Below are 113,417 nucleotides of genomic sequence, written 5' to 3'. Positions count from 1 at the left end.
CTTCCCGCGCCGGGCCCGGCGCACGTGGCTTCCGAAGAACACCGGCCCACGCTGAGGGGCGCGCTCGCGGCACCACTTGCCGGTGAAGTCGAGGATGTCGACGGCCCGTTCGGGGAGCGGGAGGAGCACGCGGAGCGCGTCGAGGGTGTACGCGATGGCGGTCGCGTGCGGGGAGAGGGACGTGTCCCGCACCAGGGACACGTCGACGGCGAGCACGCCGAACCGGTCGAGTGCGAGCGACATGGTCGAACGCAGCGCCGTGATGTCGTCGACCAGGTCGATCTCGATCACACCGCCGTCCTCGCCGGCCCGGCCGTCCTGGCGATGGCGTACGGCCACCGTGCGCGGCCGCGGTGTCGTCGCCGAACCGGCGGCGTGGCCCTCCTGGGCCGGGGTGCCCGCCCACCCTTCGAACTCGGTGGGCCACAGGCTGAACGCCCGGGGGATGTCGGGCGAATTGTTCAGCACGGCGGGGCCCGCTGTATCCCGTAGAGCGGCCGCGGCGACCTCGTCGAGGGGGCCGATGTCCGCCCCCCAGTGCAGCACCCGCGGCACGCGTCCCGCCGTGTCGATGACGAAGGACGTGCCTGCTGCGCGCAGTGAGAGAACGGCGCCGTAGCCGTCGACCATGGAGGTGCTCCTAGCGGATGGAGTTACTTGACAGTGTCAATTAACCATGCCTACTGTGTGTCTTGCAACCCCTGAGAAGGAAGACCAATGACGATCTCCAACGTCCCAACCGCAATCGAGACGACGACGACAGGCGCGTCACGGCGACGCCCGCGTCGTTCGGTGAACGCGTCAGCGCCCTCTCACCGCGGAGACGCCCGACTGGCCTGGATCCTGATCGCTCCGGCGATGATCGGCTTCCTCGTCTTCGCGCTCTACCCCACGCTCCGCGGCATCTACCTGAGCTTCACGGACTACCGGCTGCTGAGCGCTCCGACGTGGATCGGCGTGCAGAACTTCATCGATCTGTTCCACGACGACACGTTCTGGCAATCGCTCGGGATCACGATCTACTTCGTGCTCATCGCCGTGGCGCTCACCCTCGTCGTGTCGATCCTCACGGCCGCCGTGCTGCACCGGGTGACCAACTCCACCGTCCTGCGAGGTCTGATCATCCTCCCGTTCCTCATCTCCGGTGTCGTCGCCGCGACGGTGTGGTCATGGATGCTCGACGCCCAGCTCGGCATCGTCAACCAGCTCGTGCAGGCCATCGGCGGTGACGGTATCCGCTTCCTCACCTCCCGCGAGTGGGCGATCCCGTCACTGGCGCTGATCCATGTGTGGAAGAACATGGGCTACACCTCGATCATCATCTTCGCCGGGATGCAGACCATCCCGCCGTCGATCTACGAGGCGGGCAGGATCGACGGGGCCAGCGAGCCGAAGATGTTCTTCCGTCTCACGCTGCCGCTCCTCCGGCCGATCCTGGCCCTCGTGGTGGTGCTCAATGTGATCGGTGCGTTCCAGGTCTTCGACATCGTCTCGGTCGCGACCAAGGGCGGACCCGCTCACGCCTCCAACGTGCTGCAGATGTACATCTACCAGAAGGCCTTCGGCCAGTTCGACTTCGGATACGCGTCCGCGATGTCACTGGCCCTCTTCGCCATCCTCATCGTGATCACCTTCGTGCAGATGCGACTGCTGCGCGCGAGCGAATCGGACAACGCCTGATGACCGCAACAACCACCGCCCCTGCCGCCCCTGCCCCCACCGTCGCGGCCCGCGCGCCGCGTCGCCGGCACCGCACGATCACCGCCGGCCGCTCCGTCGCGTGGATCTACCTGATCGTGATCGTGCTCATCACGATCTTCCCGTTCTACTGGATGCTCCGTTCGGCCCTGTCGAACAATTACGCGATGATCGCCAACCCGTCGTCACCCCTGCCCGTCGGTTTCACCTTCGGACCGTTCCTGCGCGTTCTCGGTCTCGAGGACTCGCAGGAGTCGATCGCGCAAGGCGGTTCCGGTGCGACAGTGCAGATCCTCCACTATCTGGTGAACTCGATCATCTACGCGACGATCTCGACCGCGCTGATCGTGTTCTTCTCCCTGATCGCCGCGTATGCGTTCTCCCGCCTCGAATGGCGGGGCCGCGAGGTCGTGTTCTCGGTGTTCCTCGCTGCCCTCATGGTCCCCGGCATCCTGACCCTGCTCCCGAACTTCGTGCTCATCAAGGAGCTCGGGCTGCTCAACACCTTCGCCGGGATGATCCTGCCCGGTGCTCTCTTCTCCGCTTTCAACATCTTCTTCCTGCGTCAGTTCATGCTCGGACTCTCGACGGAGATCGAGGAGGCCGCGCTGATCGACGGTGCCGGCAAGCTCCGCGTGCTGTTCCGGCTGACGCTGCCGATGACCAGCGGACCGATCATCACCCTCTCGATCCTGGGATTCATCGGGATCTGGAACGACTACTTCTGGCCGCTGCTGGTCACCACCGATTCCACGGTGCAGCCGCTGACCCTCGGCCTTGCCGTGTTCAAGCAGTCGTCGCCGCAGACACAGCCCGACTGGGCAGGTCTGATGGCCGCCACCCTTGTTGCGGCGCTGCCGATGCTCATCCTCTTCATGGTGTTCGGCAAGCGCATCGTGAACTCGATCGGATTCTCGGGGCTGAAATGACTATCGACACCCTTCAGCTCGCGTGGCGCGACCCGGCGGAGCACTGGGAGGAAGCCGTCCCCATCGGCGACGGACTGCTCGGCGCCATGGTGTTCGGCGGCGCAGGCGGCCGTTACCAGGTGAACGACGCCACGGTGTGGTCGGGAGCACCGGACACCCCCGCCGACGAGCTGCGGCGCGTGTTGGCTGAAGGAGCCGGGCCAGAGCGTCTGCAGGCGGTGCGCGATGCACTCGCGACAGGAGACCTCGACCGTGCCGAGGCGCTGCTGATGGCGTTCGAAGGGCGCTACTCGCAGGAGTTCCTGCCGTTCGTCGATCTCTTCGTCGGAATCGATGGCGCCGTGCCGGCCGCCGGGGAGCCGGCGCGGGTACTGGATATCGACCGCGCGGTGGTGGAGGAGCAGCTCAGCGTCGGCGGAGCGCGTGTCACGCGGGTATCCAGGATCGTCGACCGCACGCTGATCATCGCCATCGACAGCGACGTTCCGATCGCTGAGGTGCAGGTGCGCCTGTCGACACCTCTGCGGGAGCTCGGGCGGCAGGTCGCGGACGCGACTTTGGCACTCGACATCGCCGTCCCCATCGACGGGGCGCCGCTTCACGAACCGTCCGTCGTCCCGGCGCTGCGCTACGCGGATCCGGGGGACGGGACCTACGACGGCTTCGCATCCGCCGCTCTGGCGGTGCGGAGCGATGGCACGACGGTGGCGGACGACTCCGGTCTGACGATCCGGAATGCCAGCAAGCTGCTGATCGCCCTCTCGTCGTCGACCCGCGCTGAGTCGTGGTGGGCCGGCGCGGACGACGAGTGGCGGAGCGTCTCCCACGAGACGATCCGGAACCGCGCACGGGGTCGGGCGCTCGGCGCGCTCGATGCGCTCGCCGAGAGTGCGTCCCCGGTCGTCGACGACGCCTCGCTGCGTCGTCCTGCGGCGGCGCGGTTCGCGATCGGTGGCCGGCGAGAGGGCCGCTGGGATGTGGACGCCGACATCCTGCGCGGTGCCGACGACGCATTGCGGGCCACGATCGCCGCCGAGTACGGCCGCTACCTGCTGACGTCCTCGTCGCACGCAGGGGGCCCGGCCGCGAACCTCCAGGGCATCTGGAACGGCGAGCTGCGACCGGCGTGGTCGTCGAACTACACGATCAACATCAACGCTCAGATGAACTACTGGGCGACGGGCCCGCTCGGCCTCTCGTCCCAGGCGGAGCCGCTCCTCGCTCTCGTCGAGCGCATCGCGTGCACTGGCCGCGACGTCGCACGCGAGCTTTACGGTTCGCGCGGCTGGGTCGCGCACCACAACAGCGATCTGTGGGGATGGAGCCTGCCGGTCGGCATGGGCCACGGAGCGCCGAGCTGGGCGATCTGGATGATGGGAGGCGTCTGGCTCTCCCACTCCCTGTGGGACCAGTACGAGTTCACCAGTGACACCGCTCTCCTGCGCGACCGGATCTGGCCGTTGCTGCGCGGGGCGACCGAGTTCTGCCTCGACTGGCTCCAGGTCGGGCCGGACGGCACCGCCTACGTGGCGCCGTCCACCTCGCCGGAGAACATGTATCGCGATGAGGACGGCCGCGCCCGGGCTCTCGGACTCACCGCCACGATGGACCTCGAACTGATCGGCGCGCTCCTCCAGCGTGCACTGAAGGCGATCGACACCGTCGACGCCGGCGACCCGCTCCGCGGAGAGATCATCTCGGCCCTCGCGACCATCCCCGCACCCGGCGTCGGCAGCGACGGCCGGCTTCGCGAATGGTCGGCCGACGTCGACGACTACGAGCCGGGTCACCGGCACCTCTCGCCGCTGATCGGCCTGCACCCGCTCGACCTCATCACCCCCGACGCCACCCCGGAGCTCGCAGAGGCCGCCCGTCGCTTCCTCGACGCCCGTGGGCCGGGGGCGATGGGATGGTCGTGGGCGTGGAAGATCGCGCTGCGCGCCCGACTCGGTGACGGCGACATCGCCGCGGATCTGCTGCAGCAGGCGCTCACGCCGTACGACGGCGATGCCCGCCGTCACGGACCCGTCGACGGCTCCGAATGGGGCGGGCTGCTCCCCAATCTGTTCAGCACCCACCCTCCGTTCCAGATCGACGGCAACCTCGGTTTCCCCGCCGCCATCGCCGAGCTTCTGCTGCAGAGCCACGAGGGGCGCATCCACCTCCTCCCCGCCCTCCCGACGGCCTGGCCGGGCGGCCATGTCACGGGCCTCCGCGCCCGGGGCGCCATCGCTGTCGACATCACCTGGTCCGACGGCCGCCTCGGCGAGGCCGTGCTGCACAACCCGCACACGACACCGCGTGAGGTGCGCGTGCGATACGGCGGCGCAGACTTCGACGTCCGGATCCCCGCAGGGGGACAGGCCGTCGTCACGAACCCACCACAACAATCCACCCCGGCACCGACGAAGGCGCCCGGGCAATCACAGTGAGGAACTCATGAAAAAGCTCCGCATCATCGCAGGCCTGGCAGCGGCCGGACTCGCGGCCGTCGGCCTCGCGGCGTGCTCGTCCGACAACGCCTCGAGCGAGAAGGTCACCGTCAACTGGTGGACCTGGGACGATCACCAGGCGGCCAACTACAAGCTCTGCATCCCCGGGTTCGAGAAGGAGAACCCGAACATCAACGTCAAGATCTCGCAGTACAACGTCAACGACTACTTCACCAAGCTCACCGCCGGGTTCGTCTCGGGCACCGCGCCGGACGCGTTTCAGAACAGCGTCCCCCTGCTCGGCCAGTACGCGGGTCAGAAGCAGATCATGCCGCTCGACGATCTGATCAAGAAGACGGACTTCGACCTGAGCACGTTCAACATCGGCGTGGACTCCTGGAAGTACACCGACGGCAAGCAGTACGGCATCCCGCTCGACTGGGCGGGCGCGGCGATCTACTTCAACGAGGACATGGTCAAGGCCGCCGGCTACACCGACGATGACATCAAGAACATGACCTGGAATCCCGACGACGGCGGCACGTTCGACAAGATCGTCGCCCACCTGACCGTCGACAAGAACGGCAAGCGCGGCGACGAGGCCGGATTCGATAAGACCAAGGTCAAGACCTACGGCATCGGAACGCTCGCCGCCGGGGACTTCAACGGCCAGACCTCCTGGAACCCGTTCGTCACGACCCTGGGCTGGAAGCTCGGTGGCGACGTCAAGGCGTGGCCGAAGGAGCTGCCCTTCGACGACCCTCGCCTCGCGAAGACCCTCGACTACGTGCGCACCCTCGGCGACCGCGGCCTGATGCCGAAGTTCGGCCAGTTCACCGTCTCCTCCTCGGAGCAGATGGGCGCCGGACAGGTCGCGATGGCGCAGGACGGGACGTGGAACGCCACGACCCTCACGAAGGTGCCCGGCCTGAAGGTCGGGATCGCGCCGACGGTGAAGGGCCCGGATGGTCGCGGGATGATCAGCAACTCCAACGCCAACAACATCTTCGTGGGAACCAAGCACGTCGACCAGACCTGGAAGTGGGTCTCGTACATGGGCACCGTCGGATGCCAGACTGTCGCGGGCAAGACCGCGACCTTCCTGCCGTCGATCGCGGCAGCCCTCCAGTCGACCGTCGACGCCCAGAAGGCCGATGGGGTGGACATCTCCAGTTTCGTCGACGCGCTGAAGAACGACGAGCTGTACCCGGCGCCCCCGACCGCGAACGGACAGGAGCTGGTTGACACGCTGCAGCCGATGTTTGAGGCATTCTTCAGTGGGGAGGGCGATTCGTCCTTCCTGAAGGCGGCGCAGGAGAAGTCGAAAGAGATCCTCGCCAAGAAGTAGCAGATCGAGACCGGCGGGCGAGGGTGCGCCCTCGCCCGCCGACCTCATTCCGATCAGAGAGAGCGCACCATGAACGATGAGACGCGGACGCGGACGGCGCTGCTCGGATCGTCGTCGGACGCGGCCACGCGCGTGTTCACTACGATCCTCACCCGCAGCCCCATCAGCAGGATCGACGTCGCCCGACTGACGGGGCTCTCGCAGGCCGCCGTGACGAAGGCGGTGACGCCGCTCGTCGCCGCCGGTCTCCTCAACGACTCTCTCGACCCGACGCTCACCGGGCTCCCGGGGAGACCCGTCAGTCCGGTCGCCGTCGTCCCCGACGCCGTGGTGGCGCTGGGGGTCAAGGTGAACGCCGACGAGATCATCGGCGTCGCCACCGACCTCACCACCCGCATCATCACCTCCGACCGTCTGCGGCTGACCTCGCACGACCCGGCGGCCGTCATCGATGCCATCGTGGAGATCTGCGGGCGTCTTCGAAGCGGCCTCGGAGGACTCAGGTCGCGTCTGGCGTGCATCGGCGTCGCTGTGTCCGGCGACGTGGACATGGAATCGGGAGTCGTTCGCGACTCCGCGCTGATGGACTGGCGCGGCGTCGAGCTCGGCGATGCGCTGGCCGAACGGCTCGGGCAGCGCATCGTGGTCGAGAACGACGTTCGGGCGCTCACGATCGGCGAGCACTGGTTCGGTGTCGGTCTGGGGACGAGCTCCTTCGCGATCGTCACGATCGGGCGCGGGATCGGAAGCGGCCTGCATCTGAATGGTGAGGTCGTCGAGGGTGCGTACGGGGTCGCGGGAGAGATCGGCCACCTGCCCCTGACCTCGCCCGACCGCATCTGCGCCTGCGGACGCCGAGGCTGCGTGGAGGCCGTCGCTGCAACGGCCGCGATCGTGGCCACCGTATCGGCCGGCCTCGGGCGTGAGGTCTCCATCGAAGAGGCGGTCGAGCTCGCCAGGGACGGCGACCCGGTCGCCGCTCAGGCATTCGCCGAGGCGGGCACCGTGATCGGTGCGGCCATCGCCAGCCTTGTCAACATGGTCGGTCCGGAACTCGTCATCATCGGCGGTGAGGGCGTGGTGAACTTCGATCTGATCGAGGAACCGCTGCGCCGGTCGTATGCCGAGCACGTGTTCGCGTCGGCCGACCGGTGCCGTATCGTCGTGCGCCCCCACACCTTCGAGGACTGGGCACGCGGCGCCGCCGCCACGGCGATCCGGTCGCTGGTGGTCTAGCCCCGGATCGCGGGCCCCCGACCCTCGTGCCCGCGGCTACCGGTGCGCCGCGACCGGCGCGAGCAGCCCGGCCGCCGGTGGCGGGGTCTCCCCGTCGATGACGGCCGCGAGCCGGTCTCCGACCAAGGGGCCCATGGTCAGGCCCGCGGCGCCGAAGCCCGCGTTGACATAGAGCCCGTCGAAACCCTCGAGGGCACCCACGATGGGCAGCTCGCCCTCGGGGAGCGGTCGCAGTCCGACCCTGGTCTCGATGAGCGTCGCGTCCGCGAGGCCCGGCGCCACCGAGAGGGCGTTCTCGAGGATCTGCCGCTGGCCGTCCGCCGTCACGCGCGGGTCGAATCCGGAGCCGGTCTCGCGCGTGGCGCCGACGACGACGCGCGAGTCGTCGAACGCCACCAGGTAGTGGCTGGCGACCGGATGGACGGAGGGCCAGGACCGGGTGTCCGCCGTCCCGACACGCAGGTGCGTGATCTGCCCGCGCTGCGGCTCCACCGCGATGCGCAGCCCGAGCGGCTCGATGACGCGGTTGGTCCACGCCCCGGCCGCGACCACGATCGAGTCGGCTTCGAGGACGCGATCTCCGACCGCGACGGCCCAGCCGCCCCGTGGCGCCGAGACGAGGGATGCGGTGCCCGGCACCACGACGGCGCCCAGCGATTGCGACGCGGCGAGCAGTCCTGCGCGGAGCGCGCGGCCGTCGACGCGTGCACCGCCGGCGATATGGAGTGCCTCGAAATCGGGGCCGAGCGGCGGGAAGAGCTCACGTGCGCGCTCGCCGGAGATGCGCGAGACGGTGCCCATCGCCGGTGCATCGGCCGCGCGCGCGGCGACGCGGGCTTCGACGTCGTCCAGCACCCCGCTGTCCCGGTTGACCACCAGTGCGCCCGCGCGTCGGTAGCCGATGTCGTGAACACCGGTCTCCGCCAGCCGCCGGATGAGCTCGTCGTAGTAGTCGGCGCCCGCCGCGTAGAGCCGGTAGAACTCGCCGTCGACGGTCGAGCTCCACGGCTGGATGATGCCGGCGCCGGCCGCCGTCGCGCGGCCGTCGAACTCGGCCTCGACCATGGTGACGGTCACGCCGCGCCGCGCCAGCCCGAAGGCGGTGGCGGCACCGGCGACGCCGGTGCCGATGACGATCGACGTTCTGGCGGACATGGCTCTCCCTCGCTGTGGAATCCGGGCTGCCGTCCCAGCTTCACACAGACACGGCCGCCGCGGCGGCTCACCAGGTCAGTGTGCCGTCGTATCAGGTCGTCGAGCGCTCCCAGGCGCGCAGGGTGTGCTCGTAGCCGACGAGCTCGTGCCCGACGACTTCGACCACGGCGCCCAGCGCCGCCAGACCGATCACGGTGCTCAACGCCGTGAGGGCGCCCGGTTGCGAGAGGTCCAGCGGCTCGCCGGGATTCACGAGCAGTCCGACGACGACCGCGGCGCAGAGCGGCGCGAGTGTCGCCAGCAGCAGGGGCAGGTGCGTCGTCAGGTCGAACGAGCGCATCAGCACCGACCAGATCAGGAAGATGAGCACGACTGTGATCGCCAGAGGAACGGTCAGTGACAGGGCGATCCCGAACAGCGAGACGCCGCCGTGCTGAACTGCGATCGTCGTCAGGTGCAGACCGGCGCCGATGGCAGCGATGGAGCCGAACAGCGGAAAATGCGCGTTGCGCCACGCGAACAGCCTCTCCGGACGCTCCTCGAGCACCGTGCGCGAGGGCACGAGGAAGTACGTCCACCAGACCGCGGCGGCGATCACGAGCCCGGAGGCCGCGATCATCACCGCCTCGGGCGACCAGTCCTTCGCTTGGATGAGCGCGCCGACCGCCGCCGTGGTGCCCGCGATGACCTCGCCGATCGTGATCAGGGTCAGCAGCCCGAACCGCTCGGCGATGTGACCGGCGTTCCAGGGGGCGTGGCCGAACCGTCGCGCCGCCGCGATCGGTGCGGTCATCTCGGCCAGCGCGAGCACGACCAGCGCGATCACCGTCGGCACGGTTGGCAGCGGCAGGATCGCGGTGAGGAGCCAGCCCACCTGCGCGATCGAGATGATCCAGACGTAGGCCAGAGAGCTCTTGCGATGACGTGGATCCTGCACGGCGGCCGACGCCCAGAGCGCGATGAGCGGGATCCGCATGATGATGTAGCCGATCACCAGCAGCAGGTTGTTCGGGCTCCCGCCATGGGCGGCCGACTCGAAGCTCACCGGAAGTCCGTACGTGAGCACGATGACGCCGATCATCTGCACGATCGTCGCGAGCCGGAACACGACGTCGTCCGTTCCGTACGCCGAGGTGAACCAGGTGAAATTGAACCAGGCCCAGCTCACGGCCCACACCGCGAACACGAACGCGCCGATCGCCCGCCACACGTCGCCGCGTGCGAGCTGCTCCGCGAGCTGATCGGATGCGGCGGCGAACGCGACCACGTAGGTGAGGTCGTAGAGCAGCTCCAGCGGCGTGACCGATCTGCCGCGCTCCGTCGGATCGCGGCCGGACATCCGCCGGATCCGGTGATGGAGCTCGGACCTGAGCCGGGCTGAGAAGTCGGTCGTCGCGCTCATCGTGTCCTCCTGCGGTGCGAGTCTGCCGCAACGGCGGCCTCGGAGGTAGCCCTCGCCGCCTCGTCTTCTGCGCGGGACGGGTGCCGGCACCACTCCACCGTTCGGTGACGGAGTCCGGCCGAACGGTCGATCCGGCGCCGGGTCCCATTCGAGACGCTGGAGGCATGACAGAGACATCCGCTCCCGCACACGCCCGTTCCGTCGCCGCCGATGCCGCGCGCCGTGCCGCCTTCCGGCCGATCCTGGTGCTGCTGACCGCCTTCCTGCTGGTCAGTCTCGCCATGGAGGCCGTGCTCATCGTGCAGAACGCGACCGGCGCATCCGTCGCCATCGCGATCTGGATCCGGTGCTCGCTCGTGCTCGCCAGCTCGGTCGTCCTGGTGCTGATCGCGGTGAGCGCCGCGCGAGGGTCGCGCGCCTCCCTGACCCGCCTCCGGATCATCAGCCCCGTGGTCGTGATCGCGGTCGTCGTCATCGTGTCGATTCCCGGTTTCCTGCCCGATTGGGTGCGCATCGAGCAGGCCGTCTGCGGCGCGCTCGTGCTGCCGGTGGCGATCCTGGCCAACCTGCCCCGCATCCGCGCCCACTTCCCGAAGGACGCGTAGGGTCGGCATATGGTCGATCCGCGCTGGCGGGCCGTGCTCACGGTCGTGCCCTACCTGATGGCGGGGATGCTGGCCGCCTTCGCGCTCGGGGTGGGCTGGGGGGACTGGGCACGACTCGTTCCCGAGCTGACGCTCTGTGCCGCATACGCCCTGTGGGTCCTCGTCTTCCGTGACCTGCGGATGCCCTGGAACGGCCGGCCCGTTACGGTCGCCGTGCTGATGGCCGGCGTCATCGTGATCAACCTCGTGCTCGTGCAGCTCGACAGCTGGTTCGCCTTCCTCACGATCGGGACCTTCTCGATGGCCTACTCGCTCGTCCGCTGGCCGGGGGAGCTCGTCGCGGTCGCCGCTACGGCCGTCGTCGCTGGTCTCGCGCAGGCGTCCAGCCTCGGCGTGGACCCGGCCGGCATCGCCGGGAGGACGATCGTGGTGCTGATCAACGTCATCATCATGTGCGGCCTCTCCTGGGGCCTCCGGGTGGCGCGACAGCAGCAGGAACGCGCGTCGACGGAGGCGGAACGTGCGCGGCTCGCGCGCGAGATCCACGACACGCTCGCGCAGGGCTTCGCGGGCATCGTGACGCAGCTCCAGGCCGCCGAGCACGCACCGGATGACGCCGCGCGCGCTCGTCACACCGACTCTGCGCTCGCGCTGGCCCGGGACGGACTCAGGGAGGCGCGGCGCTCCGTGCGGGCGTTGCGCCCCGCCGTGCTCGACACGGCCGGGCTCGCGGAGGCGATCGCGACGACCGCCCATCGCTGGTCGGAGCGCACGGGCATCCCGGTCGACGTGCACGCCGCCGACGCGGCCGGAACCCTCCCGACGGAGGCCGAGGTGACCCTGCTGCGAACGGCGCAAGAGGCTCTCGCCAACGTCGAGCGCCATGCCGGCGCTCATCGCGTCACTCTGAGCCTCTGGCACGACGCTCGCGGCGCGCGGCTCGAGGTGCGCGACGACGGCCGCGGGTTCGATCCCGCTGCAGAGCGCACTGACGGGCCCGAGGGCGGCTACGGACTGATCGCCATGCGAGAGCGAATCACGGCCGTCGCCGGTGAGCTCGTCATCGAGTCCAGCCCGGGCCGGGGGACGGCCGTCCGGGTCGAGGTGCCCGGATGACCGCCGTGCGTCTGCTGGTCGCCGACGATCATCCGGTGGTCCGTGACGGCATCGTCGGCATGGTGTCGTCCGACCCCGGCATCGAGGTCGTCGGCGAGGCGTCCGACGGTGCGGAGGCGGTCGGCCTCGCGCGTGCGCTGCAGCCGGATGTCGTGCTCATGGATCTCCGGATGCCGGGAACCGACGGCGTCACGGCGATCCGGGAGCTCGTACGGCTCGGGGTCCCGAGCCGCGTGGTCGTCCTGACCACCTACGACGCGGATGCCGACGTGCTGCCCGCCATCGAGGCCGGTGCGACCGGCTATCTGCTCAAGGACGCGTCGCGCGACGAGCTGGTGCGGGCGGTGCACGCGGCCGCGGCGGGCCACGCGTCTCTCTCGCCGTCCGTCGCGTCGCGCCTGGTCGACCGGGTGCGCACGCCGGAGGCGAGCCTGCTCAGCCCGCGTGAGCTGCAGGTGCTCGGCCTGGTGGCGGACGGCGCGACGAACCGCGAGGCGGGCGCGCGGCTGCACCTGAGCGAGGCGACGGTGAAGACGCATCTCCTCAGTGTCTACGGCAAGCTCGGCGTCGGGGACAGGGCCGCTGCGGTCGCCGAGGGCTTCCGCCGCGGTCTGCTGGGCGCGTCCTCGTCCCCGGTCCGCAGGCCGCGCTAGTCGGGCAGGGTGCCCGCGCTGATGTTGATCGTAGCTGCGATCTCATCCATGGCACCCGCCAGTTCGGGCAGCTCCTCCAGTGAGATCGACTCGGCGACGCCGGCCCTGCGTCCGTCCCCTCACCCTCGCAGGTGGCGGTGCAGCTCGCGCGCAGCGGCGCCGAGCGCGGCTTCCGCGGCGGGCTGCGCCGTCGCCGCGACCGACGATGCGCTGAGAGCGACCACGGCGAACCGCGACCCGTCGGCGTGCTCGACGACGCCGGCCTCGTGACGGAGATTGAGCAGGGTGCCTGTCTTCGAGGCCCAGCGCGCATCATCCGTCGCGAAGTCGGGGGCGAGCCGGTGGCGGATGACGTTGGCGTGCAGGAGCCCGCGCAGCCGTTCCGCGACCACGGGCCGGACGCCGCGCTCGCGCCACACCGCCTCCAGTAGGTCAGCGAACCCGGTGGCGGTCGTCGTGTTCGTGCGTGCCACATCGAGCTGGCGCACGGGATGGCCGTGCGCCGGTGTGCTCCCGCGGATGGCGAGGGTGTGGGCGAGGTGCGCTTCGTCGGGCGCGAATCGTTCGAGGGGCGTGTCGCTGAGGTCCGCGAACGGATGCCGCACCACCATCCCGCGGATGCCGAGCCTGTCGAGGTCGGCCATGACCTCCGCGGCGGGCACGAGCTGAAGGAGCGCATCGGCGGCGCCGTTGTCACTGATCGTCAGGGCGAGGGACACCAGGTCGTCGACCGCGATCGTCGACGGATGCCGGAAGCGGCCGGTGCCGGGAGTGATCTCGGCGGGATCCCCCGAAGGCAGCGTCACGGGCATCGCGCCGTCGAGCCGTCCGTCGGCGATGCGGTCGAGCACCGCCAGCGCCAACGGGACCTTTGCCAGGGACGCGGCCGGTGTCGGGATGTCGCCGTCGAGCGAGACCTCCCTGCCGTCGTCGAGGTCCCTGACGACGAGCGAGGCGCGCAGTCCGGCGCGCGCTAGGTCGGCGCGCACGTCGCCGAGCAGCCGTTCGTCACGCATCCGGGGCCTCCTCCTGGTCAGTCGGCTCCGTCGGCTCCGTCGGCTGCGCCGGCTCGAGCGCCGGACCCGGGACCGCGCCGAGCGCGGCGGCGAGCTCGTCCGCGACGGCATCCTGAACGGTGCGCACGTCGTGCTCGCTGTCGCCGGTGAGCGCGAACCCGCGGGCGAGGGCGAGGCCGGTGAACGGCCGCCAGTGCAGCCCGAGATCCTCCGCCTCCGCCTGCGTGCAGAGCAGCAGATCGCCGTCGGCGAGCACGCCGGCGAGGGCGGCCGTCAGCGAGGTGTCGACGGGGAGCTGCCCGGGCACGAGGCCGGCGGCGAACCCTGCGCGCGTCAGGATGTCACGCACGTGCGGCAGGTCGTCCTCCGGGCAGATCCGCAGGCGCGATCCCGCGTCCTCGTCGCGGCGCGTGCTCCCTGACCGCACGGCGCGGAGTCCTTCGAGCCGGAGTGCCCGGTGGAGGGGGCGCCGCGAGGCCGCGCCGAGCTCGACGACCCAGAGCGCTTCGGCCGGAGGAACGTCGGCGATGGCGACGCGCACGCCGAGCGTCTCGGCGAGTTCAGTGCGGCGCAGCGGAGGCAGTCGTCGGAATTCCAGGCGGAGACCGGCGGCGCGGCCGGCGGCGTCGGCGACGGCGAGGTCGCGGGTGGAACAGGTCTCCGGCACGGCGATCGTCACCGGCCGCAGCCGCGCACGTGCGGCGTCGAGGTCGAGTTCATCGGCGAGTCGCACCAGGCGGCGCGCGGAGGGCACGAGGTCGCGCCCGAACGGCGTGAGCACCGCGCGGCGTCCGGTCCGCTCCAGCAGGGGACCGCCGAAGTGCTGTTCGAGGGCGAGGATGCGCCGGCTCGCGACGGACTGTGCGACATCCAGAGCCGCGGCTGCGCGGGTGACGGTTCCCCGTTCCTCGATCGCCACGAGCACGCGGCAGGCTGCGATCATGTCCACCCGAGCAGCCTAGTCCGATGCTGAACGGGCATCGATTGGCGCGTTCCGGTCTTCGACGGGATGGATGGTCGCGGGTGAGGGTGGAGGTCATGCAGATTCAGACACGATTCCTCGCCAGTGCGGTCGCGGTCACCCTCGGTGCCGCCGCCGTGTTCTCCAGTGCTCCGTTGGTCGCGGCGCCGGGCGTCTCGCCATCCGGGTCGGCGGCGAGCTCCGCGCCGGCGGCTTCGGCCACGTCGACAGCGGCCGGCCTGACGCGTGCCTTCGCCTCGCTCGAACACGCCCACGACGCACGCCTCGGCATCCTCGCGATCGACACCGGCTCGGGCCGCACCGTCGGTTACCGCTCGGGGGAGCGGTTCCCGTTCGCCTCCTCGAACAAGACGTTCATCGCCGCCGCCACCCTGCAGCGCTCATCCGCCACCGATCTCGACACCGTCGTGCACTACACACGTGCCGATCTGCTCGACTACGCCCCGATCACCAGCCGCTTCGTCGACACCGGGATGACGGTGCGGGAGCTGCTCGACGCGATGCTCCGCTTCAGCGACAACACGGCGGCGAACCTGCTCGTCGCGCGACTCGGGGGACCGCAGGCGGTGGAGAATTGGTTGCGCGGCATCGGCGATCGCGTGACCGACGTCCATCGCATCGAGCCCGACCTCAACGAGGCGCTGCCGGGAGACCGGCGCGACACGACCACCCCTGCGCAGTTCGCGGCCGATCTCCGCTCGGTGCTGCTGGGCGGCGTGCTCGAGACGAGCGACCGGATGCTCCTGCGCAACACCATGCTCGACAACACGACGGGCGACGACACGATCCGAGCGGGCGTGGATCCCGCGTGGCCGGTCGCCGACAAGACAGGAACGGGCGAGTACGGCGTGCGCGACGACATCGCGGTGGTCTATCCGGCGCATCGCGCTCCGATCGTCGTCGCGGTGCTGACCAGAAAGGACACTCCCGACGCGACACCGGACAACGCGCTGCTCGCCGCGGCCACGAAGCTCGCGGTCGCCTCGCTCACCCGCTGACGCGGGTCACGCCGCTCCCGCTGAGGTGCCCGTCAAGCCCGGGACGGCCGTTGCGGAGGCACCCTCCGCCGGGTCTAGACTGACGGACGGCATCGAGTAGACGCACAGGAGCAGCGACGAACGAATCGGGATCCGGCCCAGACCAGGCGACCACGCAATCGGCCGCGCGTCGGCGACGTGCGCTGGTGACCGGCGGGTCGCGCGGCATCGGCCGCCGCATCGTCGAGGTGCTCGCCGCGGATGGTGTCGATGTCGTCTTCACCTACCGGCGGGAGGCGGACGCGGCCCAGGCCGTGGTCGACGCCGTCGCCGCATCCGGTGGATCGGCGCGCGCCCACCGGCTCGAGCTCGAGAGCGACGACGACATCGACCGGATGTTCGACGACGAGTTCCCGGCGGGCGAGCGCTTCGACATCCTGGTGGCGAGTGCGGCGGCATCCGTCTTCCGGCCGCTCGCAGACCTCAGCGCGCGCAACCTGGAGCGCTCGTGGTCGACCAACGTGCGCTCGTTCGTGCTGCTCGCCCAGCGCGCCGCGCAGCGGATGCGCGCCGTCGACAGCGCTCGCCCCGCCTCAGGAGGCCGCATCATCGCGGTCACCAGCTACGGCAGCCATCGCGCCTTCCCGCTGTACGGAGCGATCGGCTCCGACAAGGCCGCCGTCGAGTCGTGGGTGCGCCACCTCGCCGCCGAGCTCGGTCCTTCCGGCGTCACGGTCAACGCGGTCAACGGCGGCCTCATCGACACGGACTCGCTGCACTACTTCTACGGTCACGACGACGTGCCCGACCTCGACGTGATGACGTCGCGCATCCCGCTCGGCCGGCTCGGCACGGTCGACGACGTCGCCGAAGCCGTGCGGTTCCTCGCGTCCGCGAACGCCGGCTACATCACCGGCCACACCCTCGTCGTCGACGGCGGTCTCACCGTCGTCGCGCCCCCGTTCTGGTCCGAGTTCCGCCAGAGCGACCCCACCGATCCGAAAGCGAGTCGACGCCCACTGGACGCCTGAACCCTGCCCGACCCTCCAGGAAAGACATGACCATCACCGACCCGAACACCCGCACCGCTCCTGACGACGGCACCCCCCACCCGAACACTGAGTACGACCCGAGCACCCTGCGTTCCGTGTTCGAGCAGCATTTCACCTATGCGTCGGCGGTCGAGCGCAACACCCACCGCTACGCAGCGCGGACCGCGATCACCGACCCGCCGACCGGCCGCAGCTGGACCTACGCCGAACTCGGGCGGGTGACGGGCGGGCTGGTGGCCGGTCTCGCCGCTCGCGGGGTCGGCGTCGGCGATATCGTGGCCTACCAGCTGATGAACACTCCCGAGTTCGCGTTCCTCTACGTGGCGGCGCAGGGGCTGCGGGCCGTGAGTTCACCGATGAACTTCCGCCTGGCGCCGGGCGAGACCGCCCACATCCTCGACGACTCGCGGCCGGCCGTCTTCGTGTACGACGCGGCAGCGAGCGACGATGTCGCCACCGCGCTCGAGCTCGCCGATCACCGCCCCGCCGTGCTCGCCGCCGTCGGCGACGGCCCGCTCCTCGAGGGTGCCGTGCGGTTCGACGACCTGCTGGTGCCGGATGCCCCGTCGTTCCGCGCGCCCGAGGGAGCGTCGGTCTGGGACGAGACGTCCCGGCTCTACACGAGCGGCACCACCGGGATGCCCAAGGCCGTGCCGCTGACGAGCCTCAACGAGGTGCTCACCGCGCACGACGTGATCATGCACTTCCCCCTCGCGCCCACCGACAAGACGATGAACATGTCGCCGTGGTTCCACCGCGGCGGCAACTACTGCGCCGGACCGAACACCGCCTTCTACGTCGGGGCCGAGGTCGTCGCACTGCCACGGTTCGACGCCGCCATCGTGCTCGACAGTGTGCAGGACTACGGCCTCACCTACGTGATCGGCGCCCCGACGAACCTCGAGCGCCTCGCGGATGCGCAGGAGGCGGAGCCCCGCGACCTCAGCAGCCTGCACGGCATCGTCACGATGGGCGCACCGCTCGACCGCTCCGCCGCCCTGCGCTACCAGCGCGTGCTCACGCCGCGCATCGCCAACGGCTACGGCACCACCGAGGCGTTCTGGAACACCTACCTGCGTCCGGAGGATCTGCCGGATGCGGCGGGCGCCGCGGGCCGTGCCTGCCTCGACGACGACGTTGCAGTCGTCACGGTCTACGGCGACGACCGGATCGCGGAGCCGGGCGACCTGGCCAAGAAAGACGGCCACGAGATCGGCGAGGTCATCATGCGCACCGTCAAGAGCGGCTACGCCTACATGCACAACCCTGAGGAACAGGCCCGCAAGTTCCGGGGCGCGTGGATGTACCCGGGCGACCTCGCGAGCTGGGATGCGAACGAGGTCGTGACGATCATCGGCCGCAAAGACGACATGATCATCTCAGGCGGGGAGAACGTGCATCCGGTGCAGGTGGAGGAGGTGCTTGCCGGGCATCCCGATGTCGCCGACAGCATCGTGGTCGGCCTGCCCGACGACGAGTGGGGCGAGGTCGTGGTCGCGTATGTGCAGCCGCGGGAGGGCCGGCTCGCGGATGCCGCCGCTGCGGCCGCGGCACTCGACGCGCACTGCCGGGCGAGCGTCTCGCTCGCCGATTACAAGCGTCCCCGCCGGTACGCCTTCGTCGGCGAGCTGCCGTACACGGCGACCGGGAAGAAGCAGCACTTCATCCTCAAGAAGCAAACCACCCGGGATGCCGAGGCGGGCCTGTTCGTCACGCCCTGACCCTCACCTGACTCCGCTCGCCGGCTACGGGGTGAGCACGACGCGCTGCGCGGCGCGCGCGTCGTCGGCCCACGCCTCAGCGACGTGCTCGAGGGGGACGGCGACGGCATCGATCGTGAAGGCGCCGTCGGTGATGGCGTCGGCCAGGGCGGGCAGCTCCGCGAGGATCTCGCGTGTGCTGACCGACCCCTGGCCGCTGCCGACGATCTGCAGGCGTGCCGCGCGCAGTGCGGCCGACGGGATCGACGCCGTCGCGCCGGCCACCGAACCGATCTCGATCCAGCTGAGCGGTCGGCCGCGGTCCGTGCGATCCGAGACGACCGCGACCATCGCGGCCGCCGTCGGCTCGCCCCAGAGATAGTCGAGCACGACATCCACGTCGGCGGCGGTCTCGCCGAGCCGGCGCGCCACCTCGTCGGCGCGCCCGTCGAGACCGACGGTGGCCGTCGCTCCCAGCGCGGGCAGCATCGCCAGGCGGTCGGCGTCACGCCCGGCGGCGATGATCTCGCCCGCTCCCAGGTGCGCGGCGACCTGCACGGCGAGCCGGCCGGCGTTGCCGGTGGCGCCGAGGATGAGCACGCTTTGCCCGGGCTCGAACCGGATGCGCTGCCGCAGCGCGAGCCACGACGACATCGCCGGGTTCATGGCGGCCGCCACCGCGATCGGGTCGCTGTTCGGCGGGAGCACGATGCTGCGCCGCACATCGATGACCGTCTTCTGCGCCATGGAACCCAGCGTCGTGTCCGGGAGGATGAAGTAGCGGAGGGCGCCGTGCCGGTCGCGCCCGACGCCGTCGATGCCGGGCACCAGGGGGAGGGCGCCCGTGCTCGTGTAATGCGATCCGTCCGCCTGGGACCGCACGCGAGGGTGGAGGCCGGCGGCGATGACGTCGACCACCACTTCGTCGTCGCCGTCGGCGGACGGATCGGGGAACTCCTCGGCGGCCGGGGCCGTGCCGAAGTGTGAGACGACCGCTGCGCGCATCGTTCTCCTCCTGACTATTTTTAGTTCGTGATACGAACTAAAAATAGTTTGCGATGCGTACCATGTCAAGTAGGATCGAGGCGTGACGAACACACAGCCGATCGACGATCTCCGCACCGAGGAACGCAACGGCCTCGTCGACGCCCTCGCGAGGTCGGCCTTCGAGACGGTCGCCGTGCTGAGCCGGATCAGCGCCGAGTACGACCTCTCGCTCACCCAGCTGCGCGTGCTCGCGATCCTCCGCGATCGACGGCTCAGGATGGCCGGGCTCGCCGATTATCTCGGGCTCGAGAAGTCGACCATGACCGGTCTCGTCGACCGCGCGGAGAAGCGCGGGCTGGTCGAGCGCGCGCCCAGCGAGACCGATCGCCGGGCCATCGAGGTGTACCTCAGTGCCGCCGGCCTCGCGCTCGCCGACGAGGTCGAGGTACGGGTCGCCGCGGCACTGTCGCCCGTGACCGACGCGCTCACCCCCACCGAGCGGCGCCGACTCCGCGCGCTCCTCGAGAAGACCCTCACCACGCCGCCCCACTGAGTCGCCTCAGTGCAGAGTCGATGCGACGCACAGCACTGGCAGGGTGGGAGGCGTTGTGCGAGCAGGCTCGCGGGAGCAGACTCGGTCACGACGAAGGAGGAGTGATGGACGATCTCACGGGAACCTCTGGCGAGCGGATGCGCAGGCTCGCCGCTCTCGAGGCCGAGGCGCTCGAGGCGGAGTGGCTGCTGCGACAGCTGCAGCTGGTGCTCGAAGCGTGGGCGGCCGACCAGAAGGCGCTCGACATCGACGCCGAGGGGCGCGAAGACTTCTAACCCGGGAGCCACGAACAGCCCCCGGGCCGACGGCTCAGGCGCGAGCCGACGTCGACACCGGCTCCCAGGCGAAGCCATCGGGGTCGGTGAACGGCGCCGCGGTGCTGTTGATCGCGATCCGGTGCGATCCCGATCCCTCCGGCGGCACGCCGGCATCCTTCGCGAGCGCCTTGCGGGAGTAGAGGCCGAGTCGCACGGGGCTGGTGGGCATGTCGAACTCGACGTACGTGCCGAAGCTCTTGCCGACGGCGAGGCCGTGGCCGACGTAGAACTGCTTGGTCGCCGAGACGTCGCCGGCTGCGAGGAGCAGCACGACCTGGTCGATCTGGCGCGTCGCGGGGCCGGTGTCCTTCTTGGCCGAGGTCGCCACCTTCCAGATCGAGCCGTCCGGCGCTTGGACGACGCCGCCGTGGCCCCACATCGATTTCGAGACGGGCTTCACCACCGTGGCGCCCGCCGCGACGGCGGAGTCGAAGAGCGCGTTCACGGTCGACGGCTGCGACACGATGAGCGAGATGGAGTAGCCCCGGAATCCCGAGGTGGGGGCCTCCAAGGCGCGCACCTGCACCCGGGAGTCGAGCCCGAAGGCGGCGGTGTAGAAGCGCTCAGCGGCGCTGGTGTCTGCGACGTCGAGAGTGACGGATTCGATTGATGTCATGACTTCACGGTAGGTCTGCGCCCGGGCCTCCTGCTTCTCGATTCCTGCTCGATGCGCGACTCCATCGTAGTTGCAAAGTTAGGTAAGGCTTCCCTAAGGTACTGACTTGTGACCCTTCACGAAACCACCCCCCTGGCTGACGCAGACCTCGGGCTGCACGCTCGCGGGATGACCGTCGCGTACGACGGGACCGACGTGGTCCACGACGCCGAGCTCGGGCTGCCGCGTGGCCGGGTCACGGCCCTGATCGGCCCGAACGGCAGCGGCAAATCGACGCTCCTCCGGGCGATCGCACGGTTGCACCGGGCCCGCTCGGGAAGCGTGCACGTCTCGTCCGAGCCCGGCGAACAGGCCGACGCGCTCGCCCTGTCGCGCAGTGATTTCGCGCGCAGGATCACCCTCCTCGCGCAGAGCCGTCCGACACCGTCCGGGCTGAGCGTGCGCGACGTGGTCGGGTTCGGCCGGCATCCGTACCGTCGGCGGTTCCGGGGCACCGACCCCGAGGGCGCGCGGGTGATCGCCCACGCGCTCGCCGTGACCGGGGTGGAGGAGTTCGCCGATCGCGGCGTCGAGAGTCTCTCCGGCGGGCAGCTGCAGCGGGTCTGGCTGGCGTGCTGCCTGGCCCAGGACACCGACGTGCTGCTGCTCGACGAGCCGACCACCTACCTCGACCTGCGGTACCAGGTGGAGATCCTCGACCTCATCCGCGACCTCGCGGATACGCACGGCGTCACCGTCGGCGTCGTGCTGCACGACCTGGATCAGGCGGCCGCCGTCGCCGACCGTGTCGTGCTCCTCTCCGAGGGGCGGGTCATCGCGGCGGGCACGCCCTCCGACGTCTACGACGCCGAGCGGCTCAGCTCGACCTACGGCATCCGCATCGACGTCGATGTGAACCCAAAGACCGGCATCCCGCGCACCCGCGCGGTCGGAACGCACCACCTCAGAACCGAAAGGACCCCCGCACACTCATGACGACCAGAGCCGAGACGACCAGAGCCGAGACGACCCGCCCCCAGGCGACCCACCCCCGCACCCTGAGGAACACCATCACCGTCGCGCTCGCCGCAACGGCCGTGTTCGCCCTCGCCGGTTGCGGAACCACCGAGACGCCCGCCGCGGACGCCGCCACCCGCGGTTCGCTCACCGTCACGGATTCCCGCGGCGAGAAGGTCGAGCTCGACGGCCCGGCGAAACGTGTCGTCGGAACGGAGTGGAACGTCGTGGAGACGCTGGTCACGCTCGGTGTTCAGCCGGTCGGTGTCGCCGACGTCAAGGGCTACACCGCCTGGGACACCGCGGCCCCGCTGAAGGGCGAGGTCAAAGACATCGGCACGCGCGGCGAGCCGAGCGTCGACACCGTCGCGGCACTGGACCCGGATCTGATCGTCGGCACCACGGACCTGTCGGATTCCGCGATCGACCAGCTGTCGAAGATCGCGCCGGTGATCGTCGTGCGCTCGGCGGATGCGAGCCGGCAGATCGACCAGATGATCGACAACGTGAACCTCATCGCCGAGGCGACGGGAACGCAGAGCGCGGCCAAGACCGAGATCGCCGGCTTCCGTTCGGCGATCGCCGACGGCAAGAAGAAGCTCGCCGCCGCCGGTCTCGCCGGCACCGAGCTCGCCTTCGCCGACGGCTGGGTCACCGACAACCAGGTCTCCGTGCGCCCGTACGTGACCGGCTCCCTGCTCGCCGACATCAACGCCGAGCTCGGTCTCACCGACCCCTGGTCGCTCACCGGCGACAAGGCCTACGGCCTGGCATCGACCGACGTGGAGGGACTCACCAAGCTGGGCGACGCCCGCTTCGCCTACATCGCGAACTCGACCGACGGCGACGACCCGTTCGCGGGCGCGCTGAAGGACAACGCCGTCTGGAAGTCGCTGCCCTTCGTGAAGGCCGGGCACACCTACCGGCTGCCCGACGGCATCTGGATGTTCGGCAGCACGGCGGCGATGGAGCAGTACATCGACGCAGTCGTCGGCGCCCTGACCGACTGATCGTGAGCACCCCCACCCTGCAGCGCGCTCCCGAGCCGTCCTCGGCGCCGTCCGGCCGGGCGGCCGAGTCCCGCGCGTCCCGTCCGTCTGATGTCGGTCGCGGCGGCGGTCGTCGGGGAGTCGCCGGCGGGCGGATGCTCGTGCTCGCCATGCTCGCGCTGCTGGGTGTGGCCGTTCTCGCCCTCGTGCACGTCAGCCAGGGCACCGCCTCCGTCGACCTCGGCGCGGTCTGGCGGGCGATCACCGGCTCCGGCACGAGCCAGGCGGATGCGGTGCTCATCGACTCGCGCCTGCCCCGGCTGGTCGCGGGGCTGGTGGTCGGGTGCGCCCTGGGGGCATCCGGCGCGGCGTTGCAGTCGGTCTCGCGCAACGTCCTGGCGTCGCCGGACACGCTCGCGGTGAACGCGGGAGCCTATCTCGCGGTGGTCGCCGTGGCCGCCTTCGGCATCAGCCTGCCCGCGCTTCCGGCGGGAGCGACGGCGTTCATCGGCGGGCTGATCGCGGCCGGGATCGTGCTCGGGTTGTCCCGCGCAGGGTCGGGTCCGATCCGGCTGGTGCTGGCCGGGTCGGCTCTGACCCTCGCGTTCAGCGGGCTCAGCGGGATGCTCATCCTGTTGCGAGCCCAGGAGACGACCGGGCTCTTCGCGTGGGGCAACGGCTCGCTGGCGCAGATCGGGATGCAGGCGGTCAGCCAGCTCGCGCCCGTCGCCCTGCTCGCGCTGATCGGGCTGCTGGTGCTCGGTCGACGGCTCGACATCCTCGCGCTCGGCGATGACGGTGCGGCGGTCGTTGGAGTGAGCCCGCGGGGCACGCGCAGCATCGCCGTCGTCCTCGCTGTGCTCCTCGCGGCGGTGGCGGTCACCATCGCCGGTCCGATCGGGTTCGTGGGTCTCTGCGCGCCGGCGATCGTCCGGCTCCTCGGTGCGAGGGTGCCCGGCCTGCTGCGGCATCGGGCGTTCATCCCCGCGTCCGCTGTCGCCGGCGTGCTCGTCGTGCTCGGCGCCGACGTGCTCCTGCGCGCGGTGTTCGGTGCTCAGGCCGGCGTGGCCGTGCCGACCGGGATCGTGACGACCGTCGTCGGCGCCGTCGTGCTGGTGGTGCTCGCCTATCGTTCGCGCGACTCCGGGTCGACGAGCTCGTCGACCGCGTTCGCCCGGGTGCGCAGCCGGCGGGCCTTCGTGATCACCCTGATCGTCGCCGTCGTGGGAGTGATCGTCGCGACGATCGCGGCCGTGCTGCTCGGGGATGCCCGGCTGCTGCTGGGCGACGTGGCGAACTGGGTGACCGGCAACGCCGGGCGCATCGTCACGTTCGTGCTCGACTCCCGGATGCCGCGGGTCGTGGCGGCGCTGCTGGCCGGCGCCGCGCTCGCCGTCGCGGGAACCGTCGTGCAGGCGGTCTCGCGCAACCCGCTCGCCGAGCCGGGCATCCTCGGCGTCGTCGGCGGTGCCGGCGTCGGGGCGGTCGGAATCCTGACGGCCGTTCCCCTGGCGAGCTTCTGGCTGGTGGGCGGCGCTTCGCTGGCCGGGGCCGCGCTCGCGGCGGCGCTCGTCTTCGGGCTGGCCGCGCGCCGCGGACTCGAGCAGAACCGGCTGGTGCTGATCGGCGTCGGCGTCTCGGCGGGCGCATCCGCGCTGGTGAGCCTGCTGATCGTGCTCACCGATCCGTACAACGGGGCGAAGGCGCTGGTGTGGCTGTCGGGTTCGACCTACGGGCGCACGTTCCCGCAGGTGCTCCCGGTGCTGGTCGCGCTCGCGGTGACGCTGCCGATCCTCGTGACGATGCGACGACGGCTCGACGTGATCGGTCTGGATGCCGACACACCCCGGCTGCTCGGCATCCGCCTGGGGTCGACCCGCCTCGGGCTCCTGAGCATCGCCGTCGTGCTCACCGCGGCGGCCGTCGCGGCCGTCGGGGTGATCGGCTTCGTGGGTCTCGTCGCGCCGCATGCCGCGCGCGCCCTCGTCGGGCAGCGCCATGTGCGCGTGCTGCCGGTGGCCGCGCTGCTCGGTGCGTTCCTGGTCTGCGTCGCCGACACCATCGGTCGCACGGTCATCGCTCCCGCGCAGATCCCGGTCGGCCTCGTCACGGCGGTGATCGGGGCTCCGTACTTCATCTGGCTCCTGTGGAGGTCGCGCCGCGAAGGCTGAGGCCCTCGTCGACGAGCCATCCGGTCAGGACGGCAGGCGCAGCACGATCCCGGTCAGGTCGTGCAGCACGCTCGCGACCCCCGCGGTGATCGCGTCACGGGCGCGAGCCGGAGTGACGGCATCCGGATCCAGTTCGTCAGCGGTGCTCAGTCCGGTGCCGCGGAAGCTCGCGCCCTTCCAGACGACCGCGGTCGTGTTCCCGGTCGGTTCCGGGAGCTCGGCTCCGATGATCAGGAACTGCTGCTGAAGGTGCTGCCCGGTGAGCAGCGTGAAGACGTCGACGATGCGGGAGCCGGCTCCGACGACCAGGTCGGGCGCCATCCCCACGGCCTCGTCGATGCGCTGCTCCACCTCGTCATCCGTCGAGGCCGTCAGCACGGTCAGCGCGACGCCCTCGCGCTCGGCCCAGGTCGTGACCGCGGTCGCCAGCGTCCTCGTGGCCGCGTCCGCACCGGCCGTGATGAGTGCGACGCGGTAGCCGGCGGGCGGCACGACCCCCGCCCACGAACCGGGTTCCGGATTCACCGTGGCCTCGGGCGTCGGTGTCGTGACGCTGCCGAGGAATCCGTCGCCGAGCGGTCGGATGCCGCCCTGCGCCGTCGAGGACGAAGCAGGTTCCGGAGCCGTGGCGACGCATCCGGCCATCGCGGCGACGAGCGCTCCCGCGGCGGCGACGGTGAGCGCGGACGAGAGGAAGGACGAGGCGGGCGTGCGGGTCACGGGATGGATCTCTCGGTGGCCGGGGATGGATGTGGTTCTCCGACCGTGCCGCAGCGTCGCGGCACGGCGATGTCGCCGGGCTTCCGTGCAGGTGAACGACAGGCGAACACTCCGGCTCGGCGAGCATCCGCGGGACTACTGCGTTTCTGTACGTTTCCTCACGTTCGCGCGCGCGCCGCATCGCGTTAACCCGGCTCGGACACCGTGTGCGGGTGAGTCATACGAACCAGCGGCCGCGCCGCGCCCTGCAGCGGCCGCGCCGCCCCTTCGTGCGGGAGCCGCGCACCACCGTCGCCCTGATCATCGCCGCCGTCGCCAGCACCATCGGGATCCTGCTGCCGGCCGCTGCGGCGCAGGCGCACGGTTTCAGCTCGACGGTCTACGCCGACATCACCGCTCCCGCCGACGGCACCGTGCGTACGCACCTCGAGCTCGAATACGACCTGCTCGTCGTCTCGGCGGCCGAGAAGCAGCACGACCAGGCGCTGTTCGACGACGGCACCAGGCTCTTCGAGACGGGCGAGGAGGCGACGGCGATGAACGCCCACGCCGCCACGGTGACGGCGTACGTCACCGAGCGTTTCACTGTTGCAGCCGGGGGGTCCGCCTGCCGTCCCCGGCAGGTCGGAGACATCCCCGTGCACCAGCGCGACGGCGTGCCCTACGCGCAGCTGACCCTCGAGTTCACCTGCGCTGCGGCATCCGGTGGTCACGGAGCCCACGAGATCGCGAGCGCGCTGTTCCCCGATGCGGAGGACTACGTCAAAGACACCAAGACGATCGTGACGTACGACCTCGACGGCCGGTCGGGCAGTGCGGCGCTGGATGCCCAGCATCCGTCGTTCTCCACCGGGCAGAGCGCCGGCGAGCGCTTCGGCGAGTTCTTCCTGCTCGGCGCCGAGCACCTGCTGAGCGGCATCGACCACATCCTGTTCCTGCTCGCCCTGATCATCGGATCGCGGCGGCTCCGCGACGTCGTACTCGCCGCGACGACCTTCACCGTGGCGCACTCGGTGACGTTCCTGCTCGCCGCGCTCGGCGTCGTCACGGTGCCGGCAGCGATCGTGGAGCCGATCATCGCGCTCTCCATCGCCGTGGTCGCGGCCTGGTACCTGTGGGGCGTCTGGAAGCGGCGGTCGTCCGGCATCCCGACCGTCGCCGACCTCGCGCCGTCGCGGGGGATGGACAAGGCCGACTGGCTCCGCCTCGCTGTCGTCTTCCTGTTCGGCCTCGTGCACGGGCTGGGCTTCGCGAGCGCCCTCGGCATCGACGAGGCGTGGTCGTGGACGCTGCTCTGGTCACTGCTCGTGTTCAACGTGGGGATCGAGGCTGTGCAGCTCGGGATCATCGCGGTCGTCTTCCCGCTGCTCATCGTGCTGCGCCGCCGCGCACCGCGCACCGGGCTGTGGGTCGGGATCGCCGTCGCGGCCGCCGTCACCGTGATCGCCCTGGTGTGGTTCGTGCAGCGCGTGCTCGGGATCGAGTAGCCGCCAGGCGGAGGGGCGGACCCCCCGTTCGAGTGGTTCTCTCGACGGCCACCCTCTGAACTCTGTGAATTCATACAGGATTCACCGACTCCCGCCACCGTGAGGCGTGCACCCCGCGAACCCGCGGATCCCTCCACTATGAAAGGCACTGGATCACCCATGTCGCTTCACGACGCACCGCAGGCCGCAACGCCTGCGCATCGCCGGAAAACACCCCGGCTCGCCGCGGCTGCCGTCTGCTTGACGGTCGCTCTCGGCGCAAGCCTGCTCTCCGCACCGGCCGCCTTCGCCGCGTCCACCAACCAGACCGACATCGTGCTCGGCGTCGGTGCGACCGAGTCGCAGCGCAACTTCTCCTGGTACTCGGCGACCGACACGGCTCAGGTCGTGCAGGTCGCTCTGGCCTCCGATGTGGTCGACGGGGCCTTCCCCGAGCAGGCCAAGACCATCTCGGCGACCGGCGGCCTCACCACCAGCAACGAGTACAACCGCTTCGCCACCGTCACGGGGCTGAAGGAGGCCACCGCCTACGTCTACCGCGTCGGCAGCGTCGGCGACTGGTCGGCGACCTACTCGTTCCGCACGCAGAAGTTCACCGGCGACTTCAACTTCCTGTTCTTCGGCGACCCGCAGATCGGTTCGTCGGGCAACGTGGCGAACGACTCGGCCGGATGGGTGGACACGCTGAACGTCGCGACCTCGGCCTACCCGAACGCCGAGCTGCTGTTCTCGGCCGGTGACCAGGTGGAGACGGCGACCAGCGAGCCGCAGTACGAGGCCTTCCTGGCGTCGGATGCCCTGCGCCAGATCCCGTTCGTCGCGACCAACGGAAACCACGACGTGGGCTCCAAGGCGTACGAGCAGCACTTCAACACCCCGAACGTCGACCGCACCGCGGGCGCGGGCACGGGAACCGGCTCCGGCGGTGACTACTGGTTCATCTACAAGGATGTGCTGTTCCTCGACATCAACTCGAACAGCCGCGACGCGTCGCACATCGCCTGGATGAACCAGGTCGTCGCCGAGCACGGCGACGAGGCCAAGTGGAAGGTCCTCGCCTTCCACCACTCGATCTACTCGCCCGGTCCGCACGCCACGGACGCGGACGTGCTCGATCGCCGCAGCACCCTGCCGACCGCGATCTCGAACCTCGGGATCGACCTCGTGCTGCAGGGTCACGACCACAGCTACGCGCGCAGCTACCTCATCCACAACGGTGAGAAGGCGAATCCGGATGAGGCCGCCGGTGCGGACTCGGTCGTCGCCGGTCCGGGCGGAGTGCTGTACGTGACCGCGAACTCGTCGTCGGGCTCCAAGTACTACGACCTGCAGAACAAGGGCTTCTGGTGGCTCTCGGTGCAGAACCAGGAGAAGGTGCGCAACTACAGCGCGGTCGACATCACCGGCAACGCGATCACGATCAAGACGCTGCGCAGCCAGGCGAACGGCACCGATAAGCCCGTGAACAGCATCGTCGACCAGGTCACCCTGACCCGCGAGGCGAAGCCGGACACGAACTCGCAGGCGCTGCAGGTCACGGTTCCCGAGGCTGCTCCGGGCGAGTTCGTCTGGAACATCGACGGCACCAACGGTCTCGTCGACCTCGGCAAGGCCGTCGAAGCCGGCGACCACTACGCCGCGGTCGGCTCGATCAACCCGATCCGCGTCACCGACACCCGCGCGTCGGGCCCGCAGTGGTCCGTCTCTGCGCAGGTCGGCGACTTCACCTCGGGTGCGAAGTCGTTCTCGGGCAAGTACCTCGGCTGGACGCCCGCGGTGACCGAGGCCGGCGGCGACGCCGTCGCCGGTGACCGTGTGCAGTCCGGGTTCTCGGGTGGCGAGGGTCTGTCCGTCTCGTCGACGCTCGGCGACGCGGCCAACGGTCACGCCCGCGGCTCGGCCAAGCTCGGCGCCGCGCTCGACCTGAACCTCCCGGTCGACGTCACCGACGGCACGTACCAGGCGACGCTCACGCTCACCGCACTGAGCTAGTCATCCGCTCCACCGGTCGGAGTGGGCGCGATCCTGCGCCCACTCCGATCACCAACCCTCTTCAGCTGATCTTCCGCCCCTCTTCCTTCGAGGACTCATGAACGCTCGTACCTCCCGCTTCGTATCGGCGGCCACCCGGCTCCTCCCCGCTGCACTCGCCGCACTCCTCCTCTCCGCTGGTCTCATCACTGCCGGCCCGGCGGGCACGGCCTCGGCCGCCGACGATGTCACCTGGGGAGTCAGAACGGCGTCGAACGCCAACGGCACCGACCGTCAGAACTTCGCGTACACGATCAAGCCCGGCGCGACAGTGAGCGATGCCCTGGTCATCAGCAACCATGACGCGGCGCCGCTGAAGCTCGAGGTCTACGCGGCCGATGGCTTCACCACCTCCAGCGGACAGCTGGACCTGCTCACGCCCGACAAGAAGTCGGTGGCCGTCGGCGCTTGGACGGCGCTTCGCGGCGGGACGCTCACCGTCGCCGCCGGAAAGACCGTCCAGGTGCCGTTCACCGTGACGGTCCCCAGCACCGCGACACCCGGCGACTACGCCGGAGGCATCCTCACCTCGCTGCCCCACACGTCGCAGGAGAACGGCATCAGCGTCGATCGTCGCCTCGGCATCCGGATGCACGTGCGGGTCGGCGGTGCGCTGGCCCCGAGCGTGGCCGTCGAGAAGCTGCACGTCGACTACACGGGGACGTTCAACCCCTTCGGCACCGGAGCGGCGACCATCGCGTACACGGTGCACAACACGGGGAACGTGCGGCTGGCCGCCGGTCAGACCGTCGCGCTGACCGGGCCGTTCGGCTGGTTCCCGGTGGAGGTGGAGGGGGTGGCCCCCGTGCCCGAGTTGCTGCCGGGCGAATCGTGGACGGTGTCGGTGCCGGTCTCCGGCGTCGTCCCGGCGTTCTGGCTGTCCGCGACGACGACGCTGAACCCGCAGCTGCCCGCCGTGTCGGGGGTGACTCCCGGGCTGGACGGTGTGCGGTCGAGCGGCGGAACGGTCGCCATCCCGTGGGCGTTGCTGGTGCTCGTGCTGCTCGTCGCCGCGGCTGTGGTCGGCACCGTGTTCCTGCTTCGCGCGCGTCGTCGGCGCAGTGCGGCGCGCGAGGACGAGCGCGTCAAGAAGGCGGTGGAGGCCGCCCTGCGCGAGAGCGAAAGCGCGAGCGCCAGTGAGCCCTCGGCCGGCGTGACCGCGTGACGCGCCGTCAGCGGATGCCGAGGGCGCGCCGCGCGTTGATCGTCTTGGTCTGCGAGTTGAGGGTGAACGCGTCGAGCACGGTGCCGAACCCGAACAGTCCGAACGTGAAGAGCCAGAGCACGCCCTGCCCGACCTTTCCCAGGTAGAAGTGCTGCAGACCGCACATCCCGATGAAGGAGGGCAGCATCAGCGCGTACGCGATGCGCGCGTGCTTGCGGGGGAGCGGTGCGAGGGGTTGCGGCACCACCGGCGAGGTCGTGACGTAGACATTGGTCACGGTCTGTGGGGCGACCGGAACCGCGGCGGCCGACAAGGTGACCACCGGAGCAGAGGCGACCGGGACGAGGGGCGGGGGCGCGGGGGTGACGACACCGTTCGCCGCACCGGTCGGCTCGGCGGTTCCGACGGAGACGGTGGGGGCTGGGGTCGATGGCGTGCTGTCGGTCATGGGGATGTCCGTTTCGCTCTGTGGCTGAATGCTAGCCTCGTCCATCGCGCACGGCTAGGTGGCTACGAGCGAGTGAGGAACGCGAGTTCGACGACCCAGCGCGTCTTGCGCGGTTCCGTGCGGGGGTCCGTCAGGTAGATCTCGCACCGGGAGGCGAAGGCTTCCCCACCGGGGTGCGGCTGCGTGTCCAGTTCGAGGCCCTGCTCCTGAATCCAGGCGTGCAGGAGGCGGTTCGCCGCCATGGACTTCGCGCGGTAGGCCAGCACGGCATAACTGCCGGCCGGGATCGCCCCGGCCTGGACCCGGTCGTCCGCGTCGTCTGACTCACCCGCGACACCGACCTCGATCTGCATCTGATCGGCCATATTCACCACGTGGAGGCGGAGGAAGAAGGGGCCCGTCGGCTCGACACCGTGCTCGTCGAGCCAGGCGATCAGTTCCGCGAGCAGGCGGTCCCGGTTGGAGAGCATCGTGCGGAACGGGACGGTCTCACGGATGCCGAGCGTCGGGACGGCCGCGCGGTACTCCAGCTCGGGACCGCTCACGACATCCAATTCGCCTGCTCGCACCGCAGCATTCTCGCACGCACTACGCGCGCTGCCGCCACACTTAGATTCGTGGCTCGCGGCTACGTGCTCGTCGCGCACCGGCCTGCGCCCACCACGCGTTGTTAGCGTCGGGATGCAGCACTTCGTTAGGCGAGGCTCCTGCACGAACACAGGCCACTGATCTGACGACGTCGAGAGACGCCCAAGGTTAGGACAGGTCTCCCCGGATTAAGGGGTCACCCAAAGTGGCTTCCCACCCGTTCGATGGTGGGACACGTCGTGCAGTGTCGAAGCTCTTACGTGGAAGTGGCGGACTCCGTTCGTCCAGCGCTGCAGAACACCTTCACCTGTCGCGACGCGCACTCTCCTCGCCGGCCCCGCCGGCGGGGTGGTCGTCGCGCCCGAACGAACGGGACATCTCATGCGTACCTTCCGCACCTTCCGTACCTTCCGGACCGATTCCGACCGGCTGACGCCATCGACGCTGCTCGTCGAGTCTGCGACCATGCCGCCCGCGGCGGCCATCGCCGCGATGTCGACCGCGCTCACCGGGCTGGACGAGCACTCCGTGCAGACCCGCCGTGCCCGCTACGGGAGGAACGAGGTCGCCCACGACAGGCCGGCGCCGGCGATCGTGCAGTTCCTCCGCGCCTTCGTGAACCCGTTCATCCTGATCCTGCTGTTCCTCGTGGTGGTGATGGTGGTCACCGACGTGGTGTTCGCCGATCCGGAGGGCGGCCCCGACGTCACGGGTGTCGTCACCGTGGGCGTCATGGTGCTGGTGAGCGCCACCCTGCGCTTCTGGCAGGAGTACCGCTCGTCGAGGGCGGCCGAGCAGCTCACGGCGCTCGTTCGCACGACGGTCGCGGTCACGCGCCGGGTCGACGGGACCTCGGTCACCCGCGAGCTCCCGATCGACGAGGTGGTTCGTGGTGACATCGTCGAGCTCGCCGCGGGCGACATGGTGCCGGCCGACGTGCGCTTCGTCCGCGCGAAAGACCTGCAGGTGAACCAGGGGATGCTGACGGGTGAATCGCTTCCGGCCGAGAAGTCGATCGACGCGGTCCCCGACGTGAACGCGTCCGAGCTGCTCGACGCACCGAACCTCGGGTTCTTCGGCACCTCCGTCGTGTCGGGCTCCGGGACCGCTGTCGTCGTCGCGACGGGCCGTCTCAGCTACTTCGGCAGCATGTCGTCGGCCATCGTCGGCGCCCGGCCGGAGACCGCCTTCGACGTCGGCATCAAAAAGGTGAGCTTCACGCTCATCCGGTTCATGCTCGTGATGGTCCCGGTGGTGTTCGTCATCAACGGGCTCACCAAGGACTGGACCAGCGCCTTCCTCTTCGGAGTTACGACCGCGGTGGGCCTGACCCCGGAGATGCTCCCGCTGATCGTCACGGCCAACCTCGCGAAGGGCGCGAAGTACCTGGCAGCGCGCAAGGTGATCGTCAAGCGGCTCAACAGCATCCAGAACCTGGGCGCAATGGATGTGCTCGCCACCGACAAGACCGGCACGCTCACCGAAGACCGGATCGCGCTCGAGCGGCACCTCGACGTCGCCGGACGCTCGAGCGAGACGACGCTCGGCTACGCCACGGCGAACGCGCACTTCCAGACCGGGCTGCGCAACCTGCTCGACTCGGCGATCGTGGCCGCCGCCGGCCCGCACGAGCTCGACCGCGTGCGCCGGGAGTACACGCTGGTCGACGAGATGCCCTTCGACTTCGAGCGGCGTCGGATGTCCGTGGTCGTCGACGACGGCTTCTCCCACCTCATCATCACCAAGGGCGCCGTCGAAGAAGTGCTCGCGCAGTGCACCTCGGAACTCGCGGACGGCGAGGAACTCGACCTCACGGAGGACCGCCTGGCCGCCCTCGACGCGCTCGTCGCCGAGCAGAACGAGCTCGGGATGCGCGTGCTCGCCGTTGCGATCCGCTCGGTCGTCCCCGACGAGGACGAGGAGCACTACGAGTACACCCGCGAGCACGAGGAGCGGATGACGTTGGTGGGCTTCCTCGCCTTCCTCGACCCGCCCAAAGCGTCGGCCGGTGCAGCGATCGCCAGCCTGCGCCGGCACGGCACGGCGGTCACGGTGATCACCGGGGACAATCCGCAGGTCGCGGCGACGGTGTGCCGTGAGGTGGGCATCGATGCCGGCCGCATCGTGCTCGGCAGCGAGCTCGACGACCTGACGCTCGATGAGCTGGGCGCGCTCGCCGACGACACCGCGGTCTTCGCCAAGGTGAATCCCACCCAGAAGGCCCGCATCGTCGAAGCGATGCGGGCCAACGGCCACACGGTCGGCTTCCTCGGCGACGGCATCAACGACGCTCCGGCGCTCCGGGTCGCCGACGTGGGCATCTCCGTGGACACCGCGGTGGACATCGCCAAGGAGTCCGCCGACATCATCCTGCTCGAGAAGGACCTCACCGTGCTCGAGGGCGGAGCGGTCGAGGGCCGTCGAACCTTCGTGAACACCATGAAGTACATCTCGATGACCGCGTCGTCGAACTTCGGCAACATGTTCTCGGTGCTCATCGCCAGTGCCCTGCTCCCGTTCATCCCGATGATCCCGCTGGTCGTGCTGGTGCAGAACCTCGCCTACGACCTGTCGATGCTCACCCTCCCGTGGGACGACGTTGACGAGGACGAGCTGAAGGACCCGCGCCGGTGGGAGTCGAAGAGCCTGTCGAGCTTCATGATCCGGATCGGGCCGATCTCGTCGATCTTCGACATCACGACCTACGCGCTGATGTGGTTCGTGTTCGCGGCGAACAGCCCCGAGCATGCCGCACTGTTCCAGTCGGGCTGGTTCATCGAGTCGATCATCTCGCAGACGCTCGTCGTGCACATGCTGCGCACCCGGCGCCTCCCGCTCCTCCAGTCGCGGGCGAGTCTGCCGGTGCTGCTGGCCACCGGAGCGGTCTGCGTTTTCGGCCTCGTGCTTCCGTTCACCGGCTGGGGCGCCGGGCTCGGGCTCGTCGCGCTGCCGTGGACCTACTTCCCCTGGCTGCTCGCGACGCTCGCCGCCTACTGCCTGCTCACCCAGCTGCTCAAGACCCGGTACATCCGCCGGTTCGGCACCTGGATCTGAGCCGATGCGCAGGCGCAGCGCGCGGTCAGGTCACCGGACGCGGGCCGCTCACCACGGAGATCCCGTACAGCGGCGTTCCGACCGCGCGCATGATCTCCATCGAGAGGAAGACGTAGAGCTCCGGTCCATGGGCGGTGTCGATGCCGCCCAGGTCGATGCGGTTCTCGGCGCTCCAGCCGAGGTCGCCGAGCAGGCCGCCCACGATCGCCTTCGCCTCGGCGTCGTCGCCCGAGAGGAAGACGGTGGTGGGCGGCAGGTCCTTCGGCCGCGTCATCAGGGGAGCGCTCACGGTGTTCAGTGTCTTCACGACCCGGGTGTGCCGGAACTCCGCCTGGAGGGCGGCACCGAGGCTCGCGTTCGGATACACCAGGCCGTAGCGCTCGTCGAGGGCGTTGCCGACATCGATCAGGATCGTGCCGTCGAGGGCGGACCTGCCCAGCTCGCGGAGGTTCGGCACGGCGACGTTGCCGGGGATCGCGTCGACCACGATGTCGGCGCCGGCCACGGCGTCCGCGGCCGACAGGATGGGCGCGGGCGCGTCGCCGCGGTCGTCCGGATCGCGCGAGCCGAGCACGACCTCGTGGCCGGCCGTCGCGAATCCGGCGGCGAGGGTGCGGCCGACCCGTCCGGTGCCGATGATGGCGATCTTCATGGCTGGATCCTCTCGCCCGCCCGCGCTGATCCCCCTGCACCCACTCTGGCCCCGGATGCCCGCCCGGGTCTACAGTCATCGCATGAGCACGGGGTCGGAGACGTCCGTGGCGGTCACGGTCGACAACTTCGTCCGGGCCGAGAGCGACACGTACTTCCGCAAGGCCGCAGGGCGGTCGGGGGTGGGGGTGCTGCACCACGCACGCGTGCCGACGCGGGTGGAGGAGCAGTCCGTCGTGCGGATGAACCGCGACACGCTCTACTCGTCGGGGGTGGTCGACGTGGAGGCGGGTCCGGTCACCGTGCACCTGCCGGACTCGGACGGACGCTTCCTGTCGCTGATGCCTCTCAGCCAGGACCACTACACCACCGGGTGCGTCTACGGCGCCGGACCGCACACCTTCACGCGCGAACTCATCGGAACGCGATACGCGGGCATCGTGGTGCGCACCCTCGTCGACCCGGAGAACGCCGACGACGTGGCCGCCGTGCACGCGCTGCAGGACGCCATCCGGATCGACACCCCCGTCGTCGGCGCGCCCCTGGAGGCGCCGAACTGGGATCAGGCATCGCTCGGCATCGTGCGCGACACCCTCCGGCGGATGAGTCCAGCGCTCGCTTATCTACCGGGTGCGTCGTTCGGCACCAGGGTCGAGGTGAACCCGCTCCGGCACCTGATCGGGACGGCCGGCGGCTGGGGAGGAAATCCGCCGCGGGACGCGCGCTACATGTCCGTGTTCCCGGAGCAGGCCGACGGCAGCACTCCATACCGGCTGACGGTGGGGGATGTGCCGGTGCACGGCTTCTGGTCGATCAGCGTCTACAACGCGGACGGCTACTTCGAGCGCAACGAGCAGCACGCGTACTCGATCAACAACCTCACCGCTGTGCGCAACGACGACGGCACGATCACGGTGCAGTTCGGCGGTGAGCCCGGCGACGCCCCCAACCAGCTGCCGATCACACCAGGCTGGAATTACGTGGTGCGGATGTACCGCCCGCATCGCGCCGTGCTCGAGGGCGGCTGGACGTTTCCGCGGGCGGAGGTCGTCGGCGGCAGCGGCCCCCGTGGCTGAGACAGCACCGTCGCCCGCCCACCCGGCCGTGGGCGTCGGTTCCGGTGGGCGCTCGCTCAGGCGGAGTGTGTAGTTTGTTCTGGTGCACAGACGACCTTTGATCATCGAGTTGGACGGCAGCGCGGCTCCGGACAGGCGACGCGCGTCGTGAAGGCTCTGATTCGCACGCTGCGCGACCTGCTCCCGCTTCTCCCGCCGTCCGGGCGCCGCTACCTGAAGATGTACTCGTGGCTGCTCGGGCTGCTCTCGGTGCTCGACGCCTTCTCGCTGGGCCTGCTGGCCGTGGTGATGACGCCGCTCATCTCCAATCAGCCGCTGACCCTCCCGGTCGTCGGCACCATCTCGACGTCGAGCCTGATCTGGCTGCTCGTCCTGATCTGTTTCGTCGTCATCCTCAAGGGCGTGCTCGCCTCGCTGCTGCAGTTCTCGGCGACCCGTCGCTTCGCCTCGTACGAACTGGAGATCGGCGACCGCCTGCTGGCCGCGTACCTGGCGGCTCCCTGGGTCGAGCGACTCAAGCGCAACTCCTCCGATGTCGTCCGGCTCGCCGACTGGGGAATCGCGAACACCATCGCGGGCGTTCTGCTCCCCGCGTTCTCGCTGATCGGCGAGGCAGCGACCTTCGTCGTCGTGCTGCTGGTGCTGATGATCTCGCAGCCCGCGATCGCGATCACCGCGCTCGTCTACCTCGGGCTCGTCGGTCTCGTGCTCTACTTCTGGATCTCGCGCCAGTCGCAGATCGCCGGGCGCGTCAACCGCGACTACTCCTACACGGTCTCCCGTCTGCTCACCGAGGTGATCGGGGCGCTCAAAGAGGTGACCCTGCGCAACAAGTCGGCCGAGGTGCAGGAGGTGGTGCACGCCAACCGCGTGCGCACGTCGCGTGCTCGTGCGAACATCCAGTTCCTCAACAACGTGCCGCGCTACATCCTCGAGACGGCCCTCATCGGCGGCTTCGTGCTGGTGGGCGTGGTCGGCTTCCTCACCGGCGGCGGCAGCATGACCGCTGCCGTGACGGCGGTCTCGATCTTCAGCCTCGCCGGTTTCCGCATGGCGCCGTCGATAACCCGATTCCAGGCCGTCGTGGCCGGCACGTCTGCCAACCTGCCCCACGCTCGCAACGTGATCGACGACATCCGCGTCATGGAGGCTCAGGGCAAGGCGGCGCAGAACGGTCTCGATTCCGGGCACCTGCCCGAGCATCCGACCACGCTGGTGCTCGACGACGTCAGCTTCCGCTATTCGGCCGATGCACCCCTCGCCCTCGACAATGTGTCGCTGACCATCCCGTTCGGTTCCACCGTCGCGTTCGTCGGTTCGTCGGGCGCCGGCAAATCCACCCTGGTCGACCTGATCCTCGGCCTCGTCGATCCCACGTCGGGCACCATCGCGATCGACGGGACCCCGCTGCGCCACGTCGCGTCGGCGTGGCACTCCCGGGTCGGCTACGTGCCTCAGGATGTCTCCCTGTTCGACGCGACAGTGGGGCAGAACGTCGCGCTCACCTGGTCGCAGGACGTCGACCGCGACCGTGCGAAGGCCTCGCTGGAGCAGGCGCAGCTGTGGGAGACCATCGAGTCGCGCGCCGGCGGGCTCGACGGCCCGATCGGCGAGCGCGGGCTCGCCCTCTCCGGCGGCCAGCGCCAGCGCCTCGGCATCGCCAGGGCGCTGTACGCCGACCCGTTCGTCCTGGTGATGGACGAGGCGACCAGTGCGCTCGACAGTGCGACCGAAGCGGCCGTGGCGACAGCCATCCGCGAACTGCACGGCAAGGTGACCGTCATCCTCGTGGCGCACCGGCTCTCCACCATCCGACACGCCGATCAGATCTACTACATGGCCGACGGTCGCGTCGCGGCCAGCGGCACGTTCGACGAACTCGTCGCGGCCGTTCCCGATTTCGCCCGGCAGGCCGAGCTCGCCGGCATGATCGACTGAACGCCGGAGCGTCGTGGTGACGACACCTCGAATCGATGCGGTCATCGCCGTGCACGACGCGCGACGACCGGTCGCCCGGGCCATCCGCTCGCTGACCGAATCGGGACTCGACGTGCGCGGCGGCGCCGAGCTGCGCATCACGGTCGTGTGCCACAACATCGATCAGGCGGAGATCCGGGCGGTCGTGCCGGAGGAGCTCGCGCGAGACGTGCGCTTCCTCGAGCTCCGCGACGGCATCCCGAGCGCTGCCGGTCCGTTCGCGGCCGGCATCGCCGCCGCGACCGCGCCCTACGTCGCCATCATGGGATCGGACGACGTGCTCGAGCCGGGTGCGCTCGTCGCGTGGGAGAAGCACACCGACGGCGGCCGAGCGGATGCGGTGATCCCGCCGCAGAAGCACGCGAACGGCGCAACCGTGCGCACGCCGCCGAAGAGGCCGTTCCGTCGAGGGGACCTGGACGCGGTGAAGGACCGTCTCGCGTACCGCACCGCTCCGCTCGGGCTGATCCGGACGGAGGCCGTGCAACGCCTCGGTCTGCGCTTCCCCGCGGGGCTGCGTACGGGCGAAGACCAGAGTTTCAGCGCCAAGCTCTGGTTCGACGGTGTCGTGCGGTACGCCGGCGGGGCTCCGGCCTACGTTGTGGGCGCGGACGCGGAGACCCGCGTGAGCATGACGTCCCGGCCCCTGCGGGTGGAGTTCGCCTTCGTCGACGAGCTGCTCGCCGACCCGTGGTTCTCGGCCCTGCCGCTGCCCTCGCGGAGGGCGCTGGCGATCAAGATCGTGCGCATCCACGTGTTCGCGGCCGTGCTCGCGCGCATCGCCTCCGGCGAGTGGGACGGCGATGATCAGACGTTCGCGGCCGACCTCGTCCAGCTGCTCGAGCGCGAAGCCCCCGGCTTCGAGCGCCCCTTCTCGGTCGCGGACCGCCGGGCCCTCGATGCCATTGCGGACGGGCGCGCCGACGTCTCGGTGGTCACCGCGACGTTGCGCGCCCGACGCCGGTTCGGGCATCCGGCGACCCTGGTCACGCGTGGCATCCGCGGCATGCTGGCGGTCGAGGGGCCGCCGCGCTTCATGATCGCATCGGCCCTGGTCCGCCCGTCTCGGTGACGGGCGCTGCGACGCGTCAGGCCGTTCCGGTGGCCGTGGCGGGCGCCGCGAACAGTTCGGCGATGGCGCGCACCCACTCGCTCTGCTGCTCCTCGGCCGAGAGGTCCTTGGCCGCGCGATCCGCTGCCTGCTTCCACCCGGCGACCTTCTCCGGCGTCAGCTGAGCGACGACCGTGCGCAGTGACGCGACGCTGAAGTCGGGCACGACCTCGCCGAGTCCGTACTCGCCGAGGATGGACGCCATCTCCGGCGACGGCCCGATGATCAGGCCGAGACGCGCCTGCACGGCCTCGAAGAACTTGTTGGGCAGCGCATGCGCGAGATTGAAGTTGGTGGGCGGCAGGAACGTCATCGAGACGTCGTACTCCGCCAGCGTCTCGACCAGCCTGTCGTACGGCACGGGATCGCGGAAGGTGAGCCCGGGAACGCCGCGGCCCTGCTCTTTCAACTCGGCGACGTAGTCCGGCTCGTTGGGCATGACGATCATGTCGAGCGTCACGTTGGACGGTGCGTCCTTCATCAGCTCGATGAAGTTCTCGAGCTTGCGGTAGCGCTGGCCGGCGGCAGAGTGGATGAGACGGATCGGTGCATGCACCTCCTGCGGGGTGCGATCGGCGTACGGCGCCGCGTTGGTCACCACGCCGACCTTCACTCCGTAGTCGGACTCGTATCGGTCGGCGATGCCGCGCGCCACGGTCGTGATCGAACGCAGCCGCGGGAGGTACGTGCGGCAGAGCCAGCGCATGTAGGGCGCGACCGTGAGCCGCCAGGTGAGGTCGTCGTCCTTCTCCTTCGGCGCGAACTCGTGGAGATCGCCGTGCACGCCGTGTTTCGCATCGAGCGAGAGCGCGAGGGGCACGGCGTTCAGGTCGTTGGCCAGCACGCCGTCGAACGAGCGGCCGGCGAGCTTGGGGACGGCGTCCTTCACCGCCTGCGTGTTCCAGTACGCGCGCTTGTACTGCCGGGTGGCGATTCCGACCTTGTCGTCGACCCAGGCGCGCGCCTCGCGAGGGATCTCGATGTGCTCGACGACGCCGTCGGGGGCATCGCCGTAGCCGCAGGTGGTCACGTCGTAGTGCGGCGTGAAGAGCTGGACCTGCTTGAGGACGCGTGGATCCGAACGGATCGGCGAGAACGACAGGATCAGGAGGGAGGGGCGCGCGGTCACAGGAGAATTCTCCCATGCGCCGGCTCGGCGTCCGCCGGGTGCTGCCGGTACGCGCCGGGTCAGCGCGTAGCGGCCGCGCGGTACACGCGCTCGAGCTCGGCGACCCAGCGGTCGCCGGTGTGCTTCTTCTCGACCCAGGCACGACCGCCGAGGGCGACGGATGCCGCACGTGGATCACGGAGCACGTCCATCGTCTGCTCGACCACCTCGTCCACCGTTCCCGTCAGCACCGGTGCCGGGTCGCCGTCGTCAGCGATCGACGGGACCGGGACCAGCACCGCCGGACCGATCGCCATCGCCTCCAGCTCGCTCGTCGCCAGGACTCCCGACGACTGCGCGACGGCCACATCGGCCCCGGCGATGAGGTCGAGGAAGCGATCGTGCGAACGGCGCGGGACCAGCTCGACACCGGCCTCGGCGGCGGCCGGTGCTCCCGGGCCCCAGTCGAGACCGAGCAGGCGGGCATCCTGCGGCAGAGCGGCCCGGAGGGCGTGCGCGACCGCGAGCTGATTCTCGACGCCTTTGGAGTCATCCCACCGCGACACGAACAACACCGTCGGGCTGCCGGACTCCGACGACGGCCTCCAGGCGGGCAGGATGGCCGTGTCGACGATGATCGGCATGTGGACGGCATCCGGCCGCGCGGTCGTCGCCGCCTCGGCGGTGTCGAGATTCGGGTAGTAGACCGCGCTCGCGCCATCGATCGCCCGCTGGATGAGGTCGTGCGTCTCCGGCGCCTTCCACTGGCGCCGGATGTCGGTGCCGTGCAGGTGCAGCACGTAGGGGCGCTTCGGGATGTACGGCTTCTGGAGGAGCGGAACAGACGTCGCGTAGTGCACATGAACCACGTCGCTCGTCAGGGCGACGCGTTCGTGACGCAGGATGTAGGGGAGCTCACCCGGCAGGTGCGACCCGCCGCGGAAGCCGGCAGCGGGACGGACCGCTTCCGGGCCGACGTACTTCCACGTCAGCCCGGCGCGCGCGGCGGCGCCGACGAGTGCGCGGCCCACGAAGGCGCAGTCGTTGAAGTGCGTGACGCGCGGATGCTCGGAGCCGGAGACCATCCGCACATTATTCCATCGGGGTCTGGACGACGGCTGCGGCCGGCCCCGGGGGCTCCGGTCAGGCGGTCTCGAAGTAGAGGTGCGTGTGCAGCCGGCAGCCGGGGTTGAAGTCGGCGGCGCATGCCGGGCAGGCGTCGACGGCGAGGTACTCGTCGATGGTCAGTTCGGTGTCGCACACGCCGCAGATCACGGCCCGCTCGCCGCGTTCGTCGAGGTGCCACTGCTCGGCCGGATGCCCCGCCGTCTCGGCGTGGCAGAGGTGGCACGGGTAGTAGTCGCCGCAGCAGCGGAACTTGATCGCGATGACGTCGAGCGGCCCGCCGTAGTGCACGCAGCGGGTCTGGTCGTCGATCGTGGGGCCGTGGATGAGCATCCCGTTCACCGTATCCCGTTCAGCGCACGCCGTTCAGCGCACGCCGCGAGCGGTCAGGGCTTCGCCCAGCTCGTCGGCGTGCTTGAGGGAGACGACCAGGAACGGGATCACGAAGCCGGCGACACCGACGCGCACGCCGCGCGCCTTCTGGGCCTCCCGCACGCCGGCCGCGAGCCGCGCCAGCACGGGGATCGTCGTGATCGAGACGGCGAGCACCAGCGCGACGCGTTCGGCGTCGACCCCGATGCGCTCGAACGGCCGCAGCCCGCGTTCGACGGCGTCGAGCAGGTCGGCGACCCGGGTCGTCAGCACCAGCAGACCCGCGATCAGGATGGCGGCGAGCACGCGCGTGCTGTTCGCCACGGCCACCTCCGGCGTCAGGAAGACGAGCTGAGCGCCGAGCGTGATCACGATCACCCAGCGCACGGAGACCACCTGCCGGCCGAGCACGCGCCAGCCGAGCCCCCCGATCAGATAGCTCGCCGTCGTGACCAGCGCGGCGACGGAGGCCGCGGCCAGGGTCGACGGGAGCAGCGTCACCGCGACCACCAGCACGAGCAGCACGGCTGCCTTCGGACCGGCGGGCGCGCGATGCAGCCAGCCGGTGCCCGGACGATAGAGGGTCAGCATGACAGCAGCGCCTCGTAGTGCTCGATCACCGCATCCGGCTGCCCGGAGGCCACCACCCTGCCTGCGTCGAAGAGCACGGCGACATCGCAGCGCGCGGCCATCCGGAGGTCGTGCGTGACGAGCACGAGGTCGTGGCCCGCATCCGACAGCAGGTGATCGGCGATCTGGCGGCTGTTGCGCGCGTCGAGGTAGGCGGTCGGCTCGTCGGCGATGACCAGCGACGGCTCCCGGATGAGGGCGGCGCACAGCGCGAGCAGTTGCTTCTGGCCGCCGGAGAGGTCGTGCGCGGCCTGGTCGGCGAGTGCCCCGAGCCCGAATCGCTCCAAGGCTGCGGCGACCCGGGCGACGGATTCCGCCTTGGGCAGGCGCTCGCCCCGGAGCGAGAACGCCACGTCTTCGGCGACCGTCGGCATGATGATCTGGGCGTCGGGGTTGCTGAAGACGAAGCCGACCCGGCGGCGGAGCTCCGTCGACCGGTGCGCGGGATCGATCCCCAGCACCGAGGCCGATCCGGACTCCGTGGTGACCAGCCCGCCGAGGAGGCGGGCGAAGGTCGACTTGCCCGATCCGTTGGTGCCGATCACGGCGATCCGCCGGTGATCGAGGCTGAGGCTCACCCGGTCGAGGGCGACCCGGTCGCCCAGTCGTACGGTCACGTCGCGCAGCTCGATGGCGGTCATCGCACCACCTCGAAGACCGCGGCGACGCCCATCCCGCCGCCGATCGACGCGGCGGCGACGCCCACCGTGCCGGCAGGGGCGCCGGCGCGCACCAGCCGCGAGAATAGTCTGACGACACTGACCGCACCGCTCGCGCCCCACGGATGCCCGAGTGCGAGCGCTCCGCCGTCGGCGCAGACCCGGGCATCCGTATCGGGGAGGCCGAGCTCGGTCAGCACGGCGAGCAGTTGCGCGGCGAACGCCTCGACGATCTCGAACGCGGCGACGTCGGCGAGCCGGTGGCCCGAGCGATCGAGTGCGGCGGCGATCGCGGGCGCGGCTCCGAGCCCGGGGAGCGCGGGGTCGCAGCCGACCGTCGCGTGGGCTCGCAGGGCGAGGCCGGGCGCGTCCCCACGGACGCGCCCGGGAACGATGAGCGCCGCGGCTGCCCCGTCGTTGACGCGGCAGGAATTGCCGGCCGTCACGCTGCCGCCGTCGAACAGCGGAGGGAAGCGGGGGAGCAGGCGTTCGACGGTCGTGATCGCGTCGTCGGCGGTGAGGGCCGCGAGCGGAACGAGCTCCTCGTCGAAGGCGCCGCGGTCCAGCGCCACCCGCGCGCGGCGGTGGCTGCGGGCGGTGTAGGCGTCCTGACGCTCGCGGCTCAGCCCGAACGCCCGGGCGAGGTCGTCGGCGGCCAGCGTCATGTCGGGATCCGGCGTTCCCTGCGGCGCGAACGGAGCGCGCTCGTAGGCGACGCCGTCGATGGAGCGCACGGGGGCCGTCGAGGCGCTCTCGACACCGCCTGCGACGCGCATCCGCTCGTCGCCGGCCCGGATCGCGGTCGCGGCCTCCACGATGGCGGCCAGGCCGCTGCCGCATTGACGGTCGACGGTCATCCCTGGCACGCCAGAGCCGAGCTCCGCCGCGAGTGCGGCGACCCGCGCGGGATTGCCTCCGGGACCCATGCAGTTGCCGAGTACGACATCGGCGACCGGCCGGCGCCCGCCGAGCGCGTCGGCGCCGTCGTCGACGAGGGCCCGGATGACGGGCGCCGCCAGCTGTTCCACCGTGACGGAGCGCAGGCTTCGTCCACGCGTGCCGATCGGCGTGCGGCGCGCGGCGACGATCACGGGATCAGCGGTCGAGCTCGCCAAGGGGCGTCACCTCCCCCGCCAGCACCCGGGCGACGATCGCCGCCCTGGCGGGCTTCCCCGACGCGGTGCGCGGGAGTTCGCTCATCCCGAACCAGCGGCGCGGCCGGTGCGTGTGACTGAGCACCGCGTCGGCCTGTGCACGCACCGTGCTCAGGGCGGGGACCGCGCGACCGGCGGCGGGCTCGACGACCGCGGCGACCAGCGATCCGATCGTCGCGTTCGGCATCCCGAACACCACGGCGTCGCCGACCCACGGGAGAGAGCGGATGGCCGCCTCCACCTCCCCGGGGATCACGGTCGCCGACGCCGTGAGGATGGCGTCGTCGCGGCGTCCGAGCAGGGTGATCCTGTCGCCGTCGAGCGCCGCGCGGTCGCCGACGGTGCACCAGCCGTCATCGTCGGTGCGGAACGGTCCGTCGGTCACCGGACTGTCGGTCTCCGAACCGTCGGTCTGCGGCCCGTCGGTGAGATAGCCGGCCGCGACGTAGGGCGAGCGCACCCAGAGCACGTCATCGCGTACCTGCACCTCGACGCCGGGGAAGGGCCGGAGCCCGTCGCCCCGGTCGACGGCGACGAAGGAGAGCTCGGCGGCACCGTAGTACGCGACGACCCGGATGCCGAGGCGCTCGGCACGCTCGCGCGTCGACGCAGCGAGGTCGCTTCCGCCGACGAGGGCGGAACGGAGGCGCGAGGGCGACCCGGACTCGATCGCTTCGATCACCGACAGCAGCGCTCCCGGAGTGCCGTGGAAGAGCGTCGTGTCGCGTGCGGGCCCCGGCGTGACCGCGCCTCCGCCTCCGAGCACGACGGCCAGCGCTGTGGCGTGCGCATGCGCGATCGAGAACAGCGTCATCGACGACGCGGGGGGTGTGGGGAGGAAGAGCACGTCATCCGGCCGGCGGTCGAGCAGGGCGTCGACCGCAGCGAAGGACGATGCCCACGAATCGGCGGTGCGCAGGACGATGCGCGGCGTCCCTGTCGTGCCGGAGGTGAGTGCGGCCCAGCCCAGACCCGGCCGAGCGCCGGCGCGGGCGGCCAGCTCCTCGACGCGCGCCCACTGCTCGCGGGGCCGGCGGTCGTCGCCGATCAGCGGGATGCCGCCCCGGTCGTGCACGGCGAGGGCCGCTGCGATGACCGTCGCCGCGTCGCCCCTCAGCGGGACGATCTCGCCGGGTCGGATGCGCGCCGTCACCGGGTGTGCGATCCGTCCGCCGCGTGATCGGGCGCGTCCGCGACGGAGTCGCTCGCCGAATTCGCGGTTGCCGAGTTCGCGGTTGCCGGGGTCGCGGACGCCGGCAGCGCCGCCGTCCGGGCGGTCGCCGAGCGGAAGGCGCGCGGGTAGGCCCGGGCGAGGGTCATCGTGATCGCGACCGCGATGACCGCCTTGATCAGATCGCCCGGAAGGAAGACGGTGCTCTGCAGCGCGGTCTCCGCGAGGGGGAGGCGGGTCACGAACGCCTGCACGGGGATGCCGAACGCGTAGATGGTGAGGATGCCCCCGACGAGCACGCCGATGCTGGTGCGCACCCAGGTGAGGCGGCGACCGCGCGCGTGGACGATCGCACCGATCACGAAGGCGCCGACCACCCATCCCACGAGGTAGCCGGCCGACGGCCCCGCGAACACGCCGATGCCGCCACGGCCGCCGGACAGCAGGGGGAGGCCGAGTGCGACCAGTGCGAGGAAGACCAGCATCGACAGCGCACCGCGCCACGGCCCGAGCACGGCCCCGGCCAGCATCACGCCGAGCGTCTGAGCGGTGATCGGCACGGCGCCGAGCACGGTAAACCCACCGCCGAGGCCGAGGACGGCGACGATGGCGGCGAACACCGCGATGCGCGCGATGTCGGTGGCGTCGATGCGGAAGCGGCTGTTCATCGGGCTCCTGTTTCTCCGGGCGATTCCTGAACGCTGTTCACCTGAACACCGTTCACCTGAACAGCGTTCACTATAGTGGGCGTGTGGCAGCGAACGAAAGCGCAGGCAGAAGCGGGCGGCACTCCCGCGACGATGTGGCCGAGACGGCCCTGCGCATCCTCGATGAGTACGGGCTCCCCGACCTGACGATGCGCCGCCTGGCGGCCGCTCTCGACGTGCAGCCGAGCGCGCTCTACTGGCACTTCCCGAACAAGCAGTCGCTTCTCGCCGAACTCGCCGACCGGATCGTCGCCCCGCGTGACGCGTCGGATGACGCCTCACGGGCCGGCGAGCGGGACTGGGCGGCTCGTACGCGTTCCGAGGCGGAGAGTCTGCGCGACGGCCTCCTCGCCTATCGCGACGGCGCCGAGGTCGTCTCGAGCACACTCGCCCTCGGTCTCGGCGCATCCGGCCCGGGCGAGCGGTTGACGGCGGCGATCGAGTCCGGTGGCTTCGACGCCGAGACGAGCCGTCGCGCCGCGACCGCGCTCGTGCATTTCGTGCTCGGCCACGTCTCGCACGAACAGCAGCGTTTGCAGTACGACAGCCTGGGCGTGCTGCCCGACGGCGCGGTGCCCGATGCTCTGGATGCCGGCGGCGAGCAGGCGCAGTCGTTCACCTTCGGCGTGACACTGCTCGTCGAAGGGCTCGAACGCCACCGCGTCACGCGTTGACAGGTCGTGGTTCAGTCCTTGTTGGCGAACTTCACTTTGGCGCCGCCCGTCACCCGCGAGGCGAGGTTGAACAGCGCGGCGAACACCGCCCCCAGGGCTGTGACGACGATGAGCTCCAGCAGTGCGACGACGAGGGTGAAGCTCAGCACACCCTGAAACGTCAGGCCCGCGAAGAGGTCCGTGGCGCGGTCTCCGCCGATGTCGGTGAAGAGCACCCGTGCCGAGGTGATGATGCCGGTCTTGTCGAGGACGCTCCAGCCGAGCAGCGCGACCAGGATCGTGACGGCGGCGACGCAGAGCGAGACGAGGAACGACAGCTTGAGGCTCGACCAGAAATCGATGTAGACGAGTCTCATCGTCACCCGTTTGTCGATGCGCGTCCGTGCCATGTCGTTCCTCCCCGGCGGAGGAACCGCGCCCCCCGCGGTGATCCTCCGGGGTCAGTGTAGCGACGGGCCGCGTGCGACACGGCGAGGACCGTAGGATGCTCAGCATTCGGCTCGTCGGCGGACAGCTGGGGGAACGGTGTGTAAACATACCGTTCGTCCGGTTGCGTGCACTAGTCTGATATCCACGGTCCGGTGTCCACGTCGACCGTCACAAATTGGGGGTGTGACGGTCCGTGGGCGCTCAGGCCGATGCGGGGATCAGGTCGGGAAGACGTCGCAGAGCGTCGAGACGATCGGCCGGCACGATTCCGGGCAGCAGCACGATCCACAGTTCCCGGATGCGCTGCAGGAGATCGGTGCGATCGGCGAGCGTCGCGGACACGAGCTGAATGCCGGTGTACGCCGGGATGATGAAGTGCGCGAGCATCGCCGGGTCGACGGTCGGCGCGATGTCGCCCTCCTCGATCGCGCGCCGCGCCAGCTCCTCGAACGTGTTCAGCCAGTCTTCATAGGGGTCTGCGACCGGGCGTTCGAAATTCGACACCTCGGTGGTCAGCCGGATCCCCGCCTGCACCACCGGATCGGTGACGAGCTGGCGGCCGAGGCCTGCGCACAGCAACACCATCGACTCGAGCGCGGGCCGGCCCTGCTCGAGCACGAGAGCACCCGCGCTGAAAGCGAGCTCGTGCTGGCGCGCGATCACGGCGTGCGCCAGGTCGTCCTTCGACTGGAAGTGGAAGTACAGGGCGCCCTTGGTGACGGCTGCGGCCGACGCGATGTCGCTGATCGACGCGATGCCGTATCCGTTGCGCTCGAAGACCTCGGCGGCGCCCCGGATGATGGCGTCTCGCGTCGCTCGAGCGCGCGCCTGTTTGACCATGCGAGAAGACTCCTGCGGTGGGGCCGGCGGAACTACGGGGGACGTTGGCGATGCAGGCCGGAACACGAAGACCGTGACCGGTTACACACACCGTAATGGATCGTTCCAGTGGACAGTCCAGTCGTCCCCCGCGCGGAACGGGCGTGCTTCGGCCCGCCGGGCGTCCGGTCAGTCGGTGTTGTTCGGGCGCCACACCGCGAAGCGGTTGCCGAGCGGGTCGACCAGGTGCGCGAAGGTGATGTCGCCGTTGTCGATGACCGGCAGGGCGATCGTGGCGCCGAGCTCCTCCGCCCGCGCCACGGCGTCGGAGACGTCGTCGACGTGCACGTAGAAGATCGCCCACGAGCCGCCGCCCATCGCCGTCGTGTCCCAGAGGCCGCCGGCGCCGCCGTCGACCATGCTGTAGTGCGCCTCCGACGGCGGCCCGATCTCCCAGCCGAACAGCCCGGAGTAGAAGGTCTTCGTCGCTTCCGGCGCGGGAGTCCCGATCTCGAAGTAATCAATACGGTTCGTCATGGGGCGATTGTGAACGGATGTGCGGGCCGCGGCAATACCCCTGACGCCGCGCGGGGGCCGGGCGTATGTTCATTGCGTACGACCAATGCTCAGGAGGGGTCCTATGCCGACCGTCGCAGACACCATCGTCGAGATCATCCGGGATGCGGGGGTGAAGCGGGTCTACGGGCTTCCAGGCGATTCGCTCAACGGCTTCACCGACGCGCTGCGGCGCGCGGGGACGATCGCCTGGCAGCACGTGCGGCACGAGGAGGCCGCGGCCTTCGCGGCGGCGGCCGAAGCGGCGCTGACCGGGGAGCTCGCCGTCTGCGCCGGAAGCTGCGGGCCGGGCAACCTGCACCTCATCAACGGGCTCTACGACGCGAACCGCAGTCGGGTGCCCGTGCTGGCGATCGCCGCGCAGATCCCCGGGCCCGAGATCGGCAGCACCTACTTCCAGGAGACGCACCCGCAGGATCTGTTCCGCGAGTGCAGCGTGTACACCGAACTGGTGAGCATCCCGGAGCAGCTGCCGCGCGTGCTCGAGATCGCCATGCGCACCGCCGTCGAACGCCGCGGGGTCGCCGTGGTCGTCATCCCCGGCGAGGTGTTCCTGAAAGAGAGCGTCGGCCGTCGCAAGTCCGCGCCGATCACCTTCTCGCCGCGCGTCACCCGGCCGACCGATCCTGAACTGAAGGCCGCTGCCGATCTGCTCAACTCGGCCCGCAAGGTCACCATCCTCGGCGGGGCGGGCACGGAGGGGGCCCACGAGCAGCTGGTCTCGATCGCCGAGAAGCTGAAGGCGCCCGTCGTTCACGCGCTGCGCGGCAAGGAGTTCATCGAATTCGACAACCCCTACGACGTCGGGATGACCGGACTGCTCGGCTTCTCGTCCGGCTATCGGGCGATGGAGAGCTGCGACGCGCTGCTCATGCTCGGCACGGACTTCCCCTATCAGCAGTTCTACCCGTCGAAGGCGAAGATCATCCAGGTCGACATCCGGGGCGAGAACCTGGGGCGGCGCACCCCCGTCGACCTCGGGCTCGTCGGCAGCGTGCGCGACACCATCGAGGCGCTGCTGCCGCTGCTGAAGGACCGCACCGAGACCAAGCATCTCGACTCGTCGACGGCGCACTACGCGAAGGCGCGCAAGAGTCTGGACGACCTCGCGGTGAACGATCGCAACCGCACACCGATCCACCCGCAGTATGTGGCGCGGCTGGTGAGCGAGCTGGCAACGGATGACGCGGTGTTCATCCCGGATGTCGGTTCGCCGGTCGTGTGGGCGTCGCGGTATCTGGAGATGAACGGGCGCAGGCGTCTGATCGGCTCCTTCTCGCACGGCACGATGGCCAACGCGCTGCCGCACGCGATCGGCGCGCAGTCGGCCTTCCCCGGTCGGCAGGTGATCGCGCTCGCCGGAGACGGCGGCCTCGCGATGCTGATGGGGGAGCTGCTGACGCTGCGCCAGATGAAGCTGCCGGTGAAGATCGTCGTCTACAACAACTCGTCGCTCAACTTCGTCGAGGTGGAGATGAAGGCGGCCGGCTTCGTGAACTTCGGCACGGGGCTCGACAATCCGAACTTCGCGGACGTCGCCAACGCCATCGGCATCTACGGCCAGCGGGTCGAGAAGCCGGACGACCTCGAGGGCGCGTTGCGCGCCGCCTTCCAGCACGACGGGCCCGCCCTCGTCGATGTCGTGACCGCGCGTCAGGAGCTGTCGATCCCGCCGGCGATCACCGCGGAGCAGGTCAAGGGCTTCACGCTCTACGCGCTGCGCACGATCATGTCCGGCCGCGGCGACGAGCTGATAGACCTCGCAGACACGAACGTGTTCCGGAGGTTGTTCGACTGATCGCGGCTGGGAGCACGCTGACGATTCGTCGGGAAACGCCGCGGTCGCCAGCCCTTTCGCAGCGAGTGCCCTCTAGCGTTTCGGTGTGCGACGCCCGAATTATCCGCTACCCGACGAGCCCCGCGACGATCGCGAACCCGCCACCGAGATCTTCGGTCAGGTTCCGCCGGTCGACCCGCGCCGGCCCGTGCGTGCGACGCGCCCTGCCGGCTCTTCGGCGGGGGGTCGACCGCCGGCCGGTCCCGGTGCGCCGTTCGGCGGCGGAGGGTCGGGGTCCGGTGGCTCGGGGTCGGGTGATTCGGGTGGTTCGGGATCCGGTGGCCCGGCGTCCGGCGCTCCTCGGGGGCGCAAGCCGCGCAAACGACGCAGCCGCACCAAGCGCATCATCGGATGGACCGCGCTCGGTCTCGCCGTCCTGCTGGTCGTCGTCGGCGGCTACGCAACCTACAACTACTTCCGGTTCATCAACGGCGTGAAGCACGTGGATGCGATCTCATCGTCGGACAAGCCGGCCAACGACGTCGACGGCCAGGCCCAGAACATCCTGCTCGTCGGCGACGACCACCGCCCCGACAACGCGTCGCAGGCGGAGCTGAACCAGCTCGGGACGACCGCCGACGGCGGCGGCACGAACACCGACACGATGATGGTGCTGCACATCCCGGCGGACGGTCGCTCGGCGACGCTCATCTCGCTGCCGCGCGACTCGTGGGTCGACGTTCCCGGTCACGGCATGAACAAGCTCAACTCGGCCTTCGCGCTCGGCGGAGGCGCGAGCGGCGACGACGTCGGCGGCGCCCGACTGCTCGTGCAGACCGTCCAGAACCTCACGGGCTTGACGATCGACCACTGGGTGCGCGTCTCGCTGCTCGGCTTCTACGACATCGCCAAGGCGCTCGGGCCCATCAAGGTCTGCCTCAATCAGGCCGTGGACGACGCGTACTCGACCGCGAAGTTCCCGGCGGGCATCTCGACGCTCGATGCCCACCAGGCGCTGGCCTTCGTGCGCCAGCGGCACGGCCTGCCGCGCGGCGACCTCGACCGCGTCGTGCGTCAGCAGTATTTCCTCTCGGTGGAGGCGCACAAGTTCCTCTCCGCCGGAACGCTGCTCAATCCCGCCAAACTGTCGACGACACTGGATGCGGTGAGCAGCTCGCTCGAGACCGACCCCGGTCTCAACTTCCTCTCGCTCGCGGCGCAGATGCAGGGGCTCACCGGCGGCAAGATCCAGTCGGCGACCATCCCGATCTCGGGCACCCCGACCATCACCGTCGACGGCAGCGACCTGTCGATCGTCGAGGTGGACACCGCCGCGATGCCGGCCTTCATCCAGAAGGTCGTCGGCGAACCGAGCGCCTACGAGAAGGCCACCGCCGCCAAGCCGGCGGACACCGCGGTGACGGTGCTCAACGGCGGCTCGGCGGACGGCGCGGCCGGAACGGCGACCGCCACGCTCAAGGCGGCGGGCTTCGCCACCGGCGCGCCCGGTGACGCGAACGACCGAGCGACGACGGTGATCCAGTACCCGAGCGGGCAGGAGGCGCAGGCCAAGGCCGTCGCCGCGTACCTGCCTGGTGCGACCGCTCAGCAGGACGCCTCCGTGAAGACAGTGACCGTGGTGCTCGGCGACGACGGCGTCATGCCGAAGGCGCCGAGCGCGGGCGGTTCGACCGGCGGCGGGTCCGGGTCCGGCGGGGCCGGCGGGTCCGGTTCCGGTTCTGGTTCAGCGCCGAGCGCGACGCCCAGCTCGCCCGCGTCCAACTACAGCGACACGGTCTGCATCAACTGAGCCGACCGCGCCGCCGTTGCGGGCGTGGGCGAGCCGCCGGTCAGCAGCTGGTCCGCCGCGGGCGAGCCGCTGGTCAGCCGCGCGCGAGCAGTTCGAGCGTGTCGACGACGCGGTTCGAGAAGCCCCACTCGTTGTCGTACCAGGCGACCACCTTCACGTGCTTCCCGCTCACGCGGGTGAGCGCCGAGTCGAAGATCGACGACGCCGGCTCGCCGGTGATGTCGCTGGAGACCAGCGGCTCGTCGGCGTACTCGAGCACGCCCGCGAGCGGCCCGTCCGCGGCGGCACGATAGGCGGCGAGAACCTCGTCGAGGGTCACCTCGCGTGAGACCGTGGTGTTCAGCTCGACGATCGATCCCACCGGCACCGGCACGCGGATCGAGTCGCCCGACAGCTTGCCGTCGAGGTTCGGCAGCACCAGCCCGATGGCCTTCGCCGCTCCGGTCGTGGTCGGCACGATGTTCACGCCGGCGGCGCGGGCACGACGCAGGTCGCGGTGCGGGCCGTCCTGCAGGTTCTGCTCCTGCGTGTAGGCGTGGACCGTGGTCATGAAGCCGTGCTCGATGCCGGCCAGGTCATCCAGTACGGAGGCGAGCGGGGCCAGCGCGTTGGTGGTGCAGGACGCGTTCGAGACGATGACGTGCGTGGCAGGGTCGTAGGCGTCGGTGTTCACGCCGTAGGCGAGGGTCACGTCGGCGCCGTCGGAGGGCGCGCTCACGAGCACCCGCTGGGCACCGGCCCGGAGGTGCGCACGCGCGGCCTCGGCGGAGGTGAAGCGGCCGGTGGACTCGAGCACGAGCGCGACGCCCAGTTCGGCCCACGGCAGGTCGGCGGGGTCGCGCTCGGCGAGCACCCGGATGCGGCGGCCGTCGACCACGAGGTCCGTTCCGTCGACCTCGACGGGGCGGCCGAGGCGGCCGAGGGTGCTGTCGTACTTCAGCAGGTGGGCGAGGGTCTCGGGCGCGGTCAGGTCGTTGACGGCGACGACCTCGAGGTCGCTGTCGCGCTCGAGCAGGGCGCGGAGGGTGTTGCGGCCGATGCGGCCGAAGCCGTTGATGGCGATGCGGGTCATAGGGGTTCCTTTCGTTCCGGTCCCTATGCTGTGCGCTGCTCGGCCGAGACGACAGTGGCTTGGATGACAGTGTGCGCAAGATTCTCGCCGCGCTGATCGCCAGGCGGCACGAGGATCTCGCCACGGGCGCGCAGGCGCCCCGCTCGTGTGCCGGAGTGCGAGTTTTCCACAGGGGCGCCCGGGTCGCTCGCGGTGAGTGGTCACTTGTTGTCGCGAGAGAGGCCGAATCCGGTCTCCGAGCGACAACGAGTGACCACTCAACGCCCGGCACCCCGCGTGCGACTCCCGTGCTCAGGTCGGATCGCCGAGCACGCCCGAGCGCGCCCGAGCACGCCCGAGCACGCCAGGGCACTCCCACCACCCTCACGCCGAGAAGGTGTGCCGGTACTCCGTGGGAGACGTGCCGAGGATCCGCTGGAAGTGCAGGCGCAGGTTCGCCCCGCTGCCGAGTCCGACGCGGGCCGCGATCTGCTCCACGCCGAGGTCCGAGCGTTCGAGCAGCTCCCGCGCGAGGTCGACCCGCGCCCGCAGCACCCACTGCATCGGCGTGTAGCCGGTGTCCTCCACGAACCGGCGCGAGAACGTCCGTGCCGACACCTTCGCATTGCGTGCGAGCGCCTCGAGCGTGAGCGCCTCCCCGAGGTGCTCGAGCGCCCACTCGCGCGTGGTCGCGAACAGGTCGCCGAGCGGCTCGGGAACGCTCCGGGGAACGTACTGCGCCTGCCCGCCGCTCCGGTACGGCGCCGCCACGAGCCGCCGCGCCACGTGGTTGGAGAGTGCGACGCCGTGGTCGCGCCGCACCAGGTGCAGGCACAGATCGATCCCGGATGCCGCCCCGGCCGAGGTCAGCACGTCACCCTCGTCGACGAACAGCACGTTCTCATCCACCCGGATGCCCGGATACCGCCGCTCGAGCGCCTTCGTGTAGTGCCAGTGCGTCGTCGCACGCTTGCCGTCGAGCAGCCCGGCCGCTGCCAGCGCGAACGCTCCCGTCGAGATCGCCGCGAGCCGAGCGCCCCGTGCATGGGCGTCCTGGAGCGCGGCGACGACGGATGCCGCCGGCTCGGTCGTGGCCGGCTCGCGGTAGCCCGGGATGAAGATGGTGTCGGCCTGCTCGAGCGCTTCGAGGCCGTCGGCCACGTGGTACGAGAGGCCGTCGCCGCCCGTGACGAGCCCGGGCGCGGCGCCGCACACCCGCACCTCGTACGGCATGCTCGGCCGGTTCGAGAACACCTGCGCCGGGATGCCGACATCGAGCGGCTTCGCGCCGTCGAGCACGAGCACGGCGACGCGGTGGTTCGTGCGAGTCATCGCTACGCCTCCGGCTCCGCCGCGATCGCCTCGTTCATGCGGTGGGAGATCTCGCGGAACTCCTCCTGCTGCTCCGGAGTGAGCGCGTCGAACAGCAGGCGCCGGATGGTGGCGGTGTGCTCGGGGAGCACGCGAACCACGACGCGGCGGCCCTCTCCGGTGAGATGCACGTAGCTGGCGCGGAGGTCTTCCGCGCACTCCTGACGTTCGACGAAGCCGCGGGCGACCATCCGAGTCACCTGGTGCGAGATGCGGCTCTTCTCCCAGCCCGTGATCTCCGAGAGCTCGCGCACGCGCAGCCGGCGACCGGGGGAGCGGACCAGCGCCATCAGCACTTCCAGTTCGGAGATCGAGACGCCGGCGTCGCGCTGCAGCTGGGCATCCAGTGCTCGGTCGAAGCCGCGGCGCATCCGGTAGAAGCTGCTGAAGAGGTCGTCCTCTTCTGCCGTCAGCTTTCGCGGGTCGGGCTTCGTTCGTGCGCTCGGCATACGTCATCCTTGCACGCGTCACGGCCATGCGGGCGCGCGCCGACGTGGCTGCGCCTCCGGGCCGCCGGCGACCGGCTGCGACCTGCCGACGACGTGCCTGCGGCGGACGGCGTCCTCGTTGTCAGTGGTGGGCCAGCGACTCCAGTGCCACCACGGCGACGCCGAGCGCGACGATCACGACGAGCACGATCAGCCGCTTGACGGTGCTGAGATTCGTGCGCTTCACCGCGATCTGGGCGATGACGGCGAGCGAGACGATGAGGGAGACGAGGGCCACGGTGACTGCGGTGCGAGCAGTCACAACGTCGAAGAAGGCGAGCAGCAGCATGATCGCCGGCACCGCGAGAACGCCGAGGGCACGGGATGCGACGGCCAGCATGTGACGGAACTCCGCGACCGTCGGCAGCTTGTTGTGCACGATCATGTGCGCGACCAGGTCGGACGTCAGCCCGGCGAGCAGCACGCCGCCGACGGAGATGAGCAGGGTGTAGAGCACGTTGAGCGGTTCGAGGCTCTCGCTGTGGCTGTTCAGCGCCATCAGCACGGCGAGGGCGGTGAAGGTGGCGTAGATGCGTTCGCGGAGGCGGTCGCCGGCCTCGCGGCGTTGCTCGTCGGTGGCGTCGTCGGGCAGCTGCGTGTCGTCGTGCTCGTCGCGTCTGCGTGCCATGGGTCCTCCTGCCGATGCGCAGCGAGCCTACCGTTCCGCGAATCCGGATGCCCGTCCCGAGCGTCTGCGGCCGTCTGGCTCCCCGCGCAATTCCGGATGCCCGTCCCGAGTGTCCGCGGCCGCGTGGCTCACCCGCAATTCCGGAACTCTGAGGCGACACGCCGCCGGGCCGTGCCTAACTCCGGAAGATGGTGCGCCGCGGACTGGGTTGTTCCGGAGTTGTGCGGGCGGCGGCCGGGGCGGCGAGGGTGACTCCTGCGCATAACTCCGGAACCCCGAGGCGACACGCCGCCGGGCCGTGCCTAACTCCGGAAGATGGTGCACCGCGGCCTGGGTTGTTCCGGAGTTGTGCGGGCGACGGCGCGGTGTGCGGGTAGGCGGCGGGCTGGAATCGGGCGGCAGGTGGCTCGAAGTCGAGGGCGACAGCCCGGAATCGCGGGACGCCGCGACGAACGGTCGAGCGGGCGGGAATGAACTGCGCGCATCCCGGGTTCGATGTTGGTGACACGTCATCAATCCGTCACACGCAACGAAAGGTCTCTCACATGACGAAGATCGCCATCATCATCGGAAGCACCCGCCCGGGACGCAACGGCGAAGCCGTGGCCCGCTGGGTGCTCGAGCACGCCGCACAGCGCGAGGGCGTCGAGTACGAGCTCGTCGACCTGCTCGACTGGAACCTCCCGCACCTCGACGAGGCCATGCCCGCCGCGATGGGTCAGTACGCCAACGACCACACCAAGGCCTGGGCCGCCAAGATCGACGAGTTCGACGGCTACATCTTCGTGACCCCGGAGTACAACCACAGCACGTCGGGCGCCCTCAAGAACGCGATCGACTACGTCGGGGCCGAGTGGTACAACAAGGCGGCCGGTTTCGTCAGCTATGGAGTGTTCGGTGGCGCCCGCGCCGTCGAGCACCTGCGCCTGGTGCTCTCGCAGCTGCAGATCGCGACGGTCAGCGCCCACGTCGGCCTGAGCCTCGCACACGACTTCGAGAACTGGTCGCTCAAGGCCACCGCGCAGCAGGAGGCGGCGCTCACGCCGCTCTTCGACCAGGTCGAGTCCTGGTCGACCGCCCTCGCCACCGTCCGCAACGCGGACGCCGACGAGCAGCAGGCGGCGTAATGCAGCAGGCGGCGTAACACAGCAGGCGGCGTAATGCAGCAGGCGGCGTAACGCAGCCTGTGCCGCAGTGCGATGGCCGCCCCGATCCGGGGCGGCCATCGTCATCTCCGCCACTGCCGTCTCCGCCGGTGCGCCTACGTCTGGCAGTGCGGGCAGTAGTAGCTGACGCGCAGTTCGAGTTCGTTGCGCCCCAGCTCCGACCGCTGGATGCGCGTGCCGCAGCGCAGGCACGGCTCGCCCTCGCGCCCGTAGACCCAGCTGGTGCGACCGCGCCGGGTGTCCCCGGTGGTCACGCGCACCGTGCGGTCGCGATTGGCCACGATCATCCGGTGCCCGAGACGCACCGCCGCGGCGAGGTCCGCGTCGCGCACGGGCCGGGTCGGCAGCATCCCGCGCAGGAAGCACAGCTCGTTGACGTACTCGTTTCCCAGCCCCGCGAGGTTGCGCTGGTCGAGCAGGGCGACCGCGATCGGCGCATCCGGATGCTCGGCGAGCCGCCGTACGGCCTCGCCGGCGTCCCAGTCGGCCCCGAGCAGGTCTGGTCCGAGGTAGCCGACCGCTTCCTCCTCGCGGTCGCGCGGGATCACCTCGAGCAGCCCCAGCTGGAAGCCGACCGCCGTCGTGTCCTCGGTGCGCAGGATCACGCGAGCCTGATGCGCCGGATGCCGCCAGTGCGCCCCGGGACGGTAGAGCTCCCATGAGCCCTCCATCTTGAGATGGCTGTGGATCGTCATGTCGCCGACCCGCGCGAGCAGGTGCTTGCCCCGGCTGACCACCTCGTCGACCGTGCGTCCGGACAGGTCGACGGTGGCGAACGCGGGCACGCGGAAGTCCGTCTCGGTGAGCACCTTGCCGGCCAGCGCCGTGTCGAGACGGCGCGCGGACTGGTAGACGGTGTCGCCCTCCGGCATCAGCGCAGCCTCAGCCCGCGGGGCGTCGCGAGGAAGCCGGCCTGCGCGAGGGCGTCGCCGAGCGGCGAGCCGAGCACGAACTCTCCGTTGACCGTCTCGACCGCGAGCTTGTCGACCCGTCCGTCGGTGATCAGCCGCGCGAGCGCACGGGCGGCCGCCTCCAGGTCGAGGGTGGTCGGAGATCCGGTGGCCCCGGCCGACCCGGCGTTTCCCGAGGTCCCGGATGCCTCGGCCTGGTCGACGAAGCAGAGCATGCTCTTGCCCCCGCGTTCCACGTAGAGCGTGAGCGCGCCGTCGACCAGCACCACCAGTGCCCCCGCCTTCCGGCCCGGTCGGTGCCCGGTGCCCGTCTCGCCGGGCACAGCGGGCCACGGCAGGGCGGCTCCGTACGGATTCGCCGGGTCGGTCGCGGCCAGCGCGATCGCCGCGTGATCCGGTTCCTGCGTGTGATCGGCGACGAACGACCGCAGGCGGTCGACGGTCGGGCCGGTGGCGAACTGCGCGGCGCCGAGCGTCTCGATGAAGTATCCCCGTCGGGCGCGTCCGGTCTCCTCGAACCCGCTGAGCACCTTGTACGCGAGGGCGAATCCGCCGGGAACTCCCTCGTTCATCACCGACCCGCGGGTGACGACGCCGTAGCGGTCGAGCAGGGTCTCGGCGGTGGCGTGCGCGCGCACCGTGGAGTCGAGGTCACGCGTCGGCAGAAGCGACCAACGGCCGGCCACCGTCGGCGGCCCCATCCGTGTCACCATCGCCGAGCGGGCGGCGGCGCGGCCACGGTACATCCGGGCGCGCGTCGGCTGCTTGGGCCGCTTGTGGGCGGCGGACGACCCGGTGAGCGTGCGGAGCGGGGCCAGGGTGTCGTTCGTGATCAGCCCGGCCCAGACCAGATCCCAGAGCGCCGTCACGAGGGCGGTGTCGTCGACGGGCGAGCCGGCGTCGGCTCCGAGCGTGTCGGAGAGCTGGCGGAAGAAGTAGCCGCCGCCGCGGCTGAGCGCGGCGAGCACCTGCAGCTGAAGGTCGTCGGTCTCGACGTCGAGCGGCGGCGCGAGAGTCAGCGGAGCGGACTCGGCCAGATGCAGACTGACCCAGCCGTCGTTGCCGGGCAACGATCCGTCGCCCGCCCAGATGACCTCGCCGGTGGCGGTCAGCTCGTCGAGCATGGCCGGGCTGTAATCGTTCACGCGGCTCGGGAGCACGAGCGACTCCCACGCGGAGGCGGGGATGCGCGTGCCGGAGAGCTGCTCGATGACCGAGGCGACCGCATCCACCCCGCGCAGTGTGCCGCCGATGTGCTGCCAGTCGGGGAGGAAGCGCCCGTAGGTGACGGTGTCGACGGGCTCGACCTCGTGGCGGAGGGCGGCGAGCGACATCCGGCGCAGGCGCCGCAGCACCTCGGCGTCGCACCATTCGGAGCCGTGGGCATGCGGGCGGAACTCGCCCTCGACCACGCGGCGATCGTGCGAGAGGCGGCGGAGAGCATCGTTGGCGATCGCGGCGCCGAGCCCGAACCGCTCGGCGACGTCGGCCGTGACGAAGGGGCCGTGGGTGCGCGCGTACCGGCTGACCAGGTCGCCGAGCGGGTCGTCCACCGGCTCGATGAAGGCCACCGGCACACCGATCGGGAGGGGGACGCCGAGAGCGTCGCGGAGTCGTGCGGCGTCTTCGATGGCGGCATAGCGTTCGTGGCCCGCGATCGTGACGAGCAGGGCGCGCTTGGTGTCGACCAGTTCGCTGAGGTGGACCGCGGCTGTGGCTGCGGTGGCGTGCTCGTGCTCCGTGGCTCCCTGCAGGCGCTCGGCGACCTCGTCGACGCTCAGTGGCCCGAGCATCCGGAGCAGATCGGCGGCGCCCTCGATGCCCCGCACCCGGCGCTCGGGCGCCAGGCGCTGGAGTTCGAGCTCGACCCGCTCGATGACGACCGGGTCGAGCAGCTCGCGCAGCTCGGCGCGTCCGAGCAGCTCGGCCAGCAGTCCCGCGTCGAGCGAGAGTGCGGCCGCGCGTCGTTCGGCGAGAGGACTGTCGCCCTCGTACATGAACGCAGCGACATATCCGAACAGCAGCGACCGCGCGAACGGTGACGCCATCTCGGTGCTCGCCTCGACGAGCCGGATGCGCCGCTGTGCGATCTGCTGGGTCACCTCGTCGAGCGCTGGCAGGTCGTACACGTCTTGCAGGCACTCGCGCACCGTCTCGAGGATGATGGGGAAGCTCGGGTACTTGCGCGCGACATCCAGCAGTTGCGAGGCCTTCTGGCGCTGCTGCCACAGAGGCGAGCGCTTGCCGGGGTTGTACTTGGGCAGCAGCAGGGCACGGGCGGCGCACTCGCGGAAGCGCGCGGCGAAGAGCGCCGAGCCGCCGACCTCCTCGGTGACGAGAGCGTCGAGCTCGTTCGGGTCGAACACGAACAGCTCGGCTCCCGGCGGCTGCGACTCCGTGTCGGGGATGCGCACGATGATGCCGTCGTCGGCCGCCATCGCTCCGCCGTCGATGCCGTACTTGTCACGCACACGCGCCTGAACCGCCAGCGCCCACGGCGAGTGCACCTGCATGCCGAACGGGGAATGCAGCACGACGCGCCAGTCGCCGAGCTCGTCGCGGAACCGTTCTACGACGAGCGTGCGGTCGGTCGGGACGTGCCCCGTCGCCGTGCGCTGCTCGGCGAGGAAGGCCAGGAGGTTGCCGGTCGCCCACTGGTCGAGGCCGGCCTCGACGCAGCGCAGTTCGGCATCCGTCTCGGAGGCGGAGCTCACCTCGCGGATGAACGCGCCGACCGCACGGCCGAGTTCGGCGGGGCGGCCGAGTCCGTCGCCCTTCCAGAACGGCAGGCGTCCCGGCTCGCCGAACGCGGGCGTCACGAGCACGCGGTCGTGGGTGATCTCCTGGATGCGCCAGCTGGTCGAGCCGAGGGCGAAGACATCGCCGACCCGCGACTCGTACACCATCTCCTCGTCGAGCTCGCCGACCCTGCTCGCCTTCTCGCCGACCATGTAGACGCCGAACATCCCGCGGTCGGGGATCGTGCCGCCACTCGTGACCGCCAGGCGCTGCGCCCCCGGGCGTCCGGTGATGGTGCCCGTGTCGCGATCCCACACGACGCGCGGACGCAGCTCGGCGAACTCGTCGGAGGGGTAGCGGCCGGCGAGCAGGTCGAGGGTGGCGTCGTAGGCGCTGCGCGGGAGGGTGGCGAACGGCGCGCTCCGGCGGACCGTGTCGAACCAGTCGTCGGCGTCGATCGGCTCGAGAGCGGTGGCGGCGACCGTCTGCTGGGCCAGGATGTCGAGCGGGTTCGTCGGCACGCGCAGCGTCTCGATCATGCCGGAGGTCATCCGCTCGCTCGCGACCGCCGAGTGGATGAGGTCCGCCCGGTGCTTGGGGAAGACGATGCCGCGGGAGACCTCGCCCACCTGATGGCCGGCGCGACCGACGCGCTGCAGCCCGCTCGCGACCGACGGCGGCGCCTCGACCTGCACGACCAGGTCGACCGCGCCCATGTCGATGCCGAGTTCGAGGCTCGACGTGGCCACGACGCAGCGCAGCCGGCCCGACTTGAGATCGTCTTCGATGAGCGCCCGCTGCTCCTTGCTCACCGAGCCGTGGTGGGCCCTGGCCAGCACGAGGGAATCCGGGTCGTCCGTGATCGCCTCGCGGGAGCCGCGGGTCTGGCCGGAGGCGCCGATCATCTCGGCAGGGGCGCGCTTCTGGGCGGACCGCGTCGCTGCTTGTGCTCCGTGCGCTGCCGGCGTTCCTTGCGCGCCGGCGGGACCGTCCGTCGAGTCGTGCTCGAAGGGGCTGCCGTCGTCGCGGGGGACGAACGAGTCGCCGCCGAGGATGCGCTCCTCGTAGATCTCGTTGAAGCGCGCGGTGAGACGTTCGGCCAGGCGGCGCGAGTTCGCGAACACGATGGACGACCGGTGCTCGAGCACGCGATCGACGATCGCCTCCTCGACGTGCGGCCAGATCGATCCCGCCTGAGGCGGCGACCCGTCGTCGTTGCCGCTCGCGAAGGTCGAGGTGCCGAGCTCGCTCATGTCTTCCACGGGCACCACGACCCGCAGGTCGAACCGCTTGCCGGATGGCGGCGAGACGACCTCGACGGGCGACCGCCCGCCGAGGAAGCGCGCCACCTCCTCCGGGGGCCGCACGGTGGCAGACAGTCCGATGCGCTGCGCGGGCTGCGGAAGCATGGCATCCAGCCGCTCGAGCGAGAGGGCCAGGTGGGCGCCCCGCTTGGTGGCGGCGACGGCGTGCACCTCGTCGACGATCACGGTCTCGACGGTCGCCAGGGTCTCGCGCGCGGCGGACGTCAGCATCAGGAACAGCGACTCCGGCGTCGTGATCAGGATGTCGGGTGGAGTCTTCACCAGGGCGCGGCGGTCGGCGGACGGGGTGTCGCCGGAGCGCACGCCGACCGTGACGTGGGGCGGCTCGGCGCCGAGGCGCTTCGCGGTCTGGGTCACACCGACGAGCGGGGCGCGCAGGTTGCGTTCGACGTCGACGCCGAGCGCCTTCAGCGGCGAGATGTAGAGCACGCGCGTCCCCGGCGCCTCATCCGGCTGCTTGACGCGGGCCGCGAGACGGTCGATCGCCCACAGGAACGAGGCGAGAGTCTTGCCGGAGCCGGTCGGCGCGATGACCAGCGCGTGGCGGCCGCGGGAGATGGCGTCCCAGGCCCCGACCTGAGCGGGCGTCGGCGCGGCGAAGGCCCCGCTGAACCACTCACGGGTCGCAGGGGAGAACCGATCGAGCACGTCGCTCATCCCTCTATCCTCCCCCCGACCACCGACACTCGCGAGGGCGGCTGCGGGTTGCGCAGCGAAAGGACGGGCATCCGGTCAGCGGGGGAGCTGAGCGCGGATGAAGGCCGAGATGTCGGCCAGCTCGCGGGACGAGATCGCATGCCCCATGCCCTCGTAGATGCGGGCATCCAGTGCGGCGTGGTCCGGGAGCCACTCGGCCGTGCGCGCCACCGCCGCCGCGCCGATCACCTCGTCCAGGGTTCCGCGCCCCCAGAACACCGGAGTGCGTCGCTCGGCGAGTGCCGCATCCCCCGGCTGCTCTCCCTGCACGGCGAATCCCGACAGCTGCACCGCGTAGTCGAAGCGTTCCGGTGCGAGCCGCAGCAGTTGCAGCGCCATCGCGCCGCCCTGTGAGAATCCGAGAAGGCCCGTCGGCGTGGGCGGCTGCTCGTCGAGCCAGTCGAGCACCGCGCGGGCGGCAGCGTCGGCGTTGGAGGCCATCGGATCGCCGGGCACATTCGTGAACCGCGAGAACCAGGCGAAGCCCGGCCCCTCGGGGATCGGCGCCCGAACGGATGCGATGACCGGCTCGAGCGGCAGGTATGCGGAGATCCCGAAGAGGTCGGCCTCGTCGGAGGCGTACCCGTGCATCAGCACCAGCAGTGGCCGGCCGGCGCGGTCGCGTTCCGAGGCGGACCAGAGCACGGCGTCGCGGTCGATGGTGAGGTCGGGCGAGGGGAGGGACACGCGGACTCCTGGCTGACGGCGAGCGAAGGCTCCATTCTCTCGCCTCGTCGTCCGCCGTCCCTCACATTCAGTGTCTTCACCAGGTTTTCCACAGTTCCGGATGCACGCACTCCTGGCGCCGGACGTTCCGTAGGATCAGTGCATGAGCGTGCGCACCCCGGACCCCACTCCCGACCCGCTGCCCGACGGCCCGCAGCCGGGGCCCGCGTGGCTGAGCGACATCGAGCTCGAAGAAGTACGCCGCCGGCTGCCTCTGCTGTACGTGGAGGCCGTGCCGGTGCGGGTCGACGGGCTCGGCCAGGTCACCGAGGTCGGAGTGCTGCTGCGCGCCAACGCCGTCGGCGAGATGACGCGGACGCTCGTCTCCGGCCGCGTGATGTACGGCGAGACGCTGCGCGAGGCGCTGTTCCGGCACCTCGAGAAGGACCTCGGGCCGATGGCGTTCCCGCAGCTGCCCGCCAGCCCGGTGCCCTTCTCGGTCGCCGAGTACTTCCCCATGCCGGGCGTCACCCCGTTCACGGACGATCGGCAGCATGCTGTCTCGCTCGCCTACGTCGTGCCGGTCACGGGGACCTGCGAGCCCCGACAGGACGCACTCGAACTCACCTGGATGCTGCCGGAAGAGGCCGTGTCACCCAGCATCTCCGAAGAGATGGAGGGCGGCCGCGGCGTGCTGCTCAAGTCGGCGCTCGCCTCGGTCGGCCGCATCGTCTGAGCGCGTGCGCGACTGTCGCGCCCCGGCGCGCATCTGCCGCGCCCGGCTGCGCGTCTCTCGCGCCCGGCTCGCATAACTCCGGAAGTCGGAGGCCCATCCGCGCCGGAGTTCCGGAGCTATGCGGGAGCGCGCGGCGTGTCGGGACGGAGTTCCGGAGTTACGGGGCGGGATGGTCGTCAGGCGGATCACAACTCCGGCTTGACGGCTGCTACGGAGCGGGGATGGTCGTCAGCCCGAACCGCAACTCCGGAAGGTTGGAGCCTGTCCGCGCCGGGGTTCCGGAGTTATGCGGGGGCGCGTGGCGTGTCGGACAAGGGTTCCGGAATTACGGAACGGGCATGGTCGTCGGGCGGAATCACAACTCCGGAATGTTGAGGTCTATCCGCGCCGGAGTTCCGGAGTTATGCGGGCGAAGGCGGCGTGTCGGGACGGAGTTCCGGAATTGTGGAACGGGGATGGCCGTCGGGCCGACTGCGGCTCCGGGATCGCGGAACGGGCATGGCCGTCGGGCGGAAACACAACTCCGGAATGTTGAGGCCTATCCGCCCGGAGTTCTGGAGTTATGCGGGAGTGGGCGGCGTGTCGGGACGGAGTTCCGGAGTTGTGCGCAGAGCGCAGCGGGCGGCGGCGCGCAGCGCCTAGCGCCGCACCGGGCGCAGGCCGTCGACCGCCAGGTCGATCACGCGGTCGCGCTGTGCGTCGTCGTCGAATGCGACGCTCGCGATGCCCGAGATCATCCGCACCACGTCGCCGATCTCCGTGTCCTCGCGCACGACCCCGGCGGCCTGCGCGCGCTTGAGCAGCGGTTCCCCAGCCGAGTACAGCGACGTGCGGCAGGTGAGCAGAACGGGTGAGTCCTTGTTGAGGCCGTCGACGAGCGCCTTCTTGGTGCCGACGTAGGTGATGAAGCGGTGCAGCCAGGTGTCGAACGCGTCCCACGGCTCCAGGGATGCCGCCTCGGATGCCGCGCGCACCACCGATTCGACTTCGTCGACGTAGACCGCCTCGACGAGGGCGTCGCGCGTGGGGAAGTTGCGGTAGAGCGTGCCGATGCCGACCCCCGCCTGGCGGGCGATCTCCTCCAGGGAGGCGCTGGTGCCGTTCGCGGCGAACCCGTCGCGCGCGGCGGCGAGGAGCGCGTCGAAGTTGCGACGCGCATCCGCCCGCTGCGGACGCGTGACCGTAGCAGTGGCGACGGTAGTGGCGACGGTACCCGCGACGGTACCGGTCTCGGTGCCGGCGCTCGTCTGTTCGGCGGTGCCCAAAAAAACCTCCACGAAAAACTTGATTACCGGAGGCGCCCTCCGCTACGCTGATTCAGTAAGCGGAGGCAACCTCCGAACGGAGCCTCCCTCCATTCTAGCCGACATTCCGTCGGTGAACACCCTTTTTTCGAGGAACGGATAACCTCACATGTCTCGATCCCGTCCCGGCCTCACCTTCGCCATCCTGGCGTTGAGTGTCGGCTCCTTCGCCACTCTGCAATCCCTCGTCGTCCCGGTGCTCCCGGTCATCCAGTCCGACCTCGGCACCACCACCGCCGGCGCCACCTGGACCATGACCGCCTGGCTGATCTCGGCCGCTGTCGCCACCCCGCTGCTCGGCCGGGTCGGTGACATGGTCGGCAAGCGCCGCATCCTGATCCTTGCGCTCGCCGCCGTCGCCATCGGCAGCGTCATCGCCGCCTTCTCGCCCACGATCGGCAGCCTGATCGGCGCCCGCATCATCCAGGGCCTGGGCGGGGCGATGTTCCCGCTCGCGTTCGGGATCGCTCGCGACGAGCTCCCGTCGAACCGCCTCGCCTCCGCCATCGGCGCCCTCGCATCCATCATCGCGATCGGCAGCGGCATCGGCACCGTACTCGCGGGACCGCTCGCCGACGTGCTCGGCTGGCGAGGGCTGTTCCTCGTGCCCGTCGTCTTCACCGTCACCGGCGCCATCCTGGCCCGCATCTTCATCCCCGAGTCGCGCACCCGCGCACCGGGCGGCATCAACCCGTGGTCGGCCGTGCTGCTCTCCAGCTGGCTCGTCGCCCTGCTGCTCCCGCTGAGCACCGGAAACCAGTGGGGATGGGGATCGCCGGGCGTGATCGGGCTGTTCGTCCTGGCCGTGCTGCTGCTCGCCACGTGGGTGATCGTGGAGCTCCGCTCGCACAGTCCTCTCGTCGACATGCGCATGATGCGTCTTCCCGCCGTGTGGTCGATGAACGCCGCGGCTGTGTTCGTCGGCGCCGCGATGTTCGCGGTGTTCGCGTTCTTCCCGCGGTTCGTTCAGACGCCCACGGCGAGTGGATACGGTCTGGGGGCATCCGTCTCCGAGTCGGGTCTGCTGCTGCTGCCGATGCTCGTGACGATGGCGGTGACCGGATTCGCCAGTGGGCCGTTGTCGCGCTGGCTCGGGTTCCGCAGTCAGATCGTCTACGCGGCCGCGGTGATGGGGCTCTCGAGCATCTCGATGGCGCTGTTCCACGCGACCCTGGTGCAGGTGACCGTCGCCGCCGGCGTGTTCGGGATCGGCCTCGGCCTCGTCTATGCCGCGATCACGAGCGTCGTCGTCCAGAGCGTTCCGCCCACCCAGACGGGCATCGCCACCGGGATGAACGCCAACCTCCGCACGATCGGTTCCGCCATCGGGGCGGCCCTGATGACGGCCATGGTCACCGGCGCGACCGAGCCCAGCGGGCTCCCGGCGGAGCCCGGCTACACCGAGGGCTTCCTCACTGCGGGTCTGCTGGCCTTCGGGGCCGTGATCGTCACCGGAGTGGCGATGCTGATCGCACGTCCGCGCCGCACGACGGCTGCCGTGGAGATCGTCACCATGCCCGAGTCGCCCTTCGCCGAGAGCGAGGTCGCGCTCGAGCCCGAGCCCACGCGCGTCGAGGAGCCCGCGCGCGCCGAGGAGCCCACGCGCGACCCCGCGCTGGAGCCCGCTCTCCGCTGACCCCGGCGCACGAACAAAGGAGGCGGCGCACCGACCGGTGCGCCGCCTCCGCGTTCAGGCCGTCAGGCCGTCACGCGGACGCCGGCGCGTCGGCCACGACGACCTCGACGCCGACCGCGCGCAGGCGGTCGAGCTCGTCCGGGTCGGCCGAGCTGTCGGTGATGAGCATCGCCACCTGGTCGATCCCCGCGTTCTGGGCCAGGGCGACGCGTCCGACCTTGGAGCCGTCGGCCACGACCACCGTGCGCTGCGCCTTCGCGACCATCGCGTGGTTCGTGCGCGCCTCGGTCTCGTCGTGCGTGGTGACGCCGGCCGCGGCGCTGATGCCGTCGGCGCCCAGGATGGCCGTGCCGACGTTGACGGCGTTGAAGGTGCTCTCGGCCAGGGCGCCGACGAGTTCGAGGGACTGCGGGCGCAGGAATCCGCCGGTCATCACGACGCGCACTCCGGCGTAACCGGAGAGCAGGCCGGCGATCGACAGCGAGTTGGTGACGACGGCGATGTCGTGGTGGTGAGCGAGCTCGCGGGCGACGCTGGCCGTGGTGGTGCCGCCGCTCAGCGCGACGACGTAGCGCTCGGCGGGCAGGCGTTCGACCATCGCGCGGGCGATGGCGCGCTTGGCGTCCTGGAAGCGGGTGTCCCGCAGGGCGACCGGGATCTCACGGCCTCGGTCGACAGCGGATGCCCCGCCGTGCGTGCGCAGGATCAGGTTCTGGTCGGCGAGGTCGGAGAGGTCGCGCCTGGCGGTGGCCGCCGAGATCCCGAGTCGTGCCGAGAGGTCGGCGAGGCTGATCGAGCCGTGCTCCGAGATGAGATCGAGGATCTCGACCATGCGCTGGGCGCGACGGCCGGAGGTGACGCGAGCGATCAGCGTTTCGGTGGCCGTGGCGACCATGCGACGTCCTTTCATCCCCAGTAACCGCAAATCGATCAGTCGATATGATCACTTTATCTGCGATTCGCTCATTCTGTTGCGCGGAATCGACACACTATCGCATGATCGCTCCATGCCTCAGATTGTTTTCGTCGGCGCGGGAAGCGTCGTCTTCACCCGCCAGCTGCTCGCCGACCTCTTCCGCTTCGACGACCTGCCCCCGTTACGCATCGTCCTGCACGACATCAACGCCGAGCGACTCGAAGTCGCCCGCGGCACGGCCGAGCAGGTGGCGGCGCGCTTCGGCCGCACCGCGGAGATCGTGACCGCCCTCGACCGGCGCGAGGCGCTCGCCGGCGCCGACTTCGTGATCAACATGATCCAGGTCGGCGGCATCGACGCGACCAGGGTCGACCTCGAGGTCCCCGCCGCAGCGGGGCTCCGGCAGACGATCGGCGACACCACGGGCGTCGGCGGCGTGTTCCGCGCGCTGCGCACCTTCCCCGTGCTCTCCGGCATCGCGGCCGACATGCTCGAGCTCTGCCCCGACGCGTGGTTCCTCAACTACACCAACCCGATGGCGATGAACGTGTGGTGGATGTCGCAGGTGGCGCCGCAGATCAAGACCGTCGGCCTGTGCCACAGCGTCTACTGGACCGTGCACGACCTGTGCGCGCTGATCGGCGTTCCTGTCGAGGGCACGCACTACCGCGCGGCCGGCGTGAACCACCAGTCGTGGCTCGTCGAGTGGTCCCGCGACGGGGAGGACCTGTATCCGCGACTGCGCGAGGCGATCCGCAACGACCCGGAGCTGAAGCGACGCGTCCGCGTCGAGATCTTCTCCCGCATCGGCTTCTACCCGACCGAGACCAGCGAGCACTCCGCCGAATACCTCTCGTGGTTCCTGCGCTCCGACGAGCAGATCGAGAAGTACCGGCTGCGTCCGCTGGAGTACATCGGCATCTCGGAGGAGAACGTCGCCGAGTTCGAGCACGCCAAGGTCGCCCTCGCGGCAGGCGAGGCGCTGGAGCTCGAGGAGGGCGCGGCTGAGTACGCACCCCAGGTCATCCACTCGATCCTCACCGGCACGCCGCGCACCATCCACGCGAACGTCGTCAATCACGGCCTGATCTCGAACCTGCCGGAGGGCGCGGTCGTCGAGGTCCCCGCGACGGTGGATGCGTCGGGTGTGCATCCCGAGGTCTTCGGGGCGATCCCGAGCCAGGGCGCCGCGCTCAACCGCACGTACCTGTCGGTTGCCGAGCTCGCCGTGGAGGCGGCCAGGACGGGCGACCCCGCCCGCGTCCGCCAGGCGGTGCTGACCGACCCGAACGCCAGCTCGACGCTGACGCCGCAGCAGATCTGGGACCTCTGCGACGAGCTCACCGCCGCTCACGCAGCGCTGCTCCCTGTCGCTCTCGGCGGCACGCTGGAGAACGCCGTCCGCTGACGGCAGGTACCCGACTCCGACGCCTGACGCCCGACGCCTGACGCCCGCCGTGTGCCCCGGCCTAGAGCCCGAGCACGCGGCGGGCGTTCGCGGCGTACACCCCCGTCAGCAGCGCGGGATCGAGCGAGAGCGCCGACACCGCCCACCGTCCCTGTCCGGGGATCTCGCTCTCCGTGTCGTACGAGAAGCCCTCGTCGGCCGTCTCGAAGAACCGGTAGTGCAGCCGGTACTGCTCGGCGCTCGCCGGGTAGATGTCCGTGCCGAACAGCACCTGCTCCGGATGCTCGGCCACCAGCCGGGCGAAGCGGCGCGGCTGGCGTCCGAGCTCGGCCATGCGGCCGGCCGTGTCGATCGTGTAGTTCGGGGCCGCGTCGAGCAGCTTCGCGACCCGGTCGAGGTCTTCGGCGGCGCATCCGGCGTGCGCGCCGATGAAGGTCGTTCCCGGGCAGGCGAGCACCAGCGCCGCATGGGCGTCGAGCAGGGCGTCGAACGACGGATGCCGGTCCCGGTCGCCGAACCACCAGTCCGGCACCTCGGCGAGCTCGTCGAGGCGCTCGTTGTGGCGGTCGGCCGGCTCGAAGAAAGCGATCGGGTCGGCGGTGTGGATCAGCACCGGCAACCCGAGCTCCCCGGCGTGACGCAGCACCTCGATGACGCGGTCGTCGTCGGGGGAGATCAGGGTTCCGTCGGCGTCGCGCACCATGAGCCCGAGGCTCTTCCACACCTTGACACCGCGTGCGCCCCTGGCGACGCTGTCGTCGAGCGATGCGCGGAGGGCGCCGACGCCATCCGGCTCGGCGAGCCGCGCCCAGTCGAGCTGGCAGAACGTGACGAACCGGCCGGGATGCGCGCGGTCGTAGCGTTCGACGTTGGCCGTGACCTCGTCGTCCCACAGGCCGTCGAGGTTCACGATGGTCTCGACACCGCAGTCGTCCATCATCGCCACCAGGGCCGGCACGTCGTCGATCAGCCATTCGCCGTCGTTGAGCCAGCGGCCGAGATGATTGTGCACGTCGACGACGGGCGAAGCGGGTCGGTCGACGGCGCTCTGCGCGGCGCGCAGCTGACTGCGCGGCGCCCAATCGGCCAGGCGGAGTTCCGCGAGTCGGGACCAGTCGGGGTGGGGCATCCGAAACCTCTCTGTAACAAACGATCACCTAGAGTGAGCGATCTGGACATTTTCGTTGTCAAACGCTCATTGTGCGCCAATGATAAGTCCAATGCGCAGAGCAGCGCGCCTCATGGACCGACCCACAGGAGTACCCACTCGTGACATTGACCTCCCGCGAAATCACCAGTCAGCCTGCGATCTGGCGGGAGGCCCTCGCCGGCCACTCCGAGCGTGCCACCGCGCTGCTCACCCTGCCGGGCTCCCGGATCCTCGTGCTCGGCTGCGGCACCTCGGCCTTCGTCGCAGAGTCGTTCGCCGCCCTGCGGGAGTCCGCCGGTTTCGGTGAGACCGATGCCGCCTACGCCTCCGAGCCCTGGCCCTGGCGCAACTACGACGCCGTGATCGTGCTCAGCCGTTCCGGCACGACGACCGAGGCGATCGACGCGCTCGACCGCGTTCCGGCGGGCGTGCGCACGATCGTGGTGACGGGTGTCGCCGATTCGCCGCTGGCCGACCGTGCCGACGACGTGCTCCTGCTCGACTTCGCCGACGAGGAATCGGTCGTGCAGACGCGCTTCCCCACCACGTTCCTCCTGCTGGCGCGTGCCGCCTTCGGAGAAGACGTCAGCGCGCTCCCCGACCAGGCGGAGAAGGCGCTCGGTCGCCCGCTCGACATCGACGTCGCCGCGTTCTCGCACTTCGTCTACCTCGGAAGCGGCTGGACCTACGGTCTCGCACAGGAGGCGGCACTGAAGATCCGCGAGGCCGCTCAGGCCTGGGCCGAGTCGTACCCGCTGCTCGACTACCGCCACGGCCCGCTCGCCGTCGCCGACAGCCGTTCGCTCGTCTGGATCATCGGGCGCGTCGAGCGGAGCCTCGTCGCCGACATCGAGTCGACGGGGGCGACGGTCGTCTCGGGCATCGGCGACCCCCTCGTCGAGCTGGCGGATGCCCAGCGTCTCGCCGTCGCCATCGCAGAACTGCGCGGACTCGATCCCGACTCCCCGCGCAACCTCACCCGCTCGATCGTCCTCAGCTGACCCCGAGCCTTCACAGCACCGAGAGAGGAACCGAAGATGTCATTCCCGCTCCGCACCAGCACGAAGGCCAGGCGAGCTATCCGCCTCACCGGCCTGATCGCCGCCGCCAGCGTCGCTGTCGCCCTCGCAGGCTGCAGCGGCTCGCAGGGCTCGACGACCCTCGACACCAAAGCCAAGGTCAAGATCGAGGTGTGGTCGGGCCAGGTCGACGCCGCTCAGACCGCGATCGAGGGCCTCGCGAAGGAGTTCGAGAAGGCGCATCCCAACGTCACCGTCGACCTGTCGCCCGGCGCCTCGTCGACCGATCAGCTGCTGCAGAAGCTCTCCGCCGGCTTCGCGGGCAACCAGTACCCGGACATGTCGTACGCGTTCGGTTCCTGGGCGGGCCAGCTCGAAGCATCCGGCCGCACGCTCGATATCTCGAGCGACGTGAAGAAGCCCGCTGTGAAGTGGGATGAGTTCACCGCGGCGGCGCGCGGAACGGCGCAGCCGACGGGCAAGAAGGTCATCGGGTTCCCGGCGGTCGTCGACAACATCGGCCTCCTCTACAACAAGACCCTGTTCGACAAGGCCGGCCTCGCGTATCCGACCAAGGACTGGACCTGGGACGACTTCCGGGCTGCGGCCAAGAAGCTCACCGATTCGGCCAACCACATCTACGGCTACGGCTACTCGGTCTCCGGCAGCGAGGAGACGACCTGGCAGTTCTGGCCGCACCTGTGGCAGAACGGCGGCAAGATCCTGTCGAGCGACGGCACCAAGGCGGAGTTCGCTTCCCCGGCCGGCGATGACGCCCTGAGCTTCCTCCGGTCCATGGCCGTCGACGACAAGAGCGTCTACCTCGACCAGACGGACACGAAGTTCGGCCAGCTGTTCGTCAGCAACCGCATCGGCATGATCACCTCCGGCCCGTGGCAGCTCTCCGACCTGAAGATCGGCGGCACCAAGTACGGCGTCGTCCAGCTTCCCGGCACGGACGGCGACCACCAGACGGTCTCCGGGCCCGACATCTGGGCGCTGTTCGACCACAAGGACGCCAACCGTGCATACTGGACCACCCAGTTCGCCCAGTGGCTGACCTCGGCGGAGCAGGACGAGCGCTTCAACGTCGCCGTCGGCAACCTCCCGCTGCGTTCGTCGGAGGCGACCTCCGACGCGGTCAAGAAGGAATCCGCCGCCTACCCCGGCTACGACGTCTTCGTCGCCAACTCGCTGAACGTCAAGGAGACGCGACCGACCACGAAGGGCTACGCAGCGCTCTCCGTCGAGATCGGCAAGGCCATCTCGTCGGTGCTCCAGGGCCAGGGCGAGCCCCAGGCCGCCCTCGACAAGGCCGCGTCGGCCGCCGACTCCCAGATGAGCAAGTAGGCGTGGGCGGGAACATCCTGATGGCAGACACCGCCGCCCCCACGGTCGGGCACGACACGGCACCGGATGCGACGCGCGCGCGTCGCGTCCGGCGCCGGCAGGGGCTGAAGTCGGCACTGACCGGATGGGGGTTCGTCGCTCCGGCGACCGTCATCATCCTGGGTCTGTCGATCTTCCCGGCGGTGTGGGCGTTCATCCTGTCGTTGCAGAGCTGGGACGGCTTCAGCCAGCCCACGTTCGTCGGAGGCGCCAACTACGCGGCGCTGGTGACCGACGCCGACTTCTGGAACGCGGTGCGGAACACACTCGGCTACACCGTGCTGTTCGTGCCGGCCTCCGTGCTGCTCGGGCTCTTCCTCGCGGTGGCGCTGAACCGGCGCATCCGGTGGATGGGGTTCTACCGCACCGCGATCTTCGTGCCGTTCGTCGCGTCGGCGGCGTCGACGGGCATCCTCTCGACCTACCTGTTCAGCCCGCAGTTCGGGCTCGTTAACAACGTGCTGCGCGTGCTGCACCTCCCGCAGCAGGGCTGGCTCGACGACCCGCATCAGGCGATGCTGGTGATCGCGATCATGTCGCTGTGGGGATCGGCGGCCTTCACGACCGTGATCTATCTGGCCGCCCTTCAGGATGTGCCGTCCGACCTGATCGAGGCCGCCAGGATCGACGGTGCGAACCCGTGGCAGACGTTCTGGCGCATCGTGTGGCCGCAGCTCGCGCCCGTGACCGTGTTCGTGACGATCTGGCAGACCATCCAGGCGATCCAGCTCTTCGACCTCGTCTACACGACGACCCGCGGCGGCCCGCTGGATGCGACCAAGACGATCGTGTACTTCCTGTACGAGAAGGCGTTCCGCTCGCTGCAGTTCGGCTACGGCTCGGCGGCGGCTTATGTGCTGTTCGCCGCGACCCTGCTCATCACCATCTTCGTCGTGCTCTACTCGCGGCGTAAGGGTTCGGAGGCGTTCTGATGACCACGGTATTCGACGAGGTCTCGTCGTCGTCCCTCGAGGTGGCCGCCCGCGTCGGCGCCGAGCGCGGTCACCGCAAGCGGAAGCTGAGCGGCTGGCACTTCGTGCTGTTCCCGATCGCGATCCTGTTCCTCGTGCCCTTCGTGCAGATGGCGCTCGCGTCGTTCTCGCCGGCGAAGGAACTGGTCGCGTTCCCGCCCCCGTTCATCCCGTCGCACTTCACGATCGACGGCTACGTGAAGCTGTTCGGCACGACCGACATCCTGCTCTGGCTGGGCAACACCGTGCTCGTCTCCGGAACCGCGATCATCTCGAACCTGGTGCTGTGCTCGCTGGCCGGATACGGCTTCGCCCGGTTGAAGTTCGCCGGCCGCAACTTCGGGTTCCTGATGATCCTGGCGACCATCATGATCCCCACCCAGCTGCTGATGATCCCCACGTACATCCTGTTCGCGACCCTCGGGCTGCTCAACGGGCTCGGAGCGGCGATCGTGCCGTGGCTGGCGACGGCCTTCGGGATCTTCCTGATGCGGCAGTTCTTCCTGTCGCTGCCGGCGGAGCTCGAAGAGGCCGGGGCGATCGACGGCTGCAACCGGTGGCAGATCTTCTTCCGCATCGTGCTGCCGCTGGCGCGGCCGGCCCTGGCGACGCTCGCGATCTTCACGCTGCTGGGCGCCTGGAACGACCTGGTCTGGCCGCTCATCGCGATCAACAACCAGCAGTCGTTCACGCTGCAGCTCGGCATCGCGAACTTCCAGGGTGCGCACCAGACGGACTGGAGCCTGATCATGGCGGGCAACGTCATCGCGACGCTGCCGCTCATCCTGTTCTTCCTCTTCGCGCAGCGGCAGTTCATCGCGACCATGACCTTCTCCGGCCTCAAGGGATGAGCGGGATCGAGGTGCTGGTGGTCGGGGACGCGAACCCCGACCTGCTGCTGACCGGCGACACCGTTCCCCGGTTCGGCCAGGTGGAGCAGCTGCTCGACGGGGCGGACCTGCTGCTCGGTGGCAGCGCGGCGATCGTGGCGTGTGGGCTCGCCCGGCTCGGAGTGCGCACGGCGCTCGCCGCGGTCGTGGGGGCGGATCAGTTCGGCCGCTTCGTGCTCGACCGCCTCGACGAGCGCGGAGTGGACACGTCAGCGGTCACCGTCTCGGACGGCACGCCGACCGGGCTGTCGGTGATCCTCTCCGAGCCGCACGATCGCGCGATCCTCACCCTGCCGGGAACGATCCCGAGCCTCACCGTCGACGCCGTGCGCGACGCCGTCGATAGGCTGGCTCCGCGTCACGTCCACGTCGCCTCGTACTTCCTGCAGCCGTCACTGGCGTCGCGGATGGCGGACCTTTTCGGCTGGCTCCGTGCCCGCGGGGTGACGATCAGCCTCGATACGAACTGGGACCCGGCCGAGACGTGGATCGGGCTCGATGAGGTATTGCCGCTGGTGAGCGTCTTTCTGCCCAACGCCGAGGAGGCGCTGGCGGTCGATGCGGCTGTCGCGGCCGTCGCGGGCCCGGGCGGCACTGCGTCCCTCGAGGACGCGGGTGCGCGGCTCTCCGCGCTCGGCTGCCGCGTCGTCGTGAAGGCCGGCGCAGAGGGCGGGATCGCCTTCGAGCGCGGTGAGGCCGTCGGGCGGGCATCCGGTCTGGTGGTGGACGTCGTCGACACGACCGGCGCCGGCGACAGCTTCGACGCCGGATACCTGGCGGCGCTGGTGCGCGAGGTGGCGACCGAGGACGAGCGGCTGCGCTGGGCCGCGGCGGCGGGATCGCTGTCGGTGCGCGGTGGCGGCGGCACGGCGGCACAGGCGACAGAAGCGGAGCTGGCGGGGTTGTTCGCACGCTCCTGACACACGCCGTGCGTCAGCCGGCGCTGCCGTCGGTGAGCTGTGCCGGGCAGTTTCCGTCGGCGTCGGCGGCGAGCTCGAAGTGCCAGGCCTCGTTGGCGTAGATCTGGCAGAGGCCGTACTCGGCGCCGAAGCGGTTCAGCCAGTCCATCGCGTCAGCGGTCGCGATGTCGACGGCTTCGCCGCGGACATGCTTCGACTGGTCGCCGGGCTTCACCCACCGTTCCGCCTCGCTCGTACTGCCGTACTTCACGACGGCGCGGTCGAAGAGGTATTGCTGGTAGCGCTCACTGCGCCAGCCGTCGGCGATGGTGAACGTCACGTTGCGGTGGGCGGCGGATGCGGCGGCGCGATCGAGCGCGGAGCGCAGCCGGGGAACGAGCCGGGTCACCGCCGGCACGTCGTCGGTGAGCGCCACGCTCTCGCCGTCGGGGATGTAGCCGTCGTCGGGCCCGAGCTGGTCGGCGCTCGAGACGTGCTCGACGGGTGGTGCTGCGGTCTGGCCGGCCGCGGAAGCCGAGCATCCGGTGAGGGCTGCTGCGGTGAGGACGAGAAGGAGGGCTGCTGCGGTACGGGCAGCGGAAAAGGCTCGGAGGGGCACGACGGGTCCTTTCGGGTACCCGTCAAGCCTCTCCGAGCCGTCCGCCCTGCGAATCGGGCGAGCGATGCATCCGCCTCGTTCGCAGGGATGATGCTGCTAGCCGGCCACCGTGAAGCTCGCCGACAGGGAGGCTGTCGACGAATCGCCCACGTGCACGCCGTAGGTTCCCGGTGCCGTCTCCCACGCGTGACTGGTTGTGTTCCAGTACGAGAGCGGCTCGTTCGCCGCCGACGGATCGATCACGACGCTCACCTTCTTGGACGCCCCCGGTGACAGGGGCACCGAGTCGAACCCGACCAGTCGCTGTCCCGGCTCGCCCGTGCTGCTCGGCAGAGTCAGGTACACCTGCGCCGGGGTCGAGCCGGCCTTCGTGCCGGTGTTCTTCACCGTGAAGCTCACCGTGATCTTACGATCCGGGTTGTTCTGAACAGCGGGTGAGATCTGCAGCTTGCTGAAGCTGAAGCCCGTGTACGAGAGGCCGAATCCGAACGGGAACAGCGGTTCGATGTTCTTGCTCTGATACCACTTGTAGCCGACGGCCAGCCCTTCGCTGTAGGAGACCTGGCGGATCGTCGTCCTGTCGGTGGCAGGCCGTGTCGGCGAACCGTTGACGAGCCCCGGATACTGCGCAGGCGTGCTGGTCGGGGTGTCCGCGAGCGACTTCGGGAACGTCATCGGGAGGTGACCCGCGAAGTTCACGTCGCCGTAGAGAAGCCGCGCGAGAGCGTTGCCCTGCTGTTCGCCCGGGTACCAGGCCTCGACGACGCCCTTGACCTGGCCGAGCCACGGCATCGCCGTCGCCGTACCTGTCTCGAGCACCGCCACCGTGTTCGCGTTCGCTGCGGCGACGGCCGAGATCAGGGCGTCACCGTTCCCGTCCAGAGACAGGTCGGCGCGGTCGGCGCCTTCGCCTTGCGTGGTGTAGCCGAACACGATCGCCACGTCGGCGGCTTTCGCGGCCGCCGCAGCGGCAGCCGGGTCGGCGCCGTTGTTGAACGTCACCGTGGCTCCCACGCTGGCAGCGCGTGCTGTGATCGCGTCGAGCGGCGCGACCACGTTCGGGCAGGCCACGGCCGGTCCGAAGTTGTGCATGGCGCACACCGTCGCCGCGCTCACTCCGTTCGTCGGCGTCGCCGAGGCGGTCGGGCCGATGATCGCGATCGTCTTCACCGACTTCTTCAGCGGCAGGATGCTGTCAGTGTTCTGCAGCAGCACCGATCCCTGTTCCGCCACCTGCCGAGCGACCGCCTTGTGAGCATCCGTCGACGACGACGTGGACGGCGTGGAGGGGAGCGGGTGGTCGAAGAGCCCCGCCTCGATGTACGCGTGCACCACCCGGAACGCGGCCTTGTCGATCTGGCCTACGGTCACGGCTCCGCTGTCGATCGCGGCGCCGATGTTGGCCGGGTTGTAGAACTTCGGAGCGTTGAGCTCCTGGTCCAGCCCCGCGTTGAGCGAGGGCGCAGTCGAGTGCACGGCACCGAAGTCGGAGACCACATAGCCGTCGAAGCCGGCGGCCGACTTCAGGAGGTTGTTGAGGATGGGATTCTCGCACGCGTACACGCCGTTGACCTGGTTGTACGAGCACATCACCCCGCTCGGCGAGCCTTCCGCGACCGCGATCTGGAACGGCAGGTTGTAGACCTCGCGCAGCGTGCGGCCGTCGATGTTCGACGAACTCGTCTGGCGATCCAGCTCTTGCTCGTTGGCCACGTAGTGCTTCAGCACGGCCATCACCGGCTCGCTGGGGTTGCCCTTCTGGATGCCGTTGGTCAGCGCCCCGGCCAGCGTGCCGGTCAGCAGAGAGTCCTCACCGAGATAGTCGGTCGTGCGGCCGGCGAGCGGAACGCGGCCGCTGGCGAGACCCGGTGCGAGCAGTCCGTTCTTTCCCGAGCGGAAGGCCTCGTCCGCCTGCGTTTTGCCCTTGGTGTAGGCCAGGTCGGTGTTGAACGACGAGGCGAGCGAGAGCTGCGCGGGGAACACGGTCACTCCCGCTGGCCCGCGAACCAGATCGGGACCGTCCGCGTAGACGACGGTCGGCGTGCACGGCACCTGGGCGGGATACGTGACGCTGCCGAAGGTGGTTTGCGCAGGGGTGTTGGCGGCCTGCTCGTCGAGCCAGCGCAGCTTCTGACCGAGGGTGCTCGCGGCGAGAAGCTGGTTCGCGCGCTTCGTGGACGATTCGTGGGTGTCCATCCAGGGGCAACCGGCGGGCACCCGAGCGCTGGTGGCCGGCGGCGTTGCCATGGCGGGCGTGACGAGCAGGCCCGCCACCAGGGCTCCGAGCGCAGCGGCTGGTGCGACCAGCCGGAGCACTCGACGCCGATGTTGGTTCGCGATCATCTTGACTACCTCTCCATTGAGTTCGCCCGACCCGACGACGGGCGTGCGCCACAGGCGTCATTAGTTGAAACGCTTTAATCGTGGCGCTGCCGAGGCTAGACCCCCATCCGCGGGTAAAACAAGGATTGAATCCCTGGGCTTGGGACGCTATCTTGGGTCGGTTGGCTAAAGCGCTTCAACACGCGTCCCATCGCCGGACGCGCGCGCTGTGGCGCCCGAGGATCTGTGACGTCGTAGGAAGTAGAGTTCCATCCATGGCACTCGATCGCTCCACCGACGCACGGCAGGCGCGCGTCAAGTTGGAGGATGTGGCCGCCAGGGCCGGTGTGTCGGCTGGAACCGTTTCGAACGCGCTGAACCACCCCGACAAGGTCGCCCCGGCTACCAGGGAGCGCGTCGTGCGTGCGATCGCGGAGTTGGGCTTCACCCCGAACGGGGCGGCGAGCGCGCTGGCCTCGGGCTCCACCAAGACGGTCGGGCTCGTCGTCGTCGACCTGATGAACTCGCTGTTCGTCGACCTGGCGCGCGGCGCCCAGCGTGCCGCGCGAGGTCTGGGATACGACCTGCAGCTCGCGGACAGTGACAACGACCTCGAGCTCGAGGCGTCGCACCTGGACTTCCTGTCGGCCGCGCGCGTCGCCGGCGTCTTGCTCGCACCGATGCACACGCCGCATGAGAGCATCGTCAAGTTGAGGCAACGCGGCAGTTCGATCGTCATGCTCAATTACGAGTCGGACACCGATCAGTTCTGCACTGTGCTCATCGACAACGAACGTGCCGGCTACATCGCCGCCCGCCATCTGATCGGTCTCGGGCGCAAACGCATCGCCTTCGTGGGTGGTCTGCACCACCTGCAGCCGGTGGCCCTGCGCCGCGCGGGTGCTCGACGTGCCGTCGCAGAGGCCGACGGCGCCGTCGAGCTGATCGAGATCGACACGGTCGACCTCAATCCTCCCAGCGGCGCGATCGTCGGCAAAAGGCTCGTCGAGCAGCCCGAGTCCGAGCGTCCGGACGCCATCCTCGCCGTCACGGATCTGCTCGCCATGGCGATCATCAGCGAGTTCACGGCGGCCCGCCTCCGGGTGCCCGAAGACGTCGCCGTCATGGGATGCGACCACAACTCGGCGGCCTGGGGCGGCGCCGTGCCGCTCACCTCGGTCACGATGCGCGGACGCGAGATGGGAACGATCGGCGTCGAGCTCCTCAAACGGGAGATCAGCGAACCCGCCGATGTTCACCTGCACCAGACGGTGACCCTGGAGCCGGCGCTTGTCGTGCGCGAGAGCACGGTCGGGCGCGGTTGAGGCGAACGATCTGGTAGTCGAGCGGCTTTAAGTCGCACGACGGACACGCGTAGACAACGCGGTTGACCTCGGGTCCGCGGTGCGCCGCCCCCTGATTCCCTCGATATCGGATGCTCGATCATCCGTCGCGCGGGATGGTGGAGACGGCCGATCGCGTGCGGCCCCGGCGTGGCGACTCACTCGGCGGGGCGGCCGCGATCGTGCCGACCGCGACGCTGCTCACCCGGAATCGGCGAAGCGGCCGCGCCCGATCCCCTCTCTCCGGATGTCGCGCAGACGTCGTCCATTTCGATGAGAGGTTGATCATGACCGAGAACGCCCACTCGAAGCTCACGGTGGTCGGCGCCGGCAGCGTCGGTTCCAGCACGGCATACGCCGCCCTGATCCGGCAGTCCGCTCGCACGATCGCGTTGTACGACATCCAGACCAGAAAGGTCAACGCCGAGGTCCTCGACCTCGCGCACGGCACGCAGTTCACCGGCTCCAGCGAGATCATCGGCGGCGACGACGTGGCGGTCGCGGCCGGCTCCGACGTCGTCGTGATCACGGCCGGCGCGAAGCAGGAGCCGGGACAGACGCGCCTCGACCTCGCCGCAACCAACGTCGAGATCCTCAGGACGCTGCTTCCGCAGCTGCTCGAGCAGGCACCGGATGCCACGTACATCCTCGTCACGAACCCCTGCGACGTGCTCACTGTCGTCGCGCAGCGCATCACCGGCCTCCCGGTCAACCGCGTGTTCGCCTCCGGCACCGCGCTGGACACCTCGCGGCTGCGCTGGGAGCTCGGGCGGCGGCTCGGGGTGTCGACCTCGAGCGTGCACGCGTCCATCGTCGGCGAGCACGGCGACACCGAGTTCCCGCTGTGGTCGTCCGCGACGGTCGGTTCCGTTCCTCTCCTGAACTGGCGGGGCGACTCACCGCTCACCGAGCGTGAGCTGGACTGGATCGCCGACGATGTGCGCGACGCCGCCTACACGGTGATCGAGGGCAAAGGCGCGACGAACTACGCGATCGGCCTCACCGGCGCTCGTCTGGTCGAGGCCGTGCTGAACGACGAGCACGCGATCATGCCGGTGAGCACCGTGCTCGACGAGTACCACGGGATCAGCGACGTGGCCATCTCGGTGCCGAGCATCGTCAGCGCAGCCGGAGCCTTCCCCCTGGCCGGCGTGCCCTACTCGACGAACGAGCGGCGGCTGCTGCAGGCCTCGGCGGACACGCTTTCGATCTCGCTGCGACTGCTCGGCTTCTGAGGCGCCCGCCGCACATGCCGTCGCCCACTCATGCGAAAAGTGCGGTTCAGTTGAGCTGAACCGCACTTTTCACGTAAATCGTTGCGACCGACTAGCCGCGGGCGCGGCGCGAGCCGTTGCCACGCTTGGTGCTGCCGCCGACCAGGCTGCCGACGCGCATCCCGCCGCCGTTGCCGCCGTTGCCGGCGCCGCCCGAGCGCTGACCGCCCGAGCGCTGCGCGCCCGAACCGCTCTGCGCGGGGGCACCGTGGCCCTGCGAGCCAGTTCCGTTGCCGTGAGCAGCGCCACCGCCGGCAGCGCCGCCACGACCCGTCGCCGGACGACCGGAACGGTCGCGACGCGGACGACCGGCAGCCGAGTCGGCGCGAGCGCCGTCACGGGCTGCGCCGCCATCGCGACCACCGCCATTGCCGGCACCGCGGCCACCGCGACCGCCGCCGGCGCTCGCACCGTCGACGCGGCCGGCGCGCTTGCGACGCGCGTTGGCACCCTGCGACTGTCCGCCACCGCTCTGCTGGACCGCCTCGCGGGCGACCGGCTTCACGTACGCGGCGACCTCGCCGACCAGCTTCACCACGGCAGCCGACGAGGCGTCGACAACCTGCGGCTGAGCGTCGATCGCGGCCTTGCGCAGCAGCGTCTTCACGTCGGACTTCTGGGACGTCATCATGACCGTCACCACATCGCCCGAGCTGCCGGCGCGGGCCGTGCGACCGGAACGGTGCAGGTACGCCTTGTGCTCCATGGGCGGGTCGACGTGCACGACGAGCTCCACGTTGTCGACGTGCACACCGCGGGCCGCGACATCCGTCGCCACCAGGACGCGCACATCGCCGGCGCCGAAGGCCGCGAGGTTGCGGTCACGCGCCACCTGCGAGAGGTTGCCGTGCAGGTCGACGGACGGGATGCCCGACGCCGTCAGCTGCTTCGCGAGCTTCTTGGCGTGGTGCTTGGTGCGGGTGAACAGGATGCGGCGGCCGAGGCCGGACGCGAGCTTCTCGACGAGGTCCTTCTTGGCCTCGGCGGTGCCGACCTCGAAGACGTGGTGCGTCATCGCGTCGACGTGGCTCGTCGCCTCGTCGACGGAGTGCAGCACCTCGTTGTGGAGGAAGCGCTTGACGATCTTGTCGACGCCGTTGTCCAGCGTCGCCGAGAACAGGAGGCGCTGGCCGCTGTTCGGCGTCTTGTCGAGGATGCGCGTGACGACGGGCAGGAAGCCCAGGTCGGCCATGTGGTCGGCCTCGTCGAGCACGGTGATCTCGACGGCGTCGAGGGTGACGAAGCCCTGCTTCATCAGGTCTTCGAGGCGGCCGGGGCAGGCGACGACGATGTCGACGCCGTCCCTGAGCGCGGCGACCTGACGCTGCTGCGAGACGCCGCCGAAGATGGTGGTCGACTTCAGGCCGTACGCGTCGGCGAGCGGCTGGAGCACGGCCGAGATCTGGGTGGCGAGCTCGCGGGTCGGAGCGAGCACCAGGCCGAGCGGGCGACCGGCGCGGCGACGCCCGCCGGCGAGCTTGCCGCCGAGACGCGCGACCATCGGCAGTGCGAAGGCGATCGTCTTGCCGGATCCGGTCTTGCCGCGGCCGAGCACGTCGCGCCCGGCGAGTGTGTCGGGCAGGGTGTCGGCCTGGATCGGGAACGGTTCGGTCTTGCCGTCGGCCGTGAGCACGGCGACGAGCGGCGCGGGCACGCCGAGGGAGGAGAAAGTGGGTTCAGACAAAGGTGGTGCCTTTCCGGCATCAGGATCCCACGCATCCGTCGCCCTCGTTCGGGCGCTGCGGTCGTGGAGATGAATGGCGAAGGTGCCGTGCGGCACGATCGTTCGCCGTAGAAAGAGTTGACGCTCGCGGGGCGGTTGCCCGGCGCGGCGCGTGGTGCGTTCTGCGACGCAGGGAGTCCATCGGGGACTCGCAAGTGGTACCACTCTACAGGATCGGGCTCCAAGCCTCTTTCAGGCTGGAGGAAGTAGACTGTCGGCCCGATATCGAGAGGGTGGTTTGCGTGCAGGAATCGGAACTCGAACGCGAGCGCGCCGTCGTCGCCGCCCTCTACGAACGCCTCGACGAATTGCGCTCCCAGACCGAGGACCGGCTCGATCGCGTGCGGCGGGAGAGCGTGGGAAGCAACCATCAGGCGCGCAGTGAGCGCGACGCTTTCGCGCGGCTGTACGAGGACCAGCTGGTGCAGCTCCGTGACGTGGACTCGCGGCTCGTCTTCGGTCGTCTCCTCCTCGAGAAGCCGACGGAAGACGGCACCGCGCACCGGTACATCGGCCGTGTCGGGCTGCGCGACGACGACCAGCGGTCCCTGCTGGTGGACTGGCGCGCCCAGCAGGCCAGCGCCTTCTACCAGGCGACCGCGAACGAACGGATGGGCGTGCGCGCACGCCGTCACCTGACGATGACGGGCCGCGAGGTCAGCCGCATCGACGACGAGGTCTTCGACGAGGCGCTGCTCGACGGCACCGCGACGGGAGGCGAGGTCGTGCAGGGCGAGGGCGCCCTGCTCGCGGCGCTCACCGCGCAGCGCACGGGCCGGATGCACGACATCGTCGCCACCATCCAGGCCGAACAGGACCGCATCATCCGCTCCGATCTGCGCGGCGCACTCGTCGTGCAGGGCGGCCCGGGCACCGGCAAGACAGCGGTCGCCCTCCACCGCGCGGCGTACCTCTTGTATGCGAACCGGCAGAGGCTGAGCAGTTCGGGCGTGCTCGTGGTCGGTCCGTCGACGGCCTTCCTGCGGTACATCGAGGCCGTTCTGCCGTCGCTCGGCGAGACCGGCGTCGTGATGTCGACGCTGGGTGAGCTGTACCCCGGTGTCGAGGCCGTCGGCGACGACGAGCCCGAGGCGGCGCGACTCAAGGGATCGGCGCAGATGGTCCGGCTGCTTTCGCGCGCGGTCCGCTCCCGGCAGAAGGTGCCGACCGAGGCGCAGACCGTCGAGATCAACGGGGAACACCTCGTCGTCGAGCCCGAGCTCATCGGGCGTGCGATCGCCCGAGCGCAGCGCAGCGGCAAACCGCACAATATCGCCAGGGTCTCGTTCGTCAAGCAGGCGCTGGGCGAGCTCACCGACAAGCTGGCCGCCCAACTGCGCGCGAGCGGTTCGACCGTCGACGAGGCCGACCTCAAGGTGCTCCGCGAGGATCTGCGCACCTCGTACGACGTGCGGGTGCTCCTCAACACGGCGTGGCTGCCGCTCACCCCCGAGAAGTTCATCCAGGACCTGTACGCACGGCCGTCCTGGCTCGCAGAGCTGACACCGCGCTGGACCGCCGCCCAGCGCGCGGCCCTCGCCCGCGAGCGTTCGGCGCCGTTCACGGTGAGCGACGTGCCGCTCCTCGACGAGGCCGCCGAGCTGCTCGGCGCCTTCCCCGGCAAACCGGATGCGGGAGCACGCGAGCGGGATCGCCAGCGCAAGCGCGACCTCGAGAATGCCAAGGCGGCCATCCGGAACATGGGCGTCGAGGGGCTGGTGAGCGCCGAACAGCTCGCGGACGGCTTCGCCGAACGCGTCGACCACGGGACGACGGCCGAACGTGCGGCGGCCGACCGCACGTGGACGTACGGTCACGTGGTCGTCGACGAGGCGCAGGAACTCTCCGCGATGCAGTGGCGACTGCTGGTGCGGCGCTGCCCGATGAAATCGTTCACCATCGTGGGCGACATCGCCCAGGTCGCCTCGGCATCCGGCGCGACGAGCTGGCAGAGCGCGCTCACCCCCGCGTTCAAGGATGCCTGGCGTCTCGAGGAGCTCACGGTCAACTACCGCACGCCTGCGCAGATCACGCGCGAGGCGGAGCGGCTGGCCGAGGAGGCCGGCCTTCCGATCACGCCGACGCGCGCGGTGCGCGAGGGCGACTGGCCCATCCGGCGGGTGGCGGCCAACGGCTCGGGGCTCGGCGAGGCGGTGGCGGAGGCGATCGCCGTGGACCGCGAGATCGACGCCACGGGAACGGTCGCGGTGATCGTGCCGACGGCATCCGTTGCAGCGGTGGGCGCTGCCGTCGAGCGGCGGTTCGGCGGCCAGGCCGCGCGCGGTGCGGCCGGCCTCACGCGGCCGATCGCGGTGCTCACGGGCTATGAGGCGAAGGGGCTCGAGTTCGACGCTGTCGTGCTCGCCGATCCGGATGCGCTGGTCGCGGAGTCACCGCGGGGCGCGGCCTCGCTGTACGTCGCCATGACGCGGCCGACGCAGCGCCTTACCCTCGTGTCGCGCTGACGCGCGGGACCGCCGCGGCCGCCCCGGGTTTGCTGCGGCCGGCCCCGGGTCTGCCGCGGCCGGCCTCGTAACTCCGGAGGGTCGGCCCGGATCAGCCCGGGTGTTCCGGAGTTGTGCGGGTGCGGGCGGCGTGTCACACGGAAGTTCCGGAATTGCGCGCGGCGGACTCTGCACGTCCGGTTCGCGAGGCTGCCCCGCGGCGGTTGTAACTCCGGATGGTCGACCCGGTTGGGACGGGAAGTTCCGGAGTTGTGCCGGTGGGGTCGGTGTGTCGCACCGAAGTTCCGGAGTTGTGCGCGGCGGCGGCCGGCGCGGGCGGGCGGGCGGGTGCGGGCGGCGGTTGCGCGACTAGCGGGTCGGCCGGCCTCAGTGCTCCGACGCGTAGCGCTCGCCGACCGGCACCTCGACCGGCAGCGTGTTTCCCGCCTGCGCGAGCGGGCACGCCCACGCGGGGTCGTACGCGCAGCTCGGGTTGTAGGCGAAGTTGAAGTCGAGCACCAGCGTGGCCTCGTCGTCCGAGGTGTCCAGGCCCAGGTCCGCACCCTTGACGGTGTCGATCAGGTAGCGACCGCCACCGTAGGTTCCGCCCGGTCTGCCGGCCAGCGCATCCTTCACGGGAACGAAGATACCGCCGCCGTACGACGTGAGACGCCAGACGTCCAGGGTTCCGGTGAGGGGGATCCGCACCGTGCCGAGCAGTTCGAACGGAACGACGCCGTCGGTCCCCGTCTCCACGTCCATCCGCCGGGGCTCTGCCGCGGGCACGATCGGCACCTCGAAGCGCCAGTCGGGGTCGTACGGGACGACCGGGAGGCCGGTGAAGTCGTCCCGATCCTCGGGCAGCAGCGGCGTGGCCGGATGCGCGGCGAACAGGTCGTTGCGGCACGAGATCCAGTGCGTGTGGGCGGCGGCGGGGTCCGTCGCGGCCAGCCTGCGCACCGACGCGTACAGGCCGAACACCCGTCGTCGCCAGTCGGCGGTGTGCAGCGCGGTGATGCCGCGGGCGGCCATCGCCGGGGCGCCGATCTCTGCGTCGGTGGTCATCGGTCCTCCTCAGGTGCGGTGCCCGGCTGCGCGGCTCCGCGTTCGTCGGCACCGTCGTCATCGTCGGTGTCTGCTGGTGGTGGGTCGTAGGCCCAGGTCGGGGCGAGCTGGCGCAGGCGCAGGCCGCGCCACTGCCAGAACGCCCAGAGGGTGTACCAGGCGATCGGGGTGAGTGCGCCCGCACGCACGATCAGCTGGTCGCGGTACAGCGTGCGGACGCGCCCCTCCGAGTCAGGACCGGCGGGGTCGGGTGCGATGGCCATCCGGTGGTCGAGGTGCGGGATGGCGGCGAGAAGTCCGCCGGTTCCACCGCCGCTGTCGCGCAGGATGCGCACCTCGGGATCTCGCGCGCTCATGCGACTGAGCCGGATCGCCTGGGTTCCGACGGTGACGGCGCCGAAGGCGCGTACCCGCACCGAGTGGTCGTCGTCGTTCCAGACCGTGGGGAACCCTTCGGTCTCCGTGGAGCGGAAGTCGAGCCAGGGGAGTGCGACCTCACGGAATGCGGTCGGGCTCTGGAGCGCACGCCACGCTGCGTCGGGATCGCAATCCAGAACGAACTTGAGCAGCACGCGCATGGCCTCAGTCTCCCGCATTCCGGCCACGACGGCGCGGATCCGGCGACGATTCGCAGCGCGGCGTCGGCGGTAGCGCGTCAGCAGGCGGCAGCGCGCTCGAGCAGGAGCGTGCGCTCGCGCTGGTTGGAGGTGAGCGCCGCGGCCTGCTCGAACTCGTGACGCGCTTCGGCGTTGCGACCCAGCCGCAGCAGCAGATCGGCGCGCACGCTCGGCAGCAGGTGGTACTCCGCCAGGGCGCCGTCGATGACGAGCCGGTCGACGATGTCGAGTGCCGCCTGCGGGCCGTATGCCATCGAGAGCGCGACGGCGCGATTGAGTTCGATGACGGCGGACGGATTCAGTTCGGCCAGGGCGCTGTAGAGGGCGACGATCTCTTCCCAGTCGGTCGCGTCGGCCGTCGGCGCTGTGGCATGGCAGGCCGCGATGGCCGCCTGTAGCGCGTATGGTCCGCGGCCGCGCGCGAGCTTCTCGGACCGCGCCAGCGCGGCGACGCCGCGCTGGATGAGGATGCGGTCCCAGCGCGATCGGTCTTGGTCTTGCAGGAGGACCGGTTCGCCGCTCGCCGTCGTGCGGGCGCCCAGTCGCGAGGCCTGGAACTCCATCAGAGCGACGAGCCCGTGCACCTCCGGCTCGCGCGGCGTGAGCTCGGCGAGCACACGGCCGAGGCGGAGCGCCTCCCAGCAGAGCGCGGGTCGCATCCAGTCGTCGCCGGCCGTGGCGGAGTAGCCCTCGTTGAAGATGAGGTAGACGACTTCGAGAACCGAGCTCAGCCGAGCGGGGAACTCGGAGCGGTCGGGGACCTCGAAGGGAACCCGGGCGGCTGTGAGGGTGCGCTTCGCTCGCACGATGCGCTGGGCGATGGTGGAGACCGGGGCGAGGAACGCCCTGGCGATCTCCTCGGTGGTGAGCCCGCCGAGCAGTTTGAGCGTGAGGGCCACCCGCGAGGGCTTCGTGAGCACGGGGTGGCACGAGATGAAGACGAGGCGGAGCAGGTCGTCGTCGATCGTCTCCTCGACGGCCCGGGCCGGGTCGTCGGCGCCGAGCTCTGTTTCGAGGTCGTGCGCGAGCTGGGCGTACCGATCGCCGAGCCGCTCCTGTCGTCGCCAGCCGTCGATCGCGCGCCGTTTCGCCACCGCCGTCAGCCACGCGCCGGCGTTGCGGGGGACCCCGGTGCGCGGCCATTGCTCGAGCGCCGCGACCAGCGCATCCTGCGCAAGCTCTTCGGCCACGCCGACGTCGCCGACCAGGCGGGCCAGCACGGCGATCAGCTTGCCCGACTCGATGCGCCACACGGCGTCGACCGTGCGCCGTGTCTCCTCGAGCCTCGCACTGGATACCGTGCCGGCACCGTCCGTGCCGCCGCCGGCCGCCCCGTCTCCCGCGCCGCCGCTCGCCCCGTCTCCCGTGCCGCCGGCAGCGCCGTCAGCCTCTCCGCCGCCGCTCATTCAGGCCGTGCGTGCTTCGCCGTGCTGCTCGCGCCACGCCACTTCCTTCTTGATGTATTCGTTCTCCTGATCGAACTCCGAGACATCGAACACCCGCCGCACCTCCACGCGACCGCTCGTCAGCGGGATGCGGCGAGCCCACTCGAGGGCCTCCTCCTTCGTCGCCGCCTGGATGATCCAGAAGCCGGCGATCAGTTCTTTGGTCTCGGCGAACGGGCCGTCGGTGACGGCGCGCTCGTTTCCCTCGTAGGAGATACGCGCTCCCTCGGAGCTCGGGTGCAGTCCCTCGCCGGCGAGCAGGACGCCGGCTTTGATGAGCTCGTCGTTGTACGCACCCATCCGCGCGAGTTCATCATCGGAGGGAGCGCCTGGTGCGTTCTCGGTCTGCTCGTCAGCGTTGAGAATGAGCATGTACTTCATCGTGATCGTCTCCTTGTGGTGGCGAGGACCGAACCGCCCTCTGCCTACACGTCGAACGGGAATCGCCGTTTTCGACACGGGCGGCCGATCGGAGTCGATCCGGCGGCTCCGTTCGTCAGTGACCAGTTTGGCCGCGTCGGCGGTGACCGTCGAGGTCGCCAGACGGATTGTGGACGGATCGCCGCGGCACGACGCTGTGGAGGCGGCTGTGACGGAGGCATGCGCTACAACTGGAGCATGGCGATCCGGTACTGGCTGGGAGTCGTGCAGCAGGATCACGTGCTGCGCGGTGTCGCTGCGGGCATCGCTCAGGTGAACCACGGCGCCAAGGCACCGCTGGAGCAGATGCGGCCGGCCGACGGCTTCGTGTACTACTCGCCGAAGACCGCGTATCCCGACGGCGATCCGCTCAAGGAGTTCACCGCCATCGGCCGCATCGCGGATGATGACGTGTACCAGCTCACGCAGGGTCCGACGATGCGCGGTCCCGCCGGGGACTTCCGACCCTGGCGTCGCCGGGTCGAGTGGGAGCACGACGCCGTCTCGGCGCCGATCCGTCCGCTGCTCCCTGTGCTCGATTTCACGAGGGACAATCCGAACTGGGGCTACCAGCTGCGCCGTGGCGTGATCGAGATCTCGCGCCACGATTTCGAGCTGATCCGCCGCCAGATGCGTCGTCCGTCACCCGACGAAACGCACCGCGGCGGCCGCTCCGCTCGGGCTACGATGGCCCGGTGACCCAGCCAGCCACCCCTAGACACGCCGCAGAGCCCAGCCCAGAACCGACGCCGCAACCGACCCCGAAACCGAACGCCGCAGCGCTGTCCGTGCCCGCCGCGCACACGCAGGCGAAGTACCAGGTGCGCTTCGACTGGGGTACGGATGGCGCGGTCGCGACCGCGGCCGATGCAGACATCGTCGTCTGGGTGGATGTGCTCCCTCCCGTCACCGGCACCGGCACTGGTGCCGAGACCGGGATCGATCCGCGCGCGACGCGGGGCATCAGTTCATCGGCCGCCGTCGTCGCAGGTGGCTTCACCACCGCGACCGCCGTCGCGCAGTGGATCCTCGACGAGCAGGTGCGGCTCGGCCGTCGCGCCTTCATCTCGATCGTCGCAGCGGGCGCGACCAGCGCATCCAGCGCATCCGGCGCGACCAGCGCATCCGGCGCGACCAGCGCATCCGGCGCGACCAGCGCATCCGGCGCGACCAGCGCATCCGGCGCGACCAGCGCATCCGGCGCGACCAGCGCATCCGGTTCCCCGCGCTTCGCCGTCGAAGATCAGCTCGCCGCCGGCGCGATCATCGACGCCCTCGCCGCTGCCGGCATCGACTACGCGTCTCCGGAGGCGGCGGCAGCGTGCGCGTCGTTCACGGGCCTGCGGGGCGCCGTCGCGCACCTGCTCACGGCGTCCGTATCGGGGCAGGAGCACATCGCGGCCGGGCGGACCGCCCCCGAGCTCGCCGCGCTCGGTCGCCTCGACACCGAGTCGTCTGTGACGATTCTGCGAGCGCCCTCAGCACTGGAATGATCGGTGCACCTCCCGTGTTGCCGAATGCAGGAGGTTCACCCATGAAAGCTGTTCTGAACGACACCGTCATCGCCGAAGCCCCGGAGTCGGAGCTCATCCGCATCGAAGGCAACTGGTACTTTCCGCCGGCCAGCGTCAACGCCGACCTGCTCGAGAAGAGCGACACCCCGTACACGTGTCCGTGGAAGGGCGAGTGCCAGTACTTCTCCGTGAAAGACGGCGGCGCCCTGCTGCAGGACCGCGCGTGGAGCTATCCGACGCCGTACCCCAGCTCGTTCGAGCGGGTCGGCAAGGACTACAGCAACTACGTCGCGTTCTGGAAGGACGTGCAGGTCGTCGAGTAGACGGTCATCGACCCGGCCTCCGATCCGTCCATAGACGGGTCGGAGGCTCTTTGCGCAAGCGCCCCTCCCGGATGATCCGGAGGGGCGCTCGCGCGTTCGGACATCCCGACCTGTACGTCTTCGCACCGCGCGGCATTACGATGACCTGCACGAAGCGCAGTCGGAGAGGGAGGCGGCGCCATGAGCCGAGGGCACCGAGGGGTCAGGACGGCTGCGGTGATTCTGGTGGGTGTGCTCGCCGCTGCGATCACGCTGACGGGATGCACGCAGCCATCGCCGAAGCCCACCGCGACGCGCACCGTCACCCCCACCCCGCGCCCGACCCCGTCGAGCACATCGACCGCGGTCCCCGCCATCCCGTGGCAGCCGAGCGGCCACACGACGACACTCGCCAGCGGCCTCGACGCACCCTGGTCGATCGTGCCGCTCGCGAGCGGCTCCACCCTGATCAGTCAGCGGGACGACGGCACCATCATCGAACGGATGCCGCAGGGCGAACTGCGCACGGCCGGCATCGTGCCGGGCGTCGAGCACGACGGCGAGGGCGGCCTGCTGGGCCTCGCCGTCCAGAAGGTCTCCGCGCCGCCCTTCCTGTACGCCTACGAGACCACCGACGACGACAACCGCGTCGTGAAGCTGCCCCTCACCGGTGTTCCGGGCAGCTACGCGATCGGCCCGCCGGTCAACGTGATCACGGGCATCCCGAAGGCGTCGAATCACGACGGCGGCCGGATCGCCTTCGGGCCCGACGGGATGCTCTACGTCACCGCGGGCGACGCCTCCAACGGTTCGAACGCCCAAGACCTCACGTCGCTCGGCGGCAAGATCCTGCGCCTGACCCCGGATGGCGGCGTGCCCGCCGACAACCCGTTCCCCGGCTCGCCCGTGTGGTCGTACGGGCATCGCAACCCGCAGGGGATCGGCTGGGACGCGTATGGCACCATGTGGGCGAGCGAGTTCGGGCAGAACACCTGGGACGAGCTCAACATCATCACAGCCGGCTCCAACTACGGCTGGCCGAACGTCGAGGGCATCGGCAAGGATCCCAAGTACAAGGATCCCGTCTACCAGTGGCCGACCGACGAGGCGAGTCCGAGCGGCCTGGCCATCGCGGGGGACACCATCTTCATGGCCGGGCTCGGTGGCGAGCGGCTCTGGACGATCTGGCCGACGGCCGGACACGCCCCGGTGACCGTCAAGGCGTTTTTCGACGGCGACTTCGGGCGGCTGCGCGACGTCGTGGTGCACGGCAACGACCTGTGGATTCTCACGAACAACACGGATGGTCGCGGAAGCCCGCGCGACGGCGATGACAAGCTCCTCAAGATTCCCCTGGTACCGGCGCAGTCGCTCAGCCAGCCGGGCTAGTCTGGTGGGGTACCACCGACCTGGAGCAGAACCCTGAGCATCATTCTCGGCTACGATCCGTCCACTCTTCGCGAACGCGTCGACCTCCGCGCCGCCGGTCTCCGTCTCGACGAACTCGGAAGCCTGCGGAGCCTCAGCGCGCTCAATGAGAAGGCGGTGCTGCTCCGGTTGCTGAACCGCCTCGACGAGGCGATGGATGTGGCGAACGAGGCGGTGCGACAGGCGCGCTTCACCGGCGATCGCGAGCAGCTTCTCGGCGCTCGGGTGCGCCGGGCGCAGGTGCTGCAGTTCCAGGGCAAGCTCGATGAGGCGATCACCGAGCTCACCGGATGCGTCGACGAGTCCCGCGCGCACGAGTGGACCGCCCTCGAGGCCTTCGCGGCGCAGAACCGCGGTAAGGCCTACTTCGACGCGAAAGACTACGAGAACGCGCTGGCCGACGTCACCGCCGCCGTCTTCCTGCGCGAGAAGCTGGGTGCCTCACCCACCGAGATCGAGAGTTCCCTCATCGCCGTCGCCGTCGTGCAGTCGTTCGTCGACGAGAACTCGGCGGCCAAGATGCCGGATGCCGGGGACGATGCCCGCTGATCCGGGCGGATCACGGCGGCTCGGCCCTGGAACGGGGTCGGTGTCACCGCGTAGGATGCGGGACATGATGGAACCGGCCGCGACGATGCCCCGCACACGGGGAGAGCGCTGATGGCCGAACTCGATCGGGTGCGGCGCTGGGCGAACGCCCTGATCGCGCTGCATCTGGACACGCAGGTGTGGTCGTTCGACTTCGACAACGCCAAGACCCGCGCCGGACTCTGCAACTACACCGCGAAGCGCATCACGGTCTCCCGGTACCTCGCCTCGCGTTACGACGACGACGAGATCCATCAGATCCTGCTGCACGAGGTTGCGCATGCGCTCGCCGGATCCCGCGCCGGTCACGGCCCCCGCTGGCGGACCATCGCGCTGGATCTCGGCTACGAGGGCAAGCGCCTGCACGGGGGCGCGATCGCGGACGACCTGGCGCCCTGGGTCGGCACCTGCCCCAGCGGCCACACGCACTACCGCTACCGCAAGCCGGCGCGCGCTCTCGCCTGCGGTGCGTGCTCACGCCGGTTCGACGCGGCGAACCTCATCTCCTGGCAGCACCGCGAGGTCTCGCCGGCGCAGCGCCGCATGGCCGCCTCCGCCGCCAGTGAGCTCGACGGCCCGCCGCGTCTAGGGCCCGCTTAGGCGTCGACCGGCGGCTTCGCCAGTCGTGACTCGAGCCCGGCGCGAACTTCCGGCCACTCCTCGCGCAGCACAGAGAACACCGCCGTGTCGCGCCACGTGCCGTCGGCTCGGCGCTGGGTGTGCCGCAGCACCCCCTCCGGCTTCGCGCCCAGCCGTTCGATCGCGGCGCGGGAGCGGGCGTTCAGCACGTCGGCCTGGAGCTTGACCCGCTCGAAGCCGTTGTCGAACGCGGCCCCGAGCATCAGGAGCTTGGTCTCGGCGTTGACCCGCGTGCCCCAGACCTCGGGTGCGTAGGCGGTCCAGCCGATGTGCGTCGACTCGTTCGCGAGGTCGAAGTCTCCGAGCGTCGAGGTGCCGACGATCCGGTCCCCCTGGTCGTGCAGGCAGATCACGTACACGTTGCCCGCATCCCACTGCAGATAGTCCACGATGAACGAGCGCCACTCCTCGTAGGTGTCGCGGTAGGCCGCGGGCCCGCCACCCCAGCCTCCGGCGAAGACCTCCGGATGCCCGATCGCGTCGAAGAGATCCGGGAGGTCCGCGAGGGTGAGGGCCCGCAGGCGCACCATGGCGCCGTCGAGGGGGAGCGCGGGGTCGGGGCGCGTGGCGGTCATCCGCCTATTATGCCCAGACGGTCGGGCGACAGGCTCGCGACGCCGTCGTGGCCGTCGTGGCCGTCGTCCTAGGTGACGTCCACGAACGAGGCCAGCGGCCGCCCGGTCTCGACGAAGTAGGTCGAGAGCATCCGGCCGGTTCCGGGTCCCAGGTCGAGTGCATTGTGCGGTGTCCCCGGGGGCATGAGGAACGGGTCGCCGGCGTGCAAGGTCAGCGATGCGCGCCCGGCAATCTTCATCTCGACGGTCCCTTCGAGGATGTAGCCGACCTCCTCGCCGGGGTGGGTGTGCCACCCGGATTCCACGCCCGCGGGGATCTCGGTGAGCACCTGGACGATCTCCCGCCCCGGAACGGAGGACTCCTGGCGCTGCAGTTCTGTCCGTTTGAGCTTGCTGGCGAGGGCGTCGTCCGGCGTCTCGGATCCGGCCGGTTGCTGCGTCACTGCGAGACCGCTTTGAGCGCCGTGAGGATGACGTCGGCGACCGCTCGCGGCTGCGAGATCATGATGACGTGCGATCCCTCCAGCTCGGTGATGGTCGCGTTGGCCCGCTTTGCCATGGACAGGATCACGTCGGCGCCTGCCGCTGTGTCGCCGGTGGCGACCACCGCCCACGACGGCAACGTCTTCCACGCGGGGGTACCGGACTTCTCGTCGAAAGCCGACGCAGCCACCGGCCGCTGGGATGCCGCGAGCACGGCGGATTGCGCCTCGGGCAGGTCGCCCGCGAACACCTGATGGAACGACTCGGGATTCACGTAGAGCTCGACGGCGGTCTCGGTGCCCGAGCCGGTGGGGAACGTGCGCTGAAGCAGTGCCGGCCCCAGCACGCTGTCGCGAGAGGTCCCTTCGACCTCGCCGAGAACCTCGTTCTCGTCGGGGGCGAAGGCGGCGACGAAGACCAGGCCGACCACGTTGCTGGCATGCGTTGCAGCATTCGAGATCACCGCGCCCCCGTACGAGTGTCCGACGGCGAGGACGGGCCCGTCGATCTGTGCGAACACACTGGCGGTGTACGCCGCGTCGCTGGCGATTCCACGCAGCGGGTTGGCGGGAGCGAGGACGCGCACACCGGCCGCGAGGAGCAGTTCGCTGAGGGCGGCCCAACTTCCCGCGTCGGCGAATGCTCCGTGGACGAGCACGACGGTCGGTGACGAGGTGGATGCGTCGGTCATGAGTGATCCTTTCGATATTCGAAGTGGGGGAGGTCACCGAGTGTGAGTATCGCTCATGTTGGCACGAAGGCTGGACCGTGGCAATGGGGCGGCGGGCCGCTGGTCGATTGACGACCACGCAGAGTTCGACCACGATGATGGGACGCCTTTCGATGACACCGACAACAGGAGAGGAGCCGGTGATGGGGACGATCGCAGTGCACGAGTTCGTCGCGCTCGACGGCGTGTACGAAGACCCGAGCTGGACGTTCGAGTTCGGGTTCGACCCGAGGATGGGCGAGACGCTCGCGGCGATCACGGGTGGGGCGGACGCCATCCTGCTCGGCCGGCGCACGTTCGAGATGTTCGCGCCGGCGTGGTCAGGCCGCACGGCCGACGAAGACCCGGGCGCGCCGTTCTTCAACGACACCGAGAAGTGGGTCGTGAGCTCGTCGCTGAGCGATGGGGACTGCGCGACCGTCTGGCGCAACTCCCGCTCGCTCGGCGCCTACGATCCCGGGGCCATCCGCGCCCTGAAGGACAGCGTCGAGGGTGCCATCTACATCAGCGGCAGCGGATCGCTCGTGCGGGCGCTCCTCGCCGACGGGCTCGTCGACGCGCTGCACCTGTTCGTGTATCCGGTCGTGCGCGGCACGGGGGAACGGCTGCTGGGAACGGACGGAGAGACGACGAAGCTCGCGCTCGCGGCGTCCGACGTCTACGAGAACGGCGTCGTGCACCTGGAGTACGCCACCGCCTGACGCCACCGCCTGACGCCTGGTCCGACGCCTGGCCGGCCGATTACTGCCGCGATCGCGTAACCGAATATGTTGGTTAGATGGCTACAGAATCGATCCTGCCCCGCGGTACCGGTCAATGGATGGATTCGAGCGACGGCCAGCGCTGGTGGTTCGACTCGGGATCGCTGGCCCTCGACTTCGCGTACACCGGCGGGCCCGACCATCCAGGGGAGCAGCGGGAGACCGTACGCGACGCCGCCGGTTTGAACGACTGGCTGACCGATCGATTCCCCGAGGTGGCTCCGACCGCCGGCGAGCGCGAGTTCACGGATGCCGGCACGCTGCGCTCCTCCATCGGGCGGCTGGCCCGCCAGGCGAGCGACGGCGACGGTCTCGCACCCGACGACATCGACATCGTCAACCTCTTCGCTGCGATGCCCGACATCCCGCCGGTGCTCGCGGGGGGCGGGCGTCAGGCCGGGCGCAGCAACGCGCGGCCGCATCAGGCGCTGGGAACCGTCGCCCGTGACGCCGTGCGGCTCTTCGGGGCCGAGGCGGGCGGCCGCATCCGGGAGTGCTCGGCGGACGACTGCCGCCTGGTCTACCTCGACACCTCTCGCAGCGGCAACCGACGCTGGTGCTCGATGCAGCGCTGCGGCAATCGGGCCAAGGTGCGGGCGCACCGCGCCCGGGCGGCGGCCGACTAGAACTGCGGCGGACTGGCGGGCGGCCGGCCCGGACACCGGGGGACCGGCCGCCCGCATCCGGCTACGCAGCGACCACCGACTCCTCTTCTTCGCGCGTGACCGCAATGCTCTCGTCGGCGATCCGGCGCCGACGGACGCTGAGCAGGTGCGTGACCGCGATGAGCGCGACGCCCGCCGTCGCCCAGAGCGCGAGGCGCAGCCCGTCGAATCCGAAGACCTGGCCCGGGAAGTACGTGAGCGAACGCGCGGCGTCCAGCCAGGCCGCGCCGTTCCAGAACGTGTTGAGCCCGGCGAAGAACGCCGGCTGCATGGTCTGCGGGAAGATGCCGCCGCAGCTGGTGATGTTCAGCATGACGAAGAGGATCGTCAGCGTCGGCGTCGTCCACCGCCCGAGAACCGGATGCAACCCGACGCCGATCGTGATGATGCCGAACGAGTAGAGCGAGGCGAGCAGCCAGATGCTCCACTCGTTGCCGTTCAGCACCTGGAAGATGGGGCCCGCGACGACGGCGCCGATGCCTGCGATGACCAGCCCGGTGGCCGCGGAGATCGCGACGCGCCAGCCGATCCCGAGCTTGCCCGCGACCGCGGCGATGGCGATCGCGGCGGCGTAGGAGCCGACCGTGAGGGCCACCATCAGGAAGAACAGTCCCTGACCAGTGCTGTCGTGCACGCCGGTCGGCCGCACATCATCGACCGTCACCGGCAGCTTCTGCTCGTAGGCGATGGGGAGGAAGATCTTCTGGGCAGCGGACGCGACGGTCTCCGACGAGGCCGTCGACACGATGATCGTCGCGTGTCCGCCGTCCACCTCATAGGCCGCCGCGAGCTTCTGGTGCTCGACGAGGTCGCGCGCCTTCGCGGCCGTGCTGACCGTGGTGACGTCGAGCTCGGTCGACGCCTTGTCGTTCATGGTCTGCGCGAACACCTGCGCTGCCGGCCCCTCGCCCACGATCGCGACCGGGAGGTCGTGCGGCGCCGGCTGGTGGAACGCCCCGAGGTAGGCGAGCGCCATCCCGGCTCCGAGGATGAGCGGGATCAGCAGGTGGGAGCCGAGGTGCTTCCACAGGGTCGCGGGCGGCCAGAATCGAGGACGCTGCACCGGTGGGAGCAGGGGGGCGACGCGATGTGCAGACATGCGGGTCCTATCTGAGAGGAGGAGGGGAGTCAGCGCGAGTTGCGCAATGCAACATATATTGTTGCACAATGCAACCAGTCGGTCGATAGGCTGTGCTCATGACCGGCCACGACCGCGCTTCCTCGATCGCCACCGTGCAGGAGGAGCTCACCACGATCGCCCGGCGGGGCACCGCGCGCGTCCGCCGTGAGAACGAGGCGCTGTCGTTCGTCGACCAGTCCCTGCTGTCGTACATCGCCGCCAACCCCGGATGCCGCGCCATCGACATCGCGTCGCACTTCCAGCACAACCGTTCGACCGTCTCCCGTCAGCTCGGCGCGCTCGCTGAATTCGGCCTCATCACGTCGACGGACGCGGAGTCGGGCCGAGCACGGGGGCAGGCGCTGCGGCTCACACCGGCGGGCGAGGCGTCCATCCGCACCTCGTCGGAGACCCTGCTGACCGCTCTCACCGAGCGGTTCGCTGGCTGGTCGCCCGACGAGATCGAGGCGTTCGCCCGGATGCTCCGGCGGTACAACGACATCTCCGAGGGCTGATCGCGCCAACCGTTCCGCGCAACTTCGATCAGTACAACTTCGGCACAATGGAGGGGTGGACCGCACCATCGACCTCAACAGCGACCTCGGGGAGTCGTTCGGCGCCTGGACGATGGGCGACGACGCGGCGATGCTCCGTCTCGTCACCAGCGCCAACGTCGCCTGCGGATTCCACGCCGGCGACCCGGTGACGATGCTCGGCACCTGCCGGATCGCCGCCGAGAACGGGGTGGCGGTCGGCGCCCACGTCTCGTACCGGGATCTCGCCGGGTTCGGCCGCCGCGCCATGGACGTGCCGGCAGAAGAGCTGTACGGCGACGTGCTCTATCAGCTGGCCGCGCTCGCCGGCGTCGCCCGCGTCGCCGGTGCGCCCGTCACCTACGTCAAACCGCATGGCGCCCTCTACAACCGGATCGTCACCGACCCTGCGCAGGCCGAAGCGGTCGTGCGGGCCGTCGCCGCGTTCGACGGGGGCTTCGCCCTGCTGGGGCTCGCGGGGTCGGCCGTCGACGACGCTGCCACGAGTGCGGGCATCCGATTCGTGCGCGAAGCGTTCGTCGACCGGGGGTATCTCGCCGACGGCACGCTCGTCCCGCGCGGCACGCCCGGGGCGGTGCTGAGCGGTGACGACGCCATCGCACAACGCGCCGTGCGGCTGGCGACGGAGGGCCGTGTGACCGCAGCCGACGGTACCGAGATCGCGGTCGAGGTGGACTCGCTCTGCGTCCACGGGGACACCCCGGGCGCCGTGGCGATGGCTGCTGCTGTCCGCGACGCGCTCGAGGCGGCGGGCGTGCGGGTGGAGGCGTTCTGATGGCGGCGGCGCGGCGCATCCTGCCGAACGGGGACCACGCGCTGCTCGTCGAGCTGGACAGCCTGGCTGCCGTGCTCGACCTCTACAGCGAGCTGGAGCGGACGCGCCCGGCAGGCGTGGTCGACCTGGTGCCTGCCGCGCGCACCATCGGCGTCAGCCTCGATCCGGCCGTGCTCCCCGTGAGCGTCGCGCACGGCTGGCTCTCGGCGGCGGAACCGGGGGAGGCGTCGCACGGTGACTCCGTGGAGACCGTCGAGCTCCCGGTGCGATACGACGGCGACGACCTCCCCGCGGTGGCCGAGCTCCTAGGCGTCTCCGTCGCCGAGGTCGTCGCCCGCCACACCCGCACGCTCTGGCGGGTCGCATTCTGCGGGTTCGCGCCGGGGTTCGCCTATCTCGTGGTCGACCAAGGGGGCCTCGTCGTCGATCAGAAGAGTCTCGACGTCGACCAGGGGAGCCGCGGCGCCGACCACGGCGGACTCGTCGTGCCTCGGCGGGCGACACCGCGCACGAGCGTTCCCGCGGGTTCGGTCGCGCTCGCCGGAGAGTTCAGCGGTGTCTACCCGCGGTCCAGTCCGGGCGGCTGGCAGCTGATCGGCACGACGGACGCCGTGCTGTGGAACGAGGACGCGCGCCCGCCGCAAAGCCCGGCGCTGCTCAACCCCGGGACGGTCGTGCGCTTCAGGGAGTCGTCGTGAGCCTGCGCATCCTGGAGCCGGGACCGCTCGCCCTGATCGAGGATCTGGGGCGGCCCGGCCTCGCCGCCATCGGCGTGAGCGCATCCGGAGCCCTCGACCGCCCCGCCCTGCGGCTGGGCAATCGCCTGCTCGGCAACGACGAGGGATGCGCGGGCATCGAGTTCCTGCTGGGCGGTGCCACGTTGCGCTTCGAGGAGCCGGCGTGGTTCGCCGTCACGGGTGCCGTGGTGTCGCTCGAGCTGGACGGGCGACCGGTCGATCCGCACGACGCGGTGCACGCGGAGGCCGGAGCGACGCTGCGGATCGGGCGGCCGACGGCCGGCGTGCGCAGCTACCTGACCGTGCGGGGCGGAGTCGACGCGCATCCGGTGCTCGGGTCGCGCTCGCGCGACGTGCTCTCGGCTCTCGGGCCGGCCCCGCTGGCTGCCGGCGACGTGCTCGCGGTGGGGGAGCATCCGGTGCAGGCGGTGCCACTGCTCGACTTCGTGCCGGTGGCCCTCCCTGCCGACGGGGTCGTCGAGGTCCGCGCGCATCGCGGGCCGCGGGCCGACTGGTTCCTGCCGTCGGCGATCGACGCGTTCTATGACAGGGAGTGGGAGGTGAGCGCCGAGAGCAATCGGATCGGGGCGCGCCTCGATCCGGTGCGGGCCGCCGCCCACCGTGCAGGATCGGAGCCGCATCCGTCGCCGGTGCTCGAGCGCGCAGTGCTCAGCGAACTGCCGAGCGAGCCGATGGTCGCCGGCGCGGTGCAGGTCTCGCCCGACGGGCGCCCGACCGTGCTGCTCGCCGACCACCCGGTGACGGGCGGCTATCCCGTGATCGCCGTCGTGGCTGACGCCTCACTCGACGCGTTCGCCCAGCTCCGCCCGGGTCAGCGCCTAGCGTTCCGCCACGCCTGAACGCGAGTCCGGGCGAAATCGTCGTCCGGCACGAACCGAACCTGATTTCTCCCGGACTCGATTGCGACGGGCTAGTCGCGACGCGTTCCGGTCTGGAAGATGTTGCGCGCGGGCGGAGGAGAAGGCACGCTCGTCGCATCCGTCACGATCGGAGCGCCTGCCGCGAACGCCGTGAGCTCTGCGCCGGCGACCGCCTTGGCCGGATGCGGACCGCTCGCCAGCAGGCGCGGCAGCCAGTCGAGGGGCAACGACGCATTCGAGCCGACCAGCACCACGTTGCCGAACCGGCGCCCCTTGAGCACCTGGGTCTCTGCGAGGGCGGCGATGTTCTCGACGACCGCGCCGAGCGTGGCGACCTGGCTCCGGGCGAAAGCCAACGGAGGGCCGTCGGCTACATTGACCAGCACGATGCCGTCGGGGGCCAGCAGCGACACCGCCGAGCGGTAGAACTCGACGCTTGTGACGTGCGCGGGGGTGCGGGCTCCGCTGAAGATGTCGATCACCAGCAGGTCGACTGAGCCGCGCAAGCCGCCGGGCAGCTTGCCGACCACCTCGCGGGCGTCGCCGTGCCGCACGCGCACCTGGGCGTAGCGGGGAAGTGGGAGGTGCTCGCGCACGAGGTCGACGAGATTGCTCTCGAGCTCGACGACCTGCTGGCGCGATCCGGGCCGGGTGTACGCGATGTACCGCGGCAGGGTGAGCGCTCCGGCCCCGAGATGCACGGCGGTGATCGGCTGACCGGGCTCCCCGATGAGGTCGATCACGTTGCCCATGCGCTGGATGTACTCGAAGAACAGCTGCGACGGGTCGTCGAGATTCACGTGCGACTGCGGGGTGCCGTCGACCACCAGCTGGAAGGAGCCGGGCACGAAGCGATCCGGCTCGATCACGGCGCGGTATCCGCTCTCCTTCAGGACGACCGACGGATTCTCTGCTGCCACGACGTCAGCCTAGTCTCCACCCGCCGCTCCACCCGTGGGTGGTGCCGCCGCCGCGGCCCTGTCGCGAGACTCGAAGAGGCCGGGAATCCGGCACTCGACTTCGAAAGGCTTCACTCCCATGACACTGCAGACGATCGGCAACGCGCTCCTGATCCTGGTGCTGATCGGCTGGATCGGCTTTCGCCAGATGACCTGGCGCCCCGTGGCCGTGAGCCGGATGTGGCGGGTGCCCGCCATCATAGGGCTGGTCGGGGTCGTCATGCTCGTGCAGACGGTCAAGCCGGCCGCGCTCACCGCCCTCGACCTGGGCGTGCTGGTGGTCGAACTGGTCATCTCGCTGGGGATCGGCGCGTGGATGGGCTCGATCGCGCACTTCCGCCGGCTGCCGGAGCCCGTGCAGCTCGGGCGCGACGGACGCGACCGGCGCGACCTCGCTCTGTACGAATCGCGCACCGGCGCGTGGGGTCTCGTGCTGTGGATCGTCGTCGTCGCGGTGCGTGTCGGGATCGACGTGCTGGCCGGGATGGCCGGGTCGCACCTCGCCGCCTCGACCGGCGTCATCCTGCTGATGCTGGCCGCCAACCGCGCCGCCCGCACCGTGGTCTTCGCCGCGCGACTCGATCGGCACGCCGCTGTCACAGCATGATGGACGTGTGAACACTTCGACGTCGCCGAGCTGGTTGGCCTTCGCGCTGAACCTGGTCGGCGGCGTCGTCGTCAGCTGGTCGCTCATCGTGAACGACACGACCGGCCGACCGACCTGGGTGCTCGCGGTCGCGCTCGTCTCGACCGGTGCATGGATCGCGCGCGGCATCGCGGTGCTGTTCGGCTACGGCACGGTCAGCGTCGCCCTCAGCATCCTCTCCGCCTTATTGGGCGGGCTCGTCTCCGCGCCCACCAACGGCGTCGCGGTGGTGCCGGCAGCGGTCGGCGTGCTCGCGGTGATGGCGACGGTCGCGGTGCCGGCGTCGATCGGGTTCGGACTCTCGCTGGTGACGATCGCGCTGATCGCCGTCGGCGCCGTCCCGTTCGGCACGCCGGTCGTCGCGGTGCTCGCGATGATGGGCGGCGTTCTGCTCGCGACTTTCGCGGGCCTGAGCCGGCGTCAGTTCCGGCAGAGCGAGCAGCAAATGGCACTCCTGCGCGAGCGTGACCTCGCGATGCGTGAGGAGGCATCGCGCATCGCGATCGCCCGCGACCTGCACGACGTGCTCGCGCACAGTCTCGGCGGCCTGGTGATCCAGCTGGATGCCGTGGAGGCCCTGCTCGAGGCGCGCGACGTTGAGGCCGCGACGACGCGGGTCTCGGATGCGCGGGCGCTCGCGGCCACCGGGCTGAGCGAGGCGCGTCGTGCGGTCGCGGCGCTCCGGGACCCGGCCGGTGAAGAGGGCCCGGTGGAGCCGGACGCGTTCCAGACCTCGGTGGCCGACCTGCTCGCGGCGCATCGTTCGCTGGGCGGTTCGGTGGACGTGACGACGGCGGGGGAGCCGGTGCGGTTGACGGCCGCCCAGGCGGCGGCGCTGCAGCGCGCAGTACAGGAAGCGCTGAGCAATGCGCGCAAGCACGCCCCGGGCGAGCCGGTGCGGATCTCGATCGAGTGGCCGGAGGCCGGGCAGAACGGGCGCGTGCGCCTCACCGTCTCCAATCCGCTGACCGGGGATGGGCGCACGGCGCTCGCCGCGTCCGGTGGCCACCACGGCATCGACGGGATGCGCGAACGCTTCGCCGCTCTTCCGCTCGGCGGTTCCGCCGCCGCCGGGGTCGAGGGCGACCGATTCGTCGTCACGGCCGAAGCGGTGCTGCGATGAGCGCGGGCGGAAGCATGCCGGGAGCGGGCGCAGGTGGCGTGGACGCCGAGCCCGCCATCCGGGTCGTGGTCGCCGACGACCAGGCGATCATCCGCGACGGTCTCGTGACCGTGCTCTCGCTGCTCCCCGATGTGGAGGTCGTCGGCGAGGCGGCCGACGGTGCTCAGGCGGTGGCGGCCGCCGTGCGCGAGCATCCGGATGTCGTGCTGATGGATCTCCGGATGCCCGTGCTCGACGGCGTCGCCGCGACGGAGCGCATCGTGCGCGAGGTGCCGGGCACGGCCATCCTGGTGCTGACCACCTTCGCCGACGACGAGTCGATCCTGGGGGCGCTGCGCGCCGGCGCGAAGGGATACCTCACGAAAGACGCCGGCCGCGCGGAGCTGGCAGCGGCCGTGCGCGCGGTCGCCCGCGGCCAGTCGACCTTCGCGCCGGAGGTCGGCGCCCTGCTCGTGAACTCACTCACGGCTGCGGCGGCCGGATCGGCCCCGGCGACGGTCGCGTCGCCGCCCGACGCGCTGGTCGCCCGCTTCCCGCAGCTCACCCGGCGCGAGGCGGACGTGCTCGCGCTGGTCGCCGACGGTCTGAGCAACGGGGAGATCGCGGCGGCCCTCTTCGTCAGCGTCGCGACGGTCAAGACGCACATCAACTCCCTCTTCGCCAAGCTGGCCGTGCGCGACCGCGCGCAGGCGATCGCCCTCGTGCGCTCCTGAGCGCGCCCGGCGCGTTGCCCGCGACTTTCGGAGTTGCGACGCCGCACCGCGCGTGTCCAACCGCCGAGAGGTGCCCGCGAAAGGCCCGAAGAGGTACCGCATGCCGCGACACCGGGGGAGGATCAGGACATGACTGCACAGGTACTGGTGACGGGCGGGTCCGGTTTCGTGGGTGCGCACTGCGTGCTCGCCCTGCTGAAGGCCGGATACGAGGTCCGCACGACCATCCGGACACCCGGCCGGGCCGCCGACGTGCGCGCCCAGCTGGCCAGAGGCGGGATCGACGACGCGGGCGACGCCCTCACGTTCGCCGTGGCGGATCTGACCTCCGACGACGGCTGGGCGGCGGCCGTCGACGGCTGCGAGTACGTGCTGCACGTGGCGTCACCGTTCCCGGCCACCCAGCCGAAGGACGAGAACGACCTCATCGCCCCCGCCCGAGACGGGGCGCTGCGCGTGCTCCGGGCGGCGAGGGATGCCGGGGTGAAGCGCGTCGTGCAGACGTCGTCGTTCGCCGCGATCGGCTACGGGCACCAGCCGACCGACCGCCCGTTCACCGAAGAAGACTGGACCGAGCTCGACAGCGGAGTCCACGTCAGTGCGTACCCGAAGTCGAAGACGATCGCGGAGCGCGCGGCGTGGGACTTCATCGCCGCCGAAGGCGGGGCGCGGGACGGCGCGGCCCTCGAACTCGCGACGGTGAACCCGGTGGGCATCCTCGGCCCGGCGCTCGGCAGCGACTATTCGACCTCGGTGCAGCTCGTCAAGGCGATCATGGAGGGGCGTCTGCCGCGGCTCCCGAGGGTCAGCTTCGGCGTCGTCGACGTGCGCGACGTCGCAGCCCTGCACTTGCTGGCGATGATCCGCCCCGAGGCGTCGGGCGAACGGTTCCTGGCGATCGCGGGCGACGTGATCGGTGCGCAGGAGGCCGCCCTGCTCATCCGGGGTCATCTGGGCACCGCGGGCGCGCGGATCACGACGAAGGAGATGCCCGACTGGGTGCTGAAGACCCTCGCGCCGTTCAGCCGTTCGGTGCGGGATGCGCTCCCCGACATCGGCGCGGTGCGCCGGGCGAGCGCAGAGAAGGCGCACCGGATGCTCGGCTGGACGCCGCGCACGCGCGAGGACGCCATCATCGCCACCGTCGACTCCCTGCAGCGCCTGCGTCTCGGGGCGGAGTCGCACCTTCCCGGCGGCGCTGAAACCGGCTCCGCAGGCTGGGAATAGCGGGGGAATGGGTGGGGTTATACAGGAGTCGGCGCGCATGGTCAAGAAAAGACTGGACACGGCGCGTCTATTTGACATATAGTTGTTCTTTGCGCTCCCTGACGAACATCTGCCTTCATATTGCGGTCGGCTCTGCTATTCGGATGTGCGCGCCTGGGCTCCAGAAGGAGTCAGATAGGCGCCGAAGACATCCCTGGGAGTTCTCGTTCACAAACTACTCACTCTGACCGACAGTAACTGAGGCCCGACGGGGCCCACGGAGGTTATTTCCTTGGCTGCTGCGCGCAACGCAACCAATAACGACAAGACACCCAAGAACGGACGGAACGCATCCCGTCTCTCGTTCGCAAAGATCACAGACACCCTCACCGTTCCCGATCTGCTCGCACTGCAGACCGAGAGCTTCGACTGGCTCGTCGGTAACGACGCGTGGAAGGCTCGCGTCGCCGAGGCCGAAGAGCAGGGCCGACAGGATCTGCCCAGCAACACCGGTCTCGAGGAGATCTTCGAAGAGATCTCCCCGATCGAAGACCTCGGCGAGACGATGCAGCTCTCGTTCACCAACCCGTTCCTCGAAGAGAAGAAGTACTCGATCGACGAGTGCAAGGAGAAGGGCAAGACCTACTCCGCTCCTCTCTACGTCGAGGCCGAGTTCATGAATCACCTCACCGGTGAGATCAAGACGCAGACCGTCTTCATGGGCGACTTCCCCCTCATGACCGAGAAGGGCACCTTCGTCATCAACGGCACCGAGCGTGTCGTGGTGTCGCAGCTCGTCCGCAGCCCGGGCGTCTACTTCGAGCGCACGCCCGAGAAGACGTCGGACAAGGACATCTACTCGGCTCGCATCATCCCGAGCCGCGGTGCCTGGCTCGAGTTCGAGATCGACAAGCGCGACCAGGTCGGCGTTCGCATCGACCGCAAGCGCAAGCAGTCCGTCACCGTGTTCCTCAAGGCACTCGGTCTGACGAGCGAGGAGATCCTCTCCGAGTTCAAGGGCTTCCAGTCGATCGAGCTCACCCTCGAGAAGGACGCCATCCTCACGAAGGAAGAGGCGCTCAAGGACATCTACCGCAAGCTGCGTCCGGGCGAGCAGGTCGCTGCCGAGGCCGCGCGTGCGCTCCTCGACAACTTCTACTTCAACCCGAAGCGCTACGACCTGGCGAAGGTCGGTCGTTACAAGATCAACCGCAAGCTCGGGATCGACGCTCCGCTGAGCGACTCGGTGCTGACCGTGAGCGACATCATCGCCACGATCAAGTACCTCGTCTCGCTGCACGACAACCAGACCACCTTCTCGGGTGTGCGCGATGGCAAGGCTGTCGAGATCCGTCTCGACGTCGACGACATCGACCACTTCGGCAACCGTCGCATCCGCGCGGTCGGCGAGCTCATCCAGAACCAGGTCCGCACTGGTCTGTCCCGCATGGAGCGCGTCGTCCGCGAGCGCATGACCACGCAGGACATCGAGGCCATCACGCCGCAGACCCTGATCAACGTGCGCCCCGTCGTCGCCGCGATCAAGGAGTTCTTCGGAACGAGCCAGCTCTCGCAGTTCATGGACCAGAACAACCCGCTCGCGGGTCTGACCCACAAGCGCCGCCTCTCGGCCCTCGGCCCCGGTGGTCTGAGCCGTGAGCGCGCCGGTGTCGAGGTCCGTGACGTCCACCCGTCGCACTACGGCCGCATGTGCCCGATCGAGACCCCGGAAGGCCCGAACATCGGCCTGATCGGTTCGCTCGCATCGTTCGCGCGGATCAACTCGTTCGGTTTCATCGAGACCCCGTACCGTCGTGTCGTCAAGGGCAAGGTCACCGAGACCATCGACTACCTGACCGCCAGCGAGGAGGACGACTTCATCGTCGCCCAGGCCAACGCTCCGCTGACCGCTGACAACCACTTCGCAGAAGACCGCGTCCTGGCTCGTCAGAAGGGTGGCGAGGTCGACCTGATCCCCGCCGACGAGATCGGCTACATGGATGTCTCCCCGCGCCAGATGGTGTCGGTCGCGACGTCGCTGATCCCGTTCCTCGAGCACGACGACGCCAACCGCGCCCTCATGGGTGCGAACATGCAGCGCCAGGCGGTGCCGCTCGTCCGCAGCGAGAGCCCGCTGGTCGGAACCGGTATGGAGGGCTACGCAGCCATCGACGCCGGCGACGTGCTCATCAACGACAAGGCCGGTGTGGTCTCGGAGGTGTCGGCTGACGCCGTCACCATCCAGCTCGACGAGGGCGGCACGAAGACCTACTACCTCCGCAAGTTCGACCGCTCCAACCAGGGCACGTCGTACAACCACCGCGTGATCGTCAGCGAGGGTGACCGGATCGAGGCCGGAGAGGTCATCGCCGATGGCCCCGCGACCGAGAACGGCGAGCTCGCACTCGGAAAGAACCTGCTCGTGGCATTCATGCCGTGGGAGGGTCACAACTACGAGGACGCGATCATCCTGAGCCAGAACCTGGTGAAGGACGACACCCTCTCCTCGATCCACATCGAGGAGTACGAGGTCGACGCCCGCGACACCAAGCTCGGTAAGGAAGAGATCACCCGCGATCTGCCGAACGTCAGCCCGGACCTCCTGGCAGACCTCGACGAGCGCGGCATCATCCGGATCGGTGCCGAGGTCCGCCCCGGCGACATCCTGGTCGGAAAGGTCACGCCGAAGGGCGAGACCGAGCTCTCGGCCGAGGAGCGCCTGCTTCGCGCGATCTTCAACGAGAAGAGCCGCGAGGTGCGCGACACCTCGCTCAAGGTTCCTCACGGCGAAGAGGGCACCATCATCGGTGTCAAGGTCTTCGACTCGCAGGACGGCGACGACGAGCTCGGCTCGGGCGTCAACCAGCGCGTCGTGGTCTACATCGCCCAGAAGCGCAAGATCACCGCGGGTGACAAGCTCGCCGGCCGCCACGGCAACAAGGGTGTCATCTCCAAGATCCTCCCGGTCGAAGACATGCCCTTCCTCGCCGACGGCACGCCGGTCGACGTCATCCTCAACCCGCTGGGTGTCCCCGGACGAATGAACTTCGGCCAGGTGCTCGAGATCCACCTCGGATGGATCGCCAAGCAGGGCTGGGAGGTCAAGGGCAAGCCCAAGTGGGCCGCCCGTCTCCCCGAGGCCGCGCACAGCGCCGCCCCGAACACCAAGGTTGCGACCCCGGTGTTCGACGGTGCTGCCGAGGCCGAGATCGAGGGCCTGCTCGACTCCACGAACGTGACGCGCGACGGCGACCGTCTCATCGGATCCTCCGGTAAGACCCAGCTGTTCGACGGCCGTTCCGGTGAGCCGTACCCCGATCCCGTATCGGTCGGTTACATGTACATCCTGAAGCTGCACCACCTGGTCGACGACAAGATCCACGCCCGTTCGACCGGTCCGTACTCGATGATCACCCAGCAGCCGCTCGGTGGTAAGGCGCAGTTCGGTGGACAGCGGTTCGGTGAGATGGAGGTGTGGGCCCTCGAGGCCTACGGTGCCGCGTACGCGCTGCAGGAGCTCCTGACCATCAAGTCGGATGACATCCTCGGCCGCGTCAAGGTGTACGAGGCCATCGTCAAGGGTGAGAACATCCAGGAGCCGGGCATCCCGGAGTCCTTCAAGGTGCTCATCAAGGAAATGCAGTCGCTCTGCCTGAACGTCGAGGTCCTCTCGGCCGACGGCCAGGCGGTCAGCCTGCGCGACGCGGACGATGAAGCGTTCCGTGCCGCCGAAGAGCTCGGCATCAACATTTCCTCGCGCTTCGAGTCCTCGTCGATCGACGAGATCTGAGCCAGACCATTACTGACGAAACTTTTTCCAGGAAAGAAGGAAAATTGCTCGACGCAACAACTTTTGATGAGCTGCGTATTGGCCTGGCCACCGCTGACGACATCCGTCGCTGGTCCTACGGTGAGGTCAAGAAGCCCGAGACGATCAACTACCGCACGCTGAAGCCCGAGAAGGATGGTCTGTTCGGTGAGCAGATCTTCGGGCCGAGCCGTGACTGGGAGTGCTCGTGCGGCAAGTACAAGCGTGTCCGCTTCAAGGGCATCGTCTGTGAGCGCTGTGGCGTGGAGGTCACCAAGTCCTCCGTGCGCCGCGAGCGCATGGGCCACATCGAGCTCGCCGCTCCGGTGACGCACATCTGGTACTTCAAGGGTGTCCCCAGCCGTCTCGGCTACCTGCTCGACATGGCGCCGAAGGACCTCGAGAAGGTCATCTACTTCGCCGCCTACATGGTGATCGAGGTCGACGAGGAAGGCCGTCACGCCGACCTGCCCGGACTTGAGAACGAGCTCCGCCTCGAGATCAAGACCCTGTCCGACCAGCGCGACAGCCGCATCGCCGACCGCCTCCAGCGTCTCGAGACCGATCTCGCCGCGCTCGAGGAAGAAGGCGCCAAGGCCGACCAGAAGCGTCGCGTCAAGGACACGGCCGAGAAGGAAATGGGCCAGATCCGCAAGTCGTACGACGAGGACATCGCTCGTCTCGAGCGCGTGTGGGAGTCGTTCCGCACCCTCAAGGTCGGCGACCTCAAGCCCGAGGACGCGGACTTCAACGAGCTCGTCGACCGGTTCGGCCTGTACTTCGAGGCCTACATGGGCGCCGAGGCGATCAAGCGTCGCCTGCTCTCGTTCGACCTGGCCGCCGAGGCCGAGCTGCTCCGCGACCAGATCGCGAACGGCAAGGGTCAGAAGAAGATCCGCGCGATCAAGCGTCTGCGCGTGGTCTCCTCCTTCCTCGCCACCGGCAACTCGCCGGCCGCGATGGTGCTGGATGTCGTCCCGGTCATCCCGCCGGAGCTTCGCCCGATGGTGCAGCTCGACGGTGGCCGGTTCGCGACCAGCGACCTGAACGACCTGTACCGCCGCGTGATCAACCGCAACAACCGTCTGCGCCGCCTGCTCGACCTCGGGGCTCCCGAGATCATCGTGAACAACGAGAAGCGCATGCTGCAGGAGGCCGTCGACGCACTGTTCGACAACGGCCGCCGCGGCCGCCCCGTGACGGGTACCGGCAACCGCGCCCTCAAGTCCCTCAGCGACATGCTGAAGGGTAAGCAGGGTCGTTTCCGCCAGAACCTGCTCGGAAAGCGCGTGGACTACTCGGGCCGTTCGGTCATCATCGTCGGTCCGCAGCTGAAGCTGCACCAGTGCGGTCTGCCCAAGCAGATGGCGCTGGAGCTGTTCAAGCCGTTCGTGATCAAGCGCCTGATCGACCTGAGCCACGCTCAGAACATCAAGGCCGCCAAGCGCATGGTCGAGCGTTCGCGTCCGCAGGTGTGGGACGTGCTCGAGGAGATCATCCGCGAGCGCCCCGTTCTGCTGAACCGCGCACCGACCCTGCACCGCCTGGGCATCCAGGCCTTCGAGCCTCAGCTCGTCGAGGGCAAGGCCATCCAGCTGCACCCGCTCGTCTGCGCCGCGTTCAACGCGGACTTCGACGGTGACCAGATGGCTGTGCACCTGCCGCTGTCGGTCGAGGCCCAGGCCGAGGCCCGCATCCTGATGCTCGCATCGAACAACATCCTGAAGCCGTCGGACGGCCGTCCGGTCACCCTGCCCTCGCAGGACATGATCATCGGCCTGCACCACCTCACCACCGTGCGCGAAGGCGCCGAGGGCGAGGGACGTGCGTTCTCGTCGGTCTCCGAGGCGATCCTCGCCAAGGACCAGGGTTCGCTGCACCTGAACGCCAAGGTCAAGATCCGTCTGAACGACTACGTTCCGTCGGACGCCGCTGACACGGGCGTCGAAGGCATCACCGCCATCGTCGAGACGACCCTCGGTCGCGCGCTCTTCAACGAGACGCTTCCGGCGGACTACCCGTACGTCGAGGAGGTCGCCGACAAGGGCGTGATCTCGGGCATCGTGAACGCTCTCGCCGAGCGTTACCCGAAGGTCGAGGTCGCGGCTGCGCTGGACCGCATCAAGGACGCCGGTTTCTACTGGGCCACCCGTTCCGGTGTGACGGTGTCGCTGAGCGACATCCTCACCCCGCCGAACAAGCCGCAGATCGTGGCCGGCTACGAGAAGAAGGCCGCCAAGGTCACCGCCGAGTTCGAGAAGGGTCTCACGACCGACCTCGAGCGTCGTCAGGAACTGGTGAAGATCTGGACCGAAGCGACCAACGAGGTCGCCGAGGCCATGCGCGCCAACTTCCCGGCCGACAACACCATCAACCGCATGGTCACGTCGGGCGCCCGTGGTAACTGGCTGCAGGTGCGCAACATCGCCGGTATGCGTGGTCTGGTGAACAACCCGAAGGGTGAGATCATCCCGCGCCCGATCATCTCCTCGTACCGCGAGGGTCTGTCGGTGGCGGAGTACTTCATCGCGACGCACGGTGCCCGTAAGGGTCTGGCCGACACGGCCCTCCGTACCGCCGACTCGGGTTACCTGACCCGTCGTCTGGTGGATGTCTCGCAGGACGTCATCATCCGTGAGGACGACTGCGGCACCACGAAGGGTCTCGACCTCCCGATCGCCGCTCCCGGTGCTGACGGCGTGCTCGTGCGCGACGCCAACGTCGAGAACTCGGTGTTCGCCCGTACCCTGGCCGCCGACGCCGTGTCCCCCGAGGGCACCGTCGTGGCCAATGCCGGAGACGACGTCGGAGACGTGCTCATCGACCGCCTGGTCGCTGCCGGCGTCACCGACATCAAGGTTCGCTCGGTGCTGACCTGCGAGTCGGCCGTCGGTGTGTGTGCTGCCTGCTACGGCCGCTCGCTCGCCACCGGCAAGCTCGTCGACATCGGCGAGGCCGTCGGCATCATCGCGGCCCAGTCGATCGGTGAGCCCGGAACCCAGCTGACCATGCGTACGTTCCACACCGGTGGTTCCGCATCCGCAGACGACATCACGCAGGGTCTTCCCCGCGTGCAGGAGCTGTTCGAGGCCCGCACCCCCAAGGGTGCGTCCCCGATCGCCGAGGCTGCCGGACGCATCACCATCGAGGACACGGAGCGCAGCCGCAAGGTCATCCTGACCCCGGACAGCGGCGACGAGCCGCACGCCTACCCGGTGCTCAAGCGCTCGACCCTCCTCGTCGAGGACGGTCAGCACGTCGAGCTCGGCCAGCAGATCATCGTCGGCGCCGTCGACCCGAAGGAAGTTCTTCGCGTCAAGGGTGTCCGTGAGGTGCAGAAGCACCTCGTCGGTGGTGTGCAGGGCGTCTACCGCTCGCAGGGTGTTCCGATCCACGACAAGCACATCGAGGTCATCGTGCGGCAGATGCTGCGCAAGGTCACCGTCGTCGAGCACGGCGACACCGACCTGCTGCCCGGTGAGCTGGTCGACCGGTCGAAGTACAACGAGCTCAACCGTGCTGCTTTGACCGCCGGCAAGAAGACTGCGTCTGCTCGCCAGGAGGTCATGGGTATCACCAAGGCGTCGCTCGCAACCGAGTCGTGGCTGTCGGCCGCGTCCTTCCAGGAGACCACCCGCGTTCTGACGCAGGCGGCCATGGAGGGCAAGTCCGACCCGCTGATCGGTCTGAAGGAGAACGTGATCATCGGAAAGCTGATCCCGGCCGGTACCGGTCTGGCTCGCTACCGCAACGTCACGGTCGAGGCCACCGAGGAGGCGAAGGCGGAGCGTTACCCGAACCGCATCTTCGCCGACGACTCGGCCTTCAGCGAGAACGACCTGAGCTTCGTCGACTTCGACAGCTTCAGCTCGGATGACTACACCCCCGGAACCTACAACTAAGCGTTCGTAGCTTTCGTACGACGAACGGCCCCCGGTGCTTCGGCATCGGGGGCCGTTCTCGTTGTGCGGCGGGGTGTTGGCTGGCCGGGTCCGCGCTGGCCGGGTGCGCGCTGGCCGGATGCTCAGCCGTGCGATGCGACAATGGGAGCATGTGGCGACAGCTTCTCGAATACACCGACACCGCCGGCCGCGCGATGGTCGGTGTCGCCGCCGTGCTGCTCGTCGTCGCCGTGCTGAGCTTCGTCGCCGGCGTCGTGCAGGCCGCCACCGGGCACGCCGCGGTCACGCTGCCGTACTGGCTCACCACGATGGGCGGCGCCGTCGTCGCCGGCGTGCTCGTCTACCTCGCCAGCCGCCGCGCGGACATCCGCCGCCGCTGACGCGCGCGCCGCGCCCGCCGCCCGCCCGCGCCCGCCGCGTCGCCGCGC

At 69.9% G+C, this 113,417-nt stretch carries 101 protein-coding genes and 1 riboswitch (1 of these 102 running past the window's edge); of the genes, 57 read left to right on the top strand and 44 right to left on the bottom strand.

The window, feature by feature from the left end; genetic code table 11:
- Positions 1–630: the start of an alpha-galactosidase gene (locus AC1DB1_RS18775; protein ID WP_477201898.1), read on the bottom strand. It extends 1,584 nt beyond the left edge of the window; only the first 630 of its 2,214 coding nucleotides appear in the window; it begins with the start codon at positions 628–630; its stop codon lies off the left edge, out of view.
- Between the two features lie 87 nt (positions 631–717).
- Here AC1DB1_RS18775 and AC1DB1_RS18770 point away from each other — a divergent pair, with 87 nt between their 5' ends.
- The 5 genes from AC1DB1_RS18770 (at position 718) to AC1DB1_RS18750 (ending at position 7,643) form a co-directional block, all read left to right on the top strand.
- On the top strand, positions 718–1,680 hold the full coding sequence (locus AC1DB1_RS18770; protein WP_271175962.1) for a carbohydrate ABC transporter permease: 963 nt from the start codon (positions 718–720) through the stop codon (positions 1,678–1,680).
- Entirely contained in the window at positions 1,680–2,627 is a 948-nt protein-coding gene (locus AC1DB1_RS18765; protein WP_271175961.1) for a carbohydrate ABC transporter permease, read from the top strand. The genes AC1DB1_RS18770 and AC1DB1_RS18765 overlap by 1 nt, the downstream gene beginning before the upstream one ends.
- Positions 2,624–5,059, top strand: a complete 2,436-nt coding sequence (locus AC1DB1_RS18760; protein WP_477201897.1) for a glycosyl hydrolase family 95 catalytic domain-containing protein — start codon at positions 2,624–2,626, stop codon at positions 5,057–5,059. The genes AC1DB1_RS18765 and AC1DB1_RS18760 overlap by 4 nt, the downstream gene beginning before the upstream one ends.
- Positions 5,060–5,066: 7 nt before the next feature.
- Complete coding sequence (locus AC1DB1_RS18755; RefSeq protein ID WP_477201896.1) at positions 5,067–6,407, top strand: ABC transporter substrate-binding protein; 1,341 nt, start codon at positions 5,067–5,069, stop codon at positions 6,405–6,407.
- A gap of 69 nt (positions 6,408–6,476) precedes the next feature.
- Entirely contained in the window at positions 6,477–7,643 is a 1,167-nt protein-coding gene (locus tag AC1DB1_RS18750) for an ROK family protein (protein ID WP_271175958.1), read from the top strand.
- Between the two features lie 36 nt (positions 7,644–7,679).
- On the opposite strand, the gene AC1DB1_RS18745 is transcribed toward AC1DB1_RS18750, so the two are convergent.
- Together AC1DB1_RS18745 and AC1DB1_RS18740 are read right to left on the bottom strand one after the other, a co-directional pair.
- Positions 7,680–8,798 carry an NAD(P)/FAD-dependent oxidoreductase gene (locus tag AC1DB1_RS18745; protein ID WP_477201895.1) on the bottom strand — a complete coding sequence of 373 codons (1,119 nt, stop codon included), beginning with the start codon at positions 8,796–8,798 and terminating at the stop codon, positions 7,680–7,682.
- 91 nt (positions 8,799–8,889) lie between these two features.
- On the bottom strand, positions 8,890–10,200 hold the full coding sequence (locus AC1DB1_RS18740) for a low temperature requirement protein A (protein WP_271175956.1): 1,311 nt from the start codon (positions 10,198–10,200) through the stop codon (positions 8,890–8,892).
- A gap of 164 nt (positions 10,201–10,364) precedes the next feature.
- Between AC1DB1_RS18740 and AC1DB1_RS18735 the strand changes: the two genes are divergently transcribed.
- Genes AC1DB1_RS18735 through AC1DB1_RS18725 form a run of 3 tightly spaced genes read left to right on the top strand, consistent with a single transcriptional unit; the run spans position 10,365 to position 12,574 of the window.
- On the top strand, positions 10,365–10,805 hold the full coding sequence (locus AC1DB1_RS18735) for a hypothetical protein (RefSeq protein WP_477201894.1): 441 nt from the start codon (positions 10,365–10,367) through the stop codon (positions 10,803–10,805).
- Between the two features lie 9 nt (positions 10,806–10,814).
- A complete protein-coding gene (locus AC1DB1_RS18730; protein ID WP_477201893.1) occupies positions 10,815–11,921 on the top strand; it encodes a sensor histidine kinase in 1,107 nt (368 codons plus the stop codon).
- Entirely contained in the window at positions 11,918–12,574 is a 657-nt protein-coding gene (locus AC1DB1_RS18725; protein ID WP_477201892.1) for a response regulator transcription factor, read from the top strand. The genes AC1DB1_RS18730 and AC1DB1_RS18725 overlap by 4 nt, the downstream gene beginning before the upstream one ends.
- 119 nt (positions 12,575–12,693) lie before the next feature.
- On the opposite strand, the gene AC1DB1_RS18720 is transcribed toward AC1DB1_RS18725, so the two are convergent.
- A complete protein-coding gene (locus AC1DB1_RS18720) occupies positions 12,694–13,590 on the bottom strand; it encodes a serine hydrolase (RefSeq protein ID WP_477201891.1) in 897 nt (298 codons plus the stop codon).
- A complete protein-coding gene (locus AC1DB1_RS18715; protein WP_477201917.1) occupies positions 13,583–14,533 on the bottom strand; it encodes a LysR family transcriptional regulator in 951 nt (316 codons plus the stop codon). The genes AC1DB1_RS18720 and AC1DB1_RS18715 overlap by 8 nt, the downstream gene beginning before the upstream one ends.
- A 95-nt stretch (positions 14,534–14,628) precedes the next feature.
- Here AC1DB1_RS18715 and bla point away from each other — a divergent pair, with 95 nt between their 5' ends.
- The 3 genes from bla (at position 14,629) to AC1DB1_RS18700 (ending at position 18,322) form a co-directional block, all read left to right on the top strand.
- A complete protein-coding gene (gene bla / locus AC1DB1_RS18710) occupies positions 14,629–15,570 on the top strand; it encodes a class A beta-lactamase (protein ID WP_477201890.1) in 942 nt (313 codons plus the stop codon).
- A gap of 185 nt (positions 15,571–15,755) precedes the next feature.
- Positions 15,756–16,580 carry an SDR family oxidoreductase gene (locus tag AC1DB1_RS18705; RefSeq protein ID WP_477201889.1) on the top strand — a complete coding sequence of 275 codons (825 nt, stop codon included), beginning with the start codon at positions 15,756–15,758 and terminating at the stop codon, positions 16,578–16,580.
- 26 nt (positions 16,581–16,606) lie between these two features.
- A complete protein-coding gene (locus AC1DB1_RS18700; RefSeq protein WP_477201888.1) occupies positions 16,607–18,322 on the top strand; it encodes a class I adenylate-forming enzyme family protein in 1,716 nt (571 codons plus the stop codon).
- Between the two features lie 24 nt (positions 18,323–18,346).
- Here the strand turns inward: AC1DB1_RS18700 and AC1DB1_RS18695 are convergent, their stop codons facing one another.
- Positions 18,347–19,306, bottom strand: a complete 960-nt coding sequence (locus AC1DB1_RS18695; protein ID WP_477201887.1) for a quinone oxidoreductase family protein — start codon at positions 19,304–19,306, stop codon at positions 18,347–18,349.
- An 82-nt stretch (positions 19,307–19,388) separates the two neighbouring features.
- On the opposite strand from AC1DB1_RS18695, the gene AC1DB1_RS18690 reads away from it, so the two are divergent.
- Together AC1DB1_RS18690 and AC1DB1_RS18685 are read left to right on the top strand one after the other, a co-directional pair.
- The gene (locus tag AC1DB1_RS18690; RefSeq protein ID WP_477201886.1) at positions 19,389–19,841 is read left to right on the top strand and encodes a MarR family winged helix-turn-helix transcriptional regulator; all 453 of its coding nucleotides are present in this window, start codon (positions 19,389–19,391) and stop codon (positions 19,839–19,841) included.
- Between the two features lie 104 nt (positions 19,842–19,945).
- Positions 19,946–20,116 (top strand): hypothetical protein, encoded by a 171-nt coding sequence (locus AC1DB1_RS18685; RefSeq protein WP_271175946.1) that lies wholly within the window; start codon positions 19,946–19,948, stop codon positions 20,114–20,116.
- Positions 20,117–20,150: 34 nt separating this feature from the next.
- Here AC1DB1_RS18685 and AC1DB1_RS18680 read toward each other — a convergent pair whose 3' ends face one another.
- Positions 20,151–20,774: a VOC family protein gene (locus AC1DB1_RS18680; protein ID WP_477201885.1), complete on the bottom strand. Its 624-nt coding sequence runs from the start codon at positions 20,772–20,774 to the stop codon at positions 20,151–20,153.
- A 168-nt stretch (positions 20,775–20,942) separates the two neighbouring features.
- Here AC1DB1_RS18680 and AC1DB1_RS18675 point away from each other — a divergent pair, with 168 nt between their 5' ends.
- From AC1DB1_RS18675 to AC1DB1_RS18665, 3 genes are all read left to right on the top strand, one after another.
- A complete protein-coding gene (locus AC1DB1_RS18675; protein ID WP_477201916.1) occupies positions 20,943–21,749 on the top strand; it encodes an ABC transporter ATP-binding protein in 807 nt (268 codons plus the stop codon).
- A complete protein-coding gene (locus AC1DB1_RS18670; RefSeq protein ID WP_477201884.1) occupies positions 21,746–22,780 on the top strand; it encodes an ABC transporter substrate-binding protein in 1,035 nt (344 codons plus the stop codon). The genes AC1DB1_RS18675 and AC1DB1_RS18670 overlap by 4 nt, the downstream gene beginning before the upstream one ends.
- 134 nt (positions 22,781–22,914) lie before the next feature.
- Positions 22,915–24,930: an iron ABC transporter permease gene (locus AC1DB1_RS18665; protein ID WP_477201915.1), complete on the top strand. Its 2,016-nt coding sequence runs from the start codon at positions 22,915–22,917 to the stop codon at positions 24,928–24,930.
- 24 nt (positions 24,931–24,954) lie between these two features.
- Here AC1DB1_RS18665 and AC1DB1_RS18660 read toward each other — a convergent pair whose 3' ends face one another.
- The gene (locus AC1DB1_RS18660) at positions 24,955–25,650 is read right to left on the bottom strand and encodes a BMP family ABC transporter substrate-binding protein (RefSeq protein ID WP_477201883.1); all 696 of its coding nucleotides are present in this window, start codon (positions 25,648–25,650) and stop codon (positions 24,955–24,957) included.
- A 212-nt stretch (positions 25,651–25,862) separates the two neighbouring features.
- Here AC1DB1_RS18660 and AC1DB1_RS18655 point away from each other — a divergent pair, with 212 nt between their 5' ends.
- From AC1DB1_RS18655 to AC1DB1_RS18645, 3 genes are all read left to right on the top strand, one after another.
- Positions 25,863–27,137, top strand: a complete 1,275-nt coding sequence (locus AC1DB1_RS18655; protein WP_477201882.1) for a HupE/UreJ family protein — start codon at positions 25,863–25,865, stop codon at positions 27,135–27,137.
- A gap of 159 nt (positions 27,138–27,296) precedes the next feature.
- The gene (locus AC1DB1_RS18650; protein WP_477201881.1) at positions 27,297–29,129 is read left to right on the top strand and encodes a purple acid phosphatase family protein; all 1,833 of its coding nucleotides are present in this window, start codon (positions 27,297–27,299) and stop codon (positions 29,127–29,129) included.
- Positions 29,130–29,226: 97 nt separating this feature from the next.
- Positions 29,227–30,333 (top strand): DUF916 domain-containing protein, encoded by a 1,107-nt coding sequence (locus AC1DB1_RS18645; RefSeq protein ID WP_477201880.1) that lies wholly within the window; start codon positions 29,227–29,229, stop codon positions 30,331–30,333.
- A gap of 7 nt (positions 30,334–30,340) precedes the next feature.
- On the opposite strand, the gene AC1DB1_RS18640 is transcribed toward AC1DB1_RS18645, so the two are convergent.
- The gene (locus AC1DB1_RS18640) at positions 30,341–30,781 is read right to left on the bottom strand and encodes a TM2 domain-containing protein (RefSeq protein ID WP_477201879.1); all 441 of its coding nucleotides are present in this window, start codon (positions 30,779–30,781) and stop codon (positions 30,341–30,343) included.
- 62 nt (positions 30,782–30,843) lie between these two features.
- Positions 30,844–31,350: a GyrI-like domain-containing protein gene (locus AC1DB1_RS18635; RefSeq protein WP_477201878.1), complete on the bottom strand. Its 507-nt coding sequence runs from the start codon at positions 31,348–31,350 to the stop codon at positions 30,844–30,846.
- 114 nt (positions 31,351–31,464) lie between these two features.
- Positions 31,465–31,642: riboswitch (M-box (ykoK) riboswitch) on the top strand.
- Positions 31,643–31,750: 108 nt separating this feature from the next.
- Here AC1DB1_RS18635 and mgtA point away from each other — a divergent pair.
- A complete protein-coding gene (gene mgtA / locus AC1DB1_RS18630) occupies positions 31,751–34,423 on the top strand; it encodes a magnesium-translocating P-type ATPase (protein WP_477201877.1) in 2,673 nt (890 codons plus the stop codon).
- Positions 34,424–34,448: 25 nt separating this feature from the next.
- On the opposite strand, the gene AC1DB1_RS18625 is transcribed toward mgtA, so the two are convergent.
- Positions 34,449–35,075 (bottom strand): NADPH-dependent F420 reductase, encoded by a 627-nt coding sequence (locus AC1DB1_RS18625; protein WP_477201876.1) that lies wholly within the window; start codon positions 35,073–35,075, stop codon positions 34,449–34,451.
- An 82-nt stretch (positions 35,076–35,157) separates the two neighbouring features.
- On the opposite strand from AC1DB1_RS18625, the gene AC1DB1_RS18620 reads away from it, so the two are divergent.
- The 3 genes from AC1DB1_RS18620 (at position 35,158) to AC1DB1_RS18610 (ending at position 39,199) form a co-directional block, all read left to right on the top strand.
- Positions 35,158–36,150 carry a DUF1214 domain-containing protein gene (locus tag AC1DB1_RS18620; RefSeq protein WP_477201875.1) on the top strand — a complete coding sequence of 331 codons (993 nt, stop codon included), beginning with the start codon at positions 35,158–35,160 and terminating at the stop codon, positions 36,148–36,150.
- A 147-nt stretch (positions 36,151–36,297) separates the two neighbouring features.
- Positions 36,298–38,088 (top strand): ABC transporter ATP-binding protein, encoded by a 1,791-nt coding sequence (locus AC1DB1_RS18615; RefSeq protein WP_271175933.1) that lies wholly within the window; start codon positions 36,298–36,300, stop codon positions 38,086–38,088.
- A gap of 16 nt (positions 38,089–38,104) precedes the next feature.
- Entirely contained in the window at positions 38,105–39,199 is a 1,095-nt protein-coding gene (locus tag AC1DB1_RS18610) for a glycosyltransferase (RefSeq protein ID WP_477201874.1), read from the top strand.
- A gap of 16 nt (positions 39,200–39,215) precedes the next feature.
- Here the strand turns inward: AC1DB1_RS18610 and AC1DB1_RS18605 are convergent, their stop codons facing one another.
- Genes AC1DB1_RS18605 through AC1DB1_RS18570 form a run of 8 tightly spaced genes read right to left on the bottom strand, consistent with a single transcriptional unit; the run spans position 39,216 to position 46,125 of the window.
- Positions 39,216–40,367, bottom strand: a complete 1,152-nt coding sequence (locus AC1DB1_RS18605; protein ID WP_271175931.1) for a glycosyltransferase family protein — start codon at positions 40,365–40,367, stop codon at positions 39,216–39,218.
- 59 nt (positions 40,368–40,426) lie between these two features.
- Positions 40,427–41,431 carry a glycosyltransferase family protein gene (locus AC1DB1_RS18600; RefSeq protein ID WP_477201873.1) on the bottom strand — a complete coding sequence of 335 codons (1,005 nt, stop codon included), beginning with the start codon at positions 41,429–41,431 and terminating at the stop codon, positions 40,427–40,429.
- 58 nt (positions 41,432–41,489) lie between these two features.
- Positions 41,490–41,804, bottom strand: a complete 315-nt coding sequence (locus AC1DB1_RS18595) for a CHY zinc finger protein (RefSeq protein ID WP_271175929.1) — start codon at positions 41,802–41,804, stop codon at positions 41,490–41,492.
- A 33-nt stretch (positions 41,805–41,837) separates the two neighbouring features.
- The gene (locus AC1DB1_RS18590) at positions 41,838–42,434 is read right to left on the bottom strand and encodes an energy-coupling factor transporter transmembrane component T family protein (protein WP_477201872.1); all 597 of its coding nucleotides are present in this window, start codon (positions 42,432–42,434) and stop codon (positions 41,838–41,840) included.
- A complete protein-coding gene (locus AC1DB1_RS18585) occupies positions 42,428–43,114 on the bottom strand; it encodes an energy-coupling factor ABC transporter ATP-binding protein (RefSeq protein WP_477201871.1) in 687 nt (228 codons plus the stop codon). The genes AC1DB1_RS18590 and AC1DB1_RS18585 overlap by 7 nt, the downstream gene beginning before the upstream one ends.
- Positions 43,111–44,247: a thiolase family protein gene (locus tag AC1DB1_RS18580; RefSeq protein WP_477201870.1), complete on the bottom strand. Its 1,137-nt coding sequence runs from the start codon at positions 44,245–44,247 to the stop codon at positions 43,111–43,113. The genes AC1DB1_RS18585 and AC1DB1_RS18580 overlap by 4 nt, the downstream gene beginning before the upstream one ends.
- Entirely contained in the window at positions 44,228–45,439 is a 1,212-nt protein-coding gene (locus AC1DB1_RS18575; RefSeq protein ID WP_477201869.1) for a class I adenylate-forming enzyme family protein, read from the bottom strand. The genes AC1DB1_RS18580 and AC1DB1_RS18575 overlap by 20 nt, the downstream gene beginning before the upstream one ends.
- Positions 45,436–46,125: a biotin transporter BioY gene (locus AC1DB1_RS18570; protein ID WP_477201868.1), complete on the bottom strand. Its 690-nt coding sequence runs from the start codon at positions 46,123–46,125 to the stop codon at positions 45,436–45,438. The genes AC1DB1_RS18575 and AC1DB1_RS18570 overlap by 4 nt, the downstream gene beginning before the upstream one ends.
- A gap of 83 nt (positions 46,126–46,208) precedes the next feature.
- On the opposite strand from AC1DB1_RS18570, the gene AC1DB1_RS18565 reads away from it, so the two are divergent.
- The gene (locus AC1DB1_RS18565; protein WP_477201867.1) at positions 46,209–46,838 is read left to right on the top strand and encodes a TetR/AcrR family transcriptional regulator C-terminal domain-containing protein; all 630 of its coding nucleotides are present in this window, start codon (positions 46,209–46,211) and stop codon (positions 46,836–46,838) included.
- Positions 46,839–46,849: 11 nt separating this feature from the next.
- Here AC1DB1_RS18565 and AC1DB1_RS18560 read toward each other — a convergent pair whose 3' ends face one another.
- The 3 genes from AC1DB1_RS18560 to AC1DB1_RS18550 form a co-directional block, all read right to left on the bottom strand.
- Positions 46,850–47,227, bottom strand: a complete 378-nt coding sequence (locus AC1DB1_RS18560; protein ID WP_477201866.1) for a DUF3566 domain-containing protein — start codon at positions 47,225–47,227, stop codon at positions 46,850–46,852.
- Positions 47,228–47,468: 241 nt separating this feature from the next.
- Complete coding sequence (locus tag AC1DB1_RS18555) at positions 47,469–48,107, bottom strand: ScbR family autoregulator-binding transcription factor (protein WP_477201865.1); 639 nt, start codon at positions 48,105–48,107, stop codon at positions 47,469–47,471.
- Positions 48,108–48,275: 168 nt separating this feature from the next.
- Positions 48,276–48,623 carry a VOC family protein gene (locus AC1DB1_RS18550; RefSeq protein WP_477201864.1) on the bottom strand — a complete coding sequence of 116 codons (348 nt, stop codon included), beginning with the start codon at positions 48,621–48,623 and terminating at the stop codon, positions 48,276–48,278.
- Positions 48,624–48,726: 103 nt separating this feature from the next.
- Here AC1DB1_RS18550 and poxB point away from each other — a divergent pair, with 103 nt between their 5' ends.
- A complete protein-coding gene (gene poxB, locus AC1DB1_RS18545) occupies positions 48,727–50,460 on the top strand; it encodes a ubiquinone-dependent pyruvate dehydrogenase (protein WP_477201863.1) in 1,734 nt (577 codons plus the stop codon).
- A gap of 85 nt (positions 50,461–50,545) precedes the next feature.
- Positions 50,546–52,249: an LCP family protein gene (locus tag AC1DB1_RS18540; RefSeq protein WP_477201862.1), complete on the top strand. Its 1,704-nt coding sequence runs from the start codon at positions 50,546–50,548 to the stop codon at positions 52,247–52,249.
- 73 nt (positions 52,250–52,322) lie between these two features.
- On the opposite strand, the gene gap is transcribed toward AC1DB1_RS18540, so the two are convergent.
- The 4 genes from gap to AC1DB1_RS18520 form a co-directional block, all read right to left on the bottom strand.
- Entirely contained in the window at positions 52,323–53,321 is a 999-nt protein-coding gene (gene gap / locus AC1DB1_RS18535) for a type I glyceraldehyde-3-phosphate dehydrogenase (protein ID WP_477201861.1), read from the bottom strand.
- Between the two features lie 363 nt (positions 53,322–53,684).
- Positions 53,685–54,632 carry a DJ-1/PfpI family protein gene (locus tag AC1DB1_RS18530; protein WP_477201860.1) on the bottom strand — a complete coding sequence of 316 codons (948 nt, stop codon included), beginning with the start codon at positions 54,630–54,632 and terminating at the stop codon, positions 53,685–53,687.
- 2 nt (positions 54,633–54,634) lie between these two features.
- A complete protein-coding gene (locus tag AC1DB1_RS18525) occupies positions 54,635–55,120 on the bottom strand; it encodes a MarR family winged helix-turn-helix transcriptional regulator (RefSeq protein ID WP_271175915.1) in 486 nt (161 codons plus the stop codon).
- A 121-nt stretch (positions 55,121–55,241) separates the two neighbouring features.
- Positions 55,242–55,787, bottom strand: a complete 546-nt coding sequence (locus tag AC1DB1_RS18520) for a hypothetical protein (protein ID WP_477201859.1) — start codon at positions 55,785–55,787, stop codon at positions 55,242–55,244.
- Between the two features lie 545 nt (positions 55,788–56,332).
- Between AC1DB1_RS18520 and AC1DB1_RS18515 the strand changes: the two genes are divergently transcribed.
- Complete coding sequence (locus AC1DB1_RS18515; RefSeq protein ID WP_477201858.1) at positions 56,333–56,914, top strand: NADPH-dependent FMN reductase; 582 nt, start codon at positions 56,333–56,335, stop codon at positions 56,912–56,914.
- A gap of 134 nt (positions 56,915–57,048) precedes the next feature.
- Here AC1DB1_RS18515 and AC1DB1_RS18510 read toward each other — a convergent pair whose 3' ends face one another.
- The 3 genes from AC1DB1_RS18510 to AC1DB1_RS18500 form a co-directional block, all read right to left on the bottom strand.
- Positions 57,049–57,825, bottom strand: a complete 777-nt coding sequence (locus AC1DB1_RS18510) for a DNA-formamidopyrimidine glycosylase family protein (RefSeq protein WP_477201857.1) — start codon at positions 57,823–57,825, stop codon at positions 57,049–57,051.
- The gene (locus tag AC1DB1_RS18505; protein WP_477201856.1) at positions 57,825–62,585 is read right to left on the bottom strand and encodes an ATP-dependent helicase; all 4,761 of its coding nucleotides are present in this window, start codon (positions 62,583–62,585) and stop codon (positions 57,825–57,827) included. The genes AC1DB1_RS18510 and AC1DB1_RS18505 overlap by 1 nt, the downstream gene beginning before the upstream one ends.
- Before the next feature lie 75 nt (positions 62,586–62,660).
- Complete coding sequence (locus AC1DB1_RS18500) at positions 62,661–63,311, bottom strand: alpha/beta hydrolase (protein WP_271175910.1); 651 nt, start codon at positions 63,309–63,311, stop codon at positions 62,661–62,663.
- 142 nt (positions 63,312–63,453) lie between these two features.
- On the opposite strand from AC1DB1_RS18500, the gene AC1DB1_RS18495 reads away from it, so the two are divergent.
- On the top strand, positions 63,454–64,026 hold the full coding sequence (locus AC1DB1_RS18495; protein WP_271175909.1) for an NUDIX hydrolase family protein: 573 nt from the start codon (positions 63,454–63,456) through the stop codon (positions 64,024–64,026).
- Between the two features lie 638 nt (positions 64,027–64,664).
- Here AC1DB1_RS18495 and AC1DB1_RS18490 read toward each other — a convergent pair.
- Positions 64,665–65,303: a TetR/AcrR family transcriptional regulator gene (locus tag AC1DB1_RS18490; RefSeq protein WP_477201855.1), complete on the bottom strand. Its 639-nt coding sequence runs from the start codon at positions 65,301–65,303 to the stop codon at positions 64,665–64,667.
- A gap of 136 nt (positions 65,304–65,439) precedes the next feature.
- Here AC1DB1_RS18490 and AC1DB1_RS18485 point away from each other — a divergent pair, with 136 nt between their 5' ends.
- Complete coding sequence (locus AC1DB1_RS18485) at positions 65,440–66,966, top strand: MFS transporter (protein WP_477201854.1); 1,527 nt, start codon at positions 65,440–65,442, stop codon at positions 66,964–66,966.
- Positions 66,967–67,036: 70 nt separating this feature from the next.
- On the opposite strand, the gene AC1DB1_RS18480 is transcribed toward AC1DB1_RS18485, so the two are convergent.
- Positions 67,037–67,861: a DeoR/GlpR family DNA-binding transcription regulator gene (locus AC1DB1_RS18480; protein WP_271175906.1), complete on the bottom strand. Its 825-nt coding sequence runs from the start codon at positions 67,859–67,861 to the stop codon at positions 67,037–67,039.
- 112 nt (positions 67,862–67,973) lie between these two features.
- Between AC1DB1_RS18480 and melA the strand changes: the two genes are divergently transcribed.
- Positions 67,974–69,290 (top strand): alpha-galactosidase, encoded by a 1,317-nt coding sequence (melA, locus tag AC1DB1_RS18475; RefSeq protein WP_477201853.1) that lies wholly within the window; start codon positions 67,974–67,976, stop codon positions 69,288–69,290.
- Between the two features lie 61 nt (positions 69,291–69,351).
- Here melA and AC1DB1_RS18470 read toward each other — a convergent pair whose 3' ends face one another.
- A complete protein-coding gene (locus tag AC1DB1_RS18470; protein ID WP_477201852.1) occupies positions 69,352–70,419 on the bottom strand; it encodes an amidohydrolase family protein in 1,068 nt (355 codons plus the stop codon).
- A 140-nt stretch (positions 70,420–70,559) separates the two neighbouring features.
- On the opposite strand from AC1DB1_RS18470, the gene AC1DB1_RS18465 reads away from it, so the two are divergent.
- From AC1DB1_RS18465 to AC1DB1_RS18445, 5 genes are read left to right on the top strand one after another with little or no spacing between them, the layout of a single operon-like run.
- Positions 70,560–71,441 carry an SIS domain-containing protein gene (locus AC1DB1_RS18465; protein ID WP_477201851.1) on the top strand — a complete coding sequence of 294 codons (882 nt, stop codon included), beginning with the start codon at positions 70,560–70,562 and terminating at the stop codon, positions 71,439–71,441.
- Between the two features lie 36 nt (positions 71,442–71,477).
- Positions 71,478–72,809 (top strand): ABC transporter substrate-binding protein, encoded by a 1,332-nt coding sequence (locus AC1DB1_RS18460; RefSeq protein WP_477201850.1) that lies wholly within the window; start codon positions 71,478–71,480, stop codon positions 72,807–72,809.
- 20 nt (positions 72,810–72,829) lie between these two features.
- Positions 72,830–73,780, top strand: a complete 951-nt coding sequence (locus AC1DB1_RS18455; protein WP_477201849.1) for a carbohydrate ABC transporter permease — start codon at positions 72,830–72,832, stop codon at positions 73,778–73,780.
- Positions 73,780–74,670 (top strand): carbohydrate ABC transporter permease, encoded by an 891-nt coding sequence (locus AC1DB1_RS18450; RefSeq protein ID WP_477201848.1) that lies wholly within the window; start codon positions 73,780–73,782, stop codon positions 74,668–74,670. Before AC1DB1_RS18455 ends, AC1DB1_RS18450 begins: the two co-directional genes overlap by 1 nt.
- The gene (locus AC1DB1_RS18445) at positions 74,667–75,629 is read left to right on the top strand and encodes a carbohydrate kinase family protein (protein WP_477201847.1); all 963 of its coding nucleotides are present in this window, start codon (positions 74,667–74,669) and stop codon (positions 75,627–75,629) included. The genes AC1DB1_RS18450 and AC1DB1_RS18445 overlap by 4 nt, the downstream gene beginning before the upstream one ends.
- 13 nt (positions 75,630–75,642) lie before the next feature.
- Here AC1DB1_RS18445 and AC1DB1_RS18440 read toward each other — a convergent pair whose 3' ends face one another.
- Together AC1DB1_RS18440 and AC1DB1_RS18435 are read right to left on the bottom strand one after the other, a co-directional pair.
- Positions 75,643–76,227, bottom strand: a complete 585-nt coding sequence (locus AC1DB1_RS18440; protein ID WP_477201846.1) for a M15 family metallopeptidase — start codon at positions 76,225–76,227, stop codon at positions 75,643–75,645.
- A 96-nt stretch (positions 76,228–76,323) separates the two neighbouring features.
- Complete coding sequence (locus AC1DB1_RS18435; protein ID WP_477201845.1) at positions 76,324–78,570, bottom strand: beta-glucosidase; 2,247 nt, start codon at positions 78,568–78,570, stop codon at positions 76,324–76,326.
- Positions 78,571–78,824: 254 nt separating this feature from the next.
- Between AC1DB1_RS18435 and AC1DB1_RS18430 the strand changes: the two genes are divergently transcribed.
- Entirely contained in the window at positions 78,825–79,874 is a 1,050-nt protein-coding gene (locus tag AC1DB1_RS18430) for a LacI family DNA-binding transcriptional regulator (protein ID WP_477201844.1), read from the top strand.
- Positions 79,875–80,179: 305 nt separating this feature from the next.
- Positions 80,180–81,127, top strand: a complete 948-nt coding sequence (locus AC1DB1_RS18425) for an L-lactate dehydrogenase (RefSeq protein ID WP_271175895.1) — start codon at positions 80,180–80,182, stop codon at positions 81,125–81,127.
- Positions 81,128–81,218: 91 nt separating this feature from the next.
- On the opposite strand, the gene AC1DB1_RS18420 is transcribed toward AC1DB1_RS18425, so the two are convergent.
- Positions 81,219–82,850 carry a DEAD/DEAH box helicase gene (locus AC1DB1_RS18420; protein ID WP_271175894.1) on the bottom strand — a complete coding sequence of 544 codons (1,632 nt, stop codon included), beginning with the start codon at positions 82,848–82,850 and terminating at the stop codon, positions 81,219–81,221.
- 281 nt (positions 82,851–83,131) lie between these two features.
- On the opposite strand from AC1DB1_RS18420, the gene AC1DB1_RS18415 reads away from it, so the two are divergent.
- Positions 83,132–85,354 carry a HelD family protein gene (locus AC1DB1_RS18415; RefSeq protein ID WP_477201843.1) on the top strand — a complete coding sequence of 741 codons (2,223 nt, stop codon included), beginning with the start codon at positions 83,132–83,134 and terminating at the stop codon, positions 85,352–85,354.
- A 366-nt stretch (positions 85,355–85,720) separates the two neighbouring features.
- Here the strand turns inward: AC1DB1_RS18415 and AC1DB1_RS18410 are convergent, their stop codons facing one another.
- The 4 genes from AC1DB1_RS18410 to AC1DB1_RS18395 form a co-directional block, all read right to left on the bottom strand.
- Positions 85,721–86,398: a DUF1684 domain-containing protein gene (locus AC1DB1_RS18410; protein ID WP_477201842.1), complete on the bottom strand. Its 678-nt coding sequence runs from the start codon at positions 86,396–86,398 to the stop codon at positions 85,721–85,723.
- On the bottom strand, positions 86,395–86,976 hold the full coding sequence (locus AC1DB1_RS18405; protein ID WP_477201841.1) for a hypothetical protein: 582 nt from the start codon (positions 86,974–86,976) through the stop codon (positions 86,395–86,397). The genes AC1DB1_RS18410 and AC1DB1_RS18405 overlap by 4 nt, the downstream gene beginning before the upstream one ends.
- 77 nt (positions 86,977–87,053) lie before the next feature.
- Entirely contained in the window at positions 87,054–88,421 is a 1,368-nt protein-coding gene (locus tag AC1DB1_RS18400; protein ID WP_477201840.1) for an RNA polymerase sigma factor, read from the bottom strand.
- On the bottom strand, positions 88,422–88,841 hold the full coding sequence (locus AC1DB1_RS18395) for a YciI family protein (protein ID WP_477201839.1): 420 nt from the start codon (positions 88,839–88,841) through the stop codon (positions 88,422–88,424).
- Positions 88,842–89,078: 237 nt separating this feature from the next.
- On the opposite strand from AC1DB1_RS18395, the gene AC1DB1_RS18390 reads away from it, so the two are divergent.
- The 6 genes from AC1DB1_RS18390 (at position 89,079) to AC1DB1_RS18365 (ending at position 93,312) form a co-directional block, all read left to right on the top strand.
- Positions 89,079–89,579: an EVE domain-containing protein gene (locus tag AC1DB1_RS18390; protein WP_477201838.1), complete on the top strand. Its 501-nt coding sequence runs from the start codon at positions 89,079–89,081 to the stop codon at positions 89,577–89,579.
- Entirely contained in the window at positions 89,576–90,373 is a 798-nt protein-coding gene (locus AC1DB1_RS18385; protein ID WP_477201837.1) for a 2-phosphosulfolactate phosphatase, read from the top strand. The genes AC1DB1_RS18390 and AC1DB1_RS18385 overlap by 4 nt, the downstream gene beginning before the upstream one ends.
- Positions 90,374–90,414: 41 nt before the next feature.
- Positions 90,415–90,717, top strand: a complete 303-nt coding sequence (locus tag AC1DB1_RS18380) for a DUF427 domain-containing protein (protein ID WP_271175886.1) — start codon at positions 90,415–90,417, stop codon at positions 90,715–90,717.
- Positions 90,718–90,897: 180 nt separating this feature from the next.
- Positions 90,898–92,085, top strand: a complete 1,188-nt coding sequence (locus AC1DB1_RS18375) for a PQQ-dependent sugar dehydrogenase (RefSeq protein ID WP_477201836.1) — start codon at positions 90,898–90,900, stop codon at positions 92,083–92,085.
- Between the two features lie 156 nt (positions 92,086–92,241).
- Positions 92,242–92,673 (top strand): hypothetical protein, encoded by a 432-nt coding sequence (locus tag AC1DB1_RS18370; RefSeq protein ID WP_477201835.1) that lies wholly within the window; start codon positions 92,242–92,244, stop codon positions 92,671–92,673.
- 111 nt (positions 92,674–92,784) lie between these two features.
- Positions 92,785–93,312: a SprT-like domain-containing protein gene (locus AC1DB1_RS18365; RefSeq protein ID WP_271175883.1), complete on the top strand. Its 528-nt coding sequence runs from the start codon at positions 92,785–92,787 to the stop codon at positions 93,310–93,312.
- Here the strand turns inward: AC1DB1_RS18365 and AC1DB1_RS18360 are convergent.
- From AC1DB1_RS18360 to AC1DB1_RS18350, 3 genes are all read right to left on the bottom strand, one after another.
- Positions 93,309–93,926 (bottom strand): GNAT family N-acetyltransferase, encoded by a 618-nt coding sequence (locus AC1DB1_RS18360; protein ID WP_477201834.1) that lies wholly within the window; start codon positions 93,924–93,926, stop codon positions 93,309–93,311. The genes AC1DB1_RS18365 and AC1DB1_RS18360 overlap by 4 nt on opposite strands.
- A gap of 68 nt (positions 93,927–93,994) precedes the next feature.
- Positions 93,995–94,369 carry a cupin domain-containing protein gene (locus tag AC1DB1_RS18355; protein ID WP_477201833.1) on the bottom strand — a complete coding sequence of 125 codons (375 nt, stop codon included), beginning with the start codon at positions 94,367–94,369 and terminating at the stop codon, positions 93,995–93,997.
- A complete protein-coding gene (locus AC1DB1_RS18350; RefSeq protein WP_477201832.1) occupies positions 94,366–95,100 on the bottom strand; it encodes an alpha/beta fold hydrolase in 735 nt (244 codons plus the stop codon). Before AC1DB1_RS18350 ends, AC1DB1_RS18355 begins: the two co-directional genes overlap by 4 nt.
- A gap of 182 nt (positions 95,101–95,282) precedes the next feature.
- Between AC1DB1_RS18350 and AC1DB1_RS18345 the strand changes: the two genes are divergently transcribed.
- On the top strand, positions 95,283–95,840 hold the full coding sequence (locus AC1DB1_RS18345) for a dihydrofolate reductase family protein (protein ID WP_477201831.1): 558 nt from the start codon (positions 95,283–95,285) through the stop codon (positions 95,838–95,840).
- A gap of 77 nt (positions 95,841–95,917) precedes the next feature.
- Positions 95,918–96,526 carry a CGNR zinc finger domain-containing protein gene (locus AC1DB1_RS18340; RefSeq protein ID WP_271175878.1) on the top strand — a complete coding sequence of 203 codons (609 nt, stop codon included), beginning with the start codon at positions 95,918–95,920 and terminating at the stop codon, positions 96,524–96,526.
- A gap of 61 nt (positions 96,527–96,587) precedes the next feature.
- Here AC1DB1_RS18340 and AC1DB1_RS18335 read toward each other — a convergent pair whose 3' ends face one another.
- The gene (locus tag AC1DB1_RS18335) at positions 96,588–97,664 is read right to left on the bottom strand and encodes a hypothetical protein (RefSeq protein ID WP_477201830.1); all 1,077 of its coding nucleotides are present in this window, start codon (positions 97,662–97,664) and stop codon (positions 96,588–96,590) included.
- A gap of 98 nt (positions 97,665–97,762) precedes the next feature.
- Between AC1DB1_RS18335 and AC1DB1_RS18330 the strand changes: the two genes are divergently transcribed.
- From AC1DB1_RS18330 to AC1DB1_RS18315, 4 genes are all read left to right on the top strand, one after another.
- Positions 97,763–98,200, top strand: a complete 438-nt coding sequence (locus AC1DB1_RS18330; RefSeq protein ID WP_477201829.1) for a MarR family winged helix-turn-helix transcriptional regulator — start codon at positions 97,763–97,765, stop codon at positions 98,198–98,200.
- A gap of 67 nt (positions 98,201–98,267) precedes the next feature.
- On the top strand, positions 98,268–99,014 hold the full coding sequence (locus AC1DB1_RS18325; RefSeq protein WP_477201914.1) for a LamB/YcsF family protein: 747 nt from the start codon (positions 98,268–98,270) through the stop codon (positions 99,012–99,014).
- A complete protein-coding gene (locus AC1DB1_RS18320; protein WP_477201828.1) occupies positions 99,014–99,712 on the top strand; it encodes a 5-oxoprolinase subunit B family protein in 699 nt (232 codons plus the stop codon). The genes AC1DB1_RS18325 and AC1DB1_RS18320 overlap by 1 nt, the downstream gene beginning before the upstream one ends.
- Positions 99,709–100,611, top strand: a complete 903-nt coding sequence (locus AC1DB1_RS18315) for a 5-oxoprolinase subunit C family protein (protein WP_477201827.1) — start codon at positions 99,709–99,711, stop codon at positions 100,609–100,611. Before AC1DB1_RS18320 ends, AC1DB1_RS18315 begins: the two co-directional genes overlap by 4 nt.
- 71 nt (positions 100,612–100,682) lie before the next feature.
- Here AC1DB1_RS18315 and AC1DB1_RS18310 read toward each other — a convergent pair whose 3' ends face one another.
- Entirely contained in the window at positions 100,683–101,552 is an 870-nt protein-coding gene (locus AC1DB1_RS18310; protein WP_477201826.1) for a spermidine synthase, read from the bottom strand.
- A 118-nt stretch (positions 101,553–101,670) separates the two neighbouring features.
- Between AC1DB1_RS18310 and AC1DB1_RS18305 the strand changes: the two genes are divergently transcribed.
- The 7 genes from AC1DB1_RS18305 (at position 101,671) to AC1DB1_RS18275 (ending at position 113,369) form a co-directional block, all read left to right on the top strand.
- A complete protein-coding gene (locus AC1DB1_RS18305) occupies positions 101,671–102,198 on the top strand; it encodes a hypothetical protein (protein WP_477201825.1) in 528 nt (175 codons plus the stop codon).
- 7 nt (positions 102,199–102,205) lie between these two features.
- The gene (locus AC1DB1_RS18300) at positions 102,206–103,360 is read left to right on the top strand and encodes a sensor histidine kinase (RefSeq protein ID WP_477201824.1); all 1,155 of its coding nucleotides are present in this window, start codon (positions 102,206–102,208) and stop codon (positions 103,358–103,360) included.
- Complete coding sequence (locus tag AC1DB1_RS18295; RefSeq protein WP_477201823.1) at positions 103,357–104,073, top strand: response regulator; 717 nt, start codon at positions 103,357–103,359, stop codon at positions 104,071–104,073. Before AC1DB1_RS18300 ends, AC1DB1_RS18295 begins: the two co-directional genes overlap by 4 nt.
- A gap of 129 nt (positions 104,074–104,202) precedes the next feature.
- Positions 104,203–105,300, top strand: coding sequence for an SDR family oxidoreductase (locus tag AC1DB1_RS18290; RefSeq protein WP_477201822.1), 1,098 nt, complete (start codon positions 104,203–104,205; stop codon positions 105,298–105,300).
- Positions 105,301–105,571: 271 nt separating this feature from the next.
- Positions 105,572–109,069 (top strand): DNA-directed RNA polymerase subunit beta, encoded by a 3,498-nt coding sequence (rpoB, locus tag AC1DB1_RS18285; protein WP_477201821.1) that lies wholly within the window; start codon positions 105,572–105,574, stop codon positions 109,067–109,069.
- A 44-nt stretch (positions 109,070–109,113) separates the two neighbouring features.
- The gene (locus AC1DB1_RS18280; protein WP_477201820.1) at positions 109,114–112,989 is read left to right on the top strand and encodes a DNA-directed RNA polymerase subunit beta'; all 3,876 of its coding nucleotides are present in this window, start codon (positions 109,114–109,116) and stop codon (positions 112,987–112,989) included.
- Positions 112,990–113,138: 149 nt separating this feature from the next.
- Positions 113,139–113,369, top strand: coding sequence for a hypothetical protein (locus AC1DB1_RS18275; RefSeq protein ID WP_271175866.1), 231 nt, complete (start codon positions 113,139–113,141; stop codon positions 113,367–113,369).
- Positions 113,370–113,417: the final 48 nt, after the last annotated feature.

It is taken from the genome of Leifsonia sp. 10N434 (assembly GCF_056394405.1).
Note: the sequence above shows the minus strand (reverse complement) of the source record. Positions and strands in the feature narration are given on the sequence as shown.

Bases quoted from the DNA above. Each gene is read 5' to 3' on its own strand.
- AC1DB1_RS18770 (WP_271175962.1), top strand. From the start codon at position 718: ATGACGATCTCCAACGTCCCAACCGCAATCGAGACGACGACGACAGGC.
- AC1DB1_RS18765 (WP_271175961.1), top strand. From the start codon at position 1,680: ATGACCGCAACAACCACCGCCCCTGCCGCCCCTGCCCCCACCGTCGCG.
- AC1DB1_RS18760 (WP_477201897.1), top strand. From the start codon at position 2,624: ATGACTATCGACACCCTTCAGCTCGCGTGGCGCGACCCGGCGGAGCAC.
- AC1DB1_RS18755 (WP_477201896.1), top strand. From the start codon at position 5,067: ATGAAAAAGCTCCGCATCATCGCAGGCCTGGCAGCGGCCGGACTCGCG.
- AC1DB1_RS18750 (WP_271175958.1), top strand. From the start codon at position 6,477: ATGAACGATGAGACGCGGACGCGGACGGCGCTGCTCGGATCGTCGTCG.
- AC1DB1_RS18745 (WP_477201895.1), bottom strand. From the start codon at position 8,798: ATGTCCGCCAGAACGTCGATCGTCATCGGCACCGGCGTCGCCGGTGCC.
- AC1DB1_RS18740 (WP_271175956.1), bottom strand. From the start codon at position 10,200: ATGAGCGCGACGACCGACTTCTCAGCCCGGCTCAGGTCCGAGCTCCAT.
- AC1DB1_RS18735 (WP_477201894.1), top strand. From the start codon at position 10,365: ATGACAGAGACATCCGCTCCCGCACACGCCCGTTCCGTCGCCGCCGAT.
- AC1DB1_RS18730 (WP_477201893.1), top strand. From the start codon at position 10,815: ATGGTCGATCCGCGCTGGCGGGCCGTGCTCACGGTCGTGCCCTACCTG.
- AC1DB1_RS18725 (WP_477201892.1), top strand. From the start codon at position 11,918: ATGACCGCCGTGCGTCTGCTGGTCGCCGACGATCATCCGGTGGTCCGT.
- AC1DB1_RS18720 (WP_477201891.1), bottom strand. From the start codon at position 13,590: ATGCGTGACGAACGGCTGCTCGGCGACGTGCGCGCCGACCTAGCGCGC.
- AC1DB1_RS18715 (WP_477201917.1), bottom strand. From the start codon at position 14,533: ATGATCGCAGCCTGCCGCGTGCTCGTGGCGATCGAGGAACGGGGAACC.
- bla (WP_477201890.1), top strand. From the start codon at position 14,629: ATGCAGATTCAGACACGATTCCTCGCCAGTGCGGTCGCGGTCACCCTC.
- AC1DB1_RS18700 (WP_477201888.1), top strand. From the start codon at position 16,607: ATGACCATCACCGACCCGAACACCCGCACCGCTCCTGACGACGGCACC.
- AC1DB1_RS18695 (WP_477201887.1), bottom strand. From the start codon at position 19,306: ATGCGCGCAGCGGTCGTCTCACACTTCGGCACGGCCCCGGCCGCCGAG.
- AC1DB1_RS18685 (WP_271175946.1), top strand. From the start codon at position 19,946: ATGGACGATCTCACGGGAACCTCTGGCGAGCGGATGCGCAGGCTCGCC.
- AC1DB1_RS18680 (WP_477201885.1), bottom strand. From the start codon at position 20,774: ATGACATCAATCGAATCCGTCACTCTCGACGTCGCAGACACCAGCGCC.
- AC1DB1_RS18675 (WP_477201916.1), top strand. From the start codon at position 20,943: ATGACCGTCGCGTACGACGGGACCGACGTGGTCCACGACGCCGAGCTC.
- AC1DB1_RS18670 (WP_477201884.1), top strand. From the start codon at position 21,746: ATGACGACCAGAGCCGAGACGACCAGAGCCGAGACGACCCGCCCCCAG.
- AC1DB1_RS18665 (WP_477201915.1), top strand. From the start codon at position 22,915: ATGCTCGTGCTCGCCATGCTCGCGCTGCTGGGTGTGGCCGTTCTCGCC.
- AC1DB1_RS18650 (WP_477201881.1), top strand. From the start codon at position 27,297: ATGTCGCTTCACGACGCACCGCAGGCCGCAACGCCTGCGCATCGCCGG.
- AC1DB1_RS18645 (WP_477201880.1), top strand. From the start codon at position 29,227: ATGAACGCTCGTACCTCCCGCTTCGTATCGGCGGCCACCCGGCTCCTC.
- AC1DB1_RS18640 (WP_477201879.1), bottom strand. From the start codon at position 30,781: ATGACCGACAGCACGCCATCGACCCCAGCCCCCACCGTCTCCGTCGGA.
- mgtA (WP_477201877.1), top strand. From the start codon at position 31,751: ATGCGTACCTTCCGCACCTTCCGTACCTTCCGGACCGATTCCGACCGG.
- AC1DB1_RS18625 (WP_477201876.1), bottom strand. From the start codon at position 35,075: ATGAAGATCGCCATCATCGGCACCGGACGGGTCGGCCGCACCCTCGCC.
- AC1DB1_RS18620 (WP_477201875.1), top strand. From the start codon at position 35,158: ATGAGCACGGGGTCGGAGACGTCCGTGGCGGTCACGGTCGACAACTTC.
- AC1DB1_RS18600 (WP_477201873.1), bottom strand. From the start codon at position 41,431: ATGGTCTCCGGCTCCGAGCATCCGCGCGTCACGCACTTCAACGACTGC.
- AC1DB1_RS18595 (WP_271175929.1), bottom strand. From the start codon at position 41,804: ATGCTCATCCACGGCCCCACGATCGACGACCAGACCCGCTGCGTGCAC.
- AC1DB1_RS18590 (WP_477201872.1), bottom strand. From the start codon at position 42,434: ATGCTGACCCTCTATCGTCCGGGCACCGGCTGGCTGCATCGCGCGCCC.
- AC1DB1_RS18585 (WP_477201871.1), bottom strand. From the start codon at position 43,114: ATGACCGCCATCGAGCTGCGCGACGTGACCGTACGACTGGGCGACCGG.
- AC1DB1_RS18570 (WP_477201868.1), bottom strand. From the start codon at position 46,125: ATGAACAGCCGCTTCCGCATCGACGCCACCGACATCGCGCGCATCGCG.
- AC1DB1_RS18560 (WP_477201866.1), bottom strand. From the start codon at position 47,227: ATGGCACGGACGCGCATCGACAAACGGGTGACGATGAGACTCGTCTAC.
- AC1DB1_RS18555 (WP_477201865.1), bottom strand. From the start codon at position 48,107: ATGGTCAAACAGGCGCGCGCTCGAGCGACGCGAGACGCCATCATCCGG.
- AC1DB1_RS18550 (WP_477201864.1), bottom strand. From the start codon at position 48,623: ATGACGAACCGTATTGATTACTTCGAGATCGGGACTCCCGCGCCGGAA.
- poxB (WP_477201863.1), top strand. From the start codon at position 48,727: ATGCCGACCGTCGCAGACACCATCGTCGAGATCATCCGGGATGCGGGG.
- gap (WP_477201861.1), bottom strand. From the start codon at position 53,321: ATGACCCGCATCGCCATCAACGGCTTCGGCCGCATCGGCCGCAACACC.
- AC1DB1_RS18530 (WP_477201860.1), bottom strand. From the start codon at position 54,632: ATGACTCGCACGAACCACCGCGTCGCCGTGCTCGTGCTCGACGGCGCG.
- AC1DB1_RS18525 (WP_271175915.1), bottom strand. From the start codon at position 55,120: ATGCCGAGCGCACGAACGAAGCCCGACCCGCGAAAGCTGACGGCAGAA.
- AC1DB1_RS18520 (WP_477201859.1), bottom strand. From the start codon at position 55,787: ATGGCACGCAGACGCGACGAGCACGACGACACGCAGCTGCCCGACGAC.
- AC1DB1_RS18515 (WP_477201858.1), top strand. From the start codon at position 56,333: ATGACGAAGATCGCCATCATCATCGGAAGCACCCGCCCGGGACGCAAC.
- AC1DB1_RS18510 (WP_477201857.1), bottom strand. From the start codon at position 57,825: ATGCCGGAGGGCGACACCGTCTACCAGTCCGCGCGCCGTCTCGACACG.
- AC1DB1_RS18505 (WP_477201856.1), bottom strand. From the start codon at position 62,585: ATGAGCGACGTGCTCGATCGGTTCTCCCCTGCGACCCGTGAGTGGTTC.
- AC1DB1_RS18495 (WP_271175909.1), top strand. From the start codon at position 63,454: ATGAGCGTGCGCACCCCGGACCCCACTCCCGACCCGCTGCCCGACGGC.
- AC1DB1_RS18485 (WP_477201854.1), top strand. From the start codon at position 65,440: ATGTCTCGATCCCGTCCCGGCCTCACCTTCGCCATCCTGGCGTTGAGT.
- AC1DB1_RS18480 (WP_271175906.1), bottom strand. From the start codon at position 67,861: ATGGTCGCCACGGCCACCGAAACGCTGATCGCTCGCGTCACCTCCGGC.
- melA (WP_477201853.1), top strand. From the start codon at position 67,974: ATGCCTCAGATTGTTTTCGTCGGCGCGGGAAGCGTCGTCTTCACCCGC.
- AC1DB1_RS18470 (WP_477201852.1), bottom strand. From the start codon at position 70,419: ATGCCCCACCCCGACTGGTCCCGACTCGCGGAACTCCGCCTGGCCGAT.
- AC1DB1_RS18460 (WP_477201850.1), top strand. From the start codon at position 71,478: ATGTCATTCCCGCTCCGCACCAGCACGAAGGCCAGGCGAGCTATCCGC.
- AC1DB1_RS18455 (WP_477201849.1), top strand. From the start codon at position 72,830: ATGGCAGACACCGCCGCCCCCACGGTCGGGCACGACACGGCACCGGAT.
- AC1DB1_RS18450 (WP_477201848.1), top strand. From the start codon at position 73,780: ATGACCACGGTATTCGACGAGGTCTCGTCGTCGTCCCTCGAGGTGGCC.
- AC1DB1_RS18445 (WP_477201847.1), top strand. From the start codon at position 74,667: ATGAGCGGGATCGAGGTGCTGGTGGTCGGGGACGCGAACCCCGACCTG.
- AC1DB1_RS18435 (WP_477201845.1), bottom strand. From the start codon at position 78,570: ATGATCGCGAACCAACATCGGCGTCGAGTGCTCCGGCTGGTCGCACCA.
- AC1DB1_RS18430 (WP_477201844.1), top strand. From the start codon at position 78,825: ATGGCACTCGATCGCTCCACCGACGCACGGCAGGCGCGCGTCAAGTTG.
- AC1DB1_RS18425 (WP_271175895.1), top strand. From the start codon at position 80,180: ATGACCGAGAACGCCCACTCGAAGCTCACGGTGGTCGGCGCCGGCAGC.
- AC1DB1_RS18410 (WP_477201842.1), bottom strand. From the start codon at position 86,398: ATGACCACCGACGCAGAGATCGGCGCCCCGGCGATGGCCGCCCGCGGC.
- AC1DB1_RS18405 (WP_477201841.1), bottom strand. From the start codon at position 86,976: ATGCGCGTGCTGCTCAAGTTCGTTCTGGATTGCGATCCCGACGCAGCG.
- AC1DB1_RS18400 (WP_477201840.1), bottom strand. From the start codon at position 88,421: ATGAGCGGCGGCGGAGAGGCTGACGGCGCTGCCGGCGGCACGGGAGAC.
- AC1DB1_RS18395 (WP_477201839.1), bottom strand. From the start codon at position 88,841: ATGAAGTACATGCTCATTCTCAACGCTGACGAGCAGACCGAGAACGCA.
- AC1DB1_RS18390 (WP_477201838.1), top strand. From the start codon at position 89,079: ATGGCGATCCGGTACTGGCTGGGAGTCGTGCAGCAGGATCACGTGCTG.
- AC1DB1_RS18380 (WP_271175886.1), top strand. From the start codon at position 90,415: ATGAAAGCTGTTCTGAACGACACCGTCATCGCCGAAGCCCCGGAGTCG.
- AC1DB1_RS18375 (WP_477201836.1), top strand. From the start codon at position 90,898: ATGAGCCGAGGGCACCGAGGGGTCAGGACGGCTGCGGTGATTCTGGTG.
- AC1DB1_RS18365 (WP_271175883.1), top strand. From the start codon at position 92,785: ATGGCCGAACTCGATCGGGTGCGGCGCTGGGCGAACGCCCTGATCGCG.
- AC1DB1_RS18360 (WP_477201834.1), bottom strand. From the start codon at position 93,926: ATGACCGCCACGCGCCCCGACCCCGCGCTCCCCCTCGACGGCGCCATG.
- AC1DB1_RS18350 (WP_477201832.1), bottom strand. From the start codon at position 95,100: ATGACCGACGCATCCACCTCGTCACCGACCGTCGTGCTCGTCCACGGA.
- AC1DB1_RS18345 (WP_477201831.1), top strand. From the start codon at position 95,283: ATGGGGACGATCGCAGTGCACGAGTTCGTCGCGCTCGACGGCGTGTAC.
- AC1DB1_RS18340 (WP_271175878.1), top strand. From the start codon at position 95,918: ATGGCTACAGAATCGATCCTGCCCCGCGGTACCGGTCAATGGATGGAT.
- AC1DB1_RS18335 (WP_477201830.1), bottom strand. From the start codon at position 97,664: ATGTCTGCACATCGCGTCGCCCCCCTGCTCCCACCGGTGCAGCGTCCT.
- AC1DB1_RS18330 (WP_477201829.1), top strand. From the start codon at position 97,763: ATGACCGGCCACGACCGCGCTTCCTCGATCGCCACCGTGCAGGAGGAG.
- AC1DB1_RS18320 (WP_477201828.1), top strand. From the start codon at position 99,014: ATGGCGGCGGCGCGGCGCATCCTGCCGAACGGGGACCACGCGCTGCTC.
- AC1DB1_RS18305 (WP_477201825.1), top strand. From the start codon at position 101,671: ATGACACTGCAGACGATCGGCAACGCGCTCCTGATCCTGGTGCTGATC.
- AC1DB1_RS18295 (WP_477201823.1), top strand. From the start codon at position 103,357: ATGAGCGCGGGCGGAAGCATGCCGGGAGCGGGCGCAGGTGGCGTGGAC.
- AC1DB1_RS18290 (WP_477201822.1), top strand. From the start codon at position 104,203: ATGACTGCACAGGTACTGGTGACGGGCGGGTCCGGTTTCGTGGGTGCG.
- AC1DB1_RS18275 (WP_271175866.1), top strand. From the start codon at position 113,139: ATGTGGCGACAGCTTCTCGAATACACCGACACCGCCGGCCGCGCGATG.